General features: G+C 71.7%; 107 protein-coding genes, 1 pseudogene and 1 riboswitch (1 of these 109 cut by a window edge). Of the genes and pseudogenes, 60 read left to right on the top strand and 48 right to left on the bottom strand.

The annotated features are described in order from the left end of the window. On the top strand, positions 1 to 1,215 hold the 3' portion of the coding sequence (locus tag ECOMGDLI_RS23205; protein WP_088319223.1) for a non-reducing end alpha-L-arabinofuranosidase family hydrolase. It extends 258 nt beyond the left edge of the window; the window shows 1,215 of its 1,473 coding nt (coding positions 259-1,473); its start codon lies off the left edge, out of view; it ends in the stop codon at positions 1,213 to 1,215. Between the two features lie 28 nt (positions 1,216 to 1,243). Here the strand turns inward: ECOMGDLI_RS23205 and ECOMGDLI_RS23200 are convergent, their stop codons facing one another. Beyond that, positions 1,244 to 1,594: a hypothetical protein gene (locus tag ECOMGDLI_RS23200; RefSeq protein ID WP_088319222.1), complete on the bottom strand. Its 351-nt coding sequence runs from the start codon at positions 1,592 to 1,594 to the stop codon at positions 1,244 to 1,246. A 162-nt stretch (positions 1,595 to 1,756) separates the two neighbouring features. Here ECOMGDLI_RS23200 and ECOMGDLI_RS23195 point away from each other — a divergent pair, with 162 nt between their 5' ends. The 3 genes from ECOMGDLI_RS23195 to ECOMGDLI_RS23185 all read left to right on the top strand — a co-directional run bounded on the left by ECOMGDLI_RS23195 (position 1,757) and on the right by ECOMGDLI_RS23185 (position 4,090). Then, complete coding sequence (locus ECOMGDLI_RS23195) at positions 1,757 to 2,362, top strand: dihydrofolate reductase family protein (protein ID WP_088319295.1); 606 nt, start codon at positions 1,757 to 1,759, stop codon at positions 2,360 to 2,362. A gap of 113 nt (positions 2,363 to 2,475) precedes the next feature. Next, complete coding sequence (locus tag ECOMGDLI_RS23190; RefSeq protein ID WP_088319221.1) at positions 2,476 to 3,171, top strand: haloacid dehalogenase type II; 696 nt, start codon at positions 2,476 to 2,478, stop codon at positions 3,169 to 3,171. A gap of 70 nt (positions 3,172 to 3,241) precedes the next feature. After that, positions 3,242 to 4,090, top strand: coding sequence for a TIGR03620 family F420-dependent LLM class oxidoreductase (locus ECOMGDLI_RS23185; RefSeq protein ID WP_088319220.1), 849 nt, complete (start codon positions 3,242 to 3,244; stop codon positions 4,088 to 4,090). Between the two features lie 69 nt (positions 4,091 to 4,159). Here the strand turns inward: ECOMGDLI_RS23185 and ECOMGDLI_RS23180 are convergent, their stop codons facing one another. Continuing rightward, entirely contained in the window at positions 4,160 to 5,140 is a 981-nt protein-coding gene (locus tag ECOMGDLI_RS23180) for an SDR family oxidoreductase (protein ID WP_088319219.1), read from the bottom strand. A 108-nt stretch (positions 5,141 to 5,248) separates the two neighbouring features. Between ECOMGDLI_RS23180 and ECOMGDLI_RS23175 the strand changes: the two genes are divergently transcribed. Both ECOMGDLI_RS23175 and ECOMGDLI_RS23170 read left to right on the top strand, forming a co-directional pair. Then, positions 5,249 to 6,091 carry a helix-turn-helix transcriptional regulator gene (locus ECOMGDLI_RS23175; protein ID WP_088319218.1) on the top strand — a complete coding sequence of 281 codons (843 nt, stop codon included), beginning with the start codon at positions 5,249 to 5,251 and terminating at the stop codon, positions 6,089 to 6,091. Positions 6,092 to 6,137: 46 nt separating this feature from the next. Next, positions 6,138 to 6,557: a PPOX class F420-dependent oxidoreductase gene (locus tag ECOMGDLI_RS23170; RefSeq protein ID WP_088319217.1), complete on the top strand. Its 420-nt coding sequence runs from the start codon at positions 6,138 to 6,140 to the stop codon at positions 6,555 to 6,557. 48 nt (positions 6,558 to 6,605) lie between these two features. On the opposite strand, the gene ECOMGDLI_RS23165 is transcribed toward ECOMGDLI_RS23170, so the two are convergent. From ECOMGDLI_RS23165 to ECOMGDLI_RS23140, 6 genes are all read right to left on the bottom strand, one after another. Beyond that, positions 6,606 to 7,610, bottom strand: a complete 1,005-nt coding sequence (locus tag ECOMGDLI_RS23165; protein WP_088319216.1) for a serine hydrolase domain-containing protein — start codon at positions 7,608 to 7,610, stop codon at positions 6,606 to 6,608. A 165-nt stretch (positions 7,611 to 7,775) separates the two neighbouring features. Beyond that, positions 7,776 to 7,979, bottom strand: a complete 204-nt coding sequence (locus ECOMGDLI_RS23160) for a hypothetical protein (RefSeq protein WP_143447873.1) — start codon at positions 7,977 to 7,979, stop codon at positions 7,776 to 7,778. A 96-nt stretch (positions 7,980 to 8,075) separates the two neighbouring features. Next, positions 8,076 to 8,660, bottom strand: a complete 585-nt coding sequence (locus ECOMGDLI_RS23155; RefSeq protein WP_088319214.1) for a hypothetical protein — start codon at positions 8,658 to 8,660, stop codon at positions 8,076 to 8,078. 246 nt (positions 8,661 to 8,906) lie between these two features. Continuing rightward, the gene (locus ECOMGDLI_RS23150; RefSeq protein ID WP_088319213.1) at positions 8,907 to 9,311 is read right to left on the bottom strand and encodes a VOC family protein; all 405 of its coding nucleotides are present in this window, start codon (positions 9,309 to 9,311) and stop codon (positions 8,907 to 8,909) included. Positions 9,312 to 9,390: 79 nt separating this feature from the next. Then, positions 9,391 to 10,017: a basic secretory protein-like protein gene (locus tag ECOMGDLI_RS23145; RefSeq protein WP_158221114.1), complete on the bottom strand. Its 627-nt coding sequence runs from the start codon at positions 10,015 to 10,017 to the stop codon at positions 9,391 to 9,393. 125 nt (positions 10,018 to 10,142) lie between these two features. Beyond that, positions 10,143 to 10,721: a mismatch-specific DNA-glycosylase gene (locus ECOMGDLI_RS23140; RefSeq protein WP_158221113.1), complete on the bottom strand. Its 579-nt coding sequence runs from the start codon at positions 10,719 to 10,721 to the stop codon at positions 10,143 to 10,145. A gap of 81 nt (positions 10,722 to 10,802) precedes the next feature. Here ECOMGDLI_RS23140 and ECOMGDLI_RS23135 point away from each other — a divergent pair, with 81 nt between their 5' ends. Both ECOMGDLI_RS23135 and ECOMGDLI_RS23130 read left to right on the top strand, forming a co-directional pair. Further along, positions 10,803 to 11,483, top strand: a complete 681-nt coding sequence (locus tag ECOMGDLI_RS23135; protein ID WP_198955113.1) for an RNA polymerase sigma factor — start codon at positions 10,803 to 10,805, stop codon at positions 11,481 to 11,483. Continuing rightward, entirely contained in the window at positions 11,480 to 11,752 is a 273-nt protein-coding gene (locus tag ECOMGDLI_RS23130) for a hypothetical protein (protein ID WP_088319209.1), read from the top strand. Before ECOMGDLI_RS23135 ends, ECOMGDLI_RS23130 begins: the two co-directional genes overlap by 4 nt. A 20-nt stretch (positions 11,753 to 11,772) precedes the next feature. Here the strand turns inward: ECOMGDLI_RS23130 and ECOMGDLI_RS34825 are convergent, their stop codons facing one another. The 5 genes from ECOMGDLI_RS34825 to ECOMGDLI_RS23105 form a co-directional block, all read right to left on the bottom strand. Then, a complete protein-coding gene (locus ECOMGDLI_RS34825; protein ID WP_158221112.1) occupies positions 11,773 to 12,459 on the bottom strand; it encodes an MOSC domain-containing protein in 687 nt (228 codons plus the stop codon). Between the two features lie 578 nt (positions 12,460 to 13,037). Next, positions 13,038 to 13,586, bottom strand: a complete 549-nt coding sequence (locus ECOMGDLI_RS23120) for a GNAT family N-acetyltransferase (RefSeq protein ID WP_088319207.1) — start codon at positions 13,584 to 13,586, stop codon at positions 13,038 to 13,040. Positions 13,587 to 13,608: 22 nt separating this feature from the next. Beyond that, positions 13,609 to 14,286: a GerMN domain-containing protein gene (locus tag ECOMGDLI_RS23115; RefSeq protein ID WP_088319206.1), complete on the bottom strand. Its 678-nt coding sequence runs from the start codon at positions 14,284 to 14,286 to the stop codon at positions 13,609 to 13,611. Continuing rightward, positions 14,283 to 15,692, bottom strand: a complete 1,410-nt coding sequence (locus ECOMGDLI_RS23110) for a HAMP domain-containing sensor histidine kinase (protein ID WP_088319205.1) — start codon at positions 15,690 to 15,692, stop codon at positions 14,283 to 14,285. Before ECOMGDLI_RS23110 ends, ECOMGDLI_RS23115 begins: the two co-directional genes overlap by 4 nt. A gap of 31 nt (positions 15,693 to 15,723) precedes the next feature. Further along, complete coding sequence (locus ECOMGDLI_RS23105) at positions 15,724 to 16,428, bottom strand: response regulator transcription factor (RefSeq protein ID WP_088319204.1); 705 nt, start codon at positions 16,426 to 16,428, stop codon at positions 15,724 to 15,726. Positions 16,429 to 16,593: 165 nt separating this feature from the next. Between ECOMGDLI_RS23105 and ECOMGDLI_RS23100 the strand changes: the two genes are divergently transcribed. Both ECOMGDLI_RS23100 and ECOMGDLI_RS23095 read left to right on the top strand, forming a co-directional pair. Continuing rightward, the gene (locus tag ECOMGDLI_RS23100) at positions 16,594 to 16,947 is read left to right on the top strand and encodes an STAS domain-containing protein (RefSeq protein ID WP_088319203.1); all 354 of its coding nucleotides are present in this window, start codon (positions 16,594 to 16,596) and stop codon (positions 16,945 to 16,947) included. Then, positions 16,944 to 17,450, top strand: coding sequence for a hypothetical protein (locus ECOMGDLI_RS23095; RefSeq protein WP_088319202.1), 507 nt, complete (start codon positions 16,944 to 16,946; stop codon positions 17,448 to 17,450). Before ECOMGDLI_RS23100 ends, ECOMGDLI_RS23095 begins: the two co-directional genes overlap by 4 nt. A 48-nt stretch (positions 17,451 to 17,498) precedes the next feature. Here ECOMGDLI_RS23095 and ECOMGDLI_RS23090 read toward each other — a convergent pair whose 3' ends face one another. The 6 genes from ECOMGDLI_RS23090 to ECOMGDLI_RS23065 form a co-directional block, all read right to left on the bottom strand. Continuing rightward, entirely contained in the window at positions 17,499 to 17,768 is a 270-nt protein-coding gene (locus tag ECOMGDLI_RS23090) for a hypothetical protein (protein WP_088319201.1), read from the bottom strand. 118 nt (positions 17,769 to 17,886) lie between these two features. Further along, entirely contained in the window at positions 17,887 to 19,278 is a 1,392-nt protein-coding gene (locus tag ECOMGDLI_RS23085; protein WP_088319200.1) for a DUF2254 domain-containing protein, read from the bottom strand. Positions 19,279 to 19,341: 63 nt separating this feature from the next. Continuing rightward, on the bottom strand, positions 19,342 to 19,785 hold the full coding sequence (locus ECOMGDLI_RS23080) for a PRC-barrel domain-containing protein (RefSeq protein ID WP_088319199.1): 444 nt from the start codon (positions 19,783 to 19,785) through the stop codon (positions 19,342 to 19,344). A gap of 124 nt (positions 19,786 to 19,909) precedes the next feature. Continuing rightward, complete coding sequence (locus ECOMGDLI_RS23075) at positions 19,910 to 21,484, bottom strand: Na+/H+ antiporter (protein ID WP_088319198.1); 1,575 nt, start codon at positions 21,482 to 21,484, stop codon at positions 19,910 to 19,912. Positions 21,485 to 21,499: 15 nt separating this feature from the next. Then, positions 21,500 to 23,122, bottom strand: coding sequence for an ABC transporter permease (locus ECOMGDLI_RS23070; protein ID WP_088319197.1), 1,623 nt, complete (start codon positions 23,120 to 23,122; stop codon positions 21,500 to 21,502). Next, positions 23,119 to 24,009 carry an ABC transporter ATP-binding protein gene (locus ECOMGDLI_RS23065; protein ID WP_088319196.1) on the bottom strand — a complete coding sequence of 297 codons (891 nt, stop codon included), beginning with the start codon at positions 24,007 to 24,009 and terminating at the stop codon, positions 23,119 to 23,121. Before ECOMGDLI_RS23065 ends, ECOMGDLI_RS23070 begins: the two co-directional genes overlap by 4 nt. A gap of 54 nt (positions 24,010 to 24,063) precedes the next feature. On the opposite strand from ECOMGDLI_RS23065, the gene ECOMGDLI_RS23060 reads away from it, so the two are divergent. After that, positions 24,064 to 24,528, top strand: coding sequence for a GbsR/MarR family transcriptional regulator (locus ECOMGDLI_RS23060; RefSeq protein ID WP_143447870.1), 465 nt, complete (start codon positions 24,064 to 24,066; stop codon positions 24,526 to 24,528). Positions 24,529 to 24,637: 109 nt separating this feature from the next. Continuing rightward, positions 24,638 to 25,723, top strand: a complete 1,086-nt coding sequence (locus tag ECOMGDLI_RS23055) for a diguanylate cyclase (RefSeq protein ID WP_088319194.1) — start codon at positions 24,638 to 24,640, stop codon at positions 25,721 to 25,723. A 23-nt stretch (positions 25,724 to 25,746) separates the two neighbouring features. Here the strand turns inward: ECOMGDLI_RS23055 and ECOMGDLI_RS23050 are convergent, their stop codons facing one another. The 4 genes from ECOMGDLI_RS23050 to ECOMGDLI_RS23035 all read right to left on the bottom strand — a co-directional run bounded on the left by ECOMGDLI_RS23050 (position 25,747) and on the right by ECOMGDLI_RS23035 (position 30,271). Beyond that, on the bottom strand, positions 25,747 to 27,057 hold the full coding sequence (locus tag ECOMGDLI_RS23050) for a VanW family protein (protein ID WP_143447869.1): 1,311 nt from the start codon (positions 27,055 to 27,057) through the stop codon (positions 25,747 to 25,749). A gap of 86 nt (positions 27,058 to 27,143) precedes the next feature. Next, complete coding sequence (locus ECOMGDLI_RS23045) at positions 27,144 to 27,512, bottom strand: hypothetical protein (protein WP_088319192.1); 369 nt, start codon at positions 27,510 to 27,512, stop codon at positions 27,144 to 27,146. Between the two features lie 48 nt (positions 27,513 to 27,560). Continuing rightward, complete coding sequence (locus ECOMGDLI_RS23040; RefSeq protein ID WP_088319191.1) at positions 27,561 to 29,240, bottom strand: alpha-amylase family protein; 1,680 nt, start codon at positions 29,238 to 29,240, stop codon at positions 27,561 to 27,563. Next, the gene (locus ECOMGDLI_RS23035; protein WP_088319190.1) at positions 29,237 to 30,271 is read right to left on the bottom strand and encodes a TIGR03885 family FMN-dependent LLM class oxidoreductase; all 1,035 of its coding nucleotides are present in this window, start codon (positions 30,269 to 30,271) and stop codon (positions 29,237 to 29,239) included. The genes ECOMGDLI_RS23040 and ECOMGDLI_RS23035 overlap by 4 nt, the downstream gene beginning before the upstream one ends. 444 nt (positions 30,272 to 30,715) lie before the next feature. Between ECOMGDLI_RS23035 and rsgA the strand changes: the two genes are divergently transcribed. Beyond that, positions 30,716 to 31,621: a ribosome small subunit-dependent GTPase A gene (rsgA, locus tag ECOMGDLI_RS23030; protein ID WP_198955111.1), complete on the top strand. Its 906-nt coding sequence runs from the start codon at positions 30,716 to 30,718 to the stop codon at positions 31,619 to 31,621. Positions 31,622 to 31,845: 224 nt separating this feature from the next. On the opposite strand, the gene ECOMGDLI_RS23025 is transcribed toward rsgA, so the two are convergent. After that, on the bottom strand, positions 31,846 to 32,862 hold the full coding sequence (locus tag ECOMGDLI_RS23025) for a LacI family DNA-binding transcriptional regulator (protein ID WP_088319189.1): 1,017 nt from the start codon (positions 32,860 to 32,862) through the stop codon (positions 31,846 to 31,848). A 180-nt stretch (positions 32,863 to 33,042) separates the two neighbouring features. Between ECOMGDLI_RS23025 and ECOMGDLI_RS23020 the strand changes: the two genes are divergently transcribed. The 6 genes from ECOMGDLI_RS23020 (at position 33,043) to ECOMGDLI_RS22995 (ending at position 38,954) form a co-directional block, all read left to right on the top strand. Next, positions 33,043 to 34,401 (top strand): ABC transporter substrate-binding protein, encoded by a 1,359-nt coding sequence (locus ECOMGDLI_RS23020; protein WP_088319188.1) that lies wholly within the window; start codon positions 33,043 to 33,045, stop codon positions 34,399 to 34,401. Then, complete coding sequence (locus ECOMGDLI_RS23015; RefSeq protein WP_198955110.1) at positions 34,398 to 35,363, top strand: carbohydrate ABC transporter permease; 966 nt, start codon at positions 34,398 to 34,400, stop codon at positions 35,361 to 35,363. Before ECOMGDLI_RS23020 ends, ECOMGDLI_RS23015 begins: the two co-directional genes overlap by 4 nt. A 2-nt stretch (positions 35,364 to 35,365) precedes the next feature. Beyond that, positions 35,366 to 36,199 (top strand): carbohydrate ABC transporter permease, encoded by an 834-nt coding sequence (locus tag ECOMGDLI_RS23010; protein WP_088319187.1) that lies wholly within the window; start codon positions 35,366 to 35,368, stop codon positions 36,197 to 36,199. Positions 36,200 to 36,310: 111 nt separating this feature from the next. After that, positions 36,311 to 37,969 (top strand): glycoside hydrolase family 13 protein, encoded by a 1,659-nt coding sequence (locus tag ECOMGDLI_RS23005; RefSeq protein WP_088319186.1) that lies wholly within the window; start codon positions 36,311 to 36,313, stop codon positions 37,967 to 37,969. Positions 37,970 to 38,082: 113 nt separating this feature from the next. Next, the gene (locus tag ECOMGDLI_RS23000; RefSeq protein ID WP_088319185.1) at positions 38,083 to 38,283 is read left to right on the top strand and encodes a hypothetical protein; all 201 of its coding nucleotides are present in this window, start codon (positions 38,083 to 38,085) and stop codon (positions 38,281 to 38,283) included. A gap of 308 nt (positions 38,284 to 38,591) precedes the next feature. Next, a riboswitch (guanidine-III (ykkC-III) riboswitch) is annotated at positions 38,592 to 38,653 on the top strand. Positions 38,654 to 38,663: 10 nt separating this feature from the next. Then, the gene (locus ECOMGDLI_RS22995) at positions 38,664 to 38,954 is read left to right on the top strand and encodes a hypothetical protein (protein ID WP_088319292.1); all 291 of its coding nucleotides are present in this window, start codon (positions 38,664 to 38,666) and stop codon (positions 38,952 to 38,954) included. Here ECOMGDLI_RS22995 and ECOMGDLI_RS22990 read toward each other — a convergent pair. Next, a complete protein-coding gene (locus ECOMGDLI_RS22990; RefSeq protein ID WP_088319184.1) occupies positions 38,926 to 39,564 on the bottom strand; it encodes a TetR/AcrR family transcriptional regulator in 639 nt (212 codons plus the stop codon). The genes ECOMGDLI_RS22995 and ECOMGDLI_RS22990 overlap by 29 nt on opposite strands. 153 nt (positions 39,565 to 39,717) lie before the next feature. Between ECOMGDLI_RS22990 and ECOMGDLI_RS22985 the strand changes: the two genes are divergently transcribed. The 9 genes from ECOMGDLI_RS22985 (at position 39,718) to ECOMGDLI_RS22945 (ending at position 50,527) form a co-directional block, all read left to right on the top strand. After that, positions 39,718 to 41,304 carry an ABC transporter substrate-binding protein gene (locus tag ECOMGDLI_RS22985; RefSeq protein WP_088319183.1) on the top strand — a complete coding sequence of 529 codons (1,587 nt, stop codon included), beginning with the start codon at positions 39,718 to 39,720 and terminating at the stop codon, positions 41,302 to 41,304. An 8-nt stretch (positions 41,305 to 41,312) separates the two neighbouring features. After that, positions 41,313 to 42,266: an ABC transporter permease gene (locus ECOMGDLI_RS22980; RefSeq protein ID WP_088319182.1), complete on the top strand. Its 954-nt coding sequence runs from the start codon at positions 41,313 to 41,315 to the stop codon at positions 42,264 to 42,266. Next, positions 42,263 to 43,108: an ABC transporter permease gene (locus ECOMGDLI_RS22975; protein ID WP_088319181.1), complete on the top strand. Its 846-nt coding sequence runs from the start codon at positions 42,263 to 42,265 to the stop codon at positions 43,106 to 43,108. The genes ECOMGDLI_RS22980 and ECOMGDLI_RS22975 overlap by 4 nt, the downstream gene beginning before the upstream one ends. After that, positions 43,105 to 44,082 carry an ABC transporter ATP-binding protein gene (locus ECOMGDLI_RS22970; RefSeq protein WP_088319180.1) on the top strand — a complete coding sequence of 326 codons (978 nt, stop codon included), beginning with the start codon at positions 43,105 to 43,107 and terminating at the stop codon, positions 44,080 to 44,082. Before ECOMGDLI_RS22975 ends, ECOMGDLI_RS22970 begins: the two co-directional genes overlap by 4 nt. 122 nt (positions 44,083 to 44,204) lie before the next feature. After that, positions 44,205 to 44,939, top strand: coding sequence for an ATP-binding cassette domain-containing protein (locus tag ECOMGDLI_RS22965; protein WP_088319179.1), 735 nt, complete (start codon positions 44,205 to 44,207; stop codon positions 44,937 to 44,939). A gap of 12 nt (positions 44,940 to 44,951) precedes the next feature. Continuing rightward, a complete protein-coding gene (locus ECOMGDLI_RS22960; RefSeq protein ID WP_088319178.1) occupies positions 44,952 to 46,949 on the top strand; it encodes a hydantoinase/oxoprolinase family protein in 1,998 nt (665 codons plus the stop codon). Further along, positions 46,946 to 48,589: a hydantoinase B/oxoprolinase family protein gene (locus tag ECOMGDLI_RS22955; protein ID WP_158221111.1), complete on the top strand. Its 1,644-nt coding sequence runs from the start codon at positions 46,946 to 46,948 to the stop codon at positions 48,587 to 48,589. Before ECOMGDLI_RS22960 ends, ECOMGDLI_RS22955 begins: the two co-directional genes overlap by 4 nt. Then, complete coding sequence (locus ECOMGDLI_RS22950) at positions 48,586 to 49,773, top strand: amidohydrolase family protein (protein WP_088319176.1); 1,188 nt, start codon at positions 48,586 to 48,588, stop codon at positions 49,771 to 49,773. Before ECOMGDLI_RS22955 ends, ECOMGDLI_RS22950 begins: the two co-directional genes overlap by 4 nt. Before the next feature lie 343 nt (positions 49,774 to 50,116). After that, entirely contained in the window at positions 50,117 to 50,527 is a 411-nt protein-coding gene (locus ECOMGDLI_RS22945; protein WP_158221110.1) for a winged helix-turn-helix domain-containing protein, read from the top strand. Positions 50,528 to 50,631: 104 nt separating this feature from the next. Here ECOMGDLI_RS22945 and ECOMGDLI_RS22940 read toward each other — a convergent pair whose 3' ends face one another. Then, positions 50,632 to 51,072 (bottom strand): hypothetical protein, encoded by a 441-nt coding sequence (locus tag ECOMGDLI_RS22940; protein WP_143447868.1) that lies wholly within the window; start codon positions 51,070 to 51,072, stop codon positions 50,632 to 50,634. A 565-nt stretch (positions 51,073 to 51,637) separates the two neighbouring features. Here ECOMGDLI_RS22940 and ECOMGDLI_RS22935 point away from each other — a divergent pair. Genes ECOMGDLI_RS22935 through ECOMGDLI_RS22925 form a run of 3 tightly spaced genes read left to right on the top strand, consistent with a single transcriptional unit; the run spans position 51,638 to position 54,985 of the window. After that, positions 51,638 to 52,330, top strand: coding sequence for a hypothetical protein (locus ECOMGDLI_RS22935; protein WP_088319173.1), 693 nt, complete (start codon positions 51,638 to 51,640; stop codon positions 52,328 to 52,330). A gap of 13 nt (positions 52,331 to 52,343) precedes the next feature. Continuing rightward, positions 52,344 to 54,320 (top strand): ATP-binding protein, encoded by a 1,977-nt coding sequence (locus tag ECOMGDLI_RS22930; RefSeq protein ID WP_088319172.1) that lies wholly within the window; start codon positions 52,344 to 52,346, stop codon positions 54,318 to 54,320. After that, the gene (locus ECOMGDLI_RS22925) at positions 54,317 to 54,985 is read left to right on the top strand and encodes a response regulator transcription factor (protein WP_198955109.1); all 669 of its coding nucleotides are present in this window, start codon (positions 54,317 to 54,319) and stop codon (positions 54,983 to 54,985) included. The genes ECOMGDLI_RS22930 and ECOMGDLI_RS22925 overlap by 4 nt, the downstream gene beginning before the upstream one ends. Before the next feature lie 274 nt (positions 54,986 to 55,259). On the opposite strand, the gene ECOMGDLI_RS22920 is transcribed toward ECOMGDLI_RS22925, so the two are convergent. Then, positions 55,260 to 55,580 (bottom strand): glutaredoxin domain-containing protein, encoded by a 321-nt coding sequence (locus ECOMGDLI_RS22920; RefSeq protein ID WP_088319171.1) that lies wholly within the window; start codon positions 55,578 to 55,580, stop codon positions 55,260 to 55,262. 174 nt (positions 55,581 to 55,754) lie between these two features. Next, positions 55,755 to 56,291, bottom strand: a complete 537-nt coding sequence (locus ECOMGDLI_RS34820; RefSeq protein WP_088319170.1) for a response regulator transcription factor — start codon at positions 56,289 to 56,291, stop codon at positions 55,755 to 55,757. Positions 56,292 to 56,352: 61 nt separating this feature from the next. On the opposite strand from ECOMGDLI_RS34820, the gene ECOMGDLI_RS22910 reads away from it, so the two are divergent. From ECOMGDLI_RS22910 to ECOMGDLI_RS22895, 4 genes are read left to right on the top strand one after another with little or no spacing between them, the layout of a single operon-like run. Beyond that, complete coding sequence (locus ECOMGDLI_RS22910; protein ID WP_088319169.1) at positions 56,353 to 58,011, top strand: ATP-binding protein; 1,659 nt, start codon at positions 56,353 to 56,355, stop codon at positions 58,009 to 58,011. Then, a complete protein-coding gene (locus tag ECOMGDLI_RS22905) occupies positions 58,008 to 58,436 on the top strand; it encodes a response regulator (RefSeq protein ID WP_088319168.1) in 429 nt (142 codons plus the stop codon). The genes ECOMGDLI_RS22910 and ECOMGDLI_RS22905 overlap by 4 nt, the downstream gene beginning before the upstream one ends. Before the next feature lie 16 nt (positions 58,437 to 58,452). Next, positions 58,453 to 59,967: a hybrid sensor histidine kinase/response regulator gene (locus ECOMGDLI_RS22900; RefSeq protein WP_088319167.1), complete on the top strand. Its 1,515-nt coding sequence runs from the start codon at positions 58,453 to 58,455 to the stop codon at positions 59,965 to 59,967. A 16-nt stretch (positions 59,968 to 59,983) separates the two neighbouring features. Then, positions 59,984 to 60,427, top strand: a complete 444-nt coding sequence (locus tag ECOMGDLI_RS22895) for a response regulator transcription factor (RefSeq protein ID WP_088319166.1) — start codon at positions 59,984 to 59,986, stop codon at positions 60,425 to 60,427. On the opposite strand, the gene ECOMGDLI_RS22890 is transcribed toward ECOMGDLI_RS22895, so the two are convergent. Both ECOMGDLI_RS22890 and ECOMGDLI_RS22885 read right to left on the bottom strand, forming a co-directional pair. Next, positions 60,424 to 60,852, bottom strand: coding sequence for a response regulator (locus ECOMGDLI_RS22890; protein WP_088319165.1), 429 nt, complete (start codon positions 60,850 to 60,852; stop codon positions 60,424 to 60,426). The genes ECOMGDLI_RS22895 and ECOMGDLI_RS22890 overlap by 4 nt on opposite strands. A gap of 77 nt (positions 60,853 to 60,929) precedes the next feature. Next, positions 60,930 to 61,418: an Hpt domain-containing protein gene (locus tag ECOMGDLI_RS22885; RefSeq protein WP_143447866.1), complete on the bottom strand. Its 489-nt coding sequence runs from the start codon at positions 61,416 to 61,418 to the stop codon at positions 60,930 to 60,932. Between the two features lie 149 nt (positions 61,419 to 61,567). Here ECOMGDLI_RS22885 and ECOMGDLI_RS22880 point away from each other — a divergent pair, with 149 nt between their 5' ends. The 3 genes from ECOMGDLI_RS22880 (at position 61,568) to ECOMGDLI_RS22870 (ending at position 63,085) form a co-directional block, all read left to right on the top strand. Next, positions 61,568 to 61,915, top strand: a complete 348-nt coding sequence (locus ECOMGDLI_RS22880; protein ID WP_158221109.1) for a response regulator — start codon at positions 61,568 to 61,570, stop codon at positions 61,913 to 61,915. Positions 61,916 to 62,102: 187 nt separating this feature from the next. Continuing rightward, positions 62,103 to 62,606: a response regulator gene (locus ECOMGDLI_RS22875; protein ID WP_143447865.1), complete on the top strand. Its 504-nt coding sequence runs from the start codon at positions 62,103 to 62,105 to the stop codon at positions 62,604 to 62,606. A gap of 14 nt (positions 62,607 to 62,620) precedes the next feature. Continuing rightward, a complete protein-coding gene (locus ECOMGDLI_RS22870; protein WP_158221108.1) occupies positions 62,621 to 63,085 on the top strand; it encodes a response regulator in 465 nt (154 codons plus the stop codon). 663 nt (positions 63,086 to 63,748) lie between these two features. Here ECOMGDLI_RS22870 and ECOMGDLI_RS22865 read toward each other — a convergent pair. The 4 genes from ECOMGDLI_RS22865 to ECOMGDLI_RS22850 form a co-directional block, all read right to left on the bottom strand. Next, on the bottom strand, positions 63,749 to 64,015 hold the full coding sequence (locus ECOMGDLI_RS22865; RefSeq protein WP_088319160.1) for a hypothetical protein: 267 nt from the start codon (positions 64,013 to 64,015) through the stop codon (positions 63,749 to 63,751). A 263-nt stretch (positions 64,016 to 64,278) separates the two neighbouring features. Further along, positions 64,279 to 64,503 (bottom strand): hypothetical protein, encoded by a 225-nt coding sequence (locus ECOMGDLI_RS22860; RefSeq protein ID WP_143447864.1) that lies wholly within the window; start codon positions 64,501 to 64,503, stop codon positions 64,279 to 64,281. A 118-nt stretch (positions 64,504 to 64,621) separates the two neighbouring features. Continuing rightward, positions 64,622 to 66,307, bottom strand: coding sequence for a glycoside hydrolase family protein (locus tag ECOMGDLI_RS22855; protein WP_088319158.1), 1,686 nt, complete (start codon positions 66,305 to 66,307; stop codon positions 64,622 to 64,624). Between the two features lie 262 nt (positions 66,308 to 66,569). Further along, the gene (locus ECOMGDLI_RS22850) at positions 66,570 to 68,963 is read right to left on the bottom strand and encodes a DUF2339 domain-containing protein (protein ID WP_143447863.1); all 2,394 of its coding nucleotides are present in this window, start codon (positions 68,961 to 68,963) and stop codon (positions 66,570 to 66,572) included. A gap of 619 nt (positions 68,964 to 69,582) precedes the next feature. On the opposite strand from ECOMGDLI_RS22850, the gene ECOMGDLI_RS22840 reads away from it, so the two are divergent. From ECOMGDLI_RS22840 to ECOMGDLI_RS22815, 6 genes are all read left to right on the top strand, one after another. Continuing rightward, positions 69,583 to 70,518 carry an alpha/beta fold hydrolase gene (locus tag ECOMGDLI_RS22840; protein ID WP_158221107.1) on the top strand — a complete coding sequence of 312 codons (936 nt, stop codon included), beginning with the start codon at positions 69,583 to 69,585 and terminating at the stop codon, positions 70,516 to 70,518. A 281-nt stretch (positions 70,519 to 70,799) separates the two neighbouring features. Then, on the top strand, positions 70,800 to 71,438 hold the full coding sequence (locus ECOMGDLI_RS22835; RefSeq protein WP_143447861.1) for a hypothetical protein: 639 nt from the start codon (positions 70,800 to 70,802) through the stop codon (positions 71,436 to 71,438). A gap of 54 nt (positions 71,439 to 71,492) precedes the next feature. Beyond that, positions 71,493 to 73,076 carry a sensor histidine kinase gene (locus ECOMGDLI_RS22830; RefSeq protein ID WP_088319154.1) on the top strand — a complete coding sequence of 528 codons (1,584 nt, stop codon included), beginning with the start codon at positions 71,493 to 71,495 and terminating at the stop codon, positions 73,074 to 73,076. Then, on the top strand, positions 73,073 to 73,714 hold the full coding sequence (locus ECOMGDLI_RS22825) for a response regulator transcription factor (protein ID WP_088319153.1): 642 nt from the start codon (positions 73,073 to 73,075) through the stop codon (positions 73,712 to 73,714). The genes ECOMGDLI_RS22830 and ECOMGDLI_RS22825 overlap by 4 nt, the downstream gene beginning before the upstream one ends. 58 nt (positions 73,715 to 73,772) lie before the next feature. Beyond that, complete coding sequence (locus ECOMGDLI_RS22820; protein WP_088319152.1) at positions 73,773 to 76,124, top strand: winged helix-turn-helix domain-containing protein; 2,352 nt, start codon at positions 73,773 to 73,775, stop codon at positions 76,122 to 76,124. Positions 76,125 to 76,186: 62 nt separating this feature from the next. Then, positions 76,187 to 77,179, top strand: a complete 993-nt coding sequence (locus ECOMGDLI_RS22815; protein WP_088319151.1) for a homocysteine S-methyltransferase family protein — start codon at positions 76,187 to 76,189, stop codon at positions 77,177 to 77,179. A 108-nt stretch (positions 77,180 to 77,287) separates the two neighbouring features. On the opposite strand, the gene ECOMGDLI_RS35475 is transcribed toward ECOMGDLI_RS22815, so the two are convergent. Further along, the gene (locus ECOMGDLI_RS35475) at positions 77,288 to 78,358 is read right to left on the bottom strand and encodes a cytochrome b5-like heme/steroid binding domain-containing protein (protein ID WP_088319150.1); all 1,071 of its coding nucleotides are present in this window, start codon (positions 78,356 to 78,358) and stop codon (positions 77,288 to 77,290) included. 310 nt (positions 78,359 to 78,668) lie between these two features. Here ECOMGDLI_RS35475 and ECOMGDLI_RS33990 point away from each other — a divergent pair, with 310 nt between their 5' ends. Then, positions 78,669 to 79,316: a hypothetical protein gene (locus ECOMGDLI_RS33990; RefSeq protein WP_143447860.1), complete on the top strand. Its 648-nt coding sequence runs from the start codon at positions 78,669 to 78,671 to the stop codon at positions 79,314 to 79,316. A gap of 84 nt (positions 79,317 to 79,400) precedes the next feature. Here the strand turns inward: ECOMGDLI_RS33990 and ECOMGDLI_RS22795 are convergent, their stop codons facing one another. From ECOMGDLI_RS22795 to ECOMGDLI_RS22775, 5 genes are all read right to left on the bottom strand, one after another. Further along, positions 79,401 to 80,279, bottom strand: coding sequence for a DUF2510 domain-containing protein (locus ECOMGDLI_RS22795; RefSeq protein ID WP_088319147.1), 879 nt, complete (start codon positions 80,277 to 80,279; stop codon positions 79,401 to 79,403). A 428-nt stretch (positions 80,280 to 80,707) separates the two neighbouring features. Continuing rightward, positions 80,708 to 81,979, bottom strand: a complete 1,272-nt coding sequence (locus ECOMGDLI_RS22790; protein ID WP_088319146.1) for an FAD-dependent monooxygenase — start codon at positions 81,977 to 81,979, stop codon at positions 80,708 to 80,710. A 29-nt stretch (positions 81,980 to 82,008) separates the two neighbouring features. Further along, on the bottom strand, positions 82,009 to 82,656 hold the full coding sequence (locus tag ECOMGDLI_RS22785; RefSeq protein WP_088319145.1) for a maleylpyruvate isomerase family mycothiol-dependent enzyme: 648 nt from the start codon (positions 82,654 to 82,656) through the stop codon (positions 82,009 to 82,011). Further along, positions 82,653 to 83,498 carry a fumarylacetoacetate hydrolase family protein gene (locus ECOMGDLI_RS22780; protein WP_088319144.1) on the bottom strand — a complete coding sequence of 282 codons (846 nt, stop codon included), beginning with the start codon at positions 83,496 to 83,498 and terminating at the stop codon, positions 82,653 to 82,655. The genes ECOMGDLI_RS22785 and ECOMGDLI_RS22780 overlap by 4 nt, the downstream gene beginning before the upstream one ends. After that, positions 83,495 to 84,634: a cupin domain-containing protein gene (locus ECOMGDLI_RS22775; protein ID WP_088319143.1), complete on the bottom strand. Its 1,140-nt coding sequence runs from the start codon at positions 84,632 to 84,634 to the stop codon at positions 83,495 to 83,497. The genes ECOMGDLI_RS22780 and ECOMGDLI_RS22775 overlap by 4 nt, the downstream gene beginning before the upstream one ends. 74 nt (positions 84,635 to 84,708) lie before the next feature. On the opposite strand from ECOMGDLI_RS22775, the gene ECOMGDLI_RS22770 reads away from it, so the two are divergent. The 5 genes from ECOMGDLI_RS22770 to ECOMGDLI_RS22750 all read left to right on the top strand — a co-directional run bounded on the left by ECOMGDLI_RS22770 (position 84,709) and on the right by ECOMGDLI_RS22750 (position 91,873). Next, positions 84,709 to 85,482, top strand: coding sequence for an IclR family transcriptional regulator (locus ECOMGDLI_RS22770; protein WP_198955108.1), 774 nt, complete (start codon positions 84,709 to 84,711; stop codon positions 85,480 to 85,482). A 124-nt stretch (positions 85,483 to 85,606) separates the two neighbouring features. After that, a complete protein-coding gene (locus ECOMGDLI_RS22765) occupies positions 85,607 to 86,323 on the top strand; it encodes an alpha/beta fold hydrolase (protein WP_088319142.1) in 717 nt (238 codons plus the stop codon). A gap of 108 nt (positions 86,324 to 86,431) precedes the next feature. Continuing rightward, positions 86,432 to 88,021, top strand: coding sequence for an FAD-dependent monooxygenase (locus tag ECOMGDLI_RS22760; RefSeq protein ID WP_088319141.1), 1,590 nt, complete (start codon positions 86,432 to 86,434; stop codon positions 88,019 to 88,021). A gap of 50 nt (positions 88,022 to 88,071) precedes the next feature. Then, entirely contained in the window at positions 88,072 to 90,141 is a 2,070-nt protein-coding gene (locus ECOMGDLI_RS22755; RefSeq protein WP_198955107.1) for an acetate--CoA ligase family protein, read from the top strand. A 46-nt stretch (positions 90,142 to 90,187) separates the two neighbouring features. After that, positions 90,188 to 91,873 carry a (2,3-dihydroxybenzoyl)adenylate synthase gene (locus ECOMGDLI_RS22750; RefSeq protein WP_088319140.1) on the top strand — a complete coding sequence of 562 codons (1,686 nt, stop codon included), beginning with the start codon at positions 90,188 to 90,190 and terminating at the stop codon, positions 91,871 to 91,873. A gap of 12 nt (positions 91,874 to 91,885) precedes the next feature. Here ECOMGDLI_RS22750 and ECOMGDLI_RS22745 read toward each other — a convergent pair whose 3' ends face one another. After that, positions 91,886 to 92,716 carry a PaaX family transcriptional regulator C-terminal domain-containing protein gene (locus ECOMGDLI_RS22745; protein WP_088319287.1) on the bottom strand — a complete coding sequence of 277 codons (831 nt, stop codon included), beginning with the start codon at positions 92,714 to 92,716 and terminating at the stop codon, positions 91,886 to 91,888. 17 nt (positions 92,717 to 92,733) lie between these two features. On the opposite strand from ECOMGDLI_RS22745, the pseudogene ECOMGDLI_RS22740 reads away from it, so the two are divergent. Further along, positions 92,734 to 93,388, top strand: a pseudogene (locus ECOMGDLI_RS22740) (MMPL family transporter); the annotation flags it as partial. Positions 93,389 to 93,570: 182 nt separating this feature from the next. Here ECOMGDLI_RS22740 and ECOMGDLI_RS22735 read toward each other — a convergent pair. Genes ECOMGDLI_RS22735 through ECOMGDLI_RS22720 form a run of 4 tightly spaced genes read right to left on the bottom strand, consistent with a single transcriptional unit; the run spans position 93,571 to position 98,109 of the window. Then, the gene (locus ECOMGDLI_RS22735) at positions 93,571 to 94,977 is read right to left on the bottom strand and encodes an FAD-binding oxidoreductase (protein ID WP_088319139.1); all 1,407 of its coding nucleotides are present in this window, start codon (positions 94,975 to 94,977) and stop codon (positions 93,571 to 93,573) included. Positions 94,978 to 94,998: 21 nt separating this feature from the next. After that, positions 94,999 to 96,231, bottom strand: coding sequence for an alpha-hydroxy acid oxidase (locus ECOMGDLI_RS22730; RefSeq protein WP_088319138.1), 1,233 nt, complete (start codon positions 96,229 to 96,231; stop codon positions 94,999 to 95,001). 13 nt (positions 96,232 to 96,244) lie between these two features. Further along, entirely contained in the window at positions 96,245 to 96,940 is a 696-nt protein-coding gene (locus ECOMGDLI_RS22725; protein WP_088319137.1) for a GntR family transcriptional regulator, read from the bottom strand. After that, positions 96,937 to 98,109 (bottom strand): serine hydrolase, encoded by a 1,173-nt coding sequence (locus tag ECOMGDLI_RS22720; protein WP_088319136.1) that lies wholly within the window; start codon positions 98,107 to 98,109, stop codon positions 96,937 to 96,939. Before ECOMGDLI_RS22720 ends, ECOMGDLI_RS22725 begins: the two co-directional genes overlap by 4 nt. A 787-nt stretch (positions 98,110 to 98,896) precedes the next feature. Here ECOMGDLI_RS22720 and ECOMGDLI_RS35470 point away from each other — a divergent pair. Beyond that, a complete protein-coding gene (locus tag ECOMGDLI_RS35470) occupies positions 98,897 to 99,097 on the top strand; it encodes a hypothetical protein (RefSeq protein WP_198955106.1) in 201 nt (66 codons plus the stop codon). After that, positions 99,094 to 99,216, top strand: coding sequence for a YciI family protein (locus ECOMGDLI_RS35465; RefSeq protein WP_198955105.1), 123 nt, complete (start codon positions 99,094 to 99,096; stop codon positions 99,214 to 99,216). Before ECOMGDLI_RS35470 ends, ECOMGDLI_RS35465 begins: the two co-directional genes overlap by 4 nt. A gap of 604 nt (positions 99,217 to 99,820) precedes the next feature. On the opposite strand, the gene ECOMGDLI_RS33985 is transcribed toward ECOMGDLI_RS35465, so the two are convergent. After that, positions 99,821 to 100,576, bottom strand: a complete 756-nt coding sequence (locus ECOMGDLI_RS33985) for a hypothetical protein (RefSeq protein WP_143447858.1) — start codon at positions 100,574 to 100,576, stop codon at positions 99,821 to 99,823. Positions 100,577 to 100,946: 370 nt separating this feature from the next. Here ECOMGDLI_RS33985 and ECOMGDLI_RS22710 point away from each other — a divergent pair, with 370 nt between their 5' ends. From ECOMGDLI_RS22710 to ECOMGDLI_RS22690, 6 genes are all read left to right on the top strand, one after another. Further along, positions 100,947 to 102,548, top strand: coding sequence for a tetratricopeptide repeat protein (locus ECOMGDLI_RS22710; RefSeq protein ID WP_088319135.1), 1,602 nt, complete (start codon positions 100,947 to 100,949; stop codon positions 102,546 to 102,548). 9 nt (positions 102,549 to 102,557) lie between these two features. Then, positions 102,558 to 102,785, top strand: a complete 228-nt coding sequence (locus tag ECOMGDLI_RS22705) for a tyrosine-type recombinase/integrase (protein WP_088319134.1) — start codon at positions 102,558 to 102,560, stop codon at positions 102,783 to 102,785. 37 nt (positions 102,786 to 102,822) lie between these two features. After that, positions 102,823 to 103,203, top strand: coding sequence for an Imm1 family immunity protein (locus tag ECOMGDLI_RS22700; protein WP_233153603.1), 381 nt, complete (start codon positions 102,823 to 102,825; stop codon positions 103,201 to 103,203). Between the two features lie 525 nt (positions 103,204 to 103,728). Further along, positions 103,729 to 104,862, top strand: a complete 1,134-nt coding sequence (locus tag ECOMGDLI_RS35460) for a helix-turn-helix domain-containing protein (protein ID WP_198955104.1) — start codon at positions 103,729 to 103,731, stop codon at positions 104,860 to 104,862. 146 nt (positions 104,863 to 105,008) lie between these two features. Beyond that, positions 105,009 to 105,179, top strand: coding sequence for a hypothetical protein (locus ECOMGDLI_RS34810; protein ID WP_158221106.1), 171 nt, complete (start codon positions 105,009 to 105,011; stop codon positions 105,177 to 105,179). A gap of 40 nt (positions 105,180 to 105,219) precedes the next feature. Next, positions 105,220 to 105,531, top strand: a complete 312-nt coding sequence (locus ECOMGDLI_RS22690; RefSeq protein WP_088319131.1) for a hypothetical protein — start codon at positions 105,220 to 105,222, stop codon at positions 105,529 to 105,531. 379 nt (positions 105,532 to 105,910) lie between these two features. Here ECOMGDLI_RS22690 and ECOMGDLI_RS33975 read toward each other — a convergent pair whose 3' ends face one another. Continuing rightward, entirely contained in the window at positions 105,911 to 107,746 is a 1,836-nt protein-coding gene (locus ECOMGDLI_RS33975; RefSeq protein ID WP_143447857.1) for a hypothetical protein, read from the bottom strand. A gap of 17 nt (positions 107,747 to 107,763) precedes the next feature. Further along, the gene (locus ECOMGDLI_RS35455; protein ID WP_198955103.1) at positions 107,764 to 110,118 is read right to left on the bottom strand and encodes a type II secretion system protein GspG; all 2,355 of its coding nucleotides are present in this window, start codon (positions 110,116 to 110,118) and stop codon (positions 107,764 to 107,766) included. A gap of 1,428 nt (positions 110,119 to 111,546) precedes the next feature. Between ECOMGDLI_RS35455 and ECOMGDLI_RS22675 the strand changes: the two genes are divergently transcribed. Next, a partial coding sequence (locus tag ECOMGDLI_RS22675) for a maleylpyruvate isomerase family mycothiol-dependent enzyme (protein WP_088319130.1) occupies positions 111,547 to 112,093 on the top strand: 547 nt, incomplete at its 3' end.

Here is a 112,093-nt window from a genome sequence, read left to right as displayed (position 1 = left end):
GTCCAGACGGCGTTGGCCGCCGCCGCGTGCGTCGCCGTCATCGTCGGCGGGTCGACCGCCGTCCGGCTCGTCGGCGGGGACCAGGGGGCGCCCGGACCGGCAGGGGTGGCCGGCCAGGGCGGGACGACACCCCAGGAGCGGCCGACGCTCGGCGTCCCCGTCCCACCGCCACCGACCGGCGGGACGCGGGGCGGCACGCGGTCCGTGCCTGCGCTGCCGCCCGCGACGTCCGTGTCGTCGACGCCGTCGGCGCAGGCGTCGTCCGGCGGCTCCCGCCTGCCGTCGACGTCCTCCTGGTCCGCCTCGGGGCCGGTCATCGCGCCCCGGTCCGACGTGACCGGGCGCACCGTGGGGATCAAGGACCCGTCGGTCGTCTACCACGACGGCCGCTGGCACGTCTTCGCCACCGCCGTCGCGCCCCCGGCGCTGGGTCTGGTCCACCTGAGCTTCACGGACTGGTCCCGGGCCGCGGCCGCGCCGCAGGACCACCTCGAGCTGTCACCCCTCGGCCCGGGCTACCGCGCCGCACCGCACGTGTTCTGGTTCGCGCCGCAGAAGCTCTGGTACCTCGTCTACCAGACGGACGGCAACGCCTCGTACTCGACGAACCCCGACATCGACGACCCCCTGGGCTGGAGCGCACCGAAGAACTTCTACCCGAGCACGCCGAGGACCGTCAGCGACCGCCTCGGCCGGGGCACCTGGGTCGACATGTGGGTCGTGTGCGACAGCACGACCTGCCACCTGTTCTCCACGGACACCAACGGACGCCTCTACCGCTCGCAGACGCGGCTCGGCGACTTCCCCCGAGGGATGGGCGAACCCGTCGTGGCCCTCGAGGAACCGACGGGCAACGACCTGCTCGACGGTGCCGCCGTCTACCGGCTGGCCGGCGGCGGCGGGTACCTCCTGCTCGCCGAGGCGATCGACGGTGCGGGTCACCGCTACACGCGGTCGTGGCTGGCGCCGACGCCGGCCGGGCCGTGGACGCCGCGCCGCAGCCCGTTCGCGACGGCGGGCACGGTCGCGTTCGCCGGGTCGCCGTGGACGCAGGACGTCGCCCAGGGCGAGCTGCTGCGGGCCGGGGCGGACCAGACGATGACGATCGACCCGTGCGGCCTGCGCTACCTCGTCAGCGGGCACCGGCCCGTGGCCGACGGCGCCCCGGTGCCCTGGCGGATCGGCCTGCTGTCCCAGGCGGGCCCCTCCTGCTGATCCGGCCGCTGAGGCGCTCACGCGTCCATCAGCCCGAGACGCGGTCGAGGTGCTGGAGCAGCTCGTGCGCGGCCAGCTCGACGTCCTTGTGCCGCCACTCGGCGGCCCGGTAGACGCAGGCGATGAGCCCGGACCGGTGCACTCGGCGGAAGTCGCCCACTGCGAAGGCGTACCGGGCCTTGGTCTCCTCAGCGGCGCCGTCGGTCAGGCCCAGGTGCCACCGGCCGTACTCGTCCCACCCGTGCCGACGCAGGTACGCGTTCTGGCTCTTGGCGTCCGGCTGGACCGTGCCCCAGTCGCTGCGCAGCACGTAGCGACGCTTGCCGATCGCCTCGCGGAGGAACACCACGGCGTCCTCGTTGACGGAGTAGCTCGCCATCCCACCAGTGTCTTCGCGGACGCGCCGCGCGCCCGTCCGCGTGCACGTGCCCGGTCGGGTCGGGTGTCCCTGCGGCGGAGGGCGTCGCCGGACGATGACTTCGGGGGTGTCGGCGGGTCCGTCCTGACGGAGAGCACGGCGCGACGACCCGAGGAGGTCTCTGTGCGCGAGCTACTGGTCGACTTCATCACCTCGCTGGACGGGTACGCATCCGGGGACGGCTGGCCCGGCTGGTGGGGCCTGCAGGGGCCCGAGTACCTGGCGTGGCTGCAGCAGCAGCCCGAGGTGACCTACCTGATGGGGGCGAACACCTACAGGCTCATGTCGGGCTTCGCCGCGGGCGCCCTCCCGGACGGGACGGCGGAGCTCGGCGGCGAGGAGGGCGAGTCGGTGGACGGCCTCACGAGGGCGCCGAAGGTCGTCTTCTCGGCCTCGCTCGAAGATCCCCTGACATGGCCCGGCTGCACGCTCGTCCGCGGGGACGCCGTGGCGGCGGTCCGTGCGATGAAGCAGGAGGGGGACGGGCTGCTGAGCACTCTCGGCAGCCTGGGCCTGAGCCGTTCGCTGCTGCGCGCCGGCCTGGTCGACCGGCTGCGGGTCGTCATGTTCCCGGTGATCACCGGCGCCACGGGAGCCGAACGCATCTACGACGGGTACCCGGACGTCGCCCTGGAGATGACCGACAGCCGCACCTTCGACGGCCGCACGCAGCTCGTCGAGTACCGTCCGCGGGTGCTCGACCGCCCCCCACTGGCCACCGGGTCGTGACGGTCCGCCCCGGCGGCCCGCCCCGGGATCGGTCATCGCCTGCTTGAGACGGACCGCGGCGTGGCACGACGGGTCACCTTGTGCCGCGTCGGCGCCGGGGGCACGATCCCCGCATGCCCTCCCGTGCGGTCCTGTTCGACGTCAACGAGACGCTCTCCGACATGGCGCCCCTGGCGCACCGGTTCTCCGAGGTCGGCGCGGGGCCGCACCTGCTGCAGACCTGGTTCGCGGCGCTGCTGCGGGACGGGTTCGCGCTCGCCGCCGTCGGCGAGCTGCGCACGTTCGCCGACCTCGGTCGGGAGGGGCTGCGCGCCGTCCTCCACGGGGTCGTGCCTGCGGCGGACGTCGAGTCGGCCGTCGAGCACGTGATGTCCGGGTTCGCAGGGCTGGGCCTGCACCCCGACGTCGCCGACGGCGTCCGGGCCCTGGCGGACGCCGGCGTGCGGCTCGCGACGTTGAGCAACGGGGGCGCGGCCGTCGGCGAGCGGTTGCTGCGCGACGCGGGGCTGCGCGACCGGTTCGAGCGGGTGCTCTCCGTCGAGGACGCCGGCGTCTGGAAGCCGGCCGCCGGTGCGTACCGGTACGCCGTTGCCGAGCTGGGGGTGGCGCCGTCCGACCTGCTCATGGTCGCCGTCCACCCGTGGGACCTGCACGGCGCCGCGGCTGCCGGTCTGTCGACCGCGTGGGTCAACCGCGACGGGCGCACCTGGCCCGAGACGTTCCGCCGCCCGGACCACGAAGTCGCAGCGGTCGGCGAGCTCGTCGGGATCGCCGCGGGGCCCGCGGCCGGACGAGCAGGCAGGCCCTGATGCGCCGGCCGCTCGGACCGCCGGCGTCCGGCGACGGACGACGACGCGCACACCGACGGAGGGGCGGACGATGACCTGGAACGACCGGCTGGGCGCGGTGGGTGTCTGGCGTGGCTGGACCGCGACCGACGCGGCGCTGGCGCGGACCGTCGAGGAGCTCGGCTACGGCACCGTCTGGCAGGGGGCGACGCCGACCTCGGACCTGCGGGCGGCCGAGGAGCTGCTCGACGCCACCACGTCGCTCGTCGTGGCCACCGGCGTCGTGAACATCTGGCGGTCGGACCCGGTCGAGCTCGCCGACTCCTACCACCGCATCCGGGCCAGGCACCCGGGCCGGCTCCTCGTCGGGATCGGCTCCGGTCACAGGGAGGCCACCCCGGAGCGGGTGCGCCCGCTGGACGCGATGGCCGCCTACCTCGACGTCCTCGACGATCGCGGTGTGCCGGTCGAGGACCGGCTGCTGTCCGCACTGGGCCCGAAGATGCTCGCGATGGCGGCCGAGCGCAGTGCCGGCACCCACCCGTACCTCACGGTCCCGGCGCAGACCCGCGCGCAGCGTGAGCTGCTCGGGCCCGGCGTGCTCGTCGCCCCGGAGCAGACCGTCGTCCTCGACGACGACCCGGTGTCGGCGCGGCGGACCGCCCGAGCGTTCCTCGAGATGTACCTCGGGCTGGTCAACTACACGAGCACCATGCAGCGGGCCGGGTTCACCGCGGACGACGTCGCCGACGGTGGCAGCGACGCCCTGGTCGACGCGATCGTGGCCCACGGCAGCGCAGGCGACCTGGCGGCCGCGGTGCGGGCGCACCTGGACGCGGGCGCCGACCACGTGTGCATCCAGGTCCAGCCCGCGGCGGGCGATGTCGTCACTGCGCTGCGGGCCGTCGCCGGCGGCCTGGGGCCGGCGGCGCGGCGCTGAGTCGACGAGCCGGTCCGCACCCGTTGCCGTGACGGCCGTCCGAGGGAAGAAGGCGCTCGCCTCGCACCCTCAGGCCTGGCGGGCACCGGGCCCGGGTCGACCGGGTGCGCCGGTCGTGGGGAACGAGACGCCGGCCAGCTCCTGCGAGACGTCCCAGAGCCGGCGGGCCGCCTCGGCGTCCCGCAGCGGCGGGTACGGCGACTGCTCGGCCGGTGGGCCACCGAGGCGGCCGGGTCCGGACGGCCCGTAGAAGCGGCCGCCGCCGTCGGGGGTCGTGGCGGCGAGCAGGGCCGGCCCGGCGGCGGACTCCGGTGTCCCGACGAGGACGCCGCGGGCGGAGAGCACCCGGATGACGCGCACGCCGACGGTGTCGCGGTTGCGGCCGACCTCGGGCCGGGCCGACAGCAGGCTCGTCGGTGCGACGCCCGGGTGCGACAGGTTGCTCGTGACGCCCCAGCCCGCCGCCCGGCTGCGGCGGTCGAGCTCGAGACCGAACAGGCCCAGAGCGATCTTGGACTGCCGGTAGGAGCGCATCCCGTCGTACGAGCGCTCGGCGTCCAGGTCGTCCCAGGTGATGCCACCGCGGGCCGCGGCGACGCTGACCTGGGAGGTGACCCGGGCGGATCCCGCGCGCAGCAACGGGAGCAGGTGCGCGACGAGCGCGACGTGGCCGAGGTGGTTCGTGCCCCACTGCAGCTCGTGGCCGTCGACGGTGGTTCCCCGCTGCGGCGGTGTCATGACCCCGGCGTTGTTGACGAGCACGTGGACCGGGCGGCCGTCCTCGCGCAGCGTCGCGCCCAGCGCGGCGACGGAGTCGAGGGACGACAGGTCCAGCGGCAGCAGCGTCACGCGGGCGTCCGGTGCCGCCGCACGGATCCGGGCCGCGGCGTCCTCGCCCTTGCGGGGGTTGCGGACGGGCAGGACGAGGTCGGCACCGGCCACGGCGAGGCGGGTGGCGATGCGCAGGCCGATGCCGTCGCTGCCGCCGGTGACGACGGCACGTCGTCCGGCGAGGTCGGGCAGGCGGAGCTCGGTGGTGCGGCGGGTCATGGGTCTCTCCTGGTCGTCGTGTGGTCCGATCGTCGCCCGGGGGCCGGGCGGTAACCAGGACCTGGCAGGTCACTGTTCGCGGGGCCGCGACGGCAGGAGAGTGGGCGTGTGACGAGTGACCGGGACGGGCTGGGCGGCTTCCTGCGGCACCGGCGGGCGGCCCTCCAGCCGGAGGACGTGGGCCTCGTTCGCACCGGACGCCGCCGCACCGAGGGGCTGCGTCGCGAGGAGGTGGCGGTGCTCTGCCACATGTCGACCGACTACTACGCCCGCCTCGAGCGGGGCACCGGCCCGCAGCCGTCGGAGCAGATGCTCGCCGCGATCGCCCAGGGTCTGCACCTGTCCACGGCCGAACGCGACCATCTGTTCCGGCTCGCCGGGCACCGGCCGCCCGCCGGGGACGCCTCCGGCGACCACGTCGGCCCGGGCCTCCTGCGCGTCCTGGACCGGCTGCACGACACCCCGGCCGAGGTCGTCACCGAGCTCGGGGAGACCCTGCGGCAGTCACCCCTCGGCGTGGCGCTCACCGGGGACATGGCCGGCCTGTCCGGCCCCGCCCGGAGCATCGGCTTCCGCTGGTTCACGGACCCGCGCAGCCGGCACCTCTACGCCGAGGAGGATCACGCGTTCCTGTCGCGGCTGTGGGTGTGCGGCCTGCGCGAGGTGCTGGCCCGCCGCGGTCGGCCTTCGCGTGCGGCGTTCGTGACCGACCTGCTGCTCGAGCGCAGCGGCGAGTTCTGCGAGCTCTGGGAACGGCAGGAGGTCGGGCTGCGGCCGCAGGCGGTCAAGCATTTCGTGCACCCCCAGGTCGGTGCGCTCGAGCTGGAGTGCCAGCAGCTCCTCGACCCCGTCCAGTCGCACTCGTTGCTCGTCTACACCGCCGCCCCCGGGTCGGAGAGCCACGAGAAGATGCAGCTGCTGTCGGTCGTCGGGACCCAGCTGACCCGCTGACGCCGGATGCCCGGTGGGCGGTGCGCTCGCTGCCTACCCTGGTCCGATGACCCCGAGCCCCGTCCCCGCCGACCTGCAGGTCCTCATCGCCTCCGGTCCGCTGACCCACCTGACCACCCTCAACGCCGACGGCAGCCCGCAGGTCTCCGTGATCTGGATCGGGCTGGACGGCGACGACATCGTCAGCGGCCACCTGGGTCGCCGGGTCAAGATCGCCAACATGGAGCGGGACCCTCGGGTCGTCCTGTCGTTCACCGCGCCGCACGACCGCACCACGTTCCTCAATCCCTACGCGGTGATCCGCGCGAGAGCGAGCGTCGAGGCCAGCGACCAGGCCTGGGACCTGCTCGACCGCCTCACCAAGGTGTACCTGTCCCCGCAGGCCGAGTTCCCGGCCCCTCGCGCGCCGGGGTTCGTCGTCCGCTACCAGGTCGAGCGGATCAGCGGAGTCGGTCCCTGGGCCTAGTGCGGCCCGGGCGGGCGCCGACGACGGCTGCCTGGGTCACCGGCACCATCAGCTGTCCGGATGGTCCCTGAGGAGCCGGACGGTCGGCCAGGCACCGTCCGACCAGTTCGAGATGACGGTGAAGGTCGTCGACGCCGCAGGCCGGTGCAGGCTCGTGAACGACACGCCTGCGTCGTACCCCTCGAGCCAGACGTCGTCGTCGCGCTCATGGAGGTGGAACCCGAGGCCGTAGCGCCTGGACTCCTCCGGCCACTCGCTGCGCGGCCGGATCATCTCGGCGACCCGCCGCGGCGGGACGATCCGGCCGGAGAAGAGGGCGTCCCAGAAGGCGCTGAGATCGGCGGCGGTCGAGTAGATGCCGCCGTCGCCGCTGCCGCGCACGGGCAGGTGCAGCACGTTCGTCCGCAGCCCTTCCGAGGACAGGTAGCCGAGCGCGGCGCGACCGGGCAGCTCGTCGGAGCGGAGGAACGCGGTGTCGACCATGCCTGCCGGCTCGGTCACGAGGGTGCGGACGAGGTCGTGGAACGGCGTTCCGGCGGCCCGTTCGGCCAGCAGCGCGAGGAGCACGTAGCCGGCGTTGTTGTAGGCGAAGCGCGTGCCGGCGGGAAACACGGGTTCGTGCCCCTCGAGGAGCGGGAGGTACTGCTCGGTGGTGGCGAGCCGGTGCACCGGCACCGGCATCACGTAGTCGCGCACGTCGCCGATCTCGTCCTCGTCGATGTAGTCGCCGATCCCGGATCGGTGAGCCAGCAGGTGCTCGACCGTCACGTCGTCGCCGATCAGCGGCAGGTCCTCACCGAGCAACGAGCGGGCGGTCGTGGCGAGCCCGAGCACGCCCTGCTCGACGAGGCTCACGACCGCCAGTGCCGTCAGGGTCTTCGTCCCGCTCGCCGTCGCGAACACGGTGTCGACCGCGTTGGCGATGCCGTGGCCGCGGTCCGCGAGACCGTACGCCGTGCAGAGCTCCGGTTCCCCCGCGCGGTCCACTCGGACCACTCCCGAGAACCCCGAGCGCGCCGCTGCGACACCCACCGCTTCCTGGAGTGATCGCATCGCCCGAAAGGTACGCCCGCTCCGTCGGAAGGCGACACCCGTTTTCCGATGCGCTGCGGGGAGCCCGACGATCCGTCGGGCGCGAGGTCGGTGGTCGGCGACGGCGTCGACCCGATGTCGCCGATCGCCGTACGTACCAGCGGAACGGCACGGGGTCGGTCGCGGTCACCCGGCAGGAGATGCCCGCAGCCGCGCGATCTCCTGCTCGGCCTCTGCGAGTCGCGCCTCGAGCACGTTCACCTGGTGCTGGGCTGAGCGGGTCTGCTCCTGCAGCCAGGTGACGTAGTCCTGCACCTGCTGCTTGTGATACCCACGGAACTCGCGCTCGAAGAGCGTGTCGATGCTGACGTCAGCGGCGTCGTCGTCCATGACCAGACCCTCCCGAACGCAGGGCGGCACGGCAAGCGCACCCCCGCGAACCGGGTGGTGTCGTCGTCACCGGCCCGGCCGGCACGGCGAACCTGGTCAGTTCGTGTCGCCGGTGGCCTGTCGGTCGTGCGCGGAGTCCTCGCGGTCCTTGGCGGCCTGCGCCCGGTCGGACTCGGCCTGGGTGCGGTCGACCGCGGACTCGGCGCGCTGGGCGCCGGCCGCGTCGCGCTGGGCGGCGGCGCGGTTGCGTGCCTCGACGAGCGCGAGCCGATCCGAGGCGCTGGCGTCACGGTCGAGACCGGCCCAGTCCCGGTCGACGGCGGCCAGGCTCCGGTCGAGCGCCGCGACCGCCACCGGCACCGTCGTCGCCCCGTGGTCGCGCTCCTGCGCGTCGAGGTCGCGGGCCCTGGCTGCCGTGTCGCGCCGGTCGGCCTCGAGGTCCCTGGCGTCCGCCGCCCGCAGGACCTCGTCGATGTGGGCGTCACGCTGCTCGCTGCGCCTGTCCCGTTCGTCCCCCTTCAGGTCACGCTGGTCCGCGACCCGGTCACGACGGTCGGCGGCGGTGTCCCGCTCGTCCGCCAGGCGGTCGCGCTCGTCCGCGTCGCGCAGACGCCGCTGCAGACGGCTCTCCGCGGAGTCGGCCGGGGCGGGCAGATCCTTGCCGTCCGTCGGCGTGTCCATCCGTTCCCCCGCTCCGACCGGAAGGCGCCCGGGCAAGGACGCGGCCACTCCTGGAGCCGTCCACCCTAGGCTGGTCGACCGCGGTCCGAAAGTCCGCCGACCAGGGAACGGGCAGACGCCGGCGGGCGTCCGCAGTTCGCCTCGATGGCCCCGGCTCCGGCGCAGTGCGGGGGCACCCTGCCGAAGCGTGTCACCGGACGACCGGGCCGGCGCCCGCCCGGCGCAGGAACGACGGAGCCTCCGGGCTCAGTCGCCCGGCGCGTGGTCCCCGAGCAGGTCCCAGCGGTTGCCCGCGATGTCGACGAAGACGGCGACCCGCCCGTAGGGCTCGCTCCGTGGCGGTCTCACGATCGTCGTCCCCGCCGCGACGAGCCGGGCGAGCGTCGCGTCGAAGTCGTCCACCCGCAGGAAGAAGCCGACCCGGTCGGCGACCTGGCGGCCGACCACCTCCGTCTGGTGCGCGCCGTCGGCCCGGGCCAGGAGCAGGCCGGTACCGCCGCCCGGCGGGCTGACGACGACCCAGCGTTTCGGGGCTCCGGACGTCGTCGTGGCCGGGCTGTCCGCGGTGAGCACGAAGCCGAGGACCTTCGTGAAGAAGTCGATCGCCTCGTCGTAGTCGTGCACGACGACGGTGACGAGGGCGAGTTCCACCGGGGCAGCCTAGACGGTCCCGCACATGGCGACGGATGAGTCCTCGACGCCCGCGGACGGTTGCTCTGACGGGGCGTCGTCACACGGGTCTCCACCCCGTCACCGACGCGCGCACGTACCTGGACCACAGCGCCGCGATGTCGTCGCCGGTCCGCGCCGCCCAGAACTCGTCGCCGTACGTGCCCTTGCGCAGAGCCGCGTCGAGGTCCTGGACGATGCCGTCGCCGCCGGCCTCGACGGCCCAGGCCAGGAACCGGGCGGTGGCCCGGTACCCGTCGGTGAGGGCGCTGCCGCGCTCGTACCGGGCGATCGACCACCCGCATGCGGCGTTGTCCCGGCCGAACCGGTACCGGGCGTAGTCGGCGACGCCCTCGACCCAGTGCCACCGATCGCCGTACGTGCCAGGGGAGTACGCCTGCACGAGGTGGGTGACCTCGTGGGTGACGACGTCGAGGTCGCGGGGATGGGTGCGGGCGTAGCCCGCGCTGACGGTGATCACGCCGTCCCCGGCGGCCGCGGGGCCGTCGGTGTAGCCAGGATCGATGACGAGGCGGATCCGGTTCGTCCACGCGGGGTTGAAGAAGTCGGTGATGTCCGGGACGACGTGGGCCAGGGTGTCGCGGTAGCCGTCGACCGTGGCGGCGGGCACCTTCGGATCCAGGACGCGGACGTCGACGTCGGGTGCTCGACGTCCCTCGGACCTCATCGCCCACCTCGCATCGACGGATGCCGTTCGCGCTCGGACGAACATGGTGCCACCGAACCGGTCCCCCGTCCGCCCGTGTCCCGCGTCGTCCTCCTCGTGGCGGGGCCGGTCACCGGGCACACGGTTCAGTTGCCTCGGATCGGGCCGTCGGTCGGAAGCGACCACCGGCGTAGGGGTGGACCCGGCGGGCCGAGAGTTCGTGCCAGTGCCTGGTACCAGACCAGTTTGGCGTCGAAGCCGGGGTAGGCGCGGTTGCGGCCGCTGGGGTTGGGCAGGACGAACACCCGGGATCCCGCGATGGTCGCCGACTTGGGTCCGGGGCCGGGTGCCGGCCGGGAGGCGAAGAACAACGGGTACAGCGTCAGGCCGAGCAGTGCCACCGTCTCCGGGCGGTGCGTGTCGACCAGGTTCTCCACCCGGGTGGCTCCGGCGCGCAGCTCGTGGAGGGGCAGCTCGGCGGCGGTCCGGGTCGCCCGCCGCACGGTCGAGGTGAGCCCGATGCCGTGGTCGAGCAGCTGGTGGGCCTGTGATGCCTCGAGCTCGTGGGGCGTCAGGCCGGAGGCGTGCAGGAGTCGCCAGAACGGGTTGCCGGGTGAGGAGAAGGGATGGCCGACGGCGGCGGACCGGGTCGCGGGGTTGATGGCGACGATCAGGAGGCGCAGGTCCGGCGCGAGGATGTCTGCGTCCGCGGGTCCGCTGGTCACCGGACCATCGTCCATCCGGCTCGCCGTTCGGGGCAGGGGCAGGTCCGGCAGGTGTGATCCGGGGCGGGGTAGTGTCGCCGGGTGCAGGCACAACCGCGCGCCGAGCAGTCGGTTGCCGCCGCGAGCGGCGCCGCACCGCGCGATGTCGTCTCGCAGGAGTGGGTGGACGGCCTGCAGGCCACCGGGGCCCGGTACCAGGAGTGCGTGGCCCGGTTGCACGCGCTGCTGCTGCGGGTGGCCCGGCACGAGGTGTCGCGCCGATCAGGGTCGCTCGGTCTGTCGGGCCCGGAGCTGGACGACGTCGCGCAGCAGGCCGCGGACGACGCCTTGATGGCGGTCAAGGCCAAGGTGGGCGACTTCCGGGGGGAGAGCCGGTTCACGACGTGGGCGTACCGGTTCGTGGTCCTGGAGGTGTCCTCGAAGCTGGGGCGGCACTTCTGGCGCAACCGTCCGGCCGACCTCGACCAGGACGGCTGGGAACGGCTGCCCGACGAGAGGTCGCCGGTGCCGCATGACGTCGTCGAGCACGGCGAGCTGTGGGACGCGCTCGGGGCGGCGATCCGGGACGACCTGACCGACCTGCAGCGGCGGGTGTTCGTCGCGATCGTGCTGAACGGGGTGCCGATGGATGCGTTCGCCCGGGAGCTGGGCTCGAACCGCAACGCGGTGTACAAGGTCCTGTTCGACGCCCGGCGCAGGCTGCGGTCGAGTCTGGCGGCAGCGGGGTACGTCGCGCCGGCACGGTCGGAGGAGAGGGCATGAACGGGCCGACGCAGCTGGAGCGTCTTCTCGGCGACGACCCGGACCGGTCGGACGGCGACGACGCGGCGCCTGTCGTGGACGCCGGGTGCGCGGCCGGGTTCGAGGTCCTGCACCTGTACGTGGAGTCCGAGCTCGCCGGCGGCGACCCGGCCGAGGAGCTGCCGGGGCTGGCCGTCCACCTGCGTCGCTGCCCGGCGTGCCACGAGGACTACCTGGGCCTGCTGGAGTCCGCCGGTCGGTTCGGCGACGCCGGCCCGGACCCCGTCTGACGGACGCCGGATGGCGGGCGTCACCCCGCCGTGCGTCCGTCGAGAACCCCGGCGACCTCGGAGACCTCGGCCGGGGTCAGGAGCCGGACCGGGTCCCCGACGCTGACGGTGCCGGGCACGAGGACCGCGGTGTCCAGTGCGAGCGTCCCGCCGAACCGGCGGTGGATGTCGCGAAGCACCTCGCCGTCGCGGGTGAGGGTGTCCGGGTCGAACGTCGTCATCACGCATCGCTGGCGCAACGAGTGCAGCTGCACGAGCACCGGTCCGATCGCCATCACGCGGCCCTCCCAGGTGCGTTCGGCCAGACCCTCGACGCCGCCCACCACGATGTTGGGCCGCAGCCGGCGACCGTCCCGCCCGAAGGCGGACACGGCACCGTCGGTGGCGACGAGCAACGGGAGCACGTCGAACCGCTCCGGCCCGTCGAACGCCACGAGCCGCGCGTCCGGACCGCCCGCCGCCCGGACCAGGTCCGCCACCTGCGAGGTGTGCCACGGGAAACCGTCGACCAGGACGGTCCCGTCCGGGCCTGTGGTCGCGGCGAGACCGAGGAGCGCACGGTGCCTGCGCGCGGTGACGAGCCCGCGGTCGTCCTCGACGTGCACGAGCCGGTCGCCGACGATCCCGTCGGCCTCGATCCTGGCCTGTGACAACGACTCTCCGCGCATCGATTTCACCGGGTAGCGCCACAGCTGCTCGACATTCATGCCTTGTTCGCGTCGTCCGCCCACCCCGGTCTTACCCCGGCCGAGGGTGACGGTCGTCTCACCGAAGGAGCCGGTGCAAGCAGCCGAACAGGGGTGGTGCCCGGCGGAGATGATCGCGTGCGGCTCGAGGGCGTTCGAGATGCGGCACCCACGGGCCGAAGAGACCGGGGGCGTGGTGGCGCCGAGGACGTGACGGACGAGCCGGGTGGTCAGGTTCACCGGACGCGCTCGACCAGTTCGAGGCCGTGCCTCCGCGGCCCGTGCCCACTGGCGGTGTTGACGTGGCCGAGATCGCCGAGGTGACGACAGTCGCGCCCCGGGAGTCAGCATGGCGCGAGGACCGGTCGAAGGCTGCCCAGGGTCGGTCACGCTGGCAGCCGAGACCGTCGCGAACGGCGGCCGGGCCGTGGGGGCGGGCGCGAACGTCGCGATGGCTTCAGCAGGAGCTGGTCGCAGCCACGCCGGTCGTCGACAGGGTCCGGGGTGTACGAGGCGTAAGCCATGTGATCGTGCGAGCGCCCGCAGGTCTGTTGCATCGGCCGGCCGATCGCGCGACGACGCCATCGGGCGAGACCGGGTCACGATCGGAGGCCGCGGTCCAGCCAGACCCTGTCGCGCAACGGGATCCCGTCGATGTCCGTCGGGCCCGGGTAACCGGTGGCTGGTGTGAAGGCATCTCGTTCCACCGAGAGCATCCGGAAGCCCTGACGCTGGTAGAAGCGCAGGTTGCCGATGTCCGCGGCGGCGGTGGCGACGAGGATGCGGTACAGCCCTGCTGCCGTCGCGCGCCGGACGGCGTCTGCGACGAGCAGACGGCCGATCCCTTGGCCTTGGTGCGTTGCCGCCACGGCCATGTTCTTCACCTCGACCTCGCCGGCGAGGGCGAGGTCACGGAGCGGGAGGTCGACGAGCTGGAGGTGGCCGACGAGCTCGCCTGCGACGTAGGCGACGAGCACCATGCCGGCATCGATGTAGGAGTCGAGCTGCTCCGGCGAGTCCTCGGCCAGCTCGAACAGCGGCCTCAGCGGCGTCCGGTCACCGGTCCAGGTGACGATGCGCACCGGGTCGGGCCCTGCCGCGGGACCCCGGCGGAGCAGTGCGCCGTCCGTGTGTGCGGCTCCGTCCATCGTGGCCTCCTCCGGGCGAGGGTCAGCAGGTCATCGTCCCCTGTCGGGCGGCACACGTCGTGCGGGTTTCGTGGCGACCCGGCGCCGGTGCCGCTGTCGTGAGCAGGGAGCGGTAGGCGCTCGCGCCGACCGGCCCGTCCGCGAGACGGCCGCCCGGCAGCGGAGCGGGGACCGGCCCGCTGTCGTCGAGCAGAACGACCTGTTCGACGCCGGGGACCGACGTCGCGGTGAGGATTATCTGGCCGGCAGCGAGCGGTAGCGCGTCCGGCGCCGGCGGACTGACGGCGAGCTGCACCCGGACGGTGGCGGTCCCGCGGTCGAGGCGGGTGAGCTCCAGGGACGTCCCTGGCGGGAAGACCGTGGCGAGCCCGGAGTCCCGCTGTGCTGCTGTGGGTCCCTGCACGAGCACTCCGAGCAGACGCTGCAGCGCCTCGGGGGCGGCCAGTCCGGTGACGTCGACGTCGACGGGGCGCAGCTGCGTCGTCCCGTCGACGAAGAACACCTGCGGCCCCCTGCCGGACCGGAGGGTGGCCGGCGGCTCGGTGCCGGTCGACGTCGGTGGTGTCGTGGCCAGGCCGTAGGGCAGCGCGGTGGGATCGACGACCGTCAGCCGACCCGAGCGTGGGGCGCCGCAGCCGCAGACCCCGGCGACGAGCAGCACCATGAGCAGGGCTCCGAGCGCCCGCAGCGGGCGGGTCACCGGTCGGCTCCGGCGGTGGTCCTCGGCAAGCGGATCGTGAACCGGGCGCCGCCGGCGTCGGTGTCGGAGCACCAGACGTCACCGCCGTGCGCCCGGGCGATCTGCCGGACGAGGCTCAGACCGAGCCCGGACCCGGACGTCGGGGTCCGCCGTCCGGCGCGGGCGAACCGTTCGAAGATGAGCTCGCGGTCCGGCCAGGGGACACCCGGCCCGGCGTCGTCGACGTGCACGAGCGCGTCGTCCGTGGACGTGTGCACGACGACGCGGGTCACGCCGCCGGCGTGAGCGTCGGCGTTCTCCACGAGGTTGACCACCGCCCGGCGGAGCATTCTCGGCTCGGCGCGGACGGTGACGGCAGGTCCGGGCGTGAGCAGGTCCGGGTCGCGTCCGCTGTCCGTGAGCGTGTGCCGGACGAGCTCGCGCAGGTCGGTCACCTTCCAGGATGTGTCGTCAGGGACCGCCTCGGCGCGCGCGAGCTCGATGAGGTCCTCGAGGAGCCGGCGCAGGCGCGCGAGACCCGTCGCGAGGACGTCGAGGAGCCGCTCGTTGCCGGGCGGCATCGCGGACGCCCGGCCCCGGAGCACCTCGACGCTGGTCACGAGGGCGGTGAGCGGTGTCCGGAGCTCGTGACTCACGTCGGCCGCGAACCGGGCGTCCCGGGCCAGGCGTTCGTCGAGGGTGTCGACCATGGCGTTGAACGACCCGACGATGGCGCTCAGGTCGGGGTCGTCGGTGGGGGCGAGCCGGGTCCCGAGGTCTCCGGCGGCGATCCGGCCGGCCGCTGAGCCGACCTCGTGGAGAGGGCCCATGACGACGTCGGCGAGGCGGCGCCCCGCTGCCAGGGCGACGGCGGCGGTGAGCAGGGTGAGCGCGAGGAGCACGGTCCGCAGGGTCGTCAGCGTCTGGGACAGCTCGTCGGCGGCGCGGATCTCGAACAGCTCGCCGCCGACCGCGGGCAGCGGGACGCCGACGACGACGGCCGGTCGACCGTCGAGCGAGGTCCACGCGTGCACGACGTGACCGTCGCGGACGGCGTCGAGGACGTCGGACGGGAGATCCTGTGCCGAGCCGGAGAGGGCGGAGCCGTACCAGGCGCCGTCGCGGCGCAGTGCGACGACCGTCGACGACTCGGCGGACAGCGATCCGAGGACCTCGCTGACGGGCCGGCCCGCCGTCCGCAGTCCTTCGCGGACCACCACCGCGTCCGCGAGCGTCGCCCGGGTCGCCGACCGTTCACGGAGGTCCAGCAGGTACCCGCGGGCCAGCACGAACGTCCCGGTGCCCAGGAACGTGGCGAGGAGCACCGAGCCCGTGGTGACCGCGACGACGAGCCGGCGCCGCAGCCCTGCCCGGCGCCGGGATCGCGGTCCTCGGGAGAAGGCCTGCACGTCGGCGAGGTACCTCACCGCGGGCCGTCCGGCACCGTTGTCCGTCCCCTCACGACAGGTCCAGCCGGTAACCGAGCCCGCGGACGGTGACGACGGTCCGCGGGGCGGACGGGTCGATCTCGACCTTCGTCCGCAGCCGCCGCACGTGGACGTCCACGATGCGCTCGTCCCCGAAGAACCCGCGGTCCCACACCCGTTCCAGCAGCTGCTGGCGGCTGAGCACCCGGCCCGGCACCGCGGCCAGCTCGCAGAGCAGCCGCAGCTCGGTCACCGTGAGCCCGACCGGTTCCGCACCCCGGTGCAGCGTCGCGGCGTCGACGTCGAGCACCAGCGCGGGTTCTGCCCCGTCGAGCACGAGCGGCGGCCGACGCTCATCGCCCGCCGGCGCCGACGCCGACCGGCGACGCAGTGCGCGCAGGCGGGCGCTGAGCTCCTTGATCTCGAACGGTTTGGTGACGTAGTCGTCCGCGCCGACCTCGAGCGCGGCGACGATGTCGTGGGTGTCCGCACGAGCGCTGACGACGATGACGGGAGCGCCGCACGAAACCCGTGCGGACCGGATGAAGTCGAACCCGTCCATGCCGCCGAGCATGAGGTCGACGACCATGACGTCCGGCGGGTCACGCCGGACGGCGAGCAGGCCGTCCTCGGCCGACGCAGCGTCGTCCACGGCGTACCCCTCGTCCTCGAGGGCCAGCCGCAGACCGATCCGGATCGCATCGTCGTCCTCGACGACCAGGACGCGGGAAGGCATGCCCTGATCCTCACCCGGATCCGGCGTTCCGGCGGCTCGTCGTGGCCGCTTGCCACGTTTCGTCATGGAACCGCAAAGTCCTCGACCGGGGGATCGTCATGCCGGCGCGGCACAGTCGGGACGACGCGAGGGGCCGGCGCAGGCCGGTCGAAAGGGGCGCTGCTCATGACTGCGGGAGTCGTCGTTCTGGCCCGGCACGACCAGGAGGTCGTGGTGCGGCTCGGCGACGAGGACCTGCCGTCCGGGCTGGCCGACCTGCGCTGGCACCTCGCCGACCACGTCCTGTGCGGTGCCAGGTCCCTGACGGTCGACGTCTCGGGCCTGGGTCGGTTGTCGTCGCCCGCGGTCGCCGTTCTGCTGCGCGCCAAACGCTTCTGCCGCGTTCGCGGCGGCACGGTCACCCTGCGCGCGCCGTCGTCCGGCGTGCTCCGCATGCTGCGCACGTCGGGTCTGGCCGAGGTGTTCGCCATCGAACGGATGACGCCGTCCGGGCCGGTCCCGGCCGGGGTCCCGGCGTGAGCGCCGTCGCGACGGCGCCGCCGGACGGTCGTGCCCGGCACGTGGTCCGTCGGCTGCCGGCCCCGTGGACCGTGCACCTGTGGGGCGCCCCACGGGTGGCCGCCGACGCCTTCCGGTACACCGGCGGCGTCCTGTACCGGAGCGAGGTCGGCGGTGGGACGGCGGTCGAGCTGCTGACCGACGGCACGCTCAACGTGTGGTGCCGTTGCGCACCACCGGTCGTCCACCTGAGGGCGTCCGGGACCCGCGCCCTCGTGCCGGACACCGGGCACGGCGCCGCGACCGCTCTCGTGGAGCCCGGCGACCTCGCGGTGGTGGCCTCCTGCCACCTGCTGCAGGAGGCGCCCGCGGCGATGGCGGCCGTGACGGGCCTGCTGGGGGAGCGGATCGGCGACGGCGTGACCGACGAGGTCGTCGCCGCGATCGACGCGCTCCTCGCGGACACCCGGTCCGCCGAGCCGTCGCTCGCCGTCATCGTGAACGACCCGTCACGGCCCGGCTGAGCCGGGGAGCGGCGGCCCGCCCTGTGCCGACGAGCCGCCGCCCCGGGCTCAACGGCGCAGCGGCTCGACGTACCGGCCGTCGACGTGCAGCGCGCTGCGCGCCCCGAACCCTGCGTAGGCGAAGGCCACGCTGACCTGCCCCTGATGCTCGCCCAGTGGCACGGGCAGTTCCTGCCGCAACAGGATGAGCCGGCCCGTCCTCGTCGGCACGCCGTCGACCGAGACGACGACCTTGCCGGTCATCGTGCTGTGGGTCACCTCGATCTCGCGCTCCCGGCCGTCGACCGTGACCCGCCACGTGTTGTCCGCCTCGCTCACGTCGCCCTCCTGTCGTCGTCCGCGTCCTTCGCGGCCCGGCCAGGCACATACCCCGCAGGGCCCGCGGAAGCACATGACGATCCTGTGACGGGCAGCCCGTGAGGCATCGCCGCCGTCGTCACACGTGAGTGCGGTGCCCGAACCCTCTCGGCTCACCGGAGGCGTCGAGTCCGGCGGATTCGATCCCGTCGGCGGCGCGGTCGCAGAGCTCGTGCAGGTACTGCCGCGCGGGTTCCTGCGGCGCCGCCTCGTCGACGGTCCCGCGCAGGCGTCCGAGCCAGGCCCGGACGGTGATCCTCTGCCCGGGCGTCGTCGAGGCACGCCCCACCTCGTCGAGGCCGGACGCCAGCGCGGCGAGGACCTGCGGGTCCGTGCTGCCGTAACGCAGCGGTTGCTCGAATCCGAGGGTCATGAGCTCGGCGAACGACGGCCTCGCGACGACCGCGCGGACGTCGCCGTCGTCGTCGTGGAGGACGAGCGGGCCGCACTCCCGGCCTGCGAGATCGACCAGGAGCGCCCCTGCCCAGCCGAGCGCGTGCACCGCCGTCGTCGGGTCGTTGACACCCGGCGACAGCGCGCGGACGGCGACGTCGACGATCTGACGCAGACCGAAGGCCGGGTCCTGCACCGCCGTCCGTTCGTCCTCGATCGTGAGGGCGCGGGCTGCGGCGGTCGCGAGCTCCTCCTCATCGGCGTCGGCGTCGGCGTGCACCCGTCCCACCGTGGCCCCGGCCACCACGAAGCTGCCCACCGGCGTCTGCAGCGCGACCAGTCCTCGCTGTTCGCGGGCCGCCGAGCGGAGCTCCTGCTGCCCGACGGCGGTCAGGAAGCCGCTGCGCGGGGCGAGGACCGGGCGGCCGGGCGACGTCGGCCGCGGTTCCTCGTGCGGCTCCTGCGACGCCGGGTGCGGGTACACCCGCCGGATGACGCCCAGCGACTCCTCGTGGACGCGCGCGAGCACCGTCTCCACCCGGATCTCGCGCGCCAGGTGGGCGAGGAAGAGCGCCAGCGTGACGACGCTGGCCAGGGTGAGCCCGACCGCGACCGTCACCGACAACCTCGGGATGAACACCTCGTCCACCACCGAGTCGGTGTCCCTGGACCGCACGACGCGCAGCACCGCCAGCGCGTAGGTGAAGGTGGCCAGGAACAGCCCGAGGGTCACCTGGACGACGCCGTCGCGGGTGAACGTCCGCAGCAGCCGGGGCGAGTACTGGCTGCTGGCGAGCTGGAGCGTCACGACGGTGAGCGAGAAGATCAGCGAGGTGGCGGTGACGAGGGACCCGGCGATCGTCGACAGGACGGCGCGGGCCGCGTCGGCGCCGCCGCCGAACAGGTGCAGCGCGGCGCCGTTGCCGCCGGCCGACGTCTGCCACGCACGGTCGACGCGCGGCAGCAGGACACCGAGGACGACGGCGGCCAGGATGCCGATCACGGGGACCGGCCACAGCCGGGTCCGCAGGTCGTCGACCCGGCCGCGGACCCGGGCGGCTGCTCCTGAAACGCTCATGCCGCGACGGTACGCGTGGCCCGGCCCCGGGGCAGCGGCACCCGGACCGTCCTGCGGTCGCCCTCAGAGGCGCGGGTGCTCCCGCGGGCCGCTCCGCAGCACGGGTAGTTCCGGGTAGGCGTAGCCGCCGGCCCAGAACGGCATCCACCCGTAGAAGCCGTACAGCGACTCGTAGTAACCGATCTCGTCGGTCATGTCCGGGTCGTAGACGGGCGCGCCGGCCACACGTTCCTGGTCGACGTCGACGTGCACGGCGTCCTCGTCGATCGCGGTGACCGCCTCGACGGGCACCAGCGACGCCGAGGCCCCGAAGCCGAGGAGTCCACCGTGGGTGATGCGCAGGAAGTGGACGCGCGTGGTCCCGTCGTCCACGAGCAGCTCGTCGACGGTCCCGAGATCCTCGCCCGCGCTGTCCAGGACGGTCATCCCGCGCACGTCCTCGGCCGGGTCGGCCACCGTCCTCCCGGTGTCGCCGAGCGGCCTCAGAGTGGTCGGTGTCTTCTCCATCGTTCCTCCTTCGTCCGGGCGACGCCCCGTGACGGGGCGTCCCCACGACCGTGCCCGGAACCCGGCGTCTTCCAACCACGTGGCCGCATGACGATCCGATGACGCCCGAGGAGCGAGCGTGCTGTCAGCCGCCCGTCCGGGCGGCGCGGACCTCGATCTCGTGGAGGACCTCGTCTGCGGCGCCCGGGCTCACCTCGCCTCGGGCGCGTGCGGTGAGGACGACGTCGCGCTCGGCGGCGGTCGCGGTGGCGAGCGTCCGGGTGAGGCGCTCGTCGACGTCCGGTCCGCCGTCCGTGTCGTCGCCGGACGAGCCGGACCGCAGCCCGTCGAGGACGTCCTGGGCCTCGAGGCGGCCCTCGTACTGGAGGATCGCGGCGCGGCAGGCCGCGTCGGCGGGCTCGCCGGCGTGGTCGCGCAGCCGGTCGAGGGCGGCGGTCAGGGCTGCCCGGCGCAGCCGCGCGACCTCGGCACGCTCGTCGGCCTCGACGCCGACACCGAGCCGCCGCACGAGCCCGGTCAGGGTGAGTCCCTGGGCGACGAGGGTGACGAGCACGCAGGCGAGCCCGACGAGGACGACGCTCTCGCGCCACTCGAGCGGACTGCCGTCGTCCGCTGCCGTCGGCAGGGCGAGCGCCGTGGCGACGGTGACGATGCCGCGCATACCGGCCCACGAGACGACGGCGGTCTCGCGCCAGCCGTAGGGCAGCGTGCGGTCCCGGCGCCGGGCGGTGCGGCGTGCGAGGGCGACGGACGGGAAGACCCAGAGCGGCCGGAAGAGCACGACGGAGCTGACGACCGCGACGGCGAGCCAGACCGTCGAGGCGTCGGTGCTCGAGTGCTCGATGACGGTCGTCAGCTCGAACCCGACGAGCACGAAGACGAGGCCGGTGACCGCGAAGTCCGCGTAGTCCCAGACCGAGCGGCCGAGCAGCCAGCCGCGGGCGGTGAGGGCGGCGTGCCCGTAGGACCGCAGGTACAGCCCGAGGGCGAGGACGGCGAGAACCCCCGAGCCGCGCAGGTGCTCGGCTCCCAGATAGGCCACGAACGGCGCAGCGAGCGTCACCGTCGTCTCGGGGGCGGCGTCGTGGAGGGCCGCGAGCGCCACCTTGGTGAGCCAGCCGACGAGCAGCCCGGCGGCGAGCCCGACGACGAGTGCCAGCAGCAGCTCGGCGGCGACGCCGCCCGCGGTCAGCTCGCCGGTCACGGCGACGGCGACGGTGACCTTGTAGAGCACGAGGGCGGTGGCGTCGTTGAACATCCCCTCGCCCTCGAGGACGGTCACCATGCCTTCGGGGAGCCGCAGCCGGCGGGCGACCGCGGTCGCCGCGACCGGGTCCGGCGGTGACACGATCGCGCCGAGGACGGCGGCCGCCTGCCACGGCAGCCCGGCCAGGTGGGCGACGACGGCGGCGACGCCGGCCGTCGCCAGCGTGAGCCCGACGGCGAGCAGGAGGACGGCGCGGGCCTGCTCGCGGAACTGGCCGACCGTCGTCCGCTGGGTGGCCGCGAACAGCAGCGGCGGCAGGACGACGGGCAGCACGAGGTCGGCGTCCACCGACAGCTCGGGCAGGGCGGGCACAAGGGCCAGGACGAGCCCGTAGAGCAGCAGGAGGATGGGCTGCGGGACCGAGATGCGGTCCGCGACAGGGGTGAGGACGACGACGCCGGCGATGAGCAGGGCGACGAGGAGCAGAGCCATGGTGAGCCAGTCTCCTCAGCCGGGGACGACGGCGCGACGCCGGAAGCCCCAGGTGCCGAGCAGCACCAGAGTGGCAGCCACGGCCACCTCAACGAGCAGCGGTGCAGGGGCGAACGCGTCGACCGGCACCTGGGACAGGTGCCAGAACGGGGAGGCGGCGTCGACCCAGTCGGGCAGCCGCACGGTGCCGCCGAGCAGGACCTGGAAGAACACGAACGCGATGACCGCCCATGCCGCAGCCGACCAGCGGGGGAGCATCCCGGCGAGGGCGAACGCGACCGCCCCGACGAGCAGCACCGCCGGGGTGTAGCTCAGCTGCCCGGCGACCTGGCTCGCGACCCGGTCCCAGCGGCCGCTGCCGAGGGCGTAACCGACGCCCAGCCCGAGGCCCGTCGACGTCGCGATCGCCAGGACACCGAACGCGGTGACGCTCACCGTGGCGCTCACCCATCTGGTGCGGCTCAGCCCGGTGGAGAGCAGAAGCTCGGCCCGGCCGGACTCCTCCTCGGCGCGCAGCCGCAGGACGGAGGCGACGGCGAACCCGGTCGAGACCACGGCCATGAAGACGAAGACGTAGCGCAGGAAGGCGTCGACCAGTGCCTGCTCGACGTCCCCGGTCGCACCGATCACGGACGCGATGTCGGGGTTGGACTCCACGAGGTCCGGGATCGTGGGCAGCACGGCACCGTAGACCAGACCCAGGGCGGCAAGCCCGGCCGCCCAGCCGACGACGAGTCCGCGCTGCTGCCGGAACGCCAGCCCGACAGGGGTTCCGAGCGCACGGGAGGCGCGGGCGCGGCCGGGTCGCGGCTGCAGCAGGCCGCCGGCGAAGTCACGGTGCGCGGTGAGGAGGGCCGCGAGCCCCAGCAGGGCGGCGGTGAGGGCGAGGAGCGGCAGGACCGGCCAGGCCCTCTCGGCGCCGAAGGCGTCCATCCGCTGGGCCCAGCCGAACGGGGAGGCCCAGACGAGGGCGTTGTCCTGCACCGCGCCGACGCCGCGCACGAGGTAGCCGGCGGCGATCGCTGCGCCGGTCAGGCCGAGCGCACCCCGGGCGGACGCCGACAGCTGGGCGGCCACGAGGGTGACGGCGGCGTAGCACAGCCCGAGCAGGGCCAGCCCGAGGCCGTACGTCGCGGAGCCGAGGGTGTCCAGGCCGACCGAGAGCATGGCGGCCGTCGTGAGCAGCCCGACGAGCAGGGCGGCGGTGACGCCGTGGACGAGGCCGGCGAGGGTGGCCGCGTGCCGGCCGACGACGGTGGACCGGAGCAGCTCGGCGCGGCCGCTCTCCTCCTCTGCACGGGTGTGCCGGACGACGAGGAACATGACCATCAGGCAGATGCCGAGCTGCGCGACCTGGGAGACCTCGTTGGCGACGATCCCGCCGAGGGTGTCGATCCCTGCCTGGCGTCCGGACATGAGATAGCTGACCGGGCTGGTGCCGACCGCGCTCGCGTAGCCGGCGACCTTCGCCGGCGTGTCGTACACGGTCGGGACGGCGAGGGCGGAGCTCGTGATCATGCCGCCGAGGCCGAGCAGCCACAGCGGCAGCCGGACCCTGTCGCGACGCAGGATCAGCCGCAGGAGGTGCCGGGTGCCCGCGAACGAGCCGGTCACGGTGCCGGTTGCCGGCCGGGTCACGCCGTCACCTGCTCCCCGTAGTGGCGCAGGAACAGCTCCTCGAGCGTGGGTGGGTGGGCGGTGAGCGACTGCACGCCGAGCCCTGCCAGGTGCGCGAGCACGGCGTCGAGCCGGTCGGAGTCGACGTCGAAGGTCGCCCGACCGTCGTGGGACCGCACGTCGTGGACGCCGGGCAGGTCACCGACACCGTCGGCGGGGCGGGTGGTCTGCACCGTGACGGTGGTCCGGGTGAGGTGCCTCAGCTCGTCCAGGGTGCCGGTCTGGGCGACCCGGCCGGCGCGGATGATGCTGATCCGGTCCGAGAGCGCCTCCGCCTCGGCGAGGATGTGCGAGCTGAGCAGCACGGTGACGCCCTCGCGCTTGAGCTCGGTGACCGAGCGCTGGAACTCGGCCTCCATCAACGGGTCCAGCCCTGAGGTCGGCTCGTCGAACAGGTACAGCTCGGCCCGGCTCGCCAGCGCCGCGACCAGGGCCACCTTCTGCCGGTTGCCCTTGGAGTAGGTCCGGGCCTTCTTCGTGGGGTCCAGCTCGAACCGCTCGAGCATCGACGTGCGCCGCCGCTCGTCGAGGCCGCCGCGCATCCGCCCGAGCATGTCGACGACCTCGCCGCCGGTGAGGTTCGGCCACAGCGTGACGTCCCCGGGGACGTAGGCGATCCGGCGGTGCAGCTCCGGCGCCTGCCCCCACGGGTCGCCATCGAGGAGGCGGGCCGTGCCGACGTCCGGCTTGAGCAGCCCGAGCAGGACCCGCATCGTGGTCGACTTCCCGGCGCCGTTGGGGCCCAGGAAGCCGTGCACCTCGCCCCGGTCGACGCTCAGGGTGAGGCCGTCCAAGGCGCGGACGGACCCGAAGGACTTGACGACGTCGTGCAGCTCGATCGCGGACATCGCGTCAGCATCTCACGACCTTCACAAATTTGTGAATACAGTAAAGTACGGCTCGTGACCGATCTCGACCGGGCCGTGGAACGACTCGGCCAGACGCTGGAAGCCGTCGGCATCCCCCGGATGCCGGCGCGGGTCTTCGCCTTCGTCCTGGCAGACGACCAGGAGACCTACACCGCGGCAGAACTGGCCCGCGGCCTCGACGTGTCGCCGGCGGCGATCTCGGGCGCCGTCCGGTACCTCACGGACACCCACCTCGTCGTCCGGGAGCGCAACCCGGCCGGCCGCGGAGACCTGTTCCGTGTCAGGGACGGCGATATCTGGGGGACCATCCAGGCCTCGCGCGCGCCCCTGCTCGACCGGATCGTCGAACAGGTCCAGGAAGCCGTCGACCTGCTGCCGGAGGGGTCACCCGGCCGGGCGCGGGTGGAGGAGACCCGCGACTACTTCACCTTCGTCCGCGACGACGTCCAGCAGCTCACCCGACGCTGGAGGGACTGGTCCCGAACCCGGAGGGCCTGACGCCGGCCCGTCCTCCGACAGAGGGCGGGCCACATCCCCGGCCCGGGCGCGCCCACCTGCCGGGCTCCCCGGGGTCAAGCCGCTCCGCCGCGCTGTCGAAGGACTCACCGTGAAGGACCTTCGCGTCGCGGTGACGGCACAGAGCCGCCGTCTGGCGCGGATCTGGCACACCGACTTCACCGACCCGGTCGAGATGAGGCGGCTACGCGCGCGTGTGATGGCCGCGGCGGCGCTCCTCGGGCTGGTCTCTACGGCCGGTGGGGCCGCGGCGGCCCGCCCTGCCACCGGTTCGTTCTGGGCCGTGCAGGCGGCGATCGTGACGTACCTGCTGTGCTTGATCGCGTGGACGAGGCGCGGGCCACGCGCAGGGGACACCGAGTTCCTGCTGATGATCCTGGTCAGTCATGTGTTCGGGATGGTCTCCGTCGTGGTGGGCATCGGGCGGGGACAGGTGTCGGTCACGGCGCTCAGCCTCGTCAGCGTCGCGCTGATGGGTGGCGTCTTCTGCGGGCGCCGCCGCGACGTCGTCGTCCAGGCGCTCTTCGGCTCGGCGATGATCGCGTTGTCCGGGATGCTCGGCGGGGGTGGCCCGCACTGGCCGCAGGAGGTGTCGACGGGTGCGTTCGACCTGATCGCCGTCTCGGCCGTCGTCCGGCTGCTCCGGGACATGGCGGTGGCCGCCGTCCAGCGGGCCAAGCGCGGTGAGGTCACCGACCCGCTCACGGGGCTGGCCAACCGGCGCGGCCTCGAGCAGCAGGGTGCCCGCAGCTGGTCCACCCGGGCCCGGGAGCGCGCGCCGTTGGCGGTGCTCGTGATCGACGTCGACCACTTCAAGCGGGTCAACGACACCCAGGGGCATGCGGCGGGGGACGACATCCTGCGCCGGCTGGCCGACCTCATCGCGGCGAACATGCGGCACGAGGACGACGTCACCGTCCGGCTGGGCGGCGAGGAGTTCTTCGTGCTGTGCGCAGTGACCCCGGGCGAGGCGGTGCAGATCGCCGAGCGGCTGCGTGAACAGGTGGCCGCCGAGCTCGCGCCTGTGACGGTGAGCATCGGTGTCCACGAGACGTTCCCGGGCGCCGACGACCCGCTGCCCGACTCGCTGTGGACGGCGGTGGACGTCGCGGACCGGGCGCTGTACGTCGCCAAGAACGGCGGACGCAACCGCGTCGTCCTCGCCCTCCCCGCCTGACGGGCCTCGCCGGTGCCGGACAGCTAGCTCCTGCCCTTGTAGACGGCGCGCGCCTCCTTGGTGCTGACCTGCTCGCCCCCGTCGCGGACGACGCGGGTGACGACGATCGAGAACCCGCCGTCGGCCGTCGGCATGCGCGGGCCGGTGGTCGAGACGACCGTGCGGTCGCCGGTGTGGCCGTAGAGCGCGACGGTCACGGTCGTGCCGGTGGTGGCGGTGCGGACGAGGATCGGCGCGTCGGTGTCGTTCCGGAACTTCTGGTCGATCGAGTCGTAGTCCAGCGTCGCCTCGCGACCCGGCGGGTAGCGGGAGAAGTACTGGCTGTGCGGCGCGTGGGTGACGAGGTCGATACCGGCGAACCAGGTGGCGTTGTAGAGCGTGGTGGAGAACTGCGAGACGCCACCGCCGACCTGGTCCTCGGACTCGCCCTCGACGATCGCCGGGGCGGGCACGAAGCCGCGCTCGGCGGTCCGCCGGCCGGCGGTCCGGTTGAGGGAGAACTCGTCACCCGGCATGAGGACCGTGCCGTCGACGATCTCTGCCATCCGGTGGATGTTCGTCACCCGGGGCTGGCAGCAGGGGTGCGCCGTGGTGAAGGTGCCGATGAGCTGGTCGACCTCGCGGGCTTCGTCGGTGCTCAGTGTCGGCTGTGTGACCCGTACCTCGACCTCGGCCCGGGTGCGCAGGCCGTTCACCGCCGCGCGGACGGCGGTGAGTGCCCGGGCCGGGTCGACCTCCTGGCCCGTCCGCGCCTCGCCGACCTCGACGTCCGCGGGCCGGGGTGACCACGACGCGGTGCCCTGGGTGGTCATCACGGGCCGGGGCACCGGGGCCGTGACAGTGGCGTCCTTCGCCTCCCGGTCGAGCGGCGCGAGCCGCTCCGTGAGGTACGCCGTCGCCTTCTCCTCGTCGACCGTGACGACCGGGTCGAGGTCGCGCCGGGTGTCCTCGCGGCCCTGCCGCCAGCGACCGAGAAGCGTGTCCGGGGCGGTGGCGAGGAGCGCCCGCTCGGTCGCCCGGGCGTCGAGCGCGAACCCGGCCTCGCCGGGGTCCACGTCGATCTGCCCGTCGCCCGCGGTGAGGGTGATCGTCGCTGCCGCCTTCTCCGCGAGCGGTCCGCTGATCACCTCGCGTACCTCGGGCCGGGTCATGCCGCCGACGTCGATGCCTCCCACGGTCGTGCGCGGCGCAACCTCCGCCGGGATCGGCAGCATCCAGTTGGCTGCAGCGGCTACGGCGACCAGCAGCAGAAGCAGGCCGAGCACCCCGGCCACGATCAGCCCTGGCCGCCGCGGCGCCGGCCCCTGCTGGGAGAACGGCAGCACGTCACTCACGTCCCCACCGTCTCAGCCGTTCCGGTCGGCGTCGACACGAGTGCCCTGCCCGACCGGCGCGTGCGACCGGTGGCGCTCGCGACCCGTCAGCGTCGGAGGGCGTGCAGCAGAGCGACGGCGTGGTCCTCGTCGCGGCAGGGGACGACCCTGCTGCCGCCGCCGACGTTGCTGAAGCCGCGGGCCATGACCTGGACGATCCCGGACAGCCCGTAGACGAGGAACGTGCCGCGGCGGGGGCCGAACACGTCTCGGTTGAGCGTCTTCGCCCGGGTCAGGAACCGGGTGGACACGGCCATGCCCCGTGCGTCCGTGACCGTGGCGAGTCCTGCGGGTTCCTCGGCGATCCGTGCGGCGAGGTCCTCCAGCGTGGTGAGCATGTCGGCCTCGGGCAGCGCGGCCCATGCGACGTGGAGGTAACGCACCCCGTCGGCCTCGCGCCAGGACAGCCCGCTCATGTCATGTTGTCGGGCGGTCGCTCCGTGTTCTTGAGGCCCGGCCGGGCGTCACACCAGGCGGCGGCTCGCCGGGCCGACGACGCGCAGCCAGCGATACCCGTAGCCGTCGAGCGCCACCGACGCCGTCCCCTTCCCGTCCAGCGGTGTCGAGCCGACCTGCAGCAGGTCGACGAGCCGGTGCTCGTCGTCGCACCCGTCCAGGGTCAGCGGCACCGTGCAGGCGTCCGGTCCGAGGTTGTGCAGCGCCACGAGCGTGCCGTCACCCCAGGTGCACCGGTGCGCGAGCACCGACCGGTGCGGCTGGTCGAGCACCGCGAACTCGGCGCGGCCCAGTTCGGGGCACTCGCGGTAGCGCTGCACGAGACGGGTCATGAAGGCGAGCATCGAACCGGGATCGGCGCGCTGGTCGGCCACGTTGACGTGCTCGGGCGAGAAGGCGCCCTCGACCACGGGTGCCGTCAGGCGTGAGGGCGCACCCCGCGAGAAGCCGCCGTTGCGCCCCGAGGTCCACTGCATCGGCGTCCGGACGGCGGAGCGGCCGTCGAGCGCGAGGTTCTCGCCCATGCCGATCTCCTCGCCGTAGAAGAGCACCGGCGTGCCGGGCAGCGAGAAGAGCAGGCTGTAGATCATGCGCAGGCGGCGCGGGTCGCCGTCCACCATGGGAGGCAGGCGGCGGCGCAGGCCCCGCCCGTACACCTGCATGCTCTCCTCGGGACCGAAGGCGGCGAACACCTCGGCCCGCTCGTCGTCCGAGAGCTTGTCGAGGGTGAGCTCGTCGTGGTTGCGCACGAACGTGGCCCATTGGCAGTCCGGGGAGATCGGCGGGCGGGAGGCGAGGGCCTCCGCGAGCGGCGCGGCGTCCGCCCGGGCCAGCGAGAGGTAGAGCTTCTGCATGGCGATGAAGTCGAACTGCATCGTGAGCTCGTCGCCCGCCAGACCACCGAAGAACTCGGCCTGGCCCTCGTGCGGAAGGTTCACCTCGCCGAGGAGGATGCCGTCACCGCAGCGCCGGCCGAGGAAGGACCGCAGATCGCGAAGGTACGCGTGCGGATCGGGCAGCCGGGCGGCCTCGTCCTGCGGGATGCCCGCGGTCTCCAGCAGGAAGGGGACGGCGTCGACCCGGAACCCGGACAGGCCCAGCTCCAGCCAGAAACCCATCACCTTCGCGATCTCGTCGCGCACCGCCGGGTTCGAGACGTTCAGGTCGGGCTGGTGCTTGTAGAACCTGTGGAGGTAGTACTCGCCGGTCTTCTCGTCCAGTTCCCAGATGCTGTCCTCCTGGTCGGGGAAGACCACCTCCGCCGAGGTGTCCGGCGGCGGGTCGGAGCGCCACACGTAGTAGTCGCGGTACGGCGAGTCCTTGCTCGAACGGGCCGCTCGGAACCACGGGTGGCGGTCGGAGGTGTGGTTGACGACGAGGTCGACGATCACGCGCATGCCACGGTCGCGTGCGGTGCGGATCGCCTCGACGACGTCACCGTGGTGCCCGAGTCGCGGGTCGACGCCGTAGAAGTCGGTGATGTCGTACCCGTCGTCCTTCTCGGCCGTCGGGTAGAAGGGCATCAACCAGAGACAGGTCACCCCCAGCTCCTGAAGGTGGTCGAGCCGCTGCGCCAGCCCGGCGAAGTCGCCGACGCCGTCGTCGTTCCAGTCCATGAACGTCTCGGCGTCCAGGCAGTAGACGACGGCGTTCTTCCACCACGTGTCGCTGGTGTCGGTGATCCTCATACCGACACCTCCGGCCGCAGTGCGTCCGCGGCGCGTCGCCGTCCGGGGGCCGGCACGACGGGGGGCATGGGCTCCACTCCCAGCTGCGGCAGCACGTCCTTGCCGAAGGCGTCGACGAAGCCGTCCAGCTCCGTGCCGACGTGGTGCAGGTAGACGTCGTCGAACCCGAGGTCGACGAACTCGGCGATCCATCCGGCGTGCTGCCCGAGGTCGTCCGAGACCAGCACCGAGGTGTGCACCTGCTCCGATGTGACGTGCCCGGAGGCGATGTCGAAGTGGGCGGCGGTCTCCAGGTCCCAGCACACCGGTGGCGGGAAGACGTTGCTGCGCCACTGGTCGTGGGCGATCGCCTCGGCCTCGGCGAGCGTCGGGGCCCATGACAGGTGCACCTGCAGGGACAGCCGGCCACGGCCGTCCGCCTCGCGGTAGGCGTCGATCATGCGGCGCAGGTGGTCGTGCGGGGCGTTGACGGTGACCAGGCCGTCGGCCCAGCCCGCGGCCATGCGCGCCGTCCCCTCGCTGATGGCGGGACCGATCAGCGCAGGCGGGGTGTCGGGCCGGGTCCACAGGCGAGCACGGTCCACGGTCACCAGACCGTCGTGGCTCACCTCCTCGCCTGCGAAGAGGTCGCGCATGACGTCCACGCACTCCAGGAGGCGTTCGTTGCGCACGTCCTTGCGTGGCCATCCGTCGCCGGTGATGTGCTCGTTGGAGGCCTCACCCGAACCCAGCGCGACCCAGAAGCGTTGCGGGAACATCGCGGAGAGGGTCGCGGCGGCCTGCGCGACGATCGCCGGGTGGTACCGCTGACCCGGGGCGTTGACGACGCCGAACGGCAGGTCGGTGGTGGCGAGAGCAGCGCCCAGCCATGACCACGCGAAGGCCGACTGGCCCTGTCGCTCGCTCCAGGGGGAGAAGTGGTCGGAGCACATCGCCGCCGTGAAACCGGCGTCCTGCGCGCGTCGGACGGCCCGCAGAAGGGCTGTCGGGTGGACCTGCTCGTGGGAGGCGTGGATGCCGATGACGGTCACGACCTCGTGTCTACCAACACCTCTGGCAGTACGCGCGATCACGTGACCTCACCGGACGGGCGGAAGCCCGGGCTGACGGTCGAGGCGTATCGTTGAGGACGAGTTCGCGGATCGGATCCGAGCGTGGAAGGAGGACGAACGTGACTGTCATCGGTGGGTGCCCCGTGCCCGTTTCGTGGTCCCGTTCGTCATGCCCTCCGCTCGTGTAGCCGCCTCGGTCGAGGGAGGGCACCTCCGTCACGAGGAGATGTTCCCTTGACAGCTCAGAACGCCTCTCCTGATCACACGGTCCTTCCGCTCGCCGCGCTGGGCTGGGACGCCCGGGTCGAGGCCCGCCTCGCCGAGGCCGGGCTTCCCGGGGCTCGTCCGTCCGACGTCGTTGCCGAACCCCCTGCCGAAGCGCTCCCCGGCCGTGTGGTGCGCGTGGAGCGTGGCGGCTGTGCGGTGGCGCTCGCCGATGGCGAGCATGCGGCCCGCTCCACCCTCGCAGTGGCGGTCGGCGACTGGGTGGTCGTCCGCCGCCGCAGGGATGACCTGCTCGTCGGAGCCGTCGCGCCCCGCTGGTCGCAGCTGACCCGCCGCGACGCGGAGGGCCTCACCCAGGTCCTGGCCGCGAACATCGACATCGTGTTCATCACGGCACCGGCGGACAGGCTGTCGGCTGCGCGCGTCGAGCGCGAGACCGTGGTCGCCTGGGACAGCGGCGCCCAGCCCGTCGTGCTGCTCACCAAGTCGGACCTTGCCGAACCGGGACTGGTCGAGCAGCTGCGTGCGCGCCTCGTCGGCGTGGACGTCATCGCCACGAGCGCGGTGACCGGTGCGGGGGTGGACCGGGTTGCGGACGCACTGCGTCCGTGCCGCACTGCGGTGCTCCTGGGCCCGTCGGGTGCCGGCAAGTCGTCGCTGGCCAACACGTTGCTGGGGACCGACCGGCTCGCCGTGGGCGACGTCCGTGCCGGTGACCGGCGCGGGCGCCACACCACCAGCGTCCGACAGCTGCTCGCAGTACCCACCGGAGGTGTGCTGATCGACACTCCCGGTCTGCGCAGCCTCGCGCTGGCCGGCGGGGAGGGAGTCTCCTCCACGTTCCCCGACGTCGAGGCCCTCGCCGCCCGGTGCCGCTTCGCCGACTGCCACCACGAGCAGGAACCGGGCTGCGCAGTCGTGGCCGCGGTGGACGCCGGCGAGCTCGACGCCCGCCGGGTCGCCAACTACCACAAGCTCCGGCGGGAGCTGGACTTCCAGCTCCGCCGGGACGATCCCTTCGCCCGCAGCGAGGCCGAGCGACATCTGAAGATCCGGTCGAAGGCCGCGCGACGGATGTACCGCGACCGGGCGGACCGGCAGTAGTCCGGCACCCCTGCCCCGACCTCCGACAGCCGAGCCGAGTCGCACTACGGCTGACAGCGCCGTGGTGGCGGCTGCCGCGGCCGGACAGCAGGCGGCCTGGCAGCGCGTCGGCTGCGGCGCTCGACCCGCCATCGTCGACCTTCAGTCCGTCCCGAGGCGCGTCGTCCGCGGCATCGTCGAGATCGAGGTGGGCCGAGATCGCCCCGCCCGCTTGCCCGTCGCGGTCAGCGGCGGGGCGGGGCGGTGCTGCCGCGGACGACGAGCTCGGTGGGCAGGGTGACGGACTGGTCGACGTCCGGGGCGCCGGCGAGCAGCCCGAGGAGCATCTCGGCCGCCCGGACGCCCTGCTCGAACGCCGGTTGCCGCACGGTGGTGAGGTCGGTGAGGGCGGCCAGCGGGTGGTCGTCGATACCGACGACGGAGATGTCGCGCGGGATCTCCAGACCGGCGCGGCGGATGGTCCGGACGGCGCCGAGAGCGACCTCGTCGGAGTGCGCGTAGACCGCGGTGGGCGGGTGACGCAGGCTGAGCAGCCGGCTCATCGCCCGGGCCCCTTCCTCGCCGCCCCAGTCGCTGACCACGACGAGGTCGGGGTCGACCTCGATGCCGTTCTCGGCGAGCGCGGCGTAGTACGCGTCGGACCGCGGCGGCTTGAGGTCCGGCTGGTCGGGGTCCCGGGCCTCGAGCATGGCGATCCGGCGGTGGCCGAGGAAAGTCAGGTGGTCCACCGCTTGCCGTCCGGCGGCGTAGTCGTCGATCCGGACGAACGGGTAGGCGGCCGACTGGCCGCCGGCGGCGACGATGTGCACGCCCATCAGCTCGAGCCGGCGGCGCTCGTCCTCGTCGACCGGGAACGCGACGACGATGACGGCGTCGACCTTGCGCCGGGCCGGAAGGCGTTCGAAGAACGCATGCCGGTCCCGGACGGCACCGACGGGGTAGAGCAGCAGGTCGAGGTCGGCGTCCCGCAGGGCCGCGTGGATGCCCTCCGAGACCTCGCCGAAGAACCAGCGCGACAGGTGCGGGACGACGAGCGCGACCCGACCGGTTCTGCCGCTGGCCAGGCTCGCGGCGTCCGGCGACACGACGTAGTGCAGCCGGTCGGCGACCTCCAGCACCTTGGCGCGCGTCTCCGGCGCGACCTTGGCCGACCCGGACAGTGCCCGGGACGCGGTCCCCACGCCGACCCCGGCGAGGCGCGCGACGTCAGCCAGCGTCACCTTCTCGGTCGGCTGCGTCATGCCGCGAGTGTACGCGAATGGAAGGCCTTCCGCTTCGTCGAACCACAGGTCGTGTCGCTGGTCGGCAGAGTCTTGACACCGCAGGCAGCTTTGTTCACACTCTCGCAGTGGAAGCGGTTCCATAACCGCATCGGAACGGCCTTTCCCAGGGCCCGTCCCTTCAACGGCGCAGGAGGACACATGTCCCGGCAACACCTCGTCCGGCCGGCCCGCGCGGCCGTCGCCATCGCAGCGTTCGCCTCGCTCGCCACCGTCACGGCGTGCGGTGCCCCGGGCGCGTCGTCCGAGCCGGCCGCGACGACCGCGGCCACGTCGGCGGCGATCAGCACGCAGGCACCCACCAGCCCGGTGACGATCACGCTCTACGACGGTCAGGGCCTCAAGGGCGTCGACGACGCGCTCATCGCCGCGTTCACGAAGAAGTACCCGAACGTGACCGTGAAGGCGACGTACGACCCGGACAACGTGACGACGCAGAACCAACCGCGTCAGCTCGCGGCCGCCGAGCCGCCGGACCTCATCCGGGTCATCTCTGTCTCGTCCGGCGTCAAGAACGGCCTGCTCACGAACCTCGACCCCTACGCGGCCGCCTACGGGTGGGACAAGCTCCCCGCCTCGCAGCTCGCGCAGTTCCGCGCGAAGGACGGTGTCGCCGGCTCGGGCAACCTCTACGCCAAGCCGACCGGCTTCACGATGACAGGCCTCTACTACGACAAGGCCAACGCGGCGAAGATCGGCATGACGAATCCGCCGGCGTCGGTCGAGGAGCTCACCGCCCTCATGGCCAAGGCGAAGTCGGCCGGCCTCGTGCCGATGGTCGTGCACAACAAGGAGGGCGGCGGCGTCTTCCCGTTCCAGCTGCTGCTCAACTCGATGCTCGGCCCGGACAAGGTGGCCGCGTGGGTCTTCAACGCCCCCGACGCGACGATCGACACCCCCGAGGCCGTCAAGGCCGCGCAGCAGGTGGCGGACTGGAACAAGGCCGGCTACTTCCCCGACGGCGTCAACGGGCTCGATGCGAACGCCGCCGACGCACTCTTCGCCAGCGGCAAGGCCGTCTTCTTCCCGTGGGGCAACTGGGACGCCGCGAACATCGACAAGACGTTGCCGGGCAAGGCCGGCTTCATCCCGATGCCGCCGGCCACGGCGGGCGGCCAGGTCGGCGCGATGTCGGACGCAGCGACGGCGTTCGGCATCCCGGCCAAGGCGAAGAACAAGGACGCCGCCGCGCTGTTCCTCGACTTCCTCTCCAGCGACGAGGCACGTCAGATCGCCGTCGACAACGGCTTCATGCCGAGCGGCACCGACGACCAGGCGGCGCCGACGATCCCGGCCGGCTCGGTGAAGACCGACGTCGTCGCCGCCTTCAAGGCCGTGTCCGCCGCCGGCGGCCAGACGCCGTTCGTCCAGAACGCGACCGCGGGCATCTCCAACCAGGCATGGAACCCCGAGACGCAGCTGCTGCTGGGCGGCAAGTCCGACCCGCAGAAGTACGTGGCCAACATCCAGGCCAAGTACGCAAGCGAACTGGGTCGATGACCTCCCTCGACGGCATGACCGCCCCCGCCGCGCAGGCGGGGGCGGTCACCCCGGCCCGGCGCTCCTCCCGCCGGGCCGGGGCCGGCGCATCCGCCGCGCGCCGACGTGCCCGCTGGGCGGGGTGGCTCTTCGCGCTGCCCGCGCTCGTCATGTACGCCGTCTTCGAGCTCTACCCGGTGCTCACCGCCGTCCAGTACTCGTTCTACGACTGGGACGGCATCGGGGTCGCGACCCCGGCCGGTCTGCAGAACTACGTGCGGGTCTTCACCGAGCCGCAGCTCGTCGCCTCGATCTGGCACTCGTTCGCCCTCATCCTGTTCTTCAGCCTCCTGCCGGTGACCCTCGGCCTCGTCGTCGCCTCGATCACCCGCGAGATCCGCTCGCAGTTCGCGGGGGGCGTGGCCCGCACCCTGATGTTCCTGCCGCAGATCATCCCCGGCGCCGCCTCGGCCATCGCCTGGACGTGGATGTACTCCCCGGACGGCGCGGTGAACCAGCTGCTCTCCGCCGTCGGACTCGGCGCCCTCCGCACGGCCTGGCTCGGGGACTTCACCTGGGCGCTGCCCGCGGTCGGCATCATCGGCACCTGGCTCGCCACCGGCCTGTGCACGCTGCTCCTGCTCGCGGGTATCGGCAAGATCGACGCGAGCATCTACGAGGCGGCCCAGATCGACGGCGCCAACCGGATCCAGCAGTTCTTCGCCATCACGCTTCCCGGCCTGCGCAGCGAGATCGGCGTCTGCATCACCATCACGGTCATCGCGGCGCTGGCGAGCTTCGACGTCGTCTTCATGTCGACGCAGGGCGGCCCCGGCTACGCCACGACCGTCCCCGGGGTGCAGGTCTACCAGCTCGCCTTCACCGAGAACCGGGTCGGCCAGTCGTCCGCGCTCGCGGTCGTGCTGAGCCTGCTCGTCCTCGCCGTCATCCTTCCGCTGCAACGACTCTTCCGGGAGCGCTGACCATGGCGACCAGTCTCACCCGGCTTCGCGACACCGCACCCAAGACGGTCCTGCTCTCAGCGGCAGCCCTGTTCTCCGTCTTCCCGCTGCTGTCGATGCTGTCCGCCGCGCTCGCCCCGCAGGGCAGCGCCCCGGCCGGTATCTCGATCCCGCTCGACCCGCAGTGGCACAACTTCGTCGACGCCTGGAACGTCGCCAACATCACGACCCTCCTGGAGTCGAGCGCGATCCTCGTGGTCGGCGTCGTCCCGGTCGCGGTCCTCATCTCCGCGATGGCCGCCTACGCCATCGCGCAGCTGCGGATCCCCTTCGGCAGCGTCTTCTTCCTGCTGCTCGTGTTCGGGCTGACGCTGCCTTTCGAGATCGTCGTCGTCCCGCTCTACTACCAGATGCAGTCCCTCGGGCTGCTCAACACCCGGCTCGGACTGATCCTGCCGCTCATCGGGCTCAACATGCCGTTCGCGGTCTACTGGATGCGCACCCACTTCCAGTCGGTCCCGGCCGACATCACCGAGGCGTCGATGATCGACGGCGCCGGCAGCTGGACCGCGTTCCGGCACATCCAGCTGCCGCTCGCGATCCCCGCCCTGGCCTCGCTCGGCGTCCTCATGTTCCTCAGCACCTGGAACCAGTTCCTGCTCGCCATCGTGCTCATCGACGACCCGGACAAGCGCACCATGGCAGGTGCCCTGCAGGGCTTCGTCGGCGCGCACTCGACCGACGTCGTCCTGCTCAACGCCGGCGCCCTCATGATCATGGCGCCGACGATCCTCGTCTTCGTCGTCTTCCAGCGCTTCTTCGTGCGGGCCATGCTCGCCGGCGCCGTGAAGGGCTGACCGCCGCCCCAACGGGTACGACCACGAGACGTCCCGCCGCCGGCGCAACCGGTCCGTGCCGGCGGCGGGCCGACCACGCCCACCGACCGCCCACGCACCCAGGGATGCCCTATGCCCGAGCACGAGATCATCGCGGCCGACCACGACTGGTGGCGGACCGCGGTCGTCTACCAGATCTACCCACGCAGCTTCGCCGACTCCGACGGCGACGGGATCGGCGACCTCGCCGGCATCCGCAGCAGGCTCGGGCACCTCGCCGATCTCGGGGTGGACGCCGTGTGGCTCAGCCCGTTCTACCCGTCCCCGCTCGCCGACGGCGGGTACGACATCACCGACCACCGCGCCGTCGACCCGCGGCTGGGCACCGTCGACGACTTCGTCGCGCTCACGAAGGAGGCCCACGCCCACGGGATCAAGGTGATCATCGACATCGTCCCGAACCACACGTCGGACCGGCACCCCTGGTTCGAGGCCGCCCTCGCGGCCGGGCCGGGCTCTGCCGAGCGCATGCGCTACATCTTCCGCGACGGTGCCGGGCCGGACGGCGCGCTGCCGCCCGCCGACTGGCAGTCGCACTTCGGCGGCTCCGCGTGGGAGCGGGTCACCGAGCCCGACGGGACGCCGGGGCAGTGGTACTGCCACCTGTTCGCCCGCGAGCAGCCGGACCTCAACTGGGACAACCCCGAGATCCGGGAGTACTTCCTCGGCACCCTGCGGTTCTGGGCCGACCTCGACGTCGACGGGTTCCGCGTCGACGTTGCGCACTCGCTCGCCAAGGACCTCTCCGAGCCGCTGCGCAGCCAGCCGGACCTCGACCGCAACCTGCCGTTGGACGGCTCCGACCCGCTCTACGACCGCGACGAGGTGCACGAGATCTACCGCACGTGGCGTGTCCTGTTCGACAGCTACGACCCGCCGAAGATGGCGGTCGCCGAGACCTGGTACCCGACGACGAGCCGCACCTACCTGTACGCCCGGCCGTCCGAGCTCGGACAGGTCTTCGACTTCTCGCTGCTCAAGGCGGAATGGGGCCGTGACCAGTTCCGCGACGTCATCCGGCGGTCCCTGCACGACCACCAGGCCGTCGGCGGCGGGCTGACCTGGGTGCTGTCGAGCCACGACGTCCCCCGGCACCCGTCGCGGTACGCGCTGCCCCCGGGCACCAGCCCGGACGAGTGGCTGATCACCGACGGGGTCGTGCCCGCCGTCGACCCGCGCACCGCGCACGACCGGGGTCGCGCCGCCACCTTGATGATGCTGGCCCTGCCTGGGTCGGCCTATCTGTACCAGGGTGAGGAGCTCGGGCTGCCCGAGGTCGCCGACCTGGCCGAGAGCGCACTGCAGGACCCGGTGTGGGAACGCTCCGGTCACACCCTCAAGGGGCGTGACGGCTGCCGGGTCCCGCTCCCGTGGACCGCCGACGGGCCGTCCTTCGGGTTCGGTCCGGCAGGCGCCTGGCTCCCCCAGCCGGAGTGGTTCTCCGGGTACAGCGTGCAGACCCAGGGCGCCGACCCGGACAGCACGCTCACGCTCTACCGGCAGGCCCTGCTGCTGCGCCGGGCGCTGAACGCCGACGACATGGGAGTCGACTGGATCGAGACCGACGACGACCAGGTGCTGCACTTCGCCCGGCGCAACGGCTGGCACACCATCGTCAACTTCTCCGACCGGCCGTGCCCGCTGCCGCCCGGGCGCGTCATCCTGTCCAGTCGGCGGATCGACGGGACGTCGCTGCCGGGCGACACGACCGTGTGGATCAGCAGGGCGTGACGGCTGCGCGGCACGGCCGCACAGCATCAGGCGTCGCGCCGGTGGGAGCCCACCGGTGCGGGGGGGGGTGCGGATCCGGTCGGAGAGCATCAGCCCAGCACCGACCTCCACATGTGAGCAACGAACGTCCTTCTCGCCAGAGCCACCGTCGCAGGGGCGAGCGCGATCTCACCGCCACGTCCGAGGTCGTCGACGCCTTCGGCCGCGGGCTGCACGTCGCCGCCGCGATCGCAGCCCTCCTCGCGGTGATCGCCTGGCTGCGTCTCCCGGCCACCAGGGCGAGCGGCAGCGCCGGCATGCACATGCACCACTGAGCGATGATCGGACCGGCATCACCGAACCTGCGGTCGGACCTTCCGATGCCGTCGGAAGGTCCGACCACGTGACCCGCTCGTGAGCAGCCCGCATCGACCGAGCTGCTGGTGATCGGTCCTCAGGTGGTGGTCCGTCGCGCGGTGGAGCGGGTTGTCGTCGTGATCTGCTGTGCTCCGTTCTCGTGGTGCCGCCGACGTCCACCGTCATTCGCCCGGCCTGCAGTGAACGGCATCACCATGTCGCGTCGTGGCTCGCCGCGGGGAGCGCGGGCACGGGTCGCGATCGGGGTGCGGTGTGAGAGCCTTTGTCGAGGGCTGAATCGGGCCCGCCGGACGAGATGCGCCGTACCCGCCGCAAAGACGACGCGACGGAGGTCAGCGTGGTCCTGCAGCTCGTCCAACTCGTCGGGGCTCTGTTGGTCCTGTCGGCGTTCCTCGCCGCCCAGGCTGGTCTGACCGGCACCCGCTCGGCCGCCTACCTGGCGTCCAACCTTGTCGGGTCTGCGGTGCTCGCCGTCGTCGCAGCCGTCGGCCGCGACTACGGATTCCTGGTCCTCGAGGGTGTCTGGGCTGCGGTGTCGGGCGCCGGCGTCCTGTCCGTCCTGCGTGCCGCACGGCGCCGACCGGCCGTCGGGTCGGCCGCTACCAGCCCGTCCCGTTGCCCGAGGTGAGGATTGCCTCGACCAGTTCGGTGAAGGTGCCGCGCTCGAGACCGAGCTCGTTCTCGACGACGGGCCCGGCGATGGTGGCCAGCTGGTCGCGGTGGATGAGGTCGAGGATGTGCATCATCGCGACCATGCCGTCCAGGACCAGGATGATGCGCCAGGCCGACAGTCGAGGGTCGGGGCAGTCGAACTGTTCCCTCTCGATGCCGGCGCGGATCAGCCCTTCGATGTGCGCGAGGTAGTCCTCGCTGAGGCTCTTGGCGCGGGCGCGCAGCTGTTGGTTCCGGGACGCAGTGCTCAGTGCGTCGTTCCAGATCCGTTGGTCCGGGGACACGTTCGCGACGGTGAGCGCGAGCGCCATCCGGGGTGACGCGGACTCGGAGAGCTGCTGCAGCGCCTTGAGCGAGGCGTCGGCCCAGGTGCCGAACGACTCGGCCAGCAGCTCGTCCACGCTCGGGAAGTAGTGGTGGATGAGGCCGGGGGCGACGCCGCAGTGCTCGGCGACGTCACGGACGTTCAGGGCGTCCAGGCCGCGGTCCGCCCCGATCGCGATGACGGCGTCGAGGATCTCCCGACGGCGCACCTCGGGCGGCTTCCGCGTGCGTCCGGTGGCCATGTGACTCCCCGTTAGTTGTCCAAGCGTCCAACAGAGCGTGCATCGATGTGATGCCGATTGAACAGGAACTTTACCTGATGTCCTTGACAGTACGGAGAGTCATTCAGCACGATTGCCGCGTCCTACTGGTCTAACGTCCAATAAGGAGGGGCCGTGCTCGCCACATCGCCCTGGAAGCGCGCACTGCTCGCCGTGACCTCCGTCGTGGCCGTCGGTCTGGTCGCGGGCTGCGGCGGCGCCGCGCAGGCCCCCGACGCCTCGGGCGGGGTCTCGGCGACCGCCGGAGGAACTCCTGGTGCCGGTGGCGACCTGGTCCTCGTGCAGGCCAAGGGGACCAAGACGCTCGACCCGGTCGCCGCGGTGTCGCCCGAGGACATCGCGCCGATGTACGAGCTGTACGACACCCTCTACCGTCTGTCCGACGACGGCCGGACCCTCGACCCTTCGCTGGCGACCGCAGCTCCCGTCGCCTCTGCCGGAGGCACGGTGTGGACCATCGGCCTGCGGACGGACGCGACCTTCAGTGACGGGACGCCGGTCACCGCCGCCGACGTGGCGTTCTCGCTCGACCGGGCCAGGACCTCCAAGAGCGCCTTCTCGTTCCTCCTCGGGGGGATCGACTCGGTGACCGCGTCCGACGAGCACACCGTCGTCATCAAGACGCCCGAGCCGAGCGCGACGCTCGTCCCGGCGCTCGGCTCGTGGGTCGCCTCGATCCTGCCGAAGGGCCTTGCGGGGAAGACGGATGACGCGTTCTTCGCCGCTCCGGTGGGCAGCGGCCCGTTCGTGCTCGGCACCTGGGAGCGTGGCCGGTCGCTGCGACTGACGAAGAACGCCCGGTACTGGCAGCCGGGAAAGCCCTACCTCGACGCGATCCAGTGGAACACCGTCCCGGACGCCAACACCCGGGTCTCGCAGGTCCAGGGCGGTCAGGCCGACGTCGCCAGCGACGTCCCCTTCAGCCAGGTGGCGTCGCTCAAGGCCGGTTCGGCGGTGACCGCCGGAACCTTCCCCGCGACGTACACGAGCATGCTCATCTTCAACCAGAGGCACGCCCCGTTCGCCGACGTCCACGTCCGGCGGGCCATCGCCCGGGCCCTCGACCGGGAGGCGATCACGAAGAGCACCCTCTACGGCGCCGGACGCCCGGCCTGCTCGCTCCTCCCGCCGGCGATGCCGTTCGCCGCCACACCGGCCTGCCCGCCCTTCGACGTCGCCGCGGCCAAGGCCGAGCTCGCCCGGTCAGCGTTCCCCCAGGGCTTCCCCGTCGAGCTGACCATCGACAACCTGCCGGAGTCCTCGACGACGGCCCAGATCATCCAGGCCGAGCTCGCGGCGATCGGCGTCACCGTGAAGATCAAGGTCGTGGACTCGGGGGAGCTCTACACCGTCTACGGCCAGCAGGCCTACCAGATGGGCCTGGCCGCGTGGGCCTCAGACATCCCCGACCCCGACGAGCAGCTGTCCTTCATACTCGACCCCGAGGCGGGTGGCAACGCGTACTACACCGGTTACTCCGACGCCAAGGTCACCGCGCTCATCAAGCAGGCCCGCAGCTCGCTGGACCCCGCCGCGCGCACCGCGGCCTACGCCCAGGTGCAGGACATCGTCGTCCAGGACGTGCCGCAGCTGCCGCTCTCCTACCGCGACAACGCCTACGTGTGGCGTCGGTCGGTGCAGCAGTTCGCCGTGAACCCGATGGGCGTCATCGACCTCGCCGCCGTCGGCGTCCAGGAGTAGGACGTCCCGTGGCCGCCCCCAGCGCACGGCGCCGGCTGGCGAGAGCGCTCGTCGCCGTCGCGCTCGTCGTCGTCGTGACGTTCCTGTTCATCCACATCGTGCCCGGCGACCCCGCGCGCGCGATCCTCGGCCCGCAGGCCTCGCCCGACGCGGTGAGCGCCCTGCGGGACCGACTCGGGCTCGACCGGCCCCTGCTGGCCCAGTTCCTCGACTACCTCTCCCACGCGGTGCGCGGGGACCTGGGCACCTCCGTCGCCGAGGGCGTCTCCGTCACCTCGCTCATGGTGGGCCGGGCGGCCCCCACGGTGGCCCTCGTCCTGTGCTCGGCCATCCTGACGGTCGTCCTCACGGTGCCGTTGGCCGCCCTGGCCGCGCGCCGTCCGGGCTCGCTCGTCGACCACGCCGTCCGCACGGTCCCGCTGCTCGGCCTCGGGCTGCCGGCCTTCTGGTTCGCCCTCGTGCTCATCCAGGTGTTCGCCGTGCGGCTGGGCTGGTTCCCGGCCGGCGGCTACGGCGGCTCGCCGCTGCAGAGCCTGCGGGCCCTCGTCCTGCCGGCGCTGGTCACCGCGGTCTCGATCCTGCCGTTCACCGTCCAGAGCCTGCGGGTGGCGATGATCGAGGCCGCGGACGCCGACTTCGTCGCCGCGGCGCGGGCGCGCGGGGTCCCGCCCTGGCGCGTCCTGCGCCGCTACGTCTTCCGGAACGCGGCCGTTCCCGCGGTCGTCGTCCTCGGGCTCAACATGGGCTGGCTCGTGGGCAACACCCTCATCGTCGAGAAGGTCTTCGCCATCCCCGGCGTCGGGGCGCTGCTCGTGGACGCGACACTGTCGCGCGACTTCCCGGTGGTCCAGGGCCTGGCCCTCGTCATCGCCCTGCTGGTGATCGGGACGAACCTCGCCACGGAGCTCGTCCGGATCGGCCTCGACCCGCGCCTGCGGCACGGCAAGGAGTCGTTGCGGTGAGCGCCGCCACCCTCGCAGCCGAAGGCGGCAGCAGCCGAACGGCGCCGCGGCTCAACGGGACTCTCGTCGCGGCGATCGCCGTTCTCCTCGTCCTCCTGGCGGCCGTGCTGGCAGGGCCGCGGTGGCTTCCGTCGCCGACGGAGCAGGACCTCGGCAACATCCTGGCGCCGCCGTCGTCGGTCTCGCCGCTCGGCACCGACCAGCTCGGTCGCGACGTGCTGGCCCGCGTCCTCGCGGCGATCCGGCTCGACCTCGTCGTCGGCGTCACGGCCCTGCTCGTCCCGCTCGTCACGGGATCCCTGCTCGGCGCGCTCGCGGCCTGGCGCGGCGGCTGGGTCGACGAGGTCGTCGGGGTGGTCGCCGACGTCGTCCAGGCGTTCCCCTACTACCTGTTCATCCTCGTCCTCGCCTTCTTCCTCGGCGCCGGGCTGTCGAGCATCTACGTCGCAGTGGCGGCCGTGGCCTGGGTGTCCTACATGCGCATCGTGCGGGCCGAGGTCCACTCCGCGATGCAGCAGGACTACGTGCAGGCGGCGGTCGGTGCGGGCTTCTCCGGGAGCAGGGTGCTGCTGCGTCACGTGCTGCCCAACGTCTTCAAGCAGCCGCTGACCTACGCGGTGACCGACGTCGTCGTCGTCATCGTCAGCACCGCGACCCTGAGCTACCTGGGCGTCGGGGTGACGCCGCCGACCCCCGAACTCGGCGCGCTGGTCTCCGACGGACAGCAGTTCGTCACCGTCCGGCCGCTGCTCACCGTCGCGCCCGGGCTGGCCGTCGTGCTCGTCGGAGCCGCGCTGGCGCTGCTCGGCAACGGGCTGTCCCGACAGGTCGACGAGGCATGAACCCGCTGCTGGAGGTCGACGGGCTCTCCGTCGCCGCCCCGGGCCGCCGGGGGACGACCTACCCCGTGCGCGACGTCTCGCTCACTGTCGAGGGTCGCGGGACCGTCGGGGTCGTCGGCGAGTCGGGGTGCGGCAAGAGCACGCTGCTGCGGGCGATCGCGGGCGTCCTGCCGCGCGGCCTGCGGGCGGTCGAAGGGACGGTCCGGGTCGACGGGCGGGAGGTCGACACCCGCCGGCCCTCGGGCGAGGTCGCGATGATCTTCCAGGACCCGATGACCGGTCTGAACCCTGTCATGACCGTCGGCGAGCACGTCGCCGAGGTGCCGCGCCGCCGGGACGGCCTGGGCCGGCGGGCCGCGCACGACCTTGCCGTGCACCTCTTGCAGGAGGTCGGGATCGAGGACGCCGAGCACCGGGTCGACGCCTACCCGCACGAGCTGTCCGGCGGTCTGCGTCAACGCGTCCTCATCGCTGCCGCGCTCTCCGGCAGTCCGCGGCTGCTGCTCTGCGACGAGCCCACGACGGCGCTCGACGTCACCGTCCAGGCCCGTTTCGTCGCGCTGCTCGGACGTCTCGTCGAGGACCGCGGCCTCGGCGTCCTGTACGTCACCCACGACCTTCCGCTGCTCGGCACGATGTGCGACCGGATCGACGTCATGTACGCCGGCCAGGTCGTCGAGCGCGGGTCGACCCGGGAGGTGCTCCAGCATCCGGCGCACCCGTACACCGAGGCGCTCCTCGCGGCCGCGCCGCGGATGGACTCGCGCCGGGCCCGGCTCGTCAGCATCCCGGGCCGGCCCCCGGTGCTGCTCGCCGACACCGCGGGATGCCGGTTCGCCCCCCGGTGCCCGCACGCCGTCGACGCCTGCGACGCGGCCGGCCCGCTGGGGCCCGGCACGTCCGGCCACGAGTCGGCCTGCGTCCGCAGGGACGAGCTCGAGGCCCGCTCGGAGCGGGGTGTCGCATGGCGCTAGTCGAGGTCAAGGACCTGTGCGTCGTCTACCCGCGGGCCGGACGGGCGGGTGGGCGCCGCCACGGGNGCTCGGAGCGCGGGTAGCGCAGCTCCCACACGTCGACGCGGTACGCCGTCCAGGACGTGAGCCTTTCGGTCCGCCAGGGCGAGATCGTCGGCGTCGTCGGCGAGTCCGGCTCGGGCAAGACCTCGCTCGCGCGGTGCGTGGCCGGGTACCGGACGGCGACGTCCGGCACGGTCGAGATCGACGGCCGCGTCATGACGGCTCGCCGCGGGCCGCTGGACCGCCGCCGGGTCCAGATGGTCTTCCAGGACCCGTACGCCTCGCTCAACCCGCGGATGACGGTGCGGCAGACGCTGCGCGAGCCCGTCGTCGTCCACGGACTGCGGGCGGCGGGCCGGGTCGGGGAGCGCGTCGAGGAGCTCGTCGACCTGGTGGGGCTCGACCGCCGGTACCTGGACTCCCGGCCGCGACAGCTGTCCGGCGGCCAGCGGCAGCGGGCGAGCATCGCGCGGGCGCTGGCGCTCGAGCCCGAGGTTCTCGTCGCCGACGAGCCGGTGTCCGCCCTCGACGTCTCGGTCCAGGCGATGGTCCTCAACCTGCTCGCCGACCTGCGCGACCGGCTGGGCATGTCGATCCTGTTCATCTCCCACGACATCGCCGTCGTGTCGCACCTGTGCGACCGCGTCGTGGTCATGTCGCAGGGCCGGGTCGTCGAGACCGGCGCCGTCGACGACGTCTTCCTGCGGCCCGAGCACCCCTACACCCGGCAGCTGCTCGGGGCCGTCCCTCCCCATCCGTGGAGCGGGCACCCGCCGGCGTCGCCCGGCACGTCACGTCCGGATCCCAGCCAGTGAAAGGACCCAGCCATGCGAGTCGCCATTGACGCCGGTGGCACGTTCACCGACGTCGCGATCATCGACGACGCGGGCCGGCTCTCCTCGCACAAAGTGCTGAGCCACCCGGAGGACCCGGCGGCGGGGATGCTGCACGCCCTCGACACGAGCGTCGACGTGGCCGGCCTCCGCCAGGTCGTCAACGGCACGACCGCCGGCCTCAACGCGGTGCTGTCCCGGCGGGGGACGCGCGTCCTCATGGTCACCACCGCGGGCTTCGCCGACGTCCTGGGCATCGGGCGCGCGCACCGCGTCGACGTGTGGGAGCTGCGCTACCCGCGCTCCGAGCACCTCGTCGACCCGGACGACGTGCACGCGATCGACGAGCGCGTCCTCGCCGACGGGTCGGTGGCGCGTCCGCTGGCTCTGGGGGACCTCGACGCCGTCTCCCGGCGAATCGCGGTCGAGGACATCAGGTCCGTCGCCGTCTGCCTCCTGCACTCGACGAGGAACCCAGCGCACGAGCTCGCCGTCCGTGACCACCTCGCCGCCCGGCACCCGGGGGTGCGCTTCTCCCTCTCGCACGAGGTCGCGCCCGAGGTCGGCGAGTTCGAGCGGTTCTCCAGCACGGTGGTCAACGCCTACGTGGCGACGACGGTGGGGGAGTACCTGACCCGGGTCACCGACGGACTCGTGAGCCGCGGCCACGACCGGCCGTTGCTCGTCATGCGGTCCAGCGGCGGCGTCACGTCGGCGGAGAGCGCCAAGGAGAGGCCGATGCAGACGCTCGTCTCCGGTCCGGCCGGGGGTGTCATCGGCGCGCAGGTGATCGCCCGGCACCTCGACCTCAGCCACGTGCTGGCGCTCGACATGGGCGGGACCTCGCTGGACGCCTGCGTCGTCGTGAACCAGCGGCTGGCCGTGCGCGCCGATCTGGACATCGCCGGGATCCCCGTTCTCATGCCGGTCGTGGACCTCGTCACCGTGTCCGCCGGCGGCGGCTCGATCGCGTGGGCTCAGCACGGTGCGCTGCACGTGGGACCGCACAGCGCCGGAGGCTCCCCCGGACCGGCCTGCTACGGCCTGGGCGGCACCGACCCCACGGTGACCGACGCCAACGTCGTCCTCGGCCGGCTCGGCCAGGCCGGGCTGGCCGACGACGCCCTCACGCTCGACACCCGCGCCGCGCGGGAGGCCTTCGGCCCACTGGCCGACGAGCTGGGCCTGGGCGTCGAGGCGCTGGCCCAGGCCGTCGTCGACATCACTGACGCCCGGATGTCCGACGCCCTGCGGACGCTCACCGTGCGCCGCGGGCACGACCCGCGTGACTTCACCATCCTCGCCTTCGGCGGTGCCGGCCCGCTCCACGCGGCGGCGCTCGCCGACGAGCTCGGCGTGACGTCGGTCCTCGTCCCGCCGGCCGCGGGCGTCTTCTCCGCCTGGGGCATGCTGCACGCCCCGGTCCGGCACGACGTGTCCGAGCCGCTGCTGTCGCTCGTCGCGGACCTCGACGACGACGCCCTGAGCGCCGCGCACCAGCGGCTGCTCCGGCGGGCCCGCGACCTCGTCGCCGCCGACGGGCTCGACCCTGACGATGCCGAGTACTCCGCGCTGGCAGACCTGCGCTACGCGGGCCAGCACTTCAGCCTCACCGTCGCGCTCCCGCTCGGCTCCCCCGTCGCGGACTGGGACGCGCTGTTCCGCGAGCGGTACCGGACGGCCCACGGGACCGTCGCGGGCAGCCCGCCCGCCGAGTTCGTCAACGTCCGGCTGACCGCTGTCGGCCCGGACGCCGGGCAGCACGCGTCCGCCGAGATCCGCGATCCGCGGCCGGCCACGTGGACCACCGTGATCCACCGCGGCGAGCGCGTCGAGGCGTTGCACTGCGACCGCGGCCGGCTCGCCGAGGGCGTCCAGGGGCCCGCCGTCGTCAGCGACCCGGGCTCGACCATCTACGTGCCGCCGGGCTGGTCCGCCGCGACCGGCCCGATGGGCACCGTGCGGCTCACCAGGAACGAGGAGACGTCGTGACGACCCCCGACCCGGCCACGCTGGAGATCATCCGCAACCGGCTGCTCGCCGCGGCGGAGGACATGCGGGTGACCCTCGTCCGGTCCGCCTACACCCCGACGATCTACGAGAGCCAGGACTGCGCCATCGGTCTGCTCGACCGGGACGCCGAGGTCATCGCGCTGTCCACCGGGCTGCCCATCTTCCTGGGCAACCTCGGGCAGGCCGTGGTCGACTCGGTGGCCCTGCGCGGCGGACGCGAGACCATGCGGCCCGGTGACGTCTACCTGCTCAACGACGCGTACGTCCAGGGCGCGCACATGCAGGACTGCACGACGTTCGCGCCGATCTTCCACGACGGCGCGCTCGTCGGGTACGCCGTCGCCCGGGCCCACGTCGTGGACCTCGGCAGCAGCGAGCCGGGCGGCGGGATGGCCGCCACGAGCATCTTCGACGAAGGGCTTCGCCTGCCGCCGGTCCGGCTCGTCGACGACCGGGGCGTCTGCGACGACGTCGTCGCCGTCCTGCGCCACAACACCCGCAGCCCGGACGAGCTCGTCGGCGACGTGCTCGCGATGGCGGCGGCCGTCGAGGTCGGCAGCCGTCGGCTCGGCGAGATCCTCGACCGGTGGGGCTCCGAGGTCTTCGACGCGGCCTGCGCCGCGATCTTCGCTTTCAGCGAGCGAGAGTCGCGGGCGGCGATCCGGGCCCTGCCCGACGGCGTCTACCGCGCCTCGGGGTCGATGGACGACGACGGCATCGACGTCGGCGTGCCCGTCACCATCTCGGTCGCCGTGACCGTCGCCGGTGACGAGGTCAGCGTGGATCTGGCCGGGACCAGCCCGATCGTCCGCGGCGCCATCAACTGCGGTGCCAGCCAGACCGTCTCCTCGGTGCGGGTCGCGCTGCGGCTCCTCCTCGGCGGTTCCCGACCGCCGGACGGCGGCACCTTCCGTCCGGTGTCCGTGAGCGTGCCGCGCGGCTGCTTCCTCTACGCCGAGGAGCCCGCGGCGTGCGGGAACTACGCCGCCTCGGCGGTCCTGCTCATGGACCTGGTGATGCGGGCGCTCGCCGACGCCGTGCCGGACCGGGCCTGCGCGGGCCAGTACGGCGACACGATCTCCGAGCTCGTCTGGGAGGACCCCTCGGGCAGCGGCATCCTCATGCTCGGCGAGGCGCACGCCGGTGGGTGGGGGGCCGGTGACGGGTACGACGGCGCCGACGCCGTCATCGACCTGACGAACGGCCAGTTCCGGAACTTCTCGGTCGAGCTCCTGGAGTCCCGCTACCCCGCGGTCGTCGAGGAGTACGGCTACCGCGACAGGTCCGGTGGCCCGGGCCGCCACCATGGCGGTCGCGGCATCGTGCGCCGCTACCGCCTCCTCGAGCCGGCTCTGCTGTACCTGTGGATGGACCGGGTCCACACGCCCCCGTGGGGTCTGTGCGGCGGCGGGGCCGGCGCACCGGGCTTCGCCCGGATCCGTACGTCGTCCGGGGTGGAGATCGTGCACAAGTGCGAAGGGCGCCCGCTGCAGGCGGGCGACGAGCTGACGATCTGCACCGCGGGCGGGGGCGGGTACGGGACGCCGGCCGGGGACGACCGGGACGGGAACGAGGAAGCCCTCGCCCATCGCTCCGAGACCGAGCTCCTGCCGCGATGACGCGGCGCATTCTGTTCGCCGGCGGTCAGGTGATCACCGGCGACGACGAGCCGCTGTCGGACGGCGCGGTCCTCGTCGAGGGAGCAGTGATCCGGGCGGTCGGCCCCCGGACGACGGTCGAGGTCCCCGAAGGGACGACCGTCGTCGACTGCGCGGGCGCGACCGTGCTGCCGGGTCTCGTCGACTGCCACGAGCACCTGCTCGGCCGCAGCAGGTTCGGCGAGGGCACGACCGAGATCGACGAGCCGGACGCCACCTGGGCCGTCGTCATCGCCCACTACGCCCAGCAGTGCCTGGCGAGCGGGGTGACGACGGTCCGCGTCCCCGGCAGCCACCACGGCAACGACCTCGCGGTCCGGGCCGCCTTCGACGAGGGCTACCTCCTGGGCCCGCGGATGGTCTGCGCCGGCGAGGCGATCACGATGACCGGCGGCCACGGCGTCGGGGCGGGCGTCGAGGCGGACGGCCCGGTCGGGTGCGCCCGGGCCGCGAGGACCCAGCTCGCCCGCGGCGCGGACTTCATCAAGGTCATGGCCAGCGGCGGCGTCGGGACGGTCAGGGTCGGCGAGGACCCGACGCATCCGGAGCTCGACGTGCAGGAGCTGTCGGCGGTGGTGGCGGTCGCGAACGCGGCGAGGAAGTACGTCACCGCGCACGCCGACGGCGTCGAGGGCATCGGGAACGCGCTCGCCGCGGGGGTGCACTGCATCGAGCACGGCATCTACCTCACGCCGTCTCAGGCTGCGGAGATGGCCGCACGCGGCGTCCGCCTCGTCCCTACCCTCTCGACGATGGTCAACATCGCGCGCCGCGGTGCCGAGTGGGGCCTGCCGGGGGAGTGGACCCGGATCGCGGAGGGGATCCTCGACATCCACCGGGAGTCCTTCCGGAACGCACTCGACGCCGGCGTGGTGTTCGGGACCGGCACCGACGGCTACGGCGACATCGTCGACGAGATCGTCGAGCTCACCGGCTACGGCCTGTCCCCGCTGCGGGCGCTGCAGGCCGCCACCCGCGACGCGGCCCGGATCGCGTTGCCCGGCGGGTCCTTCGGCGTCCTGCGGCCCGGCTTCTCCGCGGACGTCCTCGTCGTCACCGGCGACCCGCTCGCCGACCTGACCCGACTGCGGGACGTCGTCACGGTGATGGCGCAGGGCCGCCTCGTGCACGGGCGGGGGCGCTGACCCAGGGGCCGATGCCCTGCCGTACCTGGTGACCGGGGGCTGGCAGTGCCTCGGCGCCACCAGATGGCCGGCGATCCCGGCCGGGCCGCGTCCCCGCGGCCGTCGTGCCCGCTCGACGCCCCGACGGTCGCGCAGTTCAGCGGGCGGCTCGGGAGCTTCCGGCACCCACAGGCCCGGCCGCGGTCCTGCGATCATGACCGCCGCAGGGCGGCGTCGCTCGGCTCATGGCGCGCCGTGTTGTCGACGATCGGAGTCCGGATGCTGCCGAGCCGCTACGACCGCTGGTGGGGTCTGGGACTGGACGCGGGTCACCCAGCTTCCCTGGCCCGCGAGCCTCGAGCAGTTGCGCAGCGTCGTCCACCCGCTCACGGGACACGCAGTCGGTCAGCCCGTCGGGCGACTGGCGCGCGACGACCCGTGGTGGACGACAGTCGGCCTCTCCCCGGGCGCCCGCCCGCGGCACGTCCGGTACCAAGGCCGAGAGGTCCGACTCTCACCGCGCCAGGACGCGCTGATCGCGCACCTTGCCGCACGGCGCGGCGCCATCTGTGGCCGCGAGGAGCTCCTGGCGCAGGTGTGGGGCATCACCTTCGACCCCGGCACGAACCTCGTCGACGTGACCCTGTGCCGGCTGCGCGCCAAGCTGCCGGGCCTGAACCTGGTGAGCGTTCGCGGAGTGGGCTACCTGCTCGACGCCCGACACCCCGCGCCGTCGGCGACAGCAGATGACCAGCGAACGTCCGGCACGGGGTAGCGTCCCGCGGCCAAGACGCTGGTGACGGTGTGCCTGCTTGATCGTGGCAGGACCTCCGGGCGCGGGCCACCCCGGCCGGACCACGGCGGGCTGCCGCCGCGGGCTCAGTGCAGAGTGTCGTTCTTGATCCGATCGGTGATGGCAGGCCCGGGACGGCTCGTCCCGCCCAGGCCCGTCATCCGCCGGACCCGGTCGTGAGTGAGGATCTTGGCCTTGCCGCCACGGGCCCGCCACGCGTCGGTGTAGAAGGTGTGGAAGGCGCTGAGCATGGCCGGGCTCGGTTCCTCGGCGGCGCCGACGATCAGCAGCACGGCCCCGTACCTCCGGTTCACCGCCGCGTCGCCGTTGGCCGCTGACCGGTGGGACAGGCCGTGCAGGACGAGGATGCGGCCGGCCTGGTCGATCGCGACCTGGTAGGCGATGTCGGAGTAGCCCTTCACCTGGGTGTGGAAGACCCGCCACGCCTCGAGCCTGTCGGCGGTGTGCTGCAGGGTGGGCGCTTTCGGGCCGTCGTAGTCCTTCAGGGTGGTGCCGGGCCAGTGCACAGCCAGGCCTTCGCTGTGCCGGAGGTCGAAGCCGCTGAGGCTCCGGGCCGGACCGTGGCTGGTCCAGTCGGAACGGGCGAAGAAGGTCCCTGCATCACTCATCGCGTGGTTCCTCTCGTGGTCGCACGTGGTGACGTCGGGGGCTGTCCCCGATGCGGGCTACACGGTGTCTCCCGGGCCGTCCCGGCCGCCAGGGACACCACGTCCCGATCACGCGACCGGCCGTGCCCGCGGGAGCGTCAGGGGTTGACGACGCCGGCGTCGGGGCCGGCTGACCGCCGTCGCCCGGTCCACGGCCCGGAACTTGGTGAGCACGTCGGACGCGTAGTTGCGCATCGTCTTGGGGTGCAGGCCCGCTCACGCAGCGACCGCGGACGTCGCCACCGCGGACGCCACGATGCGCGACGCGAGCGGGCTCACGGTCCAGACGCTGGACAGGTACGGCACCGCCATCGCTGTAGCTGATCGACGTCGACTCTGGTCACTCCGGGACGTGGCGTCCCTGTGCACCGGGACGCCCGGACGGCGATCGTGCAGGCAGGATCGCTCACGAAGGGAAGAGCCTGTGTCCACGTCGTCCGTACTTCCTGTAGCGGCTCGTAGCGGCCGGCAGGATGCTGCACGCAGCGCGCTGCGCTGCTTCCTGGCCTCGCTGCTGGCCTTCATCGCGGTGCTGGGGGTGTCGATGGGGTTGTCCAACCGCGAGTATCAGAAGGCGCTGTACGAAACCGCTGAGCGGCTCGGCGTCAATCAGAACCACCTGGCCCCGGACGTCCTCGCACAGCTCGTCCAGCGATACCCCGAGCCGTTGTGGGCCCTCGTCGCTACCGCGCTTCTCTTCCTGCTCAGCGCCGTCCTCTTCGCCCGGGGTCTGACTCGTCTGAGTTCGATCGCCGACGGTGCTGCCCGGCAAGGGGTGGTCGCCGCTGCCGGTGTCGTCGCAGGCGGGTTGGGGATGGCGGTGATGACGTTCTTGCCGCGCGCGCTCGGGGCCGGGAACCCCTGGTTGGCGGAGCACTGGTGGATATACCTGACGCTGGTCTCGAGCTTCGTCGTCACGACTTCGCTGGGCCTGCTCGTCGTCGCGGTGCTCCTGCGCAGGGCCGGTGTCGCGCCTCGGGTCGCTCTGGTGGTCGCAGCGCTGTGCGCCGTGACGGTCGTGGCGCAGGTGACGGTCGACGCCCCGCCGATCCTCCCGATGCTGTTCGGCGCCCTGCTGGCCTTCTCCACGAACCGGGCGCTGGTCACGCGAGGCTGAGACACTCGGGGAGATGCTCCGCGCGACGGCAGCCCCGGTCGCCGGCGGCCTGGTCGCCGCCGGCGCTTCCGTCGTGGTCGCCGCGTTGGCCACTCCGATCCAGTTCACGGCACTGCAGGTCACGTGCCAGGACGACATCTGCGACACCCTGGCCCGCCCCACCGATGAGCTGCTCGGGCAGATCGCCCGTGCGGGCATGACTCCTGTCGGCTGGGCGGTCATGGTGATGGTCGTGCAGTGGGCGCTGCTCCTCTTCTTCTGCGCTCTGGGCGTCGTCATGATGCGACGTCGGCCGTCGCTGCTGTCCGCGGTGTGCGGCCTGGGCCTCATGCTCGTGGCACTGCAGGACTTCCTCCAGCCTCTCGAGCCGTCCGGCTCGCTGCGGTGGGTGCTGGTGCTTCTCGCCGCGCTGAACCAGGCGTCGCTGTTCTGCATCCTGGCGCTCTTCCCCGACGGGCGCTGGCACCCCGTCGTCCTGCGACGATGGGCCGCCCCTGGGATCGTGGCGGTGTCGGCCGGAGCGACGCTGCGGACAGCGGGAGTGAGCGTTCCCGTTCTCGAGGTCCTCGAGACTGTCGTCATCGTCGCGCTGGTCGCGGCGCAGGTGCACCGGTTCTTCTTCCGGTCGGACTGGGTGGCCCGTCAGCAGGCCCGGTGGGTGCTCGTCGGGTTCTGCGTCTTGGCGGGTCTGTTCGTGGTGGCCCAGGTGCTGTGGGCCGTCGACCTGCTCGCGACCTTCCAGCTTCCTCTGGTGTTCGGGCTGTACGCGGCGTTCCTCGTTCTGGGCGTGGGGTTCACCTTCGCAGTCCTGCGGCATCGCCTGTACGACGTTGGCCTTCTGCTGTGGCGCGTGGTCGTGTACGGCGGGGCCGCGATGGCCGTCCTGCTGTGCTACGGGGCCATCGTGGCGCTGGCGGGGATGTCGGTGACGAACCAGAACGTGTCGGCACTCGGCGCCGCTGTGTTCGCCGTCGTGGTTCTCGTCGGCGCCTGGGTCGCCGACCGCCTGCACCGACGCGTGCGCACCCGGTTGTACGGAACGGGCAACCTTGCAGCCGAGCTCGTCAGCAGGATCACCGGCCCCGGGCCCGTGAGGACGGACCTCGCGAGCACCATCGCGCAGGCGTTGGCGCTGCCGCACGTCGAGGTCCGGGACACCGACGGGTCGGTGATCTCCAGCTTCGGCGGGCCAGGTCGCACCGCGCCGGTGCGCCGGCAGGTGACGGACGGGGCCGGAACGCCGGTCGGCGCGCTGCTGCTGTCCCCGGCATACGGCGACGAACTGGACGGCCGAGACCGAAGGGCCCTGGCCGAGGTGGTGCCGTTCGTGGCGATGGTGCTTCGGGCGCAGCGCGAGACCGAAGAACTGAGGCGTGCACGAGCGGCCGCTGCTGCCGCACGCGAGGACGAGCGACGACGTCTGCGGCGCGACCTGCACGACGGATTGGGGCCGCTGCTGGCCAGCCAGCTCGTGACGCTCGACTCGATCCGAGTGGCGCAGCAGCGGGGCGCGTCCGTGAGCGCCCTGCACGAGGCGCTCGACGAGCAGGCCAAGGCGTCGATCGACGAGATCCGGGCCATCACGCGAGCCTTGCGACCGCCGTCACTGGATGCAGGAGGGCTCGGGCCGGCGATCACCGCTGAGGTCGACCGTGCCGCGGCCGCCGGGCTCGACACCTCGTGCGTCGTGTCCATCACGAAGGGATCCATGCCGGCCGCGCTGGAGGTCAACGTGCTGCGTATCGTGCAGGAGTCGCTGACCAACGTCATCCGTCATGCCGAGGCCACCCGCGTCTCGGTCGAGGTGACGGTGGACGACGAGGAGGCGCGGCTTGTCGTCTGCGACGACGGCCGTGGGGTCGGGGACCATTCACCGGGCGTCGGCCTGCAGTCGATGAGCGAACGCGCCGAGGAGCTAGGCGGCGCGTTCGAGGTCACTGCCGGGCAGGACGGACGCGGGACCCGGGTCGGCGCGAGGATCCCGCTGTGACCGAGACCGTGTCGATCCTCCTCGTCGAGGACCACCCGACCTTCCGGCTGGGACTGCGGACCCGGATCGAACTCGAGGACGACTTGGAGGTGGTGGCCGATCTCGCCACGGCGGAGGAGGCGATCACGCGTGTGGAGGACCTGATGCCCGACGTCGTCGTCGTCGACCTCAACCTGCCGGGCATGGACGGCATCGAGCTCACCCGCGAGCTCACTCGTCGTGCGCCCAGCGTGCGCATCCTTGTGCTGACGATGCTCGACGACGACCATGCCTTCGAAGCCCTGCGCGCCGGTGCCACGGGCTACCTCGTCAAGGACGCCAGCCCGTCCCAGATCGTGAACTCGATCAGGGTGGTCGCCCAAGGTGGCGCGGTCTTCTCCGCCGGGATCGCCGCACGCCTCATGAACCGCCCGCCGGGTGCAGGCGCCCGCCGGTACGGCGAGCTCAGCGAGCGCGAGACCGAGATCCTGTCCCTGGTGGCCCAAGGCCTGACCAACCACGAGATCGGGCGCCGGCTCTTCCTCAGCCCCAAGACGGTCCGCAACTACGTGTCGAACGTGATCGGCAAGCTCCAGGTCGCCGATCGCGAAGCGGCCGCCGTCGCCGGACGCGCCGCGGGCCTGGTATCCCAAAAGGAGCCCGGCGGCGCCGAGGACACTCGGTAGGAGGACGAGTGTCCGACGGAGCGGGCCGTCGGGCAGGGCGACGACGGCCGAGCGGTTCCAGGCCCGCGTCGAGCACCGCGTTACCGGGAACGCCGACGTCACCACGCGCAGCGAGCTCACCACGTTCGGAGGCCGCTTCCAGGCGGCAGGTCCGCGCACGCCTTGACCGGCCGCCCGCATCAGCATGCCCGCACCCAGACGGAACGCGAACCGCTTCCCAGGCACCGCGCCCGAGCCTTACCCGCGCACGTCGATCCCGTGTGGCGGCCGGCGGTCAACTGCGGCTGGAGCCGCCCAGTCGGGCTACGACCGTTCGAGGATCCGGATTGGTGTGGGGGACGCCGTCGATCACGACCGTCGGCACCACTTCGTTGCCGCCGTCGTTGGTGGTGCGGACGAAGGCGGCGGCTTCAGGGTCGCGCCAGATGTCGACCCACGTTGCGCGCCCGGTGTCCTTACGGACGGCCCAGCGCAGCCGCAGGCAGAAGGGGCATCCGTCACGCCAGTAGATGGTGACGCCCTCGTCCATGGTGCGGGCGGCTTCAGCCTGGGGGGTGTGGGGCGGACGCCCGAGGAGCAGGTCGACCAGCGGCATTCCACGATTGTGGCATCCGCTCTACGACCGGCCTGGGCACCGGTCGCCTACCGGCGACGGGTCAGGGGTCGATCTGGGCGCCGCCCCGGTGCGGACCTGTTCCGGCGGAACAGGTCGCCGCGTCATCGGTGCAGCGGAGTCAGAGGTGCTCCGTGCCGAGGGCACGGCGGCAACTCAGAGCACGTCGGCGAGCCTCAGGACAAGCTCTGCTCGCGTCACGGGCTTGGTGAGGTAGGAGTCCGCTCCGGCGATGACGCCGGCGGCCTGGTCTGCGGGCCCGTCCAGCGCTGTCAGCATGATCACGGATGTCGAGGCCCGTCTGGCGCTCTGCCGCACCGCGTCGCAGACCTCCAGGCCCGTCCCGTCGGGAAGCAGGACGTCGAGCAGGACGACGTCGACGTCGCGGGCGGTCAGCACGTCGAGCGCCCCCCGAACCGTCCCTGCCTCGAGTACCTCCAGGCCCTCCTGCGTCAGGAAACCACTGAGAAGCTCGCGCGCGTCACCGTCGTCCTCGACGACCAGGACCGTGCGCATCTGCGACCCGAGCGCTGACACGTACTCGCGGGGGTTGACCCAGTGGTCGTCGACGAGCGCGCCGTCCGGCCGTGCCACGGGGTTGTTCTGTACGGAGTCCATCGCAGTCCTTCGCAGGCGCTCGGGGGAGGGGTCGTCGTGGATCCCGGCAAGTTGTCGAAACACGGCAACGATCACATCTTGCACTTATTGTAGTCATGCACCAACTCTTAGTAATGGCATTGGGTTGGGAGGTCTGGTGAGCAGGACCGTTTACGACCCGCCCCGTCCGACCGCCGCGGCGGTCGCACAGGACTACGTCGCCGACGACGGCCTCGGTGCGGTCCTGCTCGACGCCTGGTGCGCTGTGCGAACTCCCTTGCTCATCGTCGACGATGCGTTCGAGCTCGTGTTCGCCAACCCTGCCGCGATCGAGGCGGAGCCACGGTTGGCGGCGGAGGGCAGCCGGGTGTTGCGTGAGCCGCTGTCGGGGATCACGGCGCCGTGCGGGGCCGAGATCACGCACGAGCGGCGGCCGCTGGTGCGTGCTCTGGCCGGCGAGAGCGTCACCCAGGAGGAGTTCGTCGTCCCGAGCGTCGACGGAACCGACCGGCCGCACCGGTACCTGGTGTCCGCGTATCCGTTGGAACGACGGCGTGGGCGCCGGCTGGTCCTGATGTCCTGGACGGACGTCACCCACGGCTGGATGCGTGAGCACGAGCGCCAGGCAGCCGTCGATCAGTTGACACGGCTCGTCGACGGAGCGGACGAGCATGCGATCCTCGCGCTCGACAGCGAAGGGCGCGTCCTCACGTGGAGCCGTTCCGCCCAGCGACTCAAGGGGTACGACGAGGCCGATGTCCTCGGTCAGCCCTACGCGGTCTTCTTCACCGCCGAGGACCGGGCAGCGGGAGTCCCGGAGTCGACTCTCCGGGAGGCGGTCGTGCACGGCAGGGCAGTGACCAAGGGGCTGCGCGTCCGCCGGGACGGCACCACCTTCTGGTCACGTGGCGTCCTGACCGCCATCCGTGACGGGTCGGGCGCCCTGGACGGTTTCGTCAAGGTGACCCAGGACGTCACCGAGGAGCACCTGGCCCGGACCCGCGTCACGGAGCTCAATGCCGAGCTGGAGAAGGCGAACCGCGACCTGGCCCGGGTGAACGAGCAGCTGCACCGGACGAACGCCGACCTCGAGGCGCGCGTCGCGGCCAGGACCAGCGCTCTCGAGCGTCGATCGCTCGAGCTCGCCGACGCGAACAGTGAGCTGGAGGCGTTCTCCTACAGCGTCTCTCATGACCTGCGCGCCCCGCTGCGCGCGGTCGCCGGCTTCGGTGACCTCCTCGCGGAGGACTACTCCGACCGGCTCGACGAGGACGGGTTGCGCTACCTGTCCCGGATCCGTGAGGCAGCCACCGCCATGGAGGAGCTCATGGACGGGTTGCTGCGCCTGGCGCGCATCCACCGGCAACCGCTGCGGACCGATGTCCTCGACATCGCGGAGGTGGTGCACGAGGCGTGGGCGGACGCCGGTGCGGACGCCGGGTTCGAGTTCCAGGTGGGGGTGCTCCCGCCCGCCAGGGGAGATCGGCAGCTGATGCTGCAGGTGTGGCGCAACCTGCTGTCGAACGCGGTCAAGTACAGTGCCACGACACAGCGGCCGCGGGTCGAGGTCACCGGCAGCACCGGGGACGGTGCAGTGACGTACACGGTGCGGGACAACGGGGTCGGCTTCGACCCGGACCTCGCCGGCGGCCTCTTCACCCCCTTCCAACGGCTGCACTCCAGCCGCGACTTCCCCGGGACGGGTCTGGGCCTGGCCCTGGTCAGCAGGATCGTGCACCGCCACGGAGGGCACGTCAGCGCGTCCTCGAGCCCTGGGCAGGGCGCGGCCTTCACGATCACTCTGGACGCGCCATGACCCCGTGGGTGCTGCTCGTGGAGGACAGCATCGCGGACCGTGAGCTCCTGCAGGAGGCCTGGCGACGCTCCGGCGTCGGCGCACGCCTCGAGACGGCCGGCGACGGATGTGAGGCCTACGACCGCCTCGAGAGGCTCGTCGACCAGCGTCGCGAGCTGCCGGTCGTCGTCCTCACCGATCTGAAGATGCCGCGCATGGACGGTGCCGAGCTGCTTCGTCGGGTGCGCGACCTGAAGGGGACCCGCACACTGCCCGTGGTCGTCCTCAGCTCCTCGCAGGAGCCCGAGGACGTCCATCGCTGCTACCGCCTCGGGGCCAACGGGTTCGTCGTCAAACCGGCCAGCGGCCGGCTCGGGGCGGATGCGCTGAACGCGCTGGCGACCTTCTGGGTCGAGGTCAACCGCCGCCCCGACGAGGTCGCGTGAGCCCGGACGGAGTCTCATGAGCCCGGACGACCTGCGCGTCGTCGTCGTCGAGGACCGCCCGGCCGACGTCGAGCTGATCGGTGCGGCACTTCGCCGTGACGGTCTCGAGACGGCCACGGTCCCGGTGGACTCCTACGAACAGCTCGCCGCAGCACTGTCCGCGGCACCCGACGTCGTGCTTGCGGACCACAACGTGCCCGGCATGTCGATCTCCCAGGTCCTGCGGACGGTGCGCACCAGCGCGCCGGGAGTGCCGGTCATCGTGGTCACCGGCGCGCTGGACGACGACACCGCCGCTGCCCTGTTCGAGCAGGGCGTCAGCGACGTGCTGCTCAAGGACCGCCTCGCGCGGTTGGGGCAGGCCGTCCGGACCGCGGTCGGCACGCGCCACCTCGAGCAGGCCGTCGTGGTGTCCCACGCCGAGCAGGCCAGGATCGAGGGTCTGCTCGCATCTCTGGTCCAGCACTCCCCGTCCGCGATCGGGCTGCTCCACCCGGGCGGCGAGGAGATCTTCAGCAACACCCGCTTCCGGGCCCTCGCCAAGGATGGCCACGGCCGATCCCGGCTCGCCGCAATGCCTTCGGGCAGCGAGCACGCGGACGGCGACGAGGTCTTCCTCGTGACCCGGTTCGCGGTCAGCGACGACACCGATCCCACCGCGGCGTTCGGCGTCATCCTCACCGACATCACGCAGCAGAAGGCGGTACAGGCGCAGCTGCGCGCCACCCAGGCCGAGCTGCAGCAGCAGTCCCGTGAGCTGCGCCGCCACAACGACGAGCTGCAGGAGCTGGACCGGCTCAAGAGCGACCTCGTCAACACCGTCAGCCACGAGCTCAGGACACCCCTGACCAGCATCCTCGGCTACGGCGAGCTCATCGAGGACCACCTGCACGACCTGGGCGACGAGACCGGCCTGCAGCTGCTGAGCACCCTGCAACGCAACTCGGCCCGTCTGCTGGGTCTGGTGGAGAACCTCCTGCAGCTCGCGACAGCGGAGCACTCGCCGACGGCCACCAGCAGCGGGCGGCCGGCCGAGGCCGGGCAGCGACCCGACGTCGACGTCAACCAGCTGCTCCTCGAGGCGTGCTGTGTCCTCCTCCCGGCCGCGCAGCGCCGGGGTGTCACCATGGAACGGCATGTCGCAGCGGACCTTCCTCCTGTGGCCGCAGACGCCGGCCAGCTGGAACGTGTGCTGCTCAACCTCGGCTCCAACGCCGTGAAGTTCGCCGCCGCCAACGGCCGGGTGGTCTGGCGGACCCGTCTCGCCGGACCGGACCTGGTCGAGCTCGAGGTCGAGGACGACGGCGTCGGCATCGCGTCGGACGACCTGGAGCGGCTCGGGCACAGGTTCTTCAGGACCGAGTCCGCAAGGACGAACCATGTCCCCGGCACAGGGCTGGGTCTGGCCGTCGTCCGGGCTGCTGTTGCCGGCCACGGCGGTGAGCTCGCCTTCGCCTCGCAACCAGGGTGCGGGACGCGCGTCACCGTCCGGCTCCCGGTCCGCGGTGCACTGCCCCAACCGCCACCATGATCGACGAGGAGGACGGATGGCGAACATCCTTGTGGTGGACGACGACGAGGACATCTGCGACCTGATCCGGCTGAAGCTGACCTCGATGGGCCACGACGTGCACGTGGTGCACGACGGCGCGGCGGCCGTCACCGCCCTGCACGACCAGGGCGTGCCGACGGACCTCGTCCTCCTCGACGGGATGATGCCCGTCATGGACGGCGAGACCACCTGCCGCACGCTGCGCGCCGACCCCCGGACCGCGGGGCTGCCGGTCCTCATGCTCAGCGCCCGAGGGACGCCGCAGGACGCCTTGCGTGGCAGGGATGCCGGAGCGGACGGCTACATCATGAAACCGTTCAGCCCACGCGACATCGCCGCTCAGGTCGTGCTTGCTCTCGAGCGGGGCCGCACGCCCGGGGGCACGGCATCCGCCGTGCCGGCGGAAGCCACCGGTCCACGAGCCGGTGACCGCCGCTAGACGAGCTCTCGAAGCGTCGAGACCAGGACCGACGCGTTGATCGGCTTCGCCACGTGAGCCGCGGCTCCGCCCTCGAAGCTGCGCGGCATCGCGGCGGCGACCGGCAGAGAGCTCATCATCACCAACGGGACCGGGCGATCCACGAACACAGAAGCCAGCTCCTGGCCGACCTGCCAGCCGTCACGCTCGGGCATCACGACGTCCAGCACCACGGCGTCGAACGGCTGCGACGTCGCCACCCGGACCGCTTCCCGTCCGCCTGCGGCCGTCACGACCGTCAGCCCGTCTCGCCGTAGGAAGGCGGCGACGAGCTCGCGGTCGTCTGCATCATCGTCCACGACAAGGATGCGAGGCGGCGGTGCGCCCTCGCCGCCCCTGTCAGGGACATGCGCGGCGGACCGACGCGGGATGCTCGCGATGGGCACGTGTCCTCCTGGCTCGGTACGGCAGTGCGTTCAGCAGCGGCAGAGCGTCGTCTTCGGCGGCGCAGGACCCGAACTGGCTACGCCGACCGGGTGACCTGCCGGCCGGCGTCCCGCGGCAGACCCACGGCGACCTGCTGCAGGACAAGGGTTCCGTCAGCCACCAGGTCGAGGACGCCCGACCGCAGCCGCTCCGTGTCCGAGGAGCCGGCGCCGCTGCGCACCAGGTCCTCCCGCGACTGACACGTCTGCGCCAGCGCATCGAGGCCGAGGTTCAATGCAGTGCCCTTGAGTGTGTGCAGGGCTCGTGCCGCACCATCGACGTCCGACACGTCGCACGCGGTGTCGAAGTCGCCCAGCAGACGGGCAGCCTTGGCCGGGAACCCGTCGACCATTCGGCACGCCAGCGCGACCTCTTCGGGGCTGCCGTCCCCGAGGATCTCCTGGACGCGAGCGCGGACGGAGCACTCCTCGGGGGTCGCTGCGCCCGCGCTCATGACACCGTCCCGCCCGAGAACCGCGTCGCGACACCGCTCAAGGTTGGCGGCCACCATGCCGATGACGCGCAAATCCTTCGCCCGACCTCAGGAGGTCGCTGGTCATGAGAACACGGCAGGAACCGCACGTGACGGGACCGAGCACCGACGTCGGGGGCAGGCGTGGGGACCCGGACGAGACCGATGACCCGGACCTCGGCTGGCTGTACACGCATCCGAGGGTGCTCGTCGTCGACGACGACGAAGACACCCGGGACCTGGTTGCGGCGATGGTGCGCAGCCGGGGCATGTCGGTCGTGACCGCCCCTGACGGTCCGTCGGGGGTGGAGGCCGCGATGTCGGGACCGTTCGACGTCATCATCGTCGACGTCGTGATGCCCGGCGTGGACGGCATCGAGGTCCTTCACGAGATCCACGCGCACGTCGACAGCACCGTTCCGGTGGTCACGATGACCGCACAGCCGCGACGAGCACCGAAGTCGACCAGCCTCGGTCAGGGGGCTGTCGCGCACCTGCGCAAGCCTCTGCAGCGCAGCGTCCTCATCGACGTGATCGACAAGCTGCTGTAGCTCCGCGACCGACCGGACGGCAGCCTCGCCGAACCGGACGGTGTTGCACTGGCATCCGCGCTCCACACCCATCACTATTGCACTAAGTACATGAGCGACCACTGCAAGTAGTGGGGGTCGGTAGCCCATCGACCTCGATCCGACAGTGCAGGACCCCGACTCGTGGATCCCGAAGTGGGTGATCGACATGAGTACGAACCAGCTCCCCGTCGGCAGCGGCCGACAGACGCACGGTTCCCTGGAGCCAGACGCAGACATCACGATCGACCTCCGCCCGGTGTTCGTCGACGGCCCCCGGCGAGAGCCCGTCCGGGCCTCGCGCCCGGTCGTCCTGGTCGTCGAGGACGACGACGACACCCGTGACCTGATGTCTGGTGCGCTCGAGCGCGACGGCATCGACGTCCTGCGCGCGGCAGACCGCGCGTCAGCGTTCGCGATCCTGCGCAGCTGGCAGGTCGACGCCGTCACGCTGGACATCGGCCTGCCCGACGGTGACGGCCTCGACCTCTGCGAGACGATCAGGCACCAGCGGTTCAGGCGCTCGATCCCTGTCGTGGCCGTCACGGCCCGCTCGTCCTTCGACGCTGAGCTGCGCTGCTTCCTCAGCGGTGTCGACGACTACATCGTCAAGCCCGTCAGCCCGACCGGTCTCGTCCGCCAGGTCCGCAGGCTCCTTGACGGTCAGTCATGACGACCCCGTCAGCCGTGCGTGGCACCCGTGTCCTCGTGGTGGACGACGACCCCGACGACCGCGAGCTCATGGAGCGCGCCGCCCGGCGCGGCGGCTACGAGACGTTGTCCGTCCGCGACGGGATCTCGGCGATCGAGGCCATTGCCTGGTTCGAGCCCGACGTCGTCCTGGTCGACTGGTTGCTGCCGGACATCTCCGGTGCCGAGATCTGCCGACGGACGGCCGACGCCGTCCGAGTCGCCGGTGGCCCGCCACGACCTCGTCTCGTGCTCGTCACCGCGCGCTCGGACGACCTCGACGTCGAGATCGGCCTTGCGCACGGCGCCGATGCCTTCGTGACGAAACCGGTGCGGCGTCAACGGATCTTGGATGCCCTGTCGACCGCCCTCGCGTGCGCCGGTCGTCGCGAGCCGCCGCCCGCTGAGCGAGGAGGCCTGCAGCTGCTCGCTCGGCTGCAGGCCCGGCGCCGATCCCGCTGAGGCGCACCGACGGACACGGACCCGTGCCCCGGGCCTGACCGCCTGCCGCAGCCGGCCGTTCGACGTCGCGTGGGCTCGACATGTGCCGGGCGGGACCGATCCGTGGTGGGTGGGAGTACGGGCGAGTCGCGCGTGCGTGCGTGCGGCAGCCGGTCGGTGGTACCTCGTGGCTCCGCCAGTGTGCGGTCCTTGACGGAGCCACGAGGGGGGGAGGGCCGGGCGGTCGGCGAGCTCGCACCGAGTGATCGGGTCCGCTCGACGGGCAGCCGACGCCACGGGTCGGGCGAGTGGATCACGGAGTCGGATCTGCGGCGCCGTCGAACGTTGCCTGACCTTGGTGCTCGAGCCGGTCGGAGGGCGAGCCGGAGCTTCCTGCCGCGTGCGGGAGCACCGCGTCCCCGGACGGCGGGAGGGCGGCGTTCCTGAGGTCGATCGGAGTCGTCGCTGTCGGCGGCGCCGGTGACGTGGACGCCGCGGTGAGCCGGCGGCGCCATCGTGCCTCGTCGTAGGTGAACACCTCGGTGGACCTCAGGAAGTCGAGCAGTTCCGGAAGGAGTGTGTCGGCGTGGGCCGTCGGCGATCCCAGTGGCCCCGTTTCCGTCGCGGCGCACCGGACGTTCCGCCAGATCGCGTTCCCGGAGGATCTCGAGGGCCATCCGTCCGTCAGGCCGGGGACCCGGGCTGGGCTCCCGTTCCGGGGCCCGCAGTCCCTTCGGCGTTGGCGGCCTCCTCGATCCAGTCAATGGCGTCGTCAGGCATGCATCGACCAGTCGATCCTTCTTGCTCAGACCACCAAGGATCGGACGCGGCAGGTCCACCCGCCGCTTCGATCTCTGCGAGGAGCGTGGCCGGCACGGCATCGCCGTTGTTGGCCATGAGCCACTCGCGCGTCCCGGGCGGCAGTTGCGGCCACCACAGTTCGATCGTCATGCCCGGAGTCTGCCCCGGTCCTTGTCGTTGCACCACCCTGATGGAACCACCGAGACACGGCACCGGGTGCCCCACGGGAACCCTTCCGGCAGGTCGGAGGATTCATGGCGCGACAAGCCGCCTCTACCGGTTGCGCGTGTCGCGCCGACGGCCGCCAGAACCTGCTGGACGACGTCACCGGTATCCGCTGCGGGGCGGCCCGGATAGTGCCTCCAGATGTCGGCCCAGAATCCGGCATCGTTCGGCCGACCGACTGCATTCGGCTACTGCTCGGGCGGCGGGTTCACATTGCTGGCTGCGGTCACGCCTATCGCGGTTCCGAAGAATGCGTAGACGGCCAACGAAGCTTTCAGCCAGTCGGGCGTCCCTGAGTCGATCGCACCGAGGCCCGCCTGGACGCATCCCAACGTGAGGCCGACCAGTGAGTAGGCGGCGTACACCTGCTGACGAGTCCTTGCCGAAACGATGTCCTTCAGGAAGTTCTGCATGGTCCACTCCTTCGACCTGACTCGTGCCACCTCGTTGATCGTTGTGGACGCGGGGGCTTCGACCTAGGGATCGTGGGTCGGATGGGTGCTGACGTGGTGACTGCCAGGCCTGCGCTGGTCAGGGTCGCTTGATGGTCTTCAGGCCGTAGTCGACGTAGAGGTCTCGGGGGTCGGTGTCGCGGAGCCAGGCCACGAGGGTCTTGAAGTCTGCGACGTTGCGGATCCCGACGCAGCCGGCGGTCCCGGGGGAGCTGCGGCGGTTGCCGTCGATGTGGATCTGTATTGCCTGGCGTTGTGTGCGGCCGGGTTCCTTGTAGCTGAGGTTGATCTTCGCCGGTCCTTGGGCGGCGCTCCAGACCTTGCCGTAGTACTTGTCCGGGCTGTCCTTCCAGAGGATGTCGTGGATGAACCAGCGGCCTTCGGGGAGGGGTTCGTTGGAGCCCATCCGGCTGTCGCGGCCCTTGCGGAACCGTTGTCGGCTGGGGACGCCGGAGTAGACCTCGATGCTGTCGATGGTCTTCCCGTCGCGGACGTACTCGAGCTTGAGAAGCCGAAGGCCGGTCTTCTTCTCCAGCTTCTTGGTGTCGCTCAGGTAGAGGTAGGTCTTCCCGCCGCTGTTGACCGCAGGCTTCTTGGCGGGCGCCTTGCCCACCGCAGGCTTGCCTTTCGCAGGCTTCGGTGCTGCCTTGGGGGCGGGCTTGGGCGCGGGCTTCATCGCCACCTTGGGTGCGCCGACCGGGAACAGCTTGCCCCAGGTCTTGGGGCCGACCTTGCCGTTGGCCTCGGCGACGCCGAAGTGGTCGGTCTGGAACGCGACGGCGGCGGCGTGGGTGGCACTGTCGAAGCTGCCGCTGGTGGGCCCCTCGTAGTAGCCGAGGTCGCGCAGCCGGGCCTGGAGTTCCTTGATGTCGTTGCCGGGGAACTTGGGTCCGTCGGCCGAGCCGCGTTCGATGAACGCGCGCTCCAGCGTGGGTGCCTTCTCCACGGTCGGGACCGGGCGCGGGCCGGCGACGAACAGCCGGACGTCGCCGTCCGGGACGGGCGCGCCGGCTGCGGCGACGGTGAACGTCTTCAGGCTCGGGTAGTAGCGCAGCAGTGCGGCCATGCTGGCCGCGGCCCGGTCGGGCATCTGGAGGATGTCGGTGACCTGGCCGGTGGCGTCGGTGAGGACCACGACGGTGGCGCCGGCGCGGTCGAGAACCGTGACGGAGACCGGGGGCGGTTCGTCCGGTGGGCCGACGAACGCCGCAGCGGTGCCGGCGGTGACAGGGGTACCAGCGGGCCCGGTGGTGCCGGCCGGGGCCGGCTTTGCGGCGGTCTCGAACAGGGCGCGCTCGGCTGCGCGTCGCTTCACCAACCCGGGCAGGACCTTCTTCACCCTGGTCGTCTTCTTCACGCCCTTGACGACGGTGGTCACCGGGACGGTGGCCTTGTTCCACCGGGGGAACTCGGCGGCGGCGCCCTTGATGTCCTTCGCGGTGAGCTTGTCGAGCATGGTGCTCTCACGGAACGCGCCGATGCCGATGTTGTAGACGAACGACACCAGTGCGTCGAACTGGTTCTGGTTGAGGGCCACGCCCTTGACCAGGCCGGTGACTGCCTTGGCGAACCGGGAGCAGTCGAACGCGAGGAACTCCGTCGCCTCGCTCTGGGTGATGGACTCGCCGAGCCGGACCTTGTCGCCGTCGGGGTAGACGGTCGTCCCGTACCCGATGGTCGGGACCCCGGCCGGGTCCTTGTACGCCTGCAGCCGCAGGCCCTCGAAACGCTTGACCATGTCGACGGCTCTCGTCGTCGCTTCCATCCGGGCCCCCTGCGTCACCCAGCAGCCGACAGATATTCGCGCAGATCAACAGGCGGAGGGACCAGCGCGAGGGCTGAATACATCACCGGCCATCACCGCCGCGTCACGGCGCCCGGCGGCAAATCCACGATCTTGACGCTTCCGATGAATCAACCGTGGCTCCCGTGCGACGACGAGTGCACCCCCCTAAAACGCGGGGTGACGTCGGCTTGGGATCCGGTGGTCCGGTCAGCCGTTGTCCGCTCCGGGCACGCCGGGCCGTTCAGATCGGGCTCGTCCTCCGGGCAGGCTCTCCTTCGGAGCGGTCCTGCTCGAGGTGGTTCTGCCCAAGGTGGTTCTGACCGTGGTGGATCTGTTCGAGGTGGTGTGGCGTGCGAGGGGACTGGGGTGCGTGGAGTGCGTGATGCAGGCGTGATGCCTCGGCGGCCACGATGTCGGCCAGGGTGCTCTGCCTGCGGTAGCCGCCTTCGGCGTGGGCGCGGGTCGGTGGGGCCGGGTCGCCGGTGGGGTGGAACGGTGTTGGCGGGTCTGGCAGGTACAGGTCCACGCCGCGCAAGGGCGCCGCTGGGTCGAGCAGTCGATGACCGACGTAGTCGGTGTCTCGGTAGGCGTTGCGCCATGCGGGCAGTGCGTCCGGGGGTGCCGCGCCGTCCTCTCCGCCGGCAGGTGGCGGTGTGAGGCGGTCGACGGCGGTGGTGATGAGGGTGTCGTCGAAGTAGGCGGGGAAGTGTCGTTGGTAGAGCCGCCGTACGGGGCAGCCGTAGGTGACGACGGACAGCCGGCCGGGGATCGGCGCGTCCGGTGGGAGCGCGGCGAGGGCTGCGGTGACGAGGACGGACCCTTGGCTGTGTCCGAGCAGGAGTACTGCCCCTGGGTGCTCCTGGCCGTCCTGGTCGACGTCGCCGCGCCAGAGCCGCTGGAGCCTGGCCTTGAGTTCCGGGACGGCGCGTTCGGCGTACGAGGGGGGTGCGAGCGGGTGGAACGACCGGGGCCAGAACGTGGCGACGTCCCAGGCGATCGCCACGGTGCGCCGCGTCCGGGGGTGGGTCAGGGAGTGCCTGAGGACGAACACTGCCACCAGCGGGATCGCCGTCAGCAGCCAGGTGCACAGGGACACCGGCAGCAGGGTCAGCCAGCCGACGTCGACCTCGATGTGGTCCGTCGTCCAGTTCTGCCGCATCTTCTCCCGGGTCCACAGCACCCAGTACACGAAGGTCGGCAGGACCCCCGCCGACGCGGTCACCCACAACCCCCATTCCAGCGCCGACAGGCTCCCCGACGGCAGGGTCACCGCGCGCCGCCACGAGGAGCGCCAGCTGGGGTCGTCTCGCCCGTCCGACCATCCTCGGGGTCGGTCAATGGCGGACCAGGCCTGGTCGGCGCGGGTCTGGGCGTCGTCGATGCCGCGTCGTGCCACGCTCGCCCAGGCGAGCCCTGCGGACGCGGCGAGGATCAGCAGCGCCCAGGGGATCGCCCGGGCCAGCACCTCGAACGCCTGCGCGTACTCGATGTCCGGACGTGTCGCGCCCGTGTGGAACGCGCGGGCGTCGCCGAGCCAGCGAGCCACCCAGAGGACGACGCCGGACTGGATCGCCAGCGTCGTCATCGCTGCGGTCTGGACGACGGTGGCCGGGGTGAGGGCGTGCCGCAGCCGGTCCGGGTCCTGGCGGGCGCCGGCGTGCCAGTACGCCGTCGCGAAGACGGCGATCACGCCTGGCAGCAGCGTCGGGATGAAGAACCCGAACAGCAGCGGGAGCCCGGGCAAGATGGCCGGGTCATTGGGAGACGGCGGCGTTGCGGTGAACCAGGCGACGAGCAGGGCGACTGCGGTCAGGCCCAGCCCCCATCCCAGGGCGGCCCCCGCCGGGAGCCTGCGGCGCAGCCGGGTGACCGCGGCGAGCGCCATGCCCACGGTGACGGTTGCCACTCCTGTCCACCACACCATGGCCCCGGCTCGTGACCCGCTGAGCACCGACGCGGTCTGCCCCAGCGGTGCGGCGACGACGGCGAGCCCGACCATGAGATGGATCTCCGCGAGGCGCACGGCGTAACCCTGCCCGCGCCAGAACCCGTGGTGGGTCAGGCCGTCCTCGGCCGGACCGTCCGAGGACGGCAGGTCGACCGAGCCCGGCTCGCCCCACCGCTCATAGGCGCGCCGGCTCTGCCGGGTCAGCCACCACAGCAGCGCCAGCAACGCCAGCGGCACGCTCGCGCCGACCACCACGCGCCGCGCCGGGTCGGGCGCGACCCCGCCCTCGCCCACCAGCCACCACGTGTCCACCGAGCAGGACGCCCTGGCCCGGTCCGAGGCGCCGCCGCACTGGTACGCGGCGAAGTCCATCGCCGCGACCGCCGCGAACGACACGTACAACCCGGTGACCACCACGCCCATCACCCGGACCGCGCCGCGGAAAGCGCTTGCGCCGCGATGCGGGGCCATCCACCCCGCCACGTTCACCAATGCGAACGGCAGCACCAGCAGCCACAGCGCCCGCGACGCCGCGCGGGCCGTGAGCCCGCCCCACGCGTAGGCCTCGACATGACGTGACTGCGGACCCGGCACGTCGTGGCCCCGCCACACCCCGGCCGTCCGGTCCCCCGAGACCTGCACCGGATCCAGAGCGTCCAGCATGTCCGCCGGGGGAGTGCCACCCACCCCGTGCACCCTGAGCTCCGTCACACCGCCGAGCGCAGCCTGCGGCCACGTCGCGTCCCTGACCGCGTGTCCCTCCACGGCGGGCTCCCCTTCGGCTCCAGCCCCACCGATCTGCTGCCGGTCCGGGCGGGTGGGCGGTTCGGACATGCTGGGCTCCGCACATGAGGCGTCGGGCCATGCCGGCGGCCGCTGCCGAGTCCTGGACGACGTGCAGGTCGCTCGGATCGCACGCGGGGGTCTACAGATCTGTGTCTAGGAGCGTCCGCCTCACCCGGCAGATACGCAACGAGATTCCGTCTCGGGCCCGACCGGTCCGTGCGCAAGGGATCGTGATCGATCTCTCCGACATCCGGTCGGACGACCACTTCCGGGCGGCTCCGGACGATGGGGTTCATCGCCTCCAGCGGCTGGCGCTCGAGGACATCAACGACGGCTTCTCGGCAATGGCGGCCTGCCGACGCCCGCACACGGTCGTCCGACGCGCCGTCGCACGATGGCCGCTCACGTCATGATCGACACGCGGCCCACGGACTCACCCGAACTCCACCACGCCAGGGGACGTGACCCGGCGCCCGGTGCGCTCCATCCGCCTGGGCGTCTGACGTACCTGGTGCTCTGCATGAGCCGACACGAGTGGGACGATCGCCGGGTGGAAGGGTCGCGCGGGTATCGCGCGGAGATGGCTGCGGCGGCTCGCCGCTTGACGTCTCCCGGCGTGCAGGTCGATGACGTCCTGGTGGACGGTGTGACGGTTCGTGTCGGGAGGTACGGCACGGGGCGCCCTGTGCTGGTCCTGCACGGCAGCGGCGGGGGGTGGGACCAGGGCGTCGACTGGGCGCGGCGACGGCTGGCCCCGGAGGGGTCTGCTGGCTTCGACGTGATCAGTCCGTCGAGGTTCGGTTATCCCGGGTCCACGCTGCCGGAGGGCGCCGAGGTTGCGGATCAAGCGGCCGTGATGGCCGGGTTGCTCGACGCTCTCGGGCTGCAGGGGGTCGACGTCGTGGGATTGTCGGCCGGCTGTGTGGCGGCCGCTCAGCTCGCGGCCGACCACCCGGCCAGGGTGCGGCGACTGGTCCTGGAGTCCCCGCTGGTCGCGCTGTCCGGTCGGGCTCCGCTTCCTCCGCTGGCCGCGGTAAGGGTCCTGGCGCGTGCGCAGTACCTGCTGTGGCTGACCACCACGTTTCCGCCGGTCGTGAAGCTGGCGGCCGGTGCGTCCCCCAAGGACCTCTCGGAGAACGATCGGGCCGAGCTCGCGGCGGTGAACGCGACGATGTTCCCGCTACGGCCGCGTAGGGCGGGGACGGTCTTCGACCGGGCCGTCACGGCGGAGCACATGCTCAGGGGCCGTGTCCCCGTCGAGCGGATCAGCGTCCCGGTGCTGCTCATCAACGCGGCGCACGCGCTGCTGGCACCGCATGACGACGCCGTCCGGTTCGTCGCTCGACTTCAGCGCGGCGAGTTGCTCGAGCTGGCAACGGGTGGACACGTGCTCATCGGCAACGTCTCACGGCTGCGGGAGACGGTCGCCGCCTTTCTCGCCGGGGACGAATCCTGATCCTGCGTCGGTCGGATCGCTCGTCTCGTTTTCGTTGCGGCGTCGGGTGGCGATCGCCTCGCACGCCCCTGCGGTCGCGGTTGATGTGTGACGTCGCCCCTGTTCGGGAAGAGGGTCGGTCGCCCCTGTCGCACGTGGAACTGCGTCCGGGACTGCCGATGCGCGCGAGTCGTCCTCACGGAGGACCTCAGCAGGTACTCACCGGAGGATGCAGCGAGGCACCCGCGGGCGTGAGCGTGGGAGGCGGGTCCGGACGGTCCGGGCCCGCCCAGGAGGTCACCGTGAGAACCCACCACGCCGTCGCCGTCCCCCTTGCGGCGCTCATTGCCGGGCTGCTCGCCGTCGACACGGTCGTCGTCGCTGTCACCGGGGAACGCACGGTCGTCACGGACGACGAGAAGGGCACCTTGGTGACGACGCTCGGTACGGCGGTGCTGCTCGGTGCCACGGTGCTCGCCTGCTGTGTCGTGGTCGCCCGGGAGAAGGCGCGCTTCGACGCCGCGGGCCGTGTCGCGCGCGCTACCCGTCGGCCGCTGCTCGCAGGGCTCGGCATGCTCGCGGCGGGATCGGGCCTGGTCCACCCGCTCGAGCTCGTGCTGGACGTCCAGGACGGTCCCGTCGCCGCCGTCTCCGGGCTGCTGGCCGGGCTGTCGCTGCTGCTGGTGTTCGTCCCGCTCCTGGTCCTGGGCCTGGCGACGTTGCGACACAACCCCTTCGGCCTCGGCGCAAGGGTGCTCGCGGCGCTCGGGCCCGTCGTGGTCCTGACCGTCCTGCTCGGCATCGTCGCCCCGGACGTCGCGTCCCCGGTGCTCCTCACGGGTCTCGCGCTCGTCGGCACGTCGTTGATCGGCGTCCGCGCCCCTGGGGCCGCCGTGAGGCAGCCGGGTGCCGGGACGCCCGCCGGTTCTGTCTCGGCCTGACGGGTCGTCCTCGAGGAGGACGCCGTGCACCGGCGCGGTTCCTATCCTGGGTGGATGCCAGTCCGGTCGCGCACGACGGCCCTGCTGGTCGCGGGGGCCGCGACGGCCTCGGGTGCGCTGGTGCTCGGGGCCGGGAGGGGCCTGCCCGAGTGGCTCTTCGGGGCGGCTCTGCTGACGTTCGCCCTTCTCGTGACCCACCGCGGCGTCGTCGGCATCCTGGAGGCCCGCGGGGCGTCGGCCAGGGCCGCGGCCCTGTCGGCGGTGGATGTCGGCGACGTCGCACGGCGGGCCGTCGCCGCCGAGCGGGAACGACTCTCGGGTGACATCACGCGCCGGCTGCGCGAGCTGGTGAGCGCCGTCGGGGCCGAGGTGTCGGCCGCGCGCGAGGCGGCGGATCCCGGGCCGGGGCTCGCCCGGATCCACCGTCTCGCGCAGGAGGCGTCGGCAGAGCTGCGCCGGCAGCTCGGCCTGCTGCGCCGCCCGGCCGAGGACGACCCGGCCGGGTCCGCAGACGCGGGGGTCATGTCCCCACGGCCGGTACGCGCCGACGTCGCGGCGGCGGCCGCCGCCGGGCTGCTCGCGGCGGTCGAGGCGGTCGTCCATCCTCGTGCGGAGGGTCTCCCGTGGAGCTGGGGCTCGGTCCTGCTGACGGCCCTCACGGCCGTCACCGTGGTCGCCGTCCGGACCGCCCCGGCGGCGGGTGCGTGCGCCGCCGGCGCGCTCTACGTCGCGGCCGCGGTCGTCGGAGCACCGGTCACGGGCGGGTTCTGGTGCCTCGTGACGGTCGGTGGGCTGCTCTGGTCGCTCACCGCCGCAGGAGCAGGCGGGCCCGACGGTGCCGCGGCCGTCGTCCTTGTGACCGGCTCCGTGACCGCCACCGGTTGGCGTGACCCGGACAACCTCGCCGTCCTCGTGGGGTTCGAGCTCGTGGCGGTCGTCGCCGGGCTCGTCACCGGTCGGGCGCGCAGGCGTGCCGACAGGTCCGCCCGCGCGGCGGCCGACCGCAGGAGGTCCCTGGCCGCCGCGACGTCCGCCGCCGTCGCCGCGGAGCGAGGGTCGTTCGCGCGGGAGGTGCACGACGTCGTCTCGCACACGGTGGGTGTGGTCGCCGTCCAGGCGGCCGCCGGGCAGGTGTCGTGGCCCGACCGGCCGGACGTCGCGCGCCGGACCCTGGACGTCATCGGCGACGCGGTGGACGGCGCGCTCGCCGAGCTCGAGCGGCTGGAGGTGGACCGGCCGGCGCAGCGGACGGAGCTCGACGTCACGGCGCTCGTCGACCGGATCCGGGCCGGTGGCACGAGGGTCCGGAGCGTCCTGCCCGCACGGCTGCCGTCGTCGTGCGTCGACGTGGTCTACCGAGTGGTGCAAGAGTGCCTGACCAACGTCGTCCGGCACGCGCGCGGCGCGGCGGCGACCGTGGAGGTGGAGGCGGTCGGGTCCGCCGTCCGGGTCGTGGTCTCGGACGACGGCCCGGGCGCCGGGGAGGCGGGCCGGGGCTACGGCCTCATCGGGCTCGCTGAACGGGTCGCCTTCGTCGGCGGGACGCTCACGTACGGGCCACCGCCAACAGGCCGCGGGTTCCGGGTGACGGTCGTGCTGCCCGTTGCGACAGAACAGGTGCCGGAGCCGGTCCCGTGACGGTGCGGGTCGTCGTCGTCGACGACAACGCCCTGCTGAGGGCGGGTCTGACGACGGTCCTGGCCAGCGACCCGGGGATCGAGGTCGTGGGTGAGGCACCGGACGGCCCGGCCGCCGTACGCCTGGTGCTGCGGGAGCAGCCGGACGTCGCGCTCATGGACGTCGAGATGCCCGGCGGCGACGGCCTCACGGCGCTCGCCGAGCTGCGGCTGCGGTGCCCGAGGACCCGCGTCCTCGTGCTGACCATGTTCGACCTCGACGAGTACGTCGCGGACGCGCTCCGGGCCGGGGCGGCCGGCTTCCTGCTCAAGACGACGGCGCCCGGTGAGCTCGTGGCCGCGGTCAAGGCCTGCGCGGCGGGGCAGGTCGCCGTCGGCCCGACAGTGGTGACGCGGCTCGTCGACTCCTTCGTCGCCCGCGAGTCGCGCCCACACCCCGGGCTGGCCGATCTCACCGACCGTGAGCTCGACGTCCTGCGGGCCATGGCCAGAGGGCTGTCGAACGCCGAGATCGGCGCGGAGCTCTACGTCGCGGAGACGACCGTGAAGACGCACGTCGCCCGGGTGCTGGCCAAGCTCGGCGTCCGCGACCGGGTGCAAGCCGTCGTGCTCGCCCACCGGGCGGGTGTCACACGCTGAGGACCCGGCCCGCGGCGCCGGTCGGCACCACGTGCCTCCGGGGCGCGATACTCGACGGATGCTGCGGTTCGGGCGCTGCGCCCTCGACGTCGCCGGCCGCCGGCTGCTCGTGGACGGCACGCCCGTGCACCTCGAGCCTCAGGCGTTCGACGTTCTGGCCCACCTCGCCGCGAACCCGGAACGGGTGGTCTCCAAGGAAGAGCTGCTCGACGCCGTCTGGGGCAGCCGGTTCGTCTCCGAGGCCGCGCTCGCCACGCGGATCAAGGAGATCCGGCGGGCGACCGGGGACGACGGGGCGGTGCAGGGCGTTGTCCGGACGGTCCGCGGCCGTGGGTACAGCCTCGTCGTCGAGCCGGCGCAGAGCGGCGATGACGAGCGGCCGGCGGGCACCGGTCTGCTGGGCCGGGAGCGCGACGTCACCGAGGCGCTGGCGCGGCTGCGACCGGGGTCGGTGGTGTCGCTCGTCGGGCCGGGCGGCGTCGGTAAGTCCACCCTCGCGCGTGAGCTGGTCGCGCGGCTGACGGCAGACGGACGCCGCGTGGTCACGGTGGACCTGACCGCGATCCGGGACGCCGGGCACCTGCTGCCCGCGGTCACGCGCGCCGCCGGGGTGGTCGGCGAGGCGCCGCAGGAGGCGCTCGCAGGACTGGACGCCGTGCTCGTCCTCGACGACGCGGACGAGCTCGTCGCGGACGTCGCGGCGCTGTGCTCCCGGCTGGCCGGCAGCGGGGGCCGGCTCGCGATCGTCGTCACCTGCCGCGAGCGGCTCGGGTGCCGCGGCGAGCAGCTGTGGCCGGTCCTCCCTCTCGACAGCGCGACCGCCCGGGAGCTGCTGCGCGCCCGCTGCCGTGAGCTCGCGCCGCTCGGCGGGCTCGTCGACGCCCCGGCGGACCGGCTGGACGACCTCGGGGCCGCGGTGGACCGCCTGCCGCTCGCGCTCGAGATGCTCGCAGCAGGATCCGCCGTGGAGGACGTCGACGGGCTTCGGACGCTGCTCGACACCCGGCCGGACCTGCTCCCGGCAGCCCAGCGGGACGCCCCCGACCGGCATCGCACCCTGGAACGGCTGGCGGCCTTCTCGATCCAGCGGCTCGACGACGACCTGCGCGCCGCGCTCGTCGCGCTGGGCGCCTTCGCCGGTGCCTTCACGAGCGCCGACGCCGCAGGGGTGCTCGGCGCGCAGGGGCCGGCCGCCGTCCGCGCCCTCGCCGATCGTTCGCTGCTGGCACCGGTCGCGGCCCTCGGCGCCCCCCGCTTCCAGGTGCTTCGCACCGTCTACCGCGCCCTCGCGTCAGCCGCCGACCCCGCACAGGTGGTCGCCGCGTCGAGCGCCCACGCGACCTACGTCGTCCGCACCTTGAGGCTCGCCGAGGAGCAGCTCCGCACCGCGCAGGAGGCCGCCGCGGCCGCGGTGTTCGACCGGCTCGCCGACGAGGCCCGGGCGGCCTACCGCTGGGCGCACGCGCACGACGTGCCGACGGCGGTCGCCCTGGTCCGAGCTCTCCACCCGTACGCGTACACGCGACTGTGGGACGAACCGTTCGCCTGGGCGCAGGAGCTGAGCACCGTGACCGAGGCCCCCGAGGTGCTGGCCGCTCTCGCCACCCGGGCCGCCCAGCAGAGCCGCCTCGACGACGCGGCGACCCTGGCCACGCGCGTGCTGGCCGCCACGACCGACGACGACCTGCGCACCCTCGCCCTCGAGTGCCTGTCCGACGTGGGGATCTACCGCTACGACACGGACGCTGCCGTCGCGGCCGCCGAGGAGCTGCTGGCCGACGGCGAGCGGACGGCGGACCGGCACCGGCTCGCGATCGGCTGGACGAACTCGATCCTGGCCCGCACCTACGGCGGCCGGGCGCACGAGGCGGCCGCCCTCCTGCCGACCGTCGAGCGCCTCACCCCGGATGCGCCGTCCGACCGCGCCTGGCTCGCGTACACCCGCGGCGAGACCCTCGCCGAGCTCGGTGAGCCCGGAGCGGCCGCGGAGCTCGCCCGCGCCAAGGAGCTCGCGGACTCCGTCGGCAACCCGTTCGTCGGTGGCGTGGCGCGAGTGTCCCTGGCGGCCGCACTGGCCCGCAGCGCCACGGCGGCCGACGCCGAGCCGGCGCTGCGGGAGGCGCTGGGCACCTTCCTGCGCCGCGGCAACGTCACGCACCTGACGAGTGCGCTGCGCATCGCCGTCCCGGTGCTGTCGGCTCTCGGGCACGAGGAGGCTGCGGTCACCGTCGGGTCGTGGGTGCTCGCGCCGGAGCGCCGGCCCGCGCACCCCGCGGACCGTCAGGTCGCCCAGCAGGTCGTGGACGCCGCGGCGTCGCGACCCGGCGGGCCGGTCTGGGCCGCCCGGGGACGGGCGCTGTCGACCGCCGAGGCCGCCGAGGTCGCCCTCGCGGCCCTCGTGCCGCTCTGATCCTCAACCGATCCGCAGGCCGCCCTCATGGAACGGCGCGGTGGGCCGCGTTCACTCGACGCATGACGACCACACTCTCCGCCACGCCGGGCGACGACATCCTGCTCACCGACGCCGGGCTGGAGACCGTCCTGGTCTTCGAGCACGGCATCGACCTGCCCTCGTTCGCGGCGTTCCCGTTGCTGGACGACGCGCACGGCCGCGCGCTGCTGACCGACTACTTCACCGGCTTCCTCGACCTGGCCGCGGCCCGCGGCACCGGCTTCGTCTTCGAGACGCCGACCTGGCGGGCCAACCCGGCCTGGGGGCCGACGGTCGGGTACGACGCCGACGCGCTGCGCCGGATCAGCCACGACGCCGTCGCGTTCGCCCATGGGCTCGCGCAGCGGCACGGCATCCCGACCACGGTCAGCGGCTGCATCGGCCCGCGCGGCGACGGCTACGTGCCCGGCGAGCGGATGACGGCGGACCAGGCCGCCGACTACCACCGCTCGCAGGTCGGCGATCTCGCCGGCGCCGGCGCCGACCTCGTCACCGCCTTTACGCTGTCGTACCCGGACGAGGCGATCGGCGTGGTCCGGGCGGCGAGCGCGGCATCCGTGCCCGTCGTCGTCGGGTTCACCGTCGAGACCGACGGCCGGCTGCCGTCCGGCGAGACCCTGCGCGACGCCGTCCGCGCCGTCGACCGGGCCACCGGCTCCTACGCGTCCTGGTTCCTCGTGAACTGCGCGCACCCGGACCACGTCCGACCCGCCCTCGGCCCCGATCCCGAGCCGGGCCTGTGGCCCGGCTGCTACCCAGGGTTCCAGCCCGCCGCGGACCAGCGGGGCGACTGGCGGCTGCGCGTCCAGGCGTTGCGGCCCAACGGATCCCGGCTCTCGCACGCCGAGCTCGACGCCGCCGAGACGCTGGACGCCGAGTCCCCGGACGACCTGGCGCGTGACGCGTCGTCCCTGCGCGGGGCGCTGCCCCAGGTACGCGTCGTCGGCGGCTGCTGCGGCACCGACCTGAAGCACGTCTCCGCCCTTGCGGACGCCTGGCTGCCGGCGTGCTGAGCGAGCGGCCGGTCGGCGACCACGGTGCGCGGCGTCACGAGATCCGACGCACCGTCACGCCCGGCGGGCGGCTGGTACCAATCGACCGCCGGCCCGCGGAACTCCGGGTCAAGCGAGCACGCCGATCTGGTAGCCGGCGAGGACCTTGCGTGCGGCGGCGTCACGTGCGTGCTCCTCGAGGAACTCGCCACCGTTCCCGCCGCACATCTCGACGATGCCCTCGCTGCCGCCGGGGTGACGCGACACCCACTGGGTGAGGTCGTAGACCTTGCCCTCGACGATCGACCAGCAGTTGGACGTGGAGGCATGTCTGGCGACCTGGGCCCGGGTGTACCGCGTCGTCGGGGTTGCCGGGGCGGGAGGGGCAGCCGCCGGGCCCGGGGTCGTAGCCCCCGACGTACCGGAGGCAAGGGGGCCGACGATGTACTTCGCGAGCGCGGCGGCGGGGCCCGCCTTGGTGGCGTGCTGGCCGTGGAATGCCGCCGACGCGTCGACCCCGCACATCCCCGTGATCGTGCCGGGGCCGCCGGGATGCGCGCCGATCCACGCCGTGAGGTCGTAGACGGTCCCGTCGACGACCGACCAGCAATCGCTGCGGGAGTTGTGCTTCGCCACCTCGGCCGAGGTCGGGCCGCTGCCGCCGGACGCTGCAGCAGCGGGGGACCGACTCCCGGAGGCGGCGGGCGCCGTCGCCGTCCCCCTGCCCTGCGTCGTCGCGGGTGCGCTCGCCGCCGCGGGCGTCAGAGCTGCCGTCTTGGACTCCCAGACCGAGACGGCGCCGCTGTGACCGACGAGCACGGTGAACCAGGTCGTGACCACGGCGACGACAACGACACCGGCGCCGGCGGCCCGGGGTGCCCACGCGGGGGCGCCGGCGACCGGGCCGCGCTGCAGCCGCCACCACACGCCAGACATGACGAGAGCCAGGACGGCGAGGACGGGGAGGATCTCGCCGTAGCGCTCGTGGTCCTGTGCGACGCCGACCCGGTCGGCGAGTGACTCGCCCGTCTCCTCGGCGACCCACGCCGCTGCGGCCGCAGCGACAAGGCCGAGCACCGACAACCCCGCGATCCGGGGACGAAGCCGAGGGACCAGGACGGCGACGACGACACCGAGCAGCGACAGAGGCAGCAGCACGGTCGCGGCGTGCACGACGAGTGGGTGCAGGGGAAGGCTCATTGGAGCACGGACCTCTCCGGTCGGGACACGCGGGGACCCTCGGTCCCCGTACGAGAAGCCTTCCGCGCGCCCGTGAGCCGTTCGTTAGACCGGCATTAGAGATCTCTCATCCCACAGGCGGGGCGATCCTGAGGTCTGTGGCGCAGATCAGTCCGAGGTCCTGAGAGGTCGCCAGGCGGCACGTCTGGCGGAACAGTGCGACGGCCGAGCCGGTCGAGTGCGCTGGCAGCCAAGGATCGGCGGAGGTGAGCAGGGCGGTGAGGGTCCGCGAGTCGGTCGCGTCGAGGAACCCGCGAAGGCCAGTTGCGGCGTGGCCGTGCCAGTAGCTCCAGCGCACCTGAAGTCGTTCCAGCAGGGAGGCGAGGACGGCCAGATCGGCGTCGGGCTCCGCGCCGTCGTTCTCGGCCCGGTCCTGGCGGTCGTAGACACCGACGGCGAAGTGGCCAGGCTGCTCGGGCCGGTCGACCTCGAGGAGGTCGCCGACCGGTGCCGGCGGCTGCGCCAGGACCTGGGTCTGCCTGCTCGGCTGTGGACGGCCAGCGACCTCGAGCAGGTCCTGGTCAGTGCGGTCCGTGACCACGACCGGCCGGCCGACGCAGCGGTGCCCGCGCTGCTCGCGATCGCCGCCGACCCGGCCACCCGCAGCCCAGCCCGACTGCCCTACCCCGGCCCCTGGTGGGACACCCCCGTCACCACCCAAGCCGCGAAGGAAGGCCAGGCGCGATGCGCCGACGCGGCAACGAGCGAGCTGGAAGAGCTTGAGCGGCGGCTCGCCGAGACCGACGGCGCCCGGGTCGCCCTACAGCGCCGTGCCCGTGACTTGCTGCTGGGTGAGGGACGTCCGGTCACCCGGCTGACCGTCGCCCGACGCGCGGTGCAGTTGCTCGAGGAGCAATCGCCCCGCCTGCACGCCATGTCGTCGCGGCCGGCCAGCACCGGCTCCGTGCCGGTGGTCTGAGTCGTCACTGTTGGTCGTCCAGAGCGCCGGGCGGCGATCTGCTGGGCCCGTCCGGGAGGTGCGGGCGGGTGGCTTCCGGGCGTCTCAGGCGGTCGAGCCGATGACCTTGATACTCATGATGGCCAGCGTCGGCACAGTCGTCTCGGCACCCATCGCGGTCTCGTACTTCGTCGTCCCGACGACCATCACCTCGGCCCGGAAGATGTCGTCCTCGACGACCTTGCTCAGCGCGGCCTTGGCGCCACCGAGGATCGTGTTCGTGTCGTACTCGTACCACTCGGAGTGTCGGACGCCGCCGACGTTGCCCAGGAAGGTCTCCGAGCCGGTGATGGAGTCGAACTGGGTCACGTAGCCGTAGACCACATAGGTCTCACCGACGTGGCTGTCGGGGTCCTTGGAGATGACCTTCCACTGCCGGTCGGTGATCTTCTTGAAGACCACCTTCGGAGCGGGCTTGGGTGTCGCGGTGGTCTTGCTCGTCGACGGCTTCGACGCGGGCTTGGGAGTCGTCTTCGTCGGCGCGGGCTTCGCGGCCGCCGTCGATGTCGACGGCTTTGCAGCCGGCGCGCTGGACGGCTTCGCGGCCGGACCCGAACTGGAGTCGCTGGCGACGGTGACGGTGCTCGGGTCATCGGGGCCGTCGATCGCAGCGCCGACCGCGCCGACAAGGAACAGCGCGCCCAGCCCCGCCCCGACGACCTTGCCCTTGGTCCAGCCCTTCTTGGCGGGGCGACCGTGCTGCCCGTGCTGCCCGCCGGCACCAAACGGCTGGACGACGGGCTGTACAACCGGCTGGGCGAAGGGGTCCGCCTGACCAGGTGGCATCGACTGCGCCGCCTGCGGTAAGAACGACTGCGTCGGCTGGGCGGGCTGCGTGTGCTCGGTCCAGGTGTCGCCGTTCCACCAGCGCTGCGTGCCCGTGTTGGAACCGTCGTCGTACCAGCCGGGCGGGGTACTGCTCATCGGTCGGTGTCTCCTCGATCCAACGTGTCACAGATGGTGCATCAGGACCGTACGCCCGGTGACGATCCAGGATCGGACGAAAGGGGGTGAACTCGGCCGTTCTACCTACTCGCTCACTCGTTCGCCGGCGACGCCGTTCCTCCTCGGGAGCGAACACGCGGGCGGCCAAGGTGACGTCGCGGCAGCGGCTGTGAGTCGCCGCTGAATCCGGATCCCTGACCACGAAGGCGCCCGGTGCGCTGAGCTCAGCGCTCTTTGACAGTTGTCCCGTGCTCTGGTCTTGGCTGGGTGGTCGGGCTGGACCGTGTGGGTCGACCGCAACCTCTCGGCGTTCGCCGGCGTCACTCGGACTTCGCCGCTTCCTCGTGCCGGGTTGTCGGCCGGCGGACTACGGCATGCGGCGATGCAGGAGACGTGCGTCGCCGTGCCTACTTGCCAGTGACCCCGGGGACCTCGATGGAGGACAGTGCGACGGTCGTGTAAAGCGGCGGTTCCTGGGCCGGGGTCAGCGCGGTCGGGCCGTAGATCCAGTCGGTGAACGCGTAGTCGTACGTGTCTCGCGCGCGCAGGACGATGTTGCGTTGCTGCCGCTCCACGCCGTCGAGGTGCCAAAGCTCGCCCCAGGCGCGGCCCGTTGTCAGGACCCGCCGGCAGTGCTCCGGGCGGACAGCGTTGTACGCCGCCAGGGCGGCGTCCCAGTCGACGCCCGAGGACTCCGCCGTGCGGGTGGCGCACTGCTCGCCGACGTGCTCGGCGAGCACCCAGCCGTCCTCGATCGCCATGATGGCGCCCTGCGCCATGTACTGCAGCGGAGGGTGCGCGGCGTCACCGAGGAGTGCGATCCGGCCGAAGACCCAGCTCATGATCGGGTCCCGGTCGAACATCCGCCACCAGCGGTCGCGCCACATGAGAGGCAGACCCTTCTGGATCTGCGGGCACATGCCGTCGAACGCCGCGTCGAGCTCGTCGGGGGTGCCCCAGTCGTCCTGGCCGGCGAGGGCCTTGGGCGACTGGAAGACGGCGACCTGGTTGAGCATCTCGCCGCCGCGCAGCGGGTACTGGACGAAGTGGCAGCGAGGCCCGATGTAGACGACGACGTCCTTGTCGTGGACGTCGTTGCCCCGCACCTGCTCGAACGGGACCGCCGCCCGGTAGGCGACGTACGCCGAGTTGACCGGCTCGTCGCCGACGAGGGCGACCCGGGCGACGGAGTGCAGGCCGTCCGCGGCGAGCACGACCTCGGCGGTGTCCTTGGTCCCGTCGGTGAAGGTGACCCTCGCCGCGCCGTCGAGCGTCTCGTACCCGACGCACTGTCGGCCGGTGACGAGCTCGACGCCGAGCGCCCGGCAGGCGCGCAGGAACATCCCGTGCAGGTCGCTGCGGTGGATGACCATGTACGGGTAGCCGTAGGTCTTCTCGAGGTCGAGCAGGTCGAGCCGGGTCAGCTCCGAGCCGTCCGTGGCGTCCTTCATGACCATCGCCTCAGGCAGGACGCCGAGCGACTTTGCCTCGTCAAGGAGGCCGTAGTCGTCGAGGATGCGCGTGCAGTTGGGGCCGATCTGCAGGCCTGCGCCGACCTCGCCGAACTCCGCGGCCCGCTCGTAGAGTCGGACCCGGATCCCCTTGCGGGACAGGGCAGCCGCGGCCGAGAGGCCGCCGATACCGCCGCCGATGACAATGACGTCCGGGCGATCGTTCATGACAAGTCCTTCTTCGTGAACTGGGAGAGTCACAGCCAAGGGGAGGGAGCGGGAGCGGGAGCGCCATCCGTGGTCGTGACCCCGGAGGTGCCGCGGCCGGCCAGGTACGCAGTGACGTCGGGGAGGGAACCAGCGAGTTCACCGACCGGCTCACCCGCGCCGGAACGCTTGGCGCGGATCTCTTCGCCGAGCGTGGTGAGGAAGGGCTCGGGCAGGTCCGCGAAGGTCACTCCGGTGCCGAGGTCGGCGGCGTGGACGAGGACTTCGCGGGCGCGCATCCAAGGGATCTGGGAGGCCGGGACGGTGCGGCCCTGGGCGGTGACGATCTCAGCGGCCCAGGCGGCCTCCGGCATAGCGGCGAGGGCGTCGTCGAGGCGGGCGGCGGAGGTGGTGAACCAGTGCGCGAGGTCGGCGCCGGGTCGAAGTGTGCCGGCCTCGATGTCGGCGTTTCGCTGTTCGGGGGAGGAGTACATCGGGGTGCGTTCGCCGGTGGTCGCCCAGTGCAGCAGGCGCATGAGGGCCTCGGCGTTGGCGGCGAGGTGGGTGACGAGGTGCTTGCGGGTCCACCCCGGAAGCGCCGAGGGCGCGGCGAAGGCGGCTTCGTCGAGGCCGGCGATGGCGTCGGCGCAGAGCGTCGTGCCGGCGGCGACGAACGCGAGCGTCTCGGTGTGCGTCATGCGGTCACGTCCGCGACGACGTGGTTCTTGAGCCGGCCGATGCCCTCGATCTCGGTGACGAGGACCTCGCCGCCGGCGAGGTAGAGCGGGGGTTTGCGGGCGTGGCCGACGCCGCCGGGGGTGCCGGTCGCGATGACGTCGCCGGGGTTGAGCCGGACCATCGTGGACACGTAGCGGACGAGGTCGACGGGGTCGAAGAGCAGGTCGGCGGTGGTGTCGGACTGCATGACGACGCCGTCGACCGTGCAGGTGACCTTGAGTGCGGGGCGGACGCTGCCGACCTCGTCAGGAGTGACGAGCCAAGGTCCGAGCGGGGTGGTGGAGTCCCAGTTCTTGCCCTGCAGCCACTCCCGGGTGCGGAACTGCCAGTCCCGGCAGGTGACGTCGTTGAGGATGGTGAACCCGGCGATCGCCGCGGCCGCGGCCTCCTCGTCGGCGCGGCGGACCGGGGCGGCGTCCGGGGGGCCGATGACGGCGGCGAGCTCGACCTCCCAGTCGAACTCCGTCGTCTCGGGCGGGCGGACGACGTCGTCGGTCGCCCCGACGAGGCAGTCGGCGAACTTGGAGAACAGGGTCGGGTGCTCGGGCAGGTCCCGCCCCATCTCCTGGATGTGGTTGCGGTAGTTGAGCCCGACGCACACGACTTTGGACGGTGCGGGGACGACGGGCGCGAACCTCACGCCGTCCGCGGCTTGGGCCGGGCCGTCCTGCCCGGCGGCGGCCTGCCAGCCGGGCGTCGCGAGGAGCGCACCAACGTCGCTGAAGGGCAGCTCGACGAGGGTGTCGCCCTCGACCCGGACGGCCGCCGTCCGGTGCGCGAGGCGAGCGGTGGCGAGCTTCACGAGTGGTCCTCCACGGTGGACTTGAAGAGGTTGAGGCGTTCGAGGATCGGCGCGTCGCTGAACTGGAACAGGTCGAGCGCGCCGGAGTCGGAGTCGGACGCCGAGGCCTGGGAGACGACGGAGAACGGCTGCCAGGACGGGACGACGAACAGGTCGCCGCGGGTGACGGACCAGGCGTGGTCGCCGACGGTGACCCGGCCGGAGCCGTCGAACACCTGGTAGACCGACGACCCGGTCTCGCGCCGCGGCGCGGTCTGGGTGCCGGGGGTGACCCGGTGGAACTGGGTGCGGATCGTCGGCAGGACGTCGCCGCCGTTGGTGGGGTTGGTGAACCGGACGAGCGCGTGCCCGGGCTCGACGACGCCTGGGAAGCCCTCGCGCTCGAGGTCGAGCTGGTCGACGAGGGCGGCGTCGGTGTCGACCCAGCGGTAGGCGAGCAGCGGGCTGCCGGGCAACGACCCGAGCTGCGACACCGGGGCGATCCCCGGGTGGCCCCAGAGACGCTCGGCCCGGGAGCGGTCCGGCGTCGCGTGCTCTGCCTCGGAGATCGTGTCGCGCCCGAAGTCGAAGAACTGGCTCTCCACCTCGTACTGGAACGGGATGTCGAGGCCGTCGATCCACGCCATCGGCGTCGACGCCGCGTTGTGGTGGGCGTGCCAGTGCATCCCGGCCTGGGGCAGGAAGTCCCCGCGGCGCATCGGGACCGGGTCGCGCTCGACGACGGTCCAGACGCCCTCGCCCTCGACGACGAACCGGAACGCGTTCTGGGTGTGCCGGTGCTCGGGGGCGTCCTCGCCGGGCATGAGGTACTGGATCGCGGCCCACAGCGTCGGCGTCGCGTACGGGCGGCCGCCCAGGCTCGGGTTCGCCAGCGCGATCGCCCGGCGTTCGCCGCCGCGACCGACTGGCACGAGCTCGCCGGCCTTCCCGGCGAGCTCGACCAGGGTCGTCCACTCCCACAGGTGCGGGGTGGCCTTCGAGGCCGGCTGGTGCGGCATGAGCCCGCCGATCTCGGTCCACAGCGGGACGAGCAGAGCCTTCTCGAAGCCCCGGTACAGGTCCTCCAGCTCCGGCGTCACCGGCGGCTGGTCCGGACCCTCCTTCGCGACGACGGTGAACGGCGAGGTGTCGGTCATGGCTCGATGGTCACCCGCCCGGCGCGGAGCGGAACATAGGATTCTGCACAGCAGAATCAACTCCCGGAGGTCTGATGGCGCGCGCGTCGGTCCCCATGAAGACCCCGCCCACCTACGGGGCCACGAGCGTCGACCACGCCCTGCGGCTCGCCGTCGTCCTGCAGGTCGAGGGACCGCTCACCGTCTCGGCCGCGGCGGACCGGCTCGGCGTCGCCCGCTCGACGGCGCACCGGCTGCTGCAGGCGCTGGTGTACCGGGACTTCGCCGTCCAGGACGAGGACCGGGCGTACCGGGCCGGCCCGATCCTCGAGCTCTCGAGCCGTTCCCCCTCGGACGTCGCCCGGCTGCGTGCTGCGGCGTCGGAGCCGATGCGGGTCCTCGTCGACACGCTCGGCGAGACGTGCAACCTCTCCGTCCGGATCGGCACCACGATCCGGTTCATCGCCTCCGTCGAGTGCGACCAGGCGCTGCGGGTCGGCAGCCGGGAAGGCATGGTCTTCCCCGCGCACATGGTGACGGGCGGGCTCGTCCTGCTGGCCGCGCTCAGCCCGGAGCGCGTCGACGCGCTCTACGGTGCCGACCGCTTCGCCGACCGCCCGGACGAGATGCCGGATCTGCGTCGGCTGCATGCCGACCTGCGCGCGGTCAGGCGAACGGGCATCGCCCTCAACCTCGGACGTTCCGAGCGCGGCCTGGCCGCCGTCGGTCGGGCCGTTCTCGACGCGGACGGTGATGCGGTGGCCGCGGTGTCGGTGTCCATGCCGACGGTGCGCTACCGCAAGGAGCGCATGCCCGATCTCGTCGCCGCACTCGGCGTTGCCGCGGATGCCGTGACCGACGGACTGTGACGCGCAGGCACCGGATCCCGCCACCCGACGGGGTCTTGCGGCGATGCGGTTCATGTGTCAATGTGGCGCGGCGCGGCAGGAGAATGAAACATAATGGTAGGCCGGCAGACCCAGAGGAGTGACCATGTCCCAGCCTTTCGTCCTCGTCACAGGCGCCTGGCACGGCGGCTGGGCTTGGCACGCGGTTGCCGAGCACCTGCGTGCCGCGGGCCACCCGGTGTACGCCCCGACGCTCCCGGGCCTGTCGGACGGCGACGACCCGACCCGCTTCTCCCTCGCCGACGTCGTCCGTTCCGTCGTCGAACTGGTCGAGGGCGAGGACCTGCGCGACGTGACGCTCGTCGGGCACAGCTGGGGCGGCTACCCCATCACGGGTGCAGCTCCGGCGCTCGCCGGCCGCCTGCGCAAGCTCGTCTACTGGAGCGCGTTCGTCCCTGCCGCGGGACGCAGCCTGTACGACGAGGTCCCGCCGCAGTACCAGGAGCTCTTCGGGATGCTCGCCGGAGCGTCGGGCAACAACAGCGTCTCGTTGCCCTACGAGGTCTGGCAGGCGGCCTTCATGAACGACGCCTCGGAGGAGACCCAGCGGATCGTCCATTCGCTCATGGTCCCGCAGCCGTACCAGTACTTCACCCAGACGGTCGAGCCGATCGACCCGGCGACGCTCGGCGTCCCGGTCGCGTACGTGCTCAGCGAGCAGGACGTCGCTCTGCCGCCGGGGGAGTACGGCTGGGCCCGTTTCGCCGACCGGCTCGGTGTCGTCGCGCAGGCGGCGCCCGGCAGCCACGAGGCGTGCTTCACCCAGCCCGAGGCGCTGGCCAAGGCCCTCCTCGCGGCCTGACACGCACGGCACTGCAGGCCCTCGTCCGATCGTGGCGCCCGCTTCCGAGATGTGTCTGGCGAATGCCGGACGACCCGAGAGTGACACGTGGTGGTTGAGGAGTGGTCGATGAAGATCGCGGTGCTCGGCGGCGGCCCCGGCGGCCTGTTCCTGGCGGCCCTGGCGAAGTCCTCGGACCCCTCCCGTGAGGTCACCGTCTTCGAGCGGAACCAGGCCGACGACACCTTCGGCTTCGGCGTCGTGTTCTCCGACGCCACGCTCGCCGGCATCCACGACGCCGACCCGGTCCTGCGGGACGCCCTCACCGATCACGGTGTGCACTGGGACCGGATCGAGGTCCGGCTGCATGGTGAGCGCCTGGGATGCGGCGGCAACGGGATGGCAGCCGTCGAGCGCCGCACGCTGCTGCGCCTCATGCAGGAGCGCGCCAGGCAGGCCGGGGTCGACGTCCGCTTCTCGACCGCCGCTGACCCGGACGACCTGCTCGCCGGCGGCTACGACCTCGTCGTGGCCGCCGACGGCGCCAACTCGCGGCTGCGCGAGAAGTTCGCCGACGTCTTCGAGCCCTCGATCGAGACCGCCGCGGTGAAGTTCATCTGGCTCGGCACGACCTACCCCTACGACGGCCTCACGTTCGTCCACGAACGCGGCCCGCACGGCGTCTTCGCCGTCCACGGGTACCCGATCGGCGGTGGCGTCTCGACGTTCATCGTCGAGACCGACGAGGAGTCCTGGCGGGCCGCCGGCCTCGACGAGTTCGACACCGCCCAGCCCCCCGGCCCGAGCGACGAGAACTCCCGGGCCTACCTGCGCGACCTGTTCGCCGGCCAGCTCGACGGGCACGATCTGCTCGTCAACAACTCCCGGTGGGCCGACTTCCGGACCCGGCGGGCGGCCCGCTGGTACCACCGGGTCGGCGGTACGGCCGTCGCGATCCTCGGCGATGCCGCGCACACCGCCCACTTCTCCGTCGGCTCCGGCACGAAGATGGCGATGGAGGACGCGATCGAGCTCGTCGCCGCGCTCGACGCCCAGCCCGGCACCCCCGAGGGGATCGACGCCGCGCTCGCGACCTACCAGCAGGTCCGCCAGCCCCAGGTCGCGAAGATCCAGGGCTCGGCCCGGCCCAGCCTGTCCTGGTGGGAGCACTTCGGCCGCACCTACGACACGCTGCCGCCGTGGCAGTTCGCCTACCACTTCTTCACCCGCTCGCTGACCGACGCCCGGCTGCGCCGCCGGGACGCGACCTTCGTCGACGCCACCCACGAGCGCTGGCTCGCCGAGCACGGTGGCCCGGTGCTCGACAGCGGCGCGATCGTGGCGGGCCGGGTCGTCCCCGGCCGCGTCGTCCCCGTCGACGACGTCGCGGTGCACCTGACCGGGGACTCGCCGCTGCCGCTGCGCACCGAGCCGGCCGGGGACGGCGACTGGGCGCTGCAGGTCGACGCGCCGCAGTCCGAGGCGGACCTCCCGCCGGTTCTCGAGGCAGTCGCCAAGGGCCTCGCCGCCGGGCCGGTGCTCGTCGCCGTCCGCGGCGGCAACGCCCTGACCCGGCGACTCGTCTGCGAGGAGGCACGTCTCGGCCACGGCGCCACCACGCTCCTGGTCCCCGAGGTCTTCGACGCGGACGCCGCGGTGACCGAGGTGCTCTCCGGGCGGGCCGACCTCGTCGGGACCGGGCTGCCGGGGACTCCGTGACGGCCGACCTGCGCGTGGCGCAGACGGGCTCGGACACACCTCGGACGCCAGTGGACGAACGGCTCCGGCCGCTGTTCGCGCCACGCGGCGTCGCTGTCGTCGGCGCCTCCCGTGACGCCTCCAAGCTCGGGGCCGTCATGGCGCGCTCGCTGCGCGGGTTCGGCGGACCCGTGGTCGGCGTCAACCCGCGCGACCCCGACCCCGCCGCCGGCCGGTTCGCGACGGTCGTCGACGCCGCGCAGGCGGTCGACGCCCCGCTCGACCTCGCGGTGCTCTGCGTCCCGGCGGCCGCCAGCGCCGCGGCACTGCGCGACGCCGCCGCCGGCGGCGCCCGGGCCGCGCTGGTCTGCTCCGGCGGGTACGCCGAAGCCGGCGGTGCGGGCATCGGCCACCAGCAGGACCTGCTCGCCGCGGCCTCGGACTGCGGCATCGTCCTGCTGGGCCCCAACACCTCCGGGTTCGTCGTCCCCAGGGACCGGCTCACGGCGTCCTTCGTGCCCGGCGCGGCATCGGTCCCGGCCGGCCCGGTCGCCGTCGTGGCGGCCAGCGGCGGGGTCAACCACGCGCTCGCGTTCATGCTCGCCGACGCCGGGGTCGGTGTCTCGCTCGCCGTCGGGCTCGGCAACGCGGTCGACGTCTCCACTCCTGACGTCCTGCGCTTCCTCGTCGACGACGCCGCAACCCGGGCCGTCGCCCTGCACGTCGAGTCCGTCGCGGACGGACCGGCGCTCGCCGCCGCGGTGCGCGCGCTCGCCGGGCGCGTGCCGGTCGTCGCGCTCGTCGTCGGCCGCAACGACGTCGCCGACTTCGCCCGCTCCCACACCGGTGCGCTTGCCACGTCCTGGCGCGTGACCCGGGCCGCGCTGCGCCAGGCGGGTGCCGTCCTCGTGGACGACGAGCGCGCCCTCGTCGACGCGGTGACGGCCCTGTCCGCGCTGCGCCTGCCGCCGACCCGGGCCGCCGGGGTCGCGGTCGTCACCGGCCAGGCCGGCCCGGGGCTGCTGCACACCGACGGCCTGCGCGGCCGGGGAATCGCCGTCCCGACGCTCGCGGAAGCCACGCAGCGACGGCTCGGCGAGCTGCTGCCTCCCCTGACCTACCAGGCGAACCCGGTCGACACCGGCCGCCCCGGGCCCAGCTTCGACGACGTGCTCCGCGCCGTCGCAGCCGATCCCGCCGTCGACCTCCTCAGCGTGTACGCCCTGTCGGAGCCGGACAGCCTCGACCTGCAGGCCGTCTTCGCCCGCACCGGCCCCCTGCCCGCCGTCGTCGCCACCGGCGGTCCGCCGGACCAGGTCACCGAGGCCCGCGACGCCCTGCGGTCCCGGGACGTCCCCGTGCTCGGCAGCCCCACCGCGCTGACGAACGCCGTCACCGCCCTCGTCGACGACGCGGCGGCGCAGCACCGCGCCGCCCGCCGCCGAGCCGGCGACGCCGGACCCGTTCCGGCACAGGCGATCGACGTGCCGGCGGCCGGCCCCGGCGACGACGCCCTCGACGAGCACGACGCGAAGACCCTGCTCGGCCGGCTCGGCATCGCGACCCCGGCCCGACGGGCCTGCGCCGACCGCGACGCCGCCCGCGCAGCGCTGCGCGACCTCGGCGGCGCGGTCGCCGTCAAGCTGCTCGACGCGGCCGTGACGCACAAGAGCGACGTCGGGGGCGTCGTCCTCGGCGTCCGGGACGACGCACAGCTCGAGGCGGCCCTCGACGCCGTCGAGGCCGCCGCCGGCGCCCGGCGGTACCTCGTCGAGGCAATGGCCCCGCCGGGGCTCGACCTCATCGTCGGCGCCGCCCGGGACGCGGTCTTCGGGCCCGTCGTCCTCGTCGGTCTCGGCGGTGTCGTCGCCGAGGCGCTCGCGGACGTCGCGACCGCGCCTGCCCCGCTGCCGCCCGACGAGGCGGCCGAGCTCCTCGACGACGTCGCCGCCCAGGCGCTCCTCGACGGCTTCCGCGGCGGCCCGGTCGTCGACCGGGCCGCGGTCGGTGCCGTCGTCGCCGCCCTCGGCGACCTGCTCCGCGCACATCCGGAGATCGAGTCCGTCGAGGTCAACCCGCTACGGGCCACGGCCGACGGCCTGCTGGCCCTCGACGCCGTCGTCGTCCTCGCGCGGCCCTGACCGACGGCCGGCCGCAGCAGACATCCAGCACAGGAAGGTGCACGAGATGGGCGAGTCCACCACCGCCGTCAGCCCGATCGCGGACGGCGTCGTGCCGTGGCCGCAGGACGTCGCGGCGGAGTACGTCGCCCGCGGCTGGTGGCGCGGCGTGTCCTTCGGGCACGAGCTGTGGGCCGTCGCCGACCAGGCTCCCGAGCGCGTCGCGCTCGTCGACGGCGACGTCCGGCTCGGCTACGCCCAGCTCGTCGCCCGGTCCGACGCCCTCGCCGCTCGGCTTCTCGACGACCTCGGTCTCGAACGCGGCGACCGGATCGTCGTCCAGCTGCCCAACTGCTGGCAGTTCGTCGTCCTCACCCTGGCGTGCCTGCGCAGCGGGATCGTGCCCGTCATGGCACTGCCGGCGCACCGCCACCACGAGCTCAGCTACCTCGTGCAGCACAGCCAGGCGCGGGCCATCGCCGTCCCCGGCGCGCTGCGCGGGTTCGACCACCGGGCGATGGCGGCCGACCTGGCCGCCGCATCCCCGGTCCTCGAACACCTCCTCGTCGTCGCCGACGACGTCCGCGACGGGTCGAGCGACCTCACCGCGCTGGCCGCCGAACCCTCGCCGGACGAGGCCGCCGGGCTCCGTGCCCGCTGGGACGCCGCCCCGCCGGACTCGCGCGACGTCGCGGTCTTCCTGCTCTCCGGCGGGACCACCGGGCTGCCCAAGCTCATCGCCCGCACCCACGACGACTACGTCTACAACGCCCGGCGCAGCGCGCAGGTGAGCGGGTTCGACGCCTCCACGGTGTACCTCGTCGCCCTGCCCGCCTCGCACAACTTCCCGCTCGCGTGCCCCGGGATCCTCGGGACGTACCTCAACGGCGGCCGCGTCGTCATGCTCGCCTCGCCGGAGCCGGAGCGGGCCTTCGCGGTCGTCGATGCCGAAGGCGTGACCGTGACCGCCGCCGTCCCGGCCGTCGCGCAGCGCTGGCTCCACCACGCCGAGGAGCACGGCGCCGGCCAGCTGCGCACGCTGGCCGTGCTCCAGGTCGGCGGCGCGCGGCTCGCCGACGAGGTCGCGCGGCAGATCGGCCCGCGGCTCGGCGCCCGCCTGCAGCAGGTCTTCGGGATGGCCGAGGGGCTGCTCAACTACACCCGCCTCGACGACCCGGACGACGTTGTCTGCACCACTCAGGGGCGACCGATGAGCGACGGCGACGAGGTCCGGCTCGTCGACGAGCTCGACCGGGACGTCCCGGCAGGCACGCCCGGCTCGCTCCTCACCCGCGGGCCCTACACGCCCCGTGGCTACTACCGGGCGCCCGAGCAGAACGCCCGCGCGTTCACCCCGGACGGCTGGTACCGGTCGGGGGACGTCTGCCGGCTCACGCCCGAGGGCAACCTCGTCGTCGAGGGCCGGGACAAGGACATGATCAACCGTGGCGGCGAGAAGATCAGCGCCGAGGAGGTCGAGAACCTGGCCTACCTGCTCCCGCAGGTCGCGCAGGTCGCGGCCGTCGCGATGCCCGACCCGGAGCTGGGCGAGAAGGTCTGCCTGTACGCAGTCCTCAAGCCCGGGGCGACGCTCACCCTCGAGCAGGTCCGTGCGGCCATGGCCGCCGAGCAGGTGGCGAAGTACAAGTGGCCCGAACGCCTCGAGGTCGTCGACGAGCTCCTCTCGACGAAGGTCGGGAAGATCGACAAGAAGGCGCTGCGGGCGGACGTCGCCGCCCGCCTCGGGTCCTGAGGCCGGCCCCGGTCAGGTCGCCGGAGGGTCCGGCTCCGGAAGGTCGCGCCCGATGACCGCGCCGACGTACTGGCGTGCTGCCGGGCCGAGCGCGCTGTGGACCGTCCGGAACAGCTGGTACGCCTCCACACCGGGCCAGGGCTCGGGACGCAGCTCCGAGGGCAGCCGCGGGTCACGGAACGGGAAGTGCCGGTAGGTGCCGATCACCTCCGTCCTCGCGACCAGCGCCTCGGCGCCGGTCAGCTTCGTGGCGGCCCTGACCAGTCGCTGGTGATCCCGCACGAACTCGCTGTACTCCGCCGCGAGGGCGTCGAGGTCCCAGCAGCGCCGCGCCAGGTCCCGGTCGTGCTCCAGGCCCTCCGAGCTGCAGGCGAGGATGTCGACGCGCTCACCGGTGAGCAACGGGTCGACGAAGGCCCGGGCCTCCTTGCGCCGATCGCCCGGCGCCAGCCAGGTGGCTGCGGACAACGGGCCGAAGCCGTGCCACGCCAACGTCTTGCGCAGCTCGTTGCGCTCCTGCCGCTCGGACTCGGTCATCTGGTAGATGACCATCGTCCAGCGTCCCGACCACTCGGTCACCGGCTGCGCGAAGATTCGCGCGCGCCCCTCGTCGAGGACGTCGAGCATCCCCGGGGTGAGCCGGTAGAGCGTCTCGCGACCCACGCGTTCGGTCTCGAACCAGCCGTCTCGGCGCAGCCGCGACAGCGTCACCCGAACCGTCGGGGCGCCGACGTCGAACGCCTCGAGCAGCGTCGCGAGGTGGCCGAGGCGCACCTCTCCGTCGGCGTACCGGAGATAGTCGCCGAACAGGTCGAGGATCAGCCCGCGAGGTCGGTGCGCCATGGCGCCCATCATGGCGTGCGTCCTCGCCGGTGCTCAGCCTCCTGCCGATCATCGTCACCGGCGTGCTGTACGGACTGGCCATGGACTACGAGGTCTTCCTGGTCTCCTCCGTCAAGGGAGGCCCACGTCCACGGCTACCACGGGACGAGGCGATCACCCACGGCTTCGACCAGGCCGCTCGGGTCGTCGCCGCAGCGGCGATCATGCCCTCGGTCTTCGCCGCGGTTCGTCACCAACTCCGACCCGATGATCAAGCAGATCGGCTTCGCGCTCGCCGCGGGGACCCTCGTCGACGCCTTCCTCGTCAGGATGACTCTCGTGCCCGCGGCGATGGCCGTGGTCGGCGACCTCGCGTGGTGGCTCCCCCGCTCCCTGCAGCGACTGCTGCCGGACCTCGACATCGAGGGTGACGGGCTCACCGCCACGCTCGAGGAGGTGCGCCGGGCAGGCTTCGCCCGCTCGATCGAGGAGTACGAGGTCGGCCTGTCGTCGGTGGCGGCTCCGGTCATGGTGGACCAGGGCGGCGCCGAACTGCTCGCAGTGGCGGCGATCTCGGTGGCCGGCCCATCGTCGCGGCTGAACGGCCGCGGCTCCGTCGTCTCCGCACGCGTCGTCGAGTCCGCTCGGCGGTTGACGCGTCGTCTGGAGCAAGCGCTCCAGGCCACCCCCTGAACACTGACCGCCCGCGCCACGCAGGACGATCGGGATCGGACGACCTGCCTGCGCACAGCGGATCGATCCGACACGCGGACCGATCCAGCGTTGCGGCACCCCAGCGAGCGCGAGCAGGCGCCGTGACCAACGCCGACGAGACCGTCCTCGACGTCAACCCCCCTGTGGCTCATCGGCCCTGCTCAACGCGCAGTCCCCTCGCTCGGGGTTCGGAAGACCTTGCCGGGGTTGAGGACGCCGTGGGGGTCCAGGGCGGCCTTGACCGCGCGGTGCATGTCCAGGACGGCGGGGGAGACCTCAGCTGCCAGCCCGTCGCGCTTGAGCAGGCCGACGCCGTGCTCGCCGGTGACCGTGCCGCCCATCTCCAGGGCCGCGTCGATGATCTCGTGGAAAGCCTGCAGGGCGCGGTCGCGGGCGTCGTCGTCGCCGGGTGGGGTGGACAGCAGCGGGTGCAGGTTGCCGTCGCCGGCGTGCGCGATGTTGGCGATGCGCACGTCGTGCGCCGCGCCGATGGCCTCGATGCGGGCCAGCATGGCGGGGACGGCGGCCTTGGGCACGCAGACGTCCTCGGTCAGCAGCGGGCCCAGCCGCTCCAGCGCGGGGTAGGCGAGCCTGCGGGCGGCGAACAGCGCGTCGGCCTCCTCGGGGTCGGTGCTCACCGCGGCCCAGGACGCGCCGCCGGCCTCGAAGGCGGTCAGCAGCGCCTCCGCCTCGGTGTCCCCGGCGGCACCGGGGGTGTCCACGCGGCCGAGCAGCACGACCTCGGCGTCGGCGGACAGGCCCATGTTCTTCCAGGCGTCGACGGCGGCCAGGCAGTGCCGGTCGACCAGCTCCAGCGCCGAGGGCGTCAGGCCCGCGGCGGCGACGGCGGTGACCGCCTCGCCGGCGGCGACGACGGAGTCGAAGTAGCCGGCGACCGTGCGTTCGGGGTCGCGCAGCGGCCGCAGCCTCACGGTGACCTCGGTGATGATGCCCAGCGTGCCCTCGCTGCCGACCAGCAGGCCGGTGAGGTCGTAGCCGGCCACGCCCTTCGCCGTGCGGCGGCCGAGCCGGACCAGCTCGCCGGTGCCGGTGACCACCTGCAGGCCCAGGACGTAGTCGCGGGTGACGCCGTACTTCACGCAGCACACGCCGCCCGCGTTGGTGGCCACGTTGCCGCCGATGGTCGACCAGGGGGAGGACGCCGGGTCCGGCGGGTACCAGAGGCCGTGCCGGGCGACGTGCTCGCGCAGGTGGTCGTTGACCACGCCGGGCTGGACGACGGCGAACCGCTCGAGCTCGTCGACCTCCAGCACCGCGTCCATCGCCTCCAGGGAGACGACCACGGCGCCGGCGGTGGCGTTGGCCCCGCCGGACAGCCCGGTGCCCGCCCCGCGCGGCACGACCGGGACCCGGTGCTCGATGCAGGCCCGGACGACGGCCTGCACCTCCTCGGCGCTGCGGGCCCGGACGACCGCGGCGGGCAGCTCCCACGGCGCCCACTCGGCCTCGTCGTGGGCATAGGAGGCCAGCACGTCGGAGTCGGTGACCAGCCGGTCGGCCGGCAGCACCTCGCTCAGCGCGGTGACGACGTCGGCGGAGCCGGTCATGCGGCGTCCTCGCCCGTCTGCTCAGGCACAGGTGCCTCGGAGTCGTACGGACCCGGCGTCCAGCTCGTCGAGGGTCGCTGCACCGAGCAGCGCCATGGTCCGCCGGATGTCGGCGGACAAGATCTCCAGGACCCGCTCTACCCCAGCCTCGCCACCGGCCATGAGGCCGTAGAGGTAGGCGCGGCCGACCAGGCAGGCGCGCGCGCCGAGGGCCACGGCGGCCACGACATCGGCGCCGTTGCGGATTCCGCCGTCGAGGTAGACCTCTGCCCGGTCGCTCACAAGGTCGAGGACGGCGGGTAGTTCCTCCAGCGGGGTGACGGCCCGGTCGAGCTGTCGGCCCCCGTGGTTGGACACCACGACGGCGTCGGCGCCGGCATCGACCATGCGGCGCGCGTCCTCGGCGGTCTGCACACCCTTGACCACGAGTGGTCCGTCCCAGGTGCCGCGCAACCAGTCGAGGTCGTCCTGGTCGGCGGCGGGGTCGAAGACGCTGTCAACCAGCGTGGCGACGGTGCCGTTGGTGGAGGTCAAAGAGGCGAAGGCAAGGGGCTCGGTGGTCAGCAGGTTGAGCCACCACGAGGGGTGCCGGGCCATGTCGGCGAGTGTGCGGGCGGTGAGTGCGGGGGGAATGGTCAGCCCGTTGCGGACGTCGCGCAGGCGGGCGCCGGCGACGGGGGTGTCGACGGTGAGGACGAGGGTGCGGAAGCCGCTGTCGGCGGCGCGAGCGATGAGTTCCTTGCTGGCGCCACGGTCGCGCCACAAGTAGAGCTGGAACCACCGGTCGGCGCCGTCGTCCCCTTGGGCGGCGGCGAGCCGTTCGGGGGAGACGGTGCCCATGGTCGACAGCGCGTAGGGGACCCCGGCGCGGGCTGCTGCGGGGGCGACGGCGAACTCGCCGCGGTGGTGCATCATACGGGTGAAGCCGGTGGGCGCCAGCACTACGGGCAAGGCGGCGGGGCGGCCGAGGATCGTGGTGGCCGGTCGGGGGTCGGAGACGTCGACGAGGACGCGGGGACGGAACTCGACCCTCTCGAAGGCCAGCCGGGCGCGGGTGAGGGACAGCTCGGTCTCCGCGGCGCCGTCGACGTAGTCGAACGCAGCGCGCGGGGTGTAGCGACGGGCCAGGGCGCGCAGGTCGTCGATGCTGCCCGCCCCGGCGACGCGGGCGGCTCGCCGGGCCGGCGGTGCGAGCTGCAGCAGGGGGCGCAGCTCGGACCAGCGGGGCAGCTGGCGGGGGAGAGGATCTGGCAAGGGAACTCCTGGGTCAGGCCGGGGTCTGGCGCTCGAGCGCGCTCAGCAGCGCGGCGCGGCCGGAGATCTCGAGGTCGTCTTCGAGTGCTCGGACGGCGACGTCGCCGCCGATGTACAGCTGGTCGAGCAGGTGCCGGTGGAGCACGGCCAGGCGGCGGGCGGTGAAGTCGGGGCGGATCGCGGCGAACATCAGCTGCAGCTCAAGCTCGCAGGTGGCGTAAGCGCTCAGCAGTCGTTCGTTGCCGGCGGCAGCGACGATCTGATGGTGAATGTCCTGGTGGGTGGCGATGAGCGTTCGCCACGGCGCGTCCTCACCCAGCTGCTCCAGCTCGCGGACGGCGTCGTCGACCAGGCCCAGGTCGGCGCCTCTGGCCAGTGCCAGTCGCAAGCTGCCGATCTCGATCACGCGACGGAAGCCGTGCACCTCGTCGACCCGCTCCCGGGTCAGCTCGGGGACGAAGGCGCCGCGGTGGCGTTCGTGCACCAGCAGTCCCCGGGCGGTGAGCAGCGCGATGGCTGACCGGACGGTGTACCGGCCGACGTCGAAGCGGTCGGCGAGGGCCACCTCCCGCATCCGGCTCCCCGGGGGCAGAGCACCGTCCAGGATGTCGGCGGCGAGCGCAGCTGCGACGCGTTCGGATGCGTTGAGGTCATCGGGCACGTCGCCATCCTCGCCGGTGGGATGGCGACGTGCCTCCAGGTTGGTCACCGCCGGTGCACGGCGGCCTCGAACCGGTCGAGGAGACCGAGGACGGCGGGGTCGGCGAAGGGGAGGATCTGTGTGAACAGCACCCCGCAGTCACCGGAGCCGAAGTCGACCCAGAAGTAGGTGTTGCCCAGGCCGGCCCAGAACAGGCTGCCGGTGGTACGGCCCTGCGGGGTGTCCTCCTCGTTGCGCATGCCCAGCAGTGACCAGGTCTTCGTCGTCCCGGGCAGGAAGTCGACGTCGTGCGAGCTGCCCGGGTCGACGGTCGGGATGGGGCCGACGCGCAGGTCTCCGATCTGGTTGGCCAGCGCCTCCTCGAGCATGGCCGGCGACAGGATCGTGCGGCCCTCATGGATGCCGCCGGCGAGCAGCATGCGCAGCAGCACCAGGTAGTCCTCGGGGGAGCCGTACATGGCACCGCCGCCCATCTGGAACTCGGGCTCCTGGGTCATCTCGAACGGCACCTCGACGCGCCCGTCGGGGGTCAGCACGTTCATGCCGCCGAGCTTCTCCCGGCGCTGCGGGGTGAGCATGAAGCTGGTGTCGGCCATGCCCAGGGGGTCGAGCAGGTCGCGGCGTAGCGACTCCTCCAGCGAGCCGCCGGTGACGGCCTCGATGGCCTTGCCGACCCAGTCGATGTTCATCCCGTACACCCAGGCGCTGCCGGGCTCGTGCACCAGCGGGGTGGTGAGCGTGGCCTCGCGGCACTCGATGATGCCTGGCAGGCCCATGACCTCCTGGTACTTCATGACGTCGGCGTGCCAGAAGTGGTAGCCGTTCCCGGCCGTGTGGTTGAGCAGGTTGCGCAGGGTCACTGGCGTGCTCGCGGGCCGGGTCACCGGCCGGCCGTCGTCGTCGAAGCCGCTCAGCACCTGCACGTCTGCCAGGACCGGGAGCAGCTCGCTCAGTGGCGCATCGAGCTGCAGCTGCCCGCGCTCGACCAGCTGGAGCGCGTTGATGGCCACGATCATCTTGGTCATCGAGCCCAGCCACAGGACCGAGTCGGTGGTCATCGGCGTCTGCGGCTCGGTCAGTCGGCGGCCGGCGGCGCCGCGGTAGACGACACCGTCGCGGTCCGCTGCCAGCGCAGCGACGCCCGGGATGCCGTCGCGTTCTACCGCCTCCCTCAGGAGGTCGTCGATCGCCAACAGTGGGGTGTCAGTGGAGGTCATCGTTGACCTTTCGACGAGGTGATAGCGGACACAGCGAGTTGTGTCACAATCTAGGCGCCTCGTCAAGTACGTCCTCGACGTCTGCGTGAGCAGGCCCCCGGGCCGCCGGACATGCCTGGGTGATCGGGCCCGCGATCGAGGGCGTCTCCCGGGCGAGGATCACCGCGACGTGTCGGCGCCCGCTACGGCTACCCGGACTGCACGCACGGCCTCACCTTCACGGCCCGTGCAGGTCCATGGTGATGTCGATGAGCTCGCCGTCCTGCAGCGTGGTGGACGCGCTCGATGCGTCCGCGCAGACTGCGACTTCTCGAGATGGCCTGCACTCCTACTTCTGGGCAGCGTCGTGAACCGCAGCGGACACCGGGAGCAGTGGAGAGCGTGCCGGCGGGCTGACAGAGCCGGCGGACTGACATAAGGGGACCTATCGGCGCGGTGGGCCGCCGCGAGACTGCACCACAGAACCCTGCGCGTGGCTCCCCTCGCACGTGCATCTACTGGTCTGGGTTCCCCTGTCGTCGCTACTCATCGACGGCGGCACCGAGACAGCCCGCCGGGCCGCACGCGCTGGTCAACCCCGGCCCCCAGTGGCGTAGAAGCGGCGGCGGTGAGGTGAACAAAGTGCATCTGCAGCGGACCGCTGAGGCTGGCCCTGTGCAGAGTGCATTCCGGGGTGGAGAAAGCTGCTTCAGGTGTCGATTCGCGTGCGCCTCGTCCGTCGAAGACGTATCGGCCGCAGTTCGCGGCCGCTCGCTGGGTCCTGGACCCCTTCATGAGGAGCGGCACGATGACGAACTTCCTGCTCGCCTACACCGGTGGCGGCGACATGTCCGAGGCGACCGCGGAGCAGCAGCAGGCCGTGATGGACGCATGGGGCGCCTGGTTCGGCTCGCTCGGGCGTCTGTGGTGGACGGCGGCAACCCCTTCGGTGCCAGCGTCTCGATCGCGACTGACGGCAGCGTCGCTGGTGCCGGCCGGTCTGGGTTGACCGGCTACTCGATCCTGGCCGCGGACGACCTGGACAGTGCCGTGGCCCTCGCCAAGGGCTGCCCGCTGCTTGCCTCCGGTGGGTCGGTCGAGGTCTACGAGGTCGTCCCAGCCATGTGACCGGCCCGGATCCCGCATGCGCAGGGCTACGCCATCAGGGCGGAGCCCTGCGCAGACGTGGCTCGAGGAATGCGAGATGCCGCCGACAACGCCCGGGCTCGAGCGCTGTCCGCGGACGCTGGAGTTCCGCGACGGACCGGCTGGCAGTTGCTGGTAGGACCTGGCTCGAGTCGCTACCTGACGTGGCCGACCTTCCGTTTCCGGGTCGGAAGGACTTCGTCCGTGGCGACCAGCCGGGGTCGTGGTTTGGCTGTCCCCGCGGAGTGTCCGCCGACGAGGCAGTTCGAGACGCTGCGCGGTGGGCCGAGCCGGGACGAACTGGCACGCGTCGGGACATGGCTCCTGGTCGTGCCGAGAATCGGCTGCTCTTCGGGCGGACTGGCGGCCAAAGCCGCAGTTCAACGGCCTGAAGGGAGGGAGGAAGTGGCGTTCGGCGCGGACATTGCGCGGACGCTTTGGTGGGCTCGCGAGTGGGCGCCAAAATGAAGAAACCCCTGCTCAGCAGGGGTTTCAGGGGTTGTGGCCAGGGGCGGGGTCGAACCGCCGACCTTCCGATTTTCAGCCGCTTCGGAGTCGTCCACCATGGTCTGGGGAAAGCCTCTGATCAGGGGTGATTCCCTTGAGTCGTATCGCGGGGTCCCTCGGATGCAGAGTCGTTGCTGTCATTCCTGCTGTCACTCCGATCCTGCTCAGGCCGGCCAATGCTCGCTGAGGTCCGCGAGCTACATTCACTCGGGGCGGACCTCACCCGGTTTCTAGGTAAGGCTGCGTATCGCCGGTAGTCGCGCAGATCAGCATTCGATGCCAGAACCGCGTCGATGACGCCCTCTCCAGGGGCAGTCCCAGCAACAGCATGGCGAACCAACTCAGCCGTGGCTGGGTCGGCGTTCGGCATGAGCTGGTTCGTGTCGATCCCGAACGAGGCCCAGTCGTTCGGGTGTTGCGCGGCCAAAGCCAGTGTCCACCGCCGTGCTTCTGGCGGCCCTACGAGAGCCCAGGCCGCCAAGTCGGGCAGAAGCGCCTTGACGGCAACGGCGCAGGCCTGCACTACCTCCCACGAGGTGTAGCCACGCCAGGTCGTGTCCTCGCCGAGGCCGATGTGCACGATGAGCGCCAGGAGCTGATCCCTCTCAGCGCTGGGCAGTTCCAAGGACTTGGCGGCAGTGAACAGGAACGGGACCGCGAGTGCAGACGCCTCGTAGACGGTTCCCTGGTGGCACAGACATCCCCAGAGTTCGGAAATCGCGTGGGAACGCTGGCTGGGCTGCGCACTTGCCAGATCACGTAGCAGCGACGGGATCGAGGTGGCCGGGCCGCAGCAGGCCTTCACAGTGGACCAGTCGATGTCCTCGTCGCTCATGGGTTGCATTGTGGCGGGACTGGCCGGCCGGCCGCCGAACGGCTCGGCAAACGTCGCAGGTCGGCGGTGGAGCACCCTCATCCCAGCCGAGGTAACGGCCGGTTGTGGTGCCGTTGGAAGGTCAGGACGTCCTGCTCGTACGCGGCGCGATACTGCCCGCCGAGAGCTCGTTCGTCCCGGAGAGAGCGACGGGCTGCGGGGTCAGCAGGACCTCGAAGACAGCCTCGCTTCCTTGGCGAGTCGGACGCCCCAGCTTCGATCCCTGCAGGATGGCGCCACGCCCGTGGCTCGGGGGCCAACGCCGCTTCCTTGCCCTTGGTGCACGTACTAGCGTCGACAGTGAACGGCGGTCGATGCGAGCTGGTGAGCCATGGACCCGATGTACAAGTTGGTTTACGTGCAGGGCGCGAGGCAGTCGGCGTACTCCACCAGACATGCGGCACCCTCGCCTACTCCTTTGCTCACAGCCCGGGTCGTTGCCACGAAAGACCCGGTCTGGCCTGAGGACGAGGACGAAGAACGGGCCGAGCTCCTGCACCTCGGCCAGCCGCCGATCATGGCGTTCGAGGACACCGAGGCGGAGTTGGTGGTGCGCTCGGTCGACGTCGCGTTGCCCGAGCGCGTGACCGCGGAACTGCCGCAGGACGACATCGGTTCCACCGGCGAGTCCTTGTTGCCGGACGGCGTACGCTCCTTCGGGTTCAGTGTGCCCGTCTCGTTCACTGCCCCCGATGGAGTGACGCTGCGCCGGCTGCGACTGGAGCTTCGGGTCAGCACGCCTTCGGTGACTGAGCCTGTCTTCGTCTCGTTGGCCCCAGCTGCCAGCGCGAGCGTCACCACCGATGAGCGTGCCACCTTGGCCATCGAGGTCGCGAAGTTGTTCCCGTTCCTGGCTGGCCTGGGTCAACCCGTCTCCGGTGAGGTCAAGTTCGCCAAGCACACGACGTCCGTAAGCCCGAAGATCCAGGTCTTCGGTCATGGGAGGAACCAGTGCTCTTGGCGGGTGTCGGACCCCGGGCTCGCCTACGGTTTCGTCGCTGGCGTCGTCATCGCCTACTCGGGCGAGGGCCCGGTCGACATATCCGCGAAGCTTCACGTCGAGGTCCGGAAGACGACCAGACTGGGGACGTTCCGGACCTACGGAAAGTTCGCGAGCCCGATGTCCTACACGTTCCGACCGGGGCACAGATGGCTCACGGCGTTTGACAGTGATGGGCTGCTTGACCCCGATGTGATCCGGGCGGTCGGTCTCAATGCGGCGCGGGCGGCCGCGGACCTGGCGGCGGTGACCGGCAGCGCCCGGTTCACTCAGATCGGCCTGTTGCACCGGGACGACGACGCCGAGGCGGCGGCAACCTGGCTGCGGCGTGCCGCTGACTTCGGTGACGACACGGCGCTGGAGCCCTTGGTCAGGCTCCTGGCTTCCCACGGGCCGGCAGAGGCAGAGGAGATCTGTCGGGCGTCCTTGCGCCGGGGCGACACCCGGCCTTGCGTCGCCTTCGGTGACGGTCTGCTCGCGACCGATCCAGCGGCAGCGCAGGCCTGGTACCGCACGGCTGCCGATGCAGGCAGTCCGATCGCGATGCACAAGCTCGCCGGACTACTCGAGCACAGCGGCGACCGATCAGGTGCAGCTGGGTGGTACGAGCGGTGCACGGCAGCTGCCCCGTTGCATTCCCGCGACGCCTCCAGGGCCGCGACCCAGGTCGCTCGCCTGACTGAGGACTGGGACAAGCGAGCTGCCCTTCGCTGGTACTGGGTGGCTGCTGTCGGAGGCGACGAGGAAGCTCTCGCGCGACTGCGCCGGCTTCAGCCATGGCGCCTCTGGATCAGTTGGTCGGTCCGCAGGGCACAGCGGGCCACCGGAATGGTGGCGACGTCCTCGGGGCGTGCCCGGCAGGTAGCTGCAGGCCTCCTGCTTCTCGCGATCATGGCTGCCGTGATCGGGATGTTGGTGATGTCGCTGCTCTAGTGTCGTGTCCTGCGTCGCTCCTGGTACCAGGTCCGCGCCGTCCTCGACCAGCCGGTCCGCCTGCACGACCTGCGGCACCCCTGCGTGACCCTGCTCCTGGAGGCCGGCGTCCCGCCGCACATCGTCCAGGAGATCGCCGGCCACTCCGCCCTCGACGCCACCATGAACATCTACGCCCACGCCTCCCTCGACGAGAAGCGCGCCGCCATGCGCCTGCTCAGCGACAGGCTCGCGTGAGCAGTGAGTTCCCGACGAAGATGGTCCGGTGACGAGCATGTCGATCCACTACTGGGACCCCCGTCGAGGGATCTCGAACGTGGACGCGGTGACAACGGCCGAGGCGGTGGCGGCCATCCGCAGCCTGGTCGGGAGTGGTCGGTCGGAGGTGTACCTCGGCCAGCCCTCCGGCGAGTGGCTGGGCGTCGCGATCGCGGACGGCGGCATCTTCGTCGGACACAACGAGACCGAAGAAGGCCCGAGTTTCCAGGCCGTAGGCCCGCAGGACACCGGCGACCTGGTCGAACTCACCATCGGCGGCGAGCCCACGACCATCGCCGACCGGTACATCACCTCGGTCGGCGCAGCGATCGGGGCAGCGGCCCACTTCGTCGACCACGGGGGCCGTTGGCCGGCCATCGAATGGGACGACCTGTGACCAACTGATGTACGAATCGATGTACCGACCCCGCTGAGGCCCCAAACCAAGCGACCTGCGGAACGAATCCGCAGGTCAGAGGCGGTGGCCAGGGGCGGGGTCGAACCGCCGACCTTCCGATTTTCAGGTGCCTAACCCCAGGTCTTGTTGATGCCGGGTGGTCTGCCCGGGTCCGCGTTGTTGCTGTTCAGGAGTGGTTCGGGATTCCGCCGTGTATCGGTTCGTCCCGTCGCGGCACACCACCTCCTGGGTCTGGCGCGGACATTCCGCGGACACTCGGTCCTGCTTCTGCTGCGGGCCAGCCGAGCCTGGGGGTGGTGTGCTGCCGGAGCTACTCCGGAGGCCCGGATGCCCACCTGTCATGCCGTCCTGCCTGTCCCAGTCGACTCCTTGCCGTCGATCGCCGTCAACAACCCCCGCGCCCTGTCCGCTGGCGAACCCCAGCGAGTGTCCCAGCCGTGGGACGGTATGCCGCCGTGTGCCGACTCGTTCGTGGACACTTCCCGCGACAGCGTGGCCGGGCCCGTGAACGACCGCGGCGAGGCCAGTACTGGTGCGGCTGCTCTTGTCTTGGAGGAGCGGTTCTCGATCGTCCCGGAGTGGGTTCTGGACGCCGATGTGTCCGACGCCGCGGTCCGGTTGTACGCGGTGCTGCTGCGGTACGGGCAGTCGTCGGGGCAGCGGATGCCGTCGCGGCGCACCCTGGCCGACCGGCTGCGGAAGAAGTCCGTCGACTCCGTTGACCGGGCATTGAGGGAGTTGGTCGGGATCGGGGCGGTCGAGGTGACCCGCCGTTGCCAGGAGGGGGTGAACCTGACCAACCGGTACCTGGTCCGGGCCACCCGTCCGGGTGCTCCGGTTCGGCCCGGGCGGGGCGGGGGTGGCCGCACGGATGCGGCCACCCCGGTCACCGACCATGGTCGGCAGCCGGCGGGCGCCGGTGGTGTCCGCGTCTCGGCGGACTGGCGGGGGCGTCGGGGTGGCCGCAGGGATGCGGCTACCCCCGGCCGCACGGATGCGGCCAGGGTGGCCGCACCGGTGCGGCCCGACCCAGAGTTCTTCACCCAGAGCACAAACCCTCCTCCCCGGCCCTCCACGCCGACCACGACGCCGACCACGACGCCGAGCACCACACCGACCACGACGCCGGCGACGACGCCGGCGACGACGCCGACCTTGGCGAGGGCTGAGGTGGCGCGGCTGCTGGGCCCGGTCGACCTCGAGCAGATCGCGGGGGAGTGCCGGCAGCTGCGGGCCGATCTGGGGTTGCCCTCGCGGTTGTGGACCGCGGACCATCTCGCCCAGGTCCTGCTGGCCGCGGTCCGTGACCACGACCGTCCCGCCGAGTCAGCCGTGGCGGCGCTGCTGACGGTGGCCGCGGACCCTGCCACCCGGACCCCGGCCCGGCTGGCCTGCCCCGGCCCCTGGTGGGAGACACCCGGGCGACCGACCGACGGCGAGAGCGCCAGCCATGCGCCGCCCGACAGTTCGACGCCCGGCGAACTGGAGGACCTGGAACGGCGCCTGGCGGAGACCGACGGCGCCCGGGTCCTTCTGCAACGCCGGGCCCGGGAAGCCCTCGAACGCGAAGGCCGTCCGCTCACCCGCCTGACCGTGGCGCGGCGGGCCGTCCAGATCCTCGAGGCGAGCGTCCCGTGAGCCAGGCGAGGGAGGCGGCGGAGGCTCCGGCCCCGCGTCGGCGCCGTGCGGCGTGGACAGACGGGTTCATGGATGTCTGGAGGTCGTCGGTGGCGGCAGGTAGCCTCGAAGAACGAGAGCCGAGGGTTGGGGAGGTCGCGGTGCGCGTGCTGACAGCAGCAGAGCTCGACGCGATGACCCCTGCCGAGCGGGAGGCCGCGTTCGAGGCGAGCATCATCCGTGACCTCGCCGACGTCCCCGCGGAGTACCGGCACGTCGTCGACGAGCTGCGTCGCCGCGTCCTCGAGCGCGAGGCCGCCGCCCGCCAGGCGTCGTGACGCCCGACGGCCTGACGCCGGACGGCCTGACGCCCGCGGCATGACCCGACGCGTCGTCCGCGCCAGCCCCGACTTCTTCGCCCACCTCGACACCCAGCTCGGCGATGAGCGAGGCCCGGCCGGTGAGCCCTCGATCGCGGACTTCCAGGCCTACGAGCTGCTCCCGCTCGTCGAGGAGTTCGCCACCGGATGGGACCAGCTGCCCGAGCTCATCCCCGGCCGGCCTGAATACCGGATCCTCATCAAGACCGGCTACCTCATCCCCCTGATCTCTGTCGTCGGACAACTCGCCCCGGACGGCGCCATCGACCTCACCGAGATCCAGATCGACCTCCAGCCGCCTCACGGCTGACCACCATCCACGGCGACCGAAACCCTCTGCCGGCAATCACCTCAGCCGCCTCACGGACAACGTGCAGGTCAGCTCCCATGCAGGGGTTACCGGCACCCACAGGCTGCAGATGCAAACGTCCAGGTCAGCGCCGATGTACGAGATTCCGACACCCACACCGGTGCGTCGCCGCGCCGGGACTGCGGCAGCCGGCCGGGCTCTGGACCGTCGACCGCCTGCTTGACGTGCTGGTAGGTGCATACCTCTGGACGACCGGTGGCCTCCTGCGGCCGTGGTCCGGCGGTACGACGTCACCTCATTCACCGCTCCGGCGGTGGGTAGAGGTGACAAGATCGAGCAGATTCAGCTAAGGCAAATCGGATCCAGTCCAGACCTTGGTTCAGATCACTTTAAGGCTGCCGACGTATCTGGCGAGCAACGGGGGAGGGCGTCCTGAAAAGTCTGGCGCCGTCCGTGAAGCGGGCTCAGCATAGTCATGTACGTTGATCGGACTTCCCTGCACAGGAGGGCGTGACCGATATGTCGCGGGATCCTGTGAACGAATCATGTATAGGCCCGCTGCGTGCTGCGCGACAATCGGTGCACGTTTGGGGTCAACCACAGTAGCGCCTCGCTCCATAGCGTATGCGCTACTGGATGAGACCATGAGTACGGCCGCAGCGGCCACACCCGCAGCGGCCACGCGCCGTTGTGCCGTCGAAAGGAGTGGCCGTGAAACTGCATTCGCAAGAATGAGTCCGTCATTAGCAGGCACGCCGACTCCGCCGATCTGTGTCGAGATTTCAGTCGCTGTCATGAACCCCCTCGCACCTGTAGCGGAAGCCACCTCTGGGCCGAACAGCGGTGCTGCGATCTCCTCAGTCAGCGCGAAGCGTCCGAGGGCGCTCGCCGCGCCTGCGGCAGTTCCCTCGGCGATGGCTCCCTCGCTGGCGACGAGAGCGGCTCCAACCAGGGCGGCCTCTAGGTACGCGGCAACACCAGCAGTGATTACCACTCCCGTAACCACGATTCCAAGCGTCAGCAGTGGGTGCCGAGTCACCCAACTAAGAACCGCATTAACAAAGTCCTCGGCGTCGGGAAACATTAACGCGAAGTTCCTTGCTACTTGTTCGACTTCAAGTATCAGAGGCCTCACCCTGCTCCAGAGGGCTTCCCCACCGGCGAGCTTGACCCACGACTCGGCTCTAGCTTGGACTTCTGCCCACAACTTCCGAACCTGAATCTCAGGTGGCTTGGCAACAAGCCACTGATAGAACGATTCGTCGCAGCATAGGAGAAACTGCTCGCCCGGTAGAGCGAGGCCACGCATCATTACCGCCTGTTCAAGCGACCCGAGTACTGGCTTTAGTTCAGGTAGCACGTTGAATTGACAACGGATCCGAGGAAATGGCTCACCCTCAAAACTGTGCTCACCTAACTCTGACTCAATGGCAGGAAAGAGTTCTGGAAAGTGGCAGACGACGTAAGCGGCATAAAGCCACTTACCGGTTGCCCGTGCCAGAGCCTCTTGTCTCCGCTTGTCGTCTGTCTCAATCTCGATGCAAATCTTGTACAGGAGCAGTCCGGGCGAGTGCAGTCTGACTGAAATGTATAGGCGAACCTTCCTAACGCCATGGTTCCGCATAAACGCGCGAACGAGATGTCTGAACACCTGATTGAGCGGAAGGGGAAGCTCCTTGGACTTGGTGGGAGTGTTTGGATAGACGACTCCCTCCCGGTACGGCAGCAAGAACGAGCGATAAAACTTCCTCAATTTGCTGCGCTTTCCCAACTCCGGCGCGCCAGGCGGACCAAACCACTTCTCCAAGCCTGTCGGGGAATCCGGCTTGATCTCGAAGTACTCGTTGCGAGAAAGTTCGCCTACCTTCCTGCTAGTCGCCGGCCCAAGACAAGTCAAGATGTCGGGCCTAGCTGGTTCTGGGTTCAACCCGTCCAGAGCCTTACGCGAGAGCTTTGGATGGTGTCTGCCAAGAAAGTCAAAGTACGAGTTCTTGCCCTTAGCTCCCACAAAGGAATCCCACCAGTCGCAATCGAGGAGTAGCGCCAGGGGCAGGCCAGCGGATCCCACGCCGTGCGTTTCCTGTATGTAGTCCCTGACGATGGGACTCTCGACCGCTTTTCCGAACAGTGCCGTCCCTGACTGCTCCCCTTCTTGATGGGAGGTCCCGAGTAGATCGCCTACTGCGAAGCATCCTCCTGAGACGGCGGGCTGCATCCTAAGTCCCACTGGGGCTAGGCAATGTCTGACCCGTTCGTGTCAATTTCGATATCCATACCGCTTGTGGGCGTGTATTCGAACCATGACCCAACCAGCGATGCCACGGCAGCCGCGGAAATGTCTGCATTGAGGTCGTCTCCCCCCTCGACACCGTTTGCTCCGAGGGACAAAAGATCAAAGTCATTGCCGCTCCCAGGGACGCGATAGACAAGTGGACGCCCCCAAGCGTCTTTGAAGGGTGCTCCAGGCAACACATCGAGGGCGGGGGGGTAACTCTTGTTGTCATCGTGGTACGAGTCGATTTGCGCGACCGCCACCTGCATGGTGTCCCAGGTCGCCCTCTGCTGCGGATAGAGCAATGGACGCGCGTGCTTCTCCGGGTTCGCGGGAGCCATGTTGGCGTAGTTGGTGCGCGCGAAGTTCGCGATTTCTTCCGCGACCGAGACGTATGGCGATGTCTTCTCGGCCGAAAGTGTTCCGGTCTCCAGCAACTGGGTAAAGTCTGCCTCGAATCCTGGGCGGATCGTGATCACAACTCTCGCGTATCCGGCGCGGAGAAAATTTCTATGCTCAGGATCTGCGTGCTCAAAAAGTATCTTTTGCTGGCCTAGTGACTCCGATCCCCAGAAGTACGGGTACATGAAGTAGAGCAGGTTCTCCCACTCGACTGCTTGGTGTATGAACTTCACGAAATCACCGAATGCCAGAACTTCATCTCGATCCTTGCTGTCAATTGGAAGCATTGGGCCCGCCCCGCCCTCAAGGAGTAGTCCTTCGTTCTTCACCACCTTTTCGATCGTGGAAGCGACCATGGGAGGTGCAGTATCAAAGGCTTGAGGACCGAGCATCCACTCCATGATCAAGCGCAGAAGTTCCTCGCGCTCGAGTCGTCTGAGCGAGAGAGTGTCCTTATTGCTAAGCTCCAGCCATAGAGCATCTCGTCTCCGTTGAACCTGGGAAAGCTCATCCTGATATCGACGCTCGGCCGCCGCTCGGATGGTGGACCAAGCTGCCAGTTGCCACGCGGCCAGTGCACTCGGCAACCGTTCGAAGACCAAGTCGAGGCGCATGGTTGCAGCGCTTATCTCTCGATACAGATAGGCCGTCGAGATGCGACCCGTGCGACCAATCAATTGGGGCGAGGCGCTAGTTATCGTCAATGGACCCGTGTTCGGCAACGCGCCGCCTATCGATCCGTCGTCCAGAAGCTCAAATCGAACGTTGGCCGCCGGGTAAGGTATTGCGTGCGCGGTGAACGCAGCGGACTTCACCTTGTACCCTTCCGGGACTTCAACCTCCAACTTTCCGAGGCGAGTCTCGAAGGCTTCGTCGGCACCAATGAAGGCGATATCTTGTGTCGGCAGGGCCGTCAATATGGGTGCGGGAGGAGAAGTCACTCCCGCTCCGTGGGCCAAGGCTTCTGCCGCCCAGTTCGAGTCAGTAAGATCTTCGGGATGCAGCCCAAACGAGAACGGCGTCCTGAGTTTTTCCTCTAAACGGCTGAGCAACTGGTATCGCGCAAAGAGACGCGCCCCCGGATTTGGGATAGTCATGTCGTAAGTTACTCGTAGGCCGTATCGGTAGAGGCTGGTTCGCCACTTCCGCATCATGCGGTAGTAGTCGACTCGTATAGCGTTCGTGGCGCTAGGATTCGTTATCGTGCGGAACGTGGAGTCGCTCGTTCCTTGCTTCGCTTCAAGCTTTACAGAGACCTTATGTTCAGTCTTTGCCCTGGCCGACGCTTTCTGAGTGATTTCGGAGTTCCGCTGGAGAGAACGTCGCGCCGATTCTCGCTCGTCGCGCGTGTTCTTGAGCCCAAACGTTGTTGTTAGCGATACACCCGTGTATGACCCGGATAGGGAAGCCCCGAACGTCAGTTCGCTCGTGTGTCGAGCCTCATTTTCGGTGGACATCGAGGCGTCAGTCTTCTCGGCTACGCCACGTTCGCTGAAGCTTTCAAACGAGTCGCTGACAAGGTCCTCGTATTCTCGGGACGACGTCGACCATTCCTTGTGGGAGATAGTTGCCGATTCTAAAGGCGTCATCGGCACGGTGAATACGAGTTCGCCTCTCTCCACCCCCACGGGCATCATCTCAAGCCGTTCCAAGTGGAGTCGACCAACAGGAGCGATGTGCAAATACTGCTTGAATGATTCTATTGCAGACGATGCTTGTTCGCTGGCCGCCTTTTCGGTTGCGGTTTCCGCAAAATGGAGGACTACTTCGCTGGGGAGGGAAGCAAGGTCTTTAGCCATCTGCATGTTCGATATTGCCGTGTGGGGCGAAATCATTCTGGACGATAGTCCGATGAGGACCTGCCAGGCCGAGCGAGTTTCCTCCTCGGCGTCTTCGTCGAGAGCGCTGGCCATATGCTGCAGTATCGCGGGATCCAGTGGCAGTGACCGAAGAAGGCTGGCCTTGCGGAATGCTCCGGTTGGGGTTCCGCGCATTCTTCGTCGGTCCGCTGGCGACAATTTAGTGGCGACATGCGTAGCGGTCAGCAGTTGCCGCTTACTATTAGCCAATTCGGCCACGATGTGACCTCCCCGGGCGAGTTCTCTTGGTGGGTTTGGTGCCCCAGCGTCATGGCGTTCGGTAGGCCGTCGGACAACCCAGATCTTGCAGGGTATGCCTCTAAGTCCGTGACGGATAGTCCCCGTTGTGTTCGGGCGAGAGCGAGCACCCAACTGGCCATCAAGCCTGGCGGGGCCACGAACCAGATGGGTCCTCGCGGTGGTCGGTTGGCTCGCCTGGTCGGTAGAACACGGGTAGTTCTGGCCGTCGTGGTCGCAAAGTTGTCGCCGTCTGGGGCCCCGTCCCGAGGTCGACGCATAGCGCCAGCGACGCCCGGCCCTTCGAGACATGATTTCGGCCTGCGGGCGCCAGAAACTCTGCAGGCCTCACGCGGCGTGCGTGTAGTCGTGCAGGATGCCGCCGAGTCGTTCGTGTCGAACGAGGTGTCGGGCGGGGCGTCTGGCTGTCATGGCAGGGCTCCTAGTGGTGCGGCTTGGCCGAGGAACCGGTGTGGCCGGTGGGTTGTTGTGGTGGTCCTGGTACTCGGCCAGGGCGCGCCGTGTGTGGCTGCTGTTGAGGATGAGGATCTTGTTGAGCAATTCGCGACGGACGCTGAACCGTCCACGGTTAGGTGACGGGTCCGGGGCCACGAACGTCTGGCCCAGCGGGACGCCACGTCACGGTGCAGCGATCAGTCGACGGTGGCTATCGGCGAGTGCCGAGCCACACGCCACGCTCGCCGCCGACAGGGTGCGCTATGTCGGCTCGAAGAAGGGGCGCGTACGTCGGCCGACCGATCTTCCGATACGTGTCGGTCGCCCACTGTTGACGACGTCGCGGCCCTGTGGAGATGACCAGCGACGACGCCGGATGCTTGTCTCAGTGCAGTAATCCGTGGGCGCGTATTGGGCAAGATCTTGGAAACGCGTTGTCCGGAAGCATCCGGTTGTCACCGGTAAGCACTGGTATCGAGTGCCGAGGCGTATCGGCCCCGGAAGTGAGAAAATCCCTGGTCAACAGGGGTTTTGTGGTGGCCAGGGGCGGGGTCAAACCGCCGACCTTCCGATTGTGCGGGCGACGCGCGTTCGACGGTCCGGTTTCGGCGTCCGCGGCGGTGACAACGGCTGCGTCCCAGGGCTCGTCGGCCCGATCCCAACTGGGCGCGCCCCTGCAAGGGCAGCAACACCGCACGGTTCACTGGGGGACCCCACGACGGACCCATCGTCAACGTCACCCCGCTGCGCTGCGGATGTCGTCGCGAGGGTGCGTCGCAGACTTGTCGGGTGGCGGATCTGGAGTCGATGTACGCGGTCGCGACGGCGAACCGGCTGCTGGCGGCGGAGATGTTCGCGGGACTGACCGAGGAGCAGTGGCGGACGCCGAGCCTGTGCGGCGGCTGGACGGTGCGGGAGGTGGCGGCGCACCTGGTGCCGCCCGAGCATGGTGTGTCGCTGGTCTTCCTTGCGGGACAGGTGATCCGATACCGCGGGGACTTGGACAGGATGGCGGACGAAACGGCGCGGCGTGAGGCGCGTCGTCCGACCGAGGAGATCGTCAGGCTGCTGAGGGAGCGCGCCGGTGCCCGGCTCAAGCCTCCTGTGACGGGCGCCGCGGGGCCGATGTCGGACACCGCGATCCACCTGCGGGACGCTGCGCGGCCGCTGGGGCTGGACGTCGGTCCGCCGCCGTCGTCCTGGGAACCTGTCCTCGACTTCCTCGTCTCGAAACCCGCCGCCAGGGGCTTCGTCCCGGCGCAGCGGCTGGCCGGGCTGCGGCTCGCGGCCACCGACGGGCCGTGGTCGTGGGGGAGCGGGGCGGAGGTCACCGGGG

Source organism: Kineosporia sp. R_H_3 (genome assembly GCF_002198675.1).
Classification (GTDB): domain Bacteria; phylum Actinomycetota; class Actinomycetes; order Actinomycetales; family Kineosporiaceae; genus R-H-3.
Note: the sequence above shows the minus strand (reverse complement) of the source record. Positions and strands in the feature narration are given on the sequence as shown.

Coding starts and splice junctions, on each gene's coding strand:
- ECOMGDLI_RS23200 (WP_088319222.1), bottom strand. CDS start 1,594: ATGGCGAGCTACTCCGTCAACGAGGACGCCGTGGTGTTCCTCCGCGAG.
- ECOMGDLI_RS23190 (WP_088319221.1), top strand. CDS start 2,476: ATGCCCTCCCGTGCGGTCCTGTTCGACGTCAACGAGACGCTCTCCGAC.
- ECOMGDLI_RS23185 (WP_088319220.1), top strand. CDS start 3,242: ATGACCTGGAACGACCGGCTGGGCGCGGTGGGTGTCTGGCGTGGCTGG.
- ECOMGDLI_RS23180 (WP_088319219.1), bottom strand. CDS start 5,140: ATGACCCGCCGCACCACCGAGCTCCGCCTGCCCGACCTCGCCGGACGA.
- ECOMGDLI_RS23170 (WP_088319217.1), top strand. CDS start 6,138: ATGACCCCGAGCCCCGTCCCCGCCGACCTGCAGGTCCTCATCGCCTCC.
- ECOMGDLI_RS23165 (WP_088319216.1), bottom strand. CDS start 7,610: ATGCGATCACTCCAGGAAGCGGTGGGTGTCGCAGCGGCGCGCTCGGGG.
- ECOMGDLI_RS23160 (WP_143447873.1), bottom strand. CDS start 7,979: ATGGACGACGACGCCGCTGACGTCAGCATCGACACGCTCTTCGAGCGC.
- ECOMGDLI_RS23155 (WP_088319214.1), bottom strand. CDS start 8,660: ATGGACACGCCGACGGACGGCAAGGATCTGCCCGCCCCGGCCGACTCC.
- ECOMGDLI_RS23145 (WP_158221114.1), bottom strand. CDS start 10,017: ATGAGGTCCGAGGGACGTCGAGCACCCGACGTCGACGTCCGCGTCCTG.
- ECOMGDLI_RS23130 (WP_088319209.1), top strand. CDS start 11,480: ATGAACGGGCCGACGCAGCTGGAGCGTCTTCTCGGCGACGACCCGGAC.
- ECOMGDLI_RS34825 (WP_158221112.1), bottom strand. CDS start 12,459: ATGAATGTCGAGCAGCTGTGGCGCTACCCGGTGAAATCGATGCGCGGA.
- ECOMGDLI_RS23120 (WP_088319207.1), bottom strand. CDS start 13,586: ATGGACGGAGCCGCACACACGGACGGCGCACTGCTCCGCCGGGGTCCC.
- ECOMGDLI_RS23105 (WP_088319204.1), bottom strand. CDS start 16,428: ATGCCTTCCCGCGTCCTGGTCGTCGAGGACGACGATGCGATCCGGATC.
- ECOMGDLI_RS23100 (WP_088319203.1), top strand. CDS start 16,594: ATGACTGCGGGAGTCGTCGTTCTGGCCCGGCACGACCAGGAGGTCGTG.
- ECOMGDLI_RS23085 (WP_088319200.1), bottom strand. CDS start 19,278: ATGAGCGTTTCAGGAGCAGCCGCCCGGGTCCGCGGCCGGGTCGACGAC.
- ECOMGDLI_RS23080 (WP_088319199.1), bottom strand. CDS start 19,785: ATGGAGAAGACACCGACCACTCTGAGGCCGCTCGGCGACACCGGGAGG.
- ECOMGDLI_RS23075 (WP_088319198.1), bottom strand. CDS start 21,484: ATGGCTCTGCTCCTCGTCGCCCTGCTCATCGCCGGCGTCGTCGTCCTC.
- ECOMGDLI_RS23065 (WP_088319196.1), bottom strand. CDS start 24,009: ATGTCCGCGATCGAGCTGCACGACGTCGTCAAGTCCTTCGGGTCCGTC.
- ECOMGDLI_RS23045 (WP_088319192.1), bottom strand. CDS start 27,512: ATGAGCGGGCTGTCCTGGCGCGAGGCCGACGGGGTGCGTTACCTCCAC.
- ECOMGDLI_RS23040 (WP_088319191.1), bottom strand. CDS start 29,240: ATGAGGATCACCGACACCAGCGACACGTGGTGGAAGAACGCCGTCGTC.
- ECOMGDLI_RS23025 (WP_088319189.1), bottom strand. CDS start 32,862: ATGACGCAGCCGACCGAGAAGGTGACGCTGGCTGACGTCGCGCGCCTC.
- ECOMGDLI_RS23020 (WP_088319188.1), top strand. CDS start 33,043: ATGTCCCGGCAACACCTCGTCCGGCCGGCCCGCGCGGCCGTCGCCATC.
- ECOMGDLI_RS23015 (WP_198955110.1), top strand. CDS start 34,398: ATGACCTCCCTCGACGGCATGACCGCCCCCGCCGCGCAGGCGGGGGCG.
- ECOMGDLI_RS23010 (WP_088319187.1), top strand. CDS start 35,366: ATGGCGACCAGTCTCACCCGGCTTCGCGACACCGCACCCAAGACGGTC.
- ECOMGDLI_RS23005 (WP_088319186.1), top strand. CDS start 36,311: ATGCCCGAGCACGAGATCATCGCGGCCGACCACGACTGGTGGCGGACC.
- ECOMGDLI_RS22990 (WP_088319184.1), bottom strand. CDS start 39,564: ATGGCCACCGGACGCACGCGGAAGCCGCCCGAGGTGCGCCGTCGGGAG.
- ECOMGDLI_RS22970 (WP_088319180.1), top strand. CDS start 43,105: ATGAACCCGCTGCTGGAGGTCGACGGGCTCTCCGTCGCCGCCCCGGGC.
- ECOMGDLI_RS22960 (WP_088319178.1), top strand. CDS start 44,952: ATGCGAGTCGCCATTGACGCCGGTGGCACGTTCACCGACGTCGCGATC.
- ECOMGDLI_RS22950 (WP_088319176.1), top strand. CDS start 48,586: ATGACGCGGCGCATTCTGTTCGCCGGCGGTCAGGTGATCACCGGCGAC.
- ECOMGDLI_RS22930 (WP_088319172.1), top strand. CDS start 52,344: ATGCTCCGCGCGACGGCAGCCCCGGTCGCCGGCGGCCTGGTCGCCGCC.
- ECOMGDLI_RS22920 (WP_088319171.1), bottom strand. CDS start 55,580: ATGCCGCTGGTCGACCTGCTCCTCGGGCGTCCGCCCCACACCCCCCAG.
- ECOMGDLI_RS22905 (WP_088319168.1), top strand. CDS start 58,008: ATGACCCCGTGGGTGCTGCTCGTGGAGGACAGCATCGCGGACCGTGAG.
- ECOMGDLI_RS22900 (WP_088319167.1), top strand. CDS start 58,453: ATGAGCCCGGACGACCTGCGCGTCGTCGTCGTCGAGGACCGCCCGGCC.
- ECOMGDLI_RS22895 (WP_088319166.1), top strand. CDS start 59,984: ATGGCGAACATCCTTGTGGTGGACGACGACGAGGACATCTGCGACCTG.
- ECOMGDLI_RS22875 (WP_143447865.1), top strand. CDS start 62,103: ATGAGTACGAACCAGCTCCCCGTCGGCAGCGGCCGACAGACGCACGGT.
- ECOMGDLI_RS22865 (WP_088319160.1), bottom strand. CDS start 64,015: ATGACGATCGAACTGTGGTGGCCGCAACTGCCGCCCGGGACGCGCGAG.
- ECOMGDLI_RS22860 (WP_143447864.1), bottom strand. CDS start 64,503: ATGCAGAACTTCCTGAAGGACATCGTTTCGGCAAGGACTCGTCAGCAG.
- ECOMGDLI_RS22855 (WP_088319158.1), bottom strand. CDS start 66,307: ATGGAAGCGACGACGAGAGCCGTCGACATGGTCAAGCGTTTCGAGGGC.
- ECOMGDLI_RS22840 (WP_158221107.1), top strand. CDS start 69,583: ATGAGCCGACACGAGTGGGACGATCGCCGGGTGGAAGGGTCGCGCGGG.
- ECOMGDLI_RS22830 (WP_088319154.1), top strand. CDS start 71,493: ATGCCAGTCCGGTCGCGCACGACGGCCCTGCTGGTCGCGGGGGCCGCG.
- ECOMGDLI_RS22820 (WP_088319152.1), top strand. CDS start 73,773: ATGCTGCGGTTCGGGCGCTGCGCCCTCGACGTCGCCGGCCGCCGGCTG.
- ECOMGDLI_RS22815 (WP_088319151.1), top strand. CDS start 76,187: ATGACGACCACACTCTCCGCCACGCCGGGCGACGACATCCTGCTCACC.
- ECOMGDLI_RS35475 (WP_088319150.1), bottom strand. CDS start 78,358: ATGAGCCTTCCCCTGCACCCACTCGTCGTGCACGCCGCGACCGTGCTG.
- ECOMGDLI_RS22795 (WP_088319147.1), bottom strand. CDS start 80,279: ATGAGCAGTACCCCGCCCGGCTGGTACGACGACGGTTCCAACACGGGC.
- ECOMGDLI_RS22790 (WP_088319146.1), bottom strand. CDS start 81,979: ATGAACGATCGCCCGGACGTCATTGTCATCGGCGGCGGTATCGGCGGC.
- ECOMGDLI_RS22785 (WP_088319145.1), bottom strand. CDS start 82,656: ATGACGCACACCGAGACGCTCGCGTTCGTCGCCGCCGGCACGACGCTC.
- ECOMGDLI_RS22775 (WP_088319143.1), bottom strand. CDS start 84,634: ATGACCGACACCTCGCCGTTCACCGTCGTCGCGAAGGAGGGTCCGGAC.
- ECOMGDLI_RS22770 (WP_198955108.1), top strand. CDS start 84,709: ATGGCGCGCGCGTCGGTCCCCATGAAGACCCCGCCCACCTACGGGGCC.
- ECOMGDLI_RS22765 (WP_088319142.1), top strand. CDS start 85,607: ATGTCCCAGCCTTTCGTCCTCGTCACAGGCGCCTGGCACGGCGGCTGG.
- ECOMGDLI_RS22760 (WP_088319141.1), top strand. CDS start 86,432: ATGAAGATCGCGGTGCTCGGCGGCGGCCCCGGCGGCCTGTTCCTGGCG.
- ECOMGDLI_RS22750 (WP_088319140.1), top strand. CDS start 90,188: ATGGGCGAGTCCACCACCGCCGTCAGCCCGATCGCGGACGGCGTCGTG.
- ECOMGDLI_RS22745 (WP_088319287.1), bottom strand. CDS start 92,716: ATGGCGCACCGACCTCGCGGGCTGATCCTCGACCTGTTCGGCGACTAT.
- ECOMGDLI_RS22735 (WP_088319139.1), bottom strand. CDS start 94,977: ATGACCGGCTCCGCCGACGTCGTCACCGCGCTGAGCGAGGTGCTGCCG.
- ECOMGDLI_RS22720 (WP_088319136.1), bottom strand. CDS start 98,109: ATGACCTCCACTGACACCCCACTGTTGGCGATCGACGACCTCCTGAGG.
- ECOMGDLI_RS35470 (WP_198955106.1), top strand. CDS start 98,897: ATGACGAACTTCCTGCTCGCCTACACCGGTGGCGGCGACATGTCCGAG.
- ECOMGDLI_RS33985 (WP_143447858.1), bottom strand. CDS start 100,576: ATGAGCGACGAGGACATCGACTGGTCCACTGTGAAGGCCTGCTGCGGC.
- ECOMGDLI_RS22710 (WP_088319135.1), top strand. CDS start 100,947: ATGGACCCGATGTACAAGTTGGTTTACGTGCAGGGCGCGAGGCAGTCG.
- ECOMGDLI_RS22700 (WP_233153603.1), top strand. CDS start 102,823: ATGTCGATCCACTACTGGGACCCCCGTCGAGGGATCTCGAACGTGGAC.
- ECOMGDLI_RS22690 (WP_088319131.1), top strand. CDS start 105,220: ATGACCCGACGCGTCGTCCGCGCCAGCCCCGACTTCTTCGCCCACCTC.
- ECOMGDLI_RS33975 (WP_143447857.1), bottom strand. CDS start 107,746: ATGCAGCCCGCCGTCTCAGGAGGATGCTTCGCAGTAGGCGATCTACTC.
- ECOMGDLI_RS35455 (WP_198955103.1), bottom strand. CDS start 110,118: ATGGCCAGCGCTCTCGACGAAGACGCCGAGGAGGAAACTCGCTCGGCC.